Origin of the sequence: Micromonospora sp. NPDC050187, from assembly GCF_044459745.1 — a bacterium.
Classification (GTDB): domain Bacteria; phylum Actinomycetota; class Actinomycetes; order Mycobacteriales; family Micromonosporaceae; genus Micromonospora.
In genome coordinates this window covers 288358-396889 of record NZ_JBITJH010000006.1, presented here as the reverse complement: position 1 = coordinate 396889, position 108532 = coordinate 288358, and the positions used below count along the sequence as shown (strand labels likewise).

Here is a 108532-nt window from a genome sequence, read left to right as displayed (position 1 = left end):
GTCACCGTCCGACTCGCCGACGAGATCGACATCTCCCGTGGGGACATGATCTGCCGGCCGAACAACGCCCCCACCCCCACCCAGGACGTGGAAGCGATGGTGTGCTGGATGGACGAGACCCGACCGTTGCAGATCGGCGGCCGGTACACCATCAAACACACCACCCGCACCGCCCGCGCCATCGTCCGAGACCTGCACTACCGCCTCGACGTCAACACCCTCCACCGCGACGACACCGCCACCGAGCTGAAACTCAACGAGATCGGCCGCGTCCGACTCCGCACCACCGTGCCCCTGCTCGCCGACGAATACCGCCGCAACCGCACCACCGGCGGCTTCATCATCATCGACGAAGCCACCAACCGCACCGTCGCCGCCGCCATGGTGGTCGAGACCAGCTAGGACCTGCTCCGGGGCGGCCGGCGGTCACCGACCGGGACAGGAGGTGGAGGCGATGGGACGCGGCACCGGGCGGGCGACCCAGGCCGATGTGGCCCGGCTCGCCGGGGTGAGCCAGGCCACCGTGTCGCTGATCCTGAACGGGGGCGAGAACGGCCGCCGCCGGGTGGGCGAGCAGGCCCGACAGCGCGTGCTCGACGCCATCCGGATGACCGGCTACGTCGCCAACCCGGCCGCCCAGCGGCTGGCCGGCGGACGGACGCGGATCGTCGGCGTCTTCACCTACGAGCCGGTCTTTCCGCGCGACAGTCGGGACTTCTACCACCCGTTCCTGATCGGGGTCGAGGCGCAGGCCGAGGCCCTCGGGTGTGACCTGCTCTTCTTCACCAGCACCCCGTCGCCCCAGGGGGGACAGCGGCTGCTCGGTGACGGCTCCCGCCGGCTCGGCATCGCCGACGGCTGCGTGCTGCTCGGCCGCTACGACGACAAGCAGGACCTCGCCGACCTGCTCGACCGGGACTTCCCGTTCGCGTTCATTGGCCGCCGGGAATCGACCGCCGGTCCCGTCCCGTATGTCGGCGCGGACTACCTGACCGCGACCCGGGAGGTGGTCGAGAGGCTGTTCGCCCTCGGCCACGAGCGGGTCGGGTTTCTCGGCGACCTCCGCCGGGACGAGCCGTCGGTGGACCGCGCGCAGGGCTACCACCAGGCGGTACGGGCCGCCGGGCGTCGTCCGGTCGTCCTGGACGGCACCGGGCTGTCCGGAGGAGAGGCGCTCGACCTGCTCGGCGACAACGGTCTCACCGCGGCGGTGATCTGGCCGTCCGGGCTGGCACCGGCGATCCGGGCAGCGGCACTGGCCCGGGGGTTGTCCGTACCCGGTGACCTGTCGCTGGCCCAGCTCGGTGACGCCGAGAGCGAGACGCCCGACGACGTCGAGTGGACCGGTTTCCGGATCCCCCGCGAGGAGATGGGCGCTGCCGCCGTACGACTCCTGTACGAGCAGTTGGTCAGCGCCACCCCACTCACCGTCGACGCGCTCCAGCGGAGCCTGCCCTGCACGGTGCTGACCGGTGCCACCGCCGGTCCGCCGACGGCGTCCGCGCCGGGCTCCTCGCCTCGACCCCCGACCCACTCCGCCGGTTGACCCGGTCGGGTCGGCGGGTCGTCCACGGACCCGGCCCGACCCGTCCCGGGTCCGACGTCGTCAACCCTTCAGGCCGGTGTGCGCGAGGCCCTCGACGAACTGCTTCTGCGCGATCACGAACACCACCAGCACGGGCAGGGCGGTCATCGAGGCGGCGGCGAGCTGGACGTTCCACATCGGCCCGCCGTACACGTCGACGAACTGGGTGAGTGCCTGCGGCAGGGTGAACTTCTCCGGTGAGGAGAGGAAGACTATGGGTTCGAGGTACAGGTTCCAGCTGTGCAGGAAGGTGAAGATCGCCACCGCGCCGAGGGCGGGTCGGGACAGTGGTAGGGCGATCTTCCAGAAGGTGGCGAACCGGCCCAGTCCGTCGATTCGGGCCGCCTCCTCCAGCTCACCGGGAAGGGCGAGGAAGAACTGCCGCATGATGAACGTCGCCAGCACGCTGGGCGCCCCGAGGATCGGCACCAGGATGAGGGGCCAGTGGGTGTCGACCAGGCCCAGCTTGAAGAACATCTGGAACAGCGGCACGATGGTGACCTCGCTCGGGATGAGCAGGCCGGCGAGGACGACCAGGAACAGCAGGTTCTGACCGGGGAACCGGATCCGGGCGAAGGCGTACCCGGCCAGCGCCGACACGGCCAGGGTGCCGACGGTGACCACCAGCGCGATGTAGAGGCTGTTGAGGTACTGCTGCCCGAACGGTTGCAACTCGAACACCCGCTGGTAGGCGTCGAACTTCGGGTTGACCGGCAGCAGTTGCGGCGGGAAGGCGAAGATGTCCGCGACCGGCTTGAGCGATGAGGTGACCATCCACCAGGTCGGGAAGACGAACGGGATCGCCAGGACCATCAGTGCCGCGTAGAGCGCCAGTTTGGTGCGGCGGGACAGCTCACGATTCATGGTGGACCCACCTTTTGCGCATCTGCCACTGGAACACGGTGAGGGCGAGGACGATGCCGAACAGCACGATCGACAGGGTCGCGCCGTAGCCGAAGTGGTGGAACTGGAACGCCTGTTGGTAGAGGTAGTAGACGAGGACCGTGGTGGAGGTGCCCGGTCCGCCCTGGGTGAGCACCGCGATCTGCGCGAAGACCTGGAGCGAGCCGACCACCGTGATGATCGAGGTCAGCAGGATGGTCGGGCTGATCATCGGTACGGTGATCCGCCAGAACTGGCGTAGCCGGCTGGCGCCGTCGACCTCGGCGGCCTCGTACAGGTCGGTCGGTACGCCCTGGAGGGCGGCGAGGAAGAGCACCATGTTCAGGCCGACGTTCTTGAACACCTGGACCACGATGACGGAGATCATCGCGGTGGTCTCGCCGCGTAGCCAGTTCGGCCCGTCCACGCCCATCGTGTCGAGCAGACCGTTGATGCCGCCGTTGTCCTGGAGGAGGAAGCCCCAGACGATGGTCCAGGCGACCAGCGAGACGACCACGGGTGAGAAGAACAGGGTGCGGAACAGGACGGTGCCGCGGAACTTCTGGTTGAGCAGGATGGCGAGCAGCAGCGCCAGGCCGAGGTTGAACACCACCAGCCCGATGGAGAAGAGGCCGGTGGCACGGAGTACCGCACCGAGGTTGGTGTCGTCGGCGAGGGCCGCGTAGTTCTCGGTGCCGACGAAGTCGAACGTGCCGGCCAGCACGTTCCATTCGTGCAGGCTGTACCAGACCACGAGGATCAGCGGCAGGATCACGAAGACGGCGCTGCCGAACAGTTGCGGCGCGATGAACAGGTAACCGGTGAGCTGGTCGCGGCGGCGTCCGGTCCAGTACGGCCGCGCCTGGCCCGGGGCGGGCCGGGCGTCGGCCCGACCCACCCTGGTGTCCGTACGGGTCATGATTCGCCTTACTTCGCGAGCAGCGGCTGGATCTTGGTGCAGACGCCTTCCAGGACCGCCTTGACGTCCGCGTCGGGCTTCCACAGCGGGTCGAGTCCGGCGCGTACCTGCTGGCTCAGTTCGGCCTGGCCGGCGTGGCTGGGCTTGACCACCCCGGTGCTGATGCCGTCGATGACGACCTTCTGCAACTGCTCCGGCTTGAGCTGCGGGTTCGACTTGGCCAGCGTCTCGGCGTTGAGCAGGGACTGCCGCGGCGGCGGGAAGAACTGGGAGAGCTTCGCCGAGTTGGTGGCGTTGGTGAAGAAGGCGAGGAACTTCGCGGCCTGGTCGGCGTTCTTGCTCTGCTTCAGCACTCCGAGGCCGGCCTGGCCGACCACGGCGTAGTTGCCCTTCGGGCCGGCCGGCAGCGGGACCAGGTCCCAGCCGAAACCGTCCGCCTTGAGCAGCGACGCGCGGGAGATCTGGGTGACCGTCATGGCCGCGTCACCGGCGAAGAAGTCGGCGGTGGTGCCCGGGCCGGGCAGCGCCTTGGCGGTGAAGATCGCCTTGTGCAGCATGGTCATCGCGTCGACCATCTCCGGCGCGGCGAAGCCGCAGGACTTGCCGTCGGCGCTCCACGCCTGGGCGCCCCAACCGGTCCAGAAGGTGGAGAGGTTGTCCCAGCCCTTGTAGTCGAAGTCGCGGACCACCAGACCGGCCTTGCCGGTCGCGGTCGCGGTGGCCGCGGCGGACGCCAGAGCGGTGTCCCAGTTCCATTGCCCGGCGGCGATGAGCTCGGCGGGAGTCTTCTGACCGGCCTTCTTCAGCAGGTCGGTGTTGACGAAGACACCGAACGGAGAGGTGGAGAAGGGGTACGCGTACAGCTTCCCGTCGTTCTGCCAGAGCTTGAGGGTGGCCGGCGAGAGGTCGTCGAACTGGTAGCCGTCGGTCTTCTTGAGCGTGTCGTCGAGGGGCAGCAGCGCGCCGGAGGCGACGAAGTCGGGGGCCGAGTTCTCCAGCACCCAGGCCAGGTCGGGTGCGTTCCCGCCGGCGATTTGGGTGGTCAGGGTGGTGGTGTAGTTTTCGAACGGCAGCGGGTCGAAGGTGATGCCGGCGACGTCCGGGTTGGCCTTCTTGAATTCGTCGGCGATCTCGTTGAACATCTTCAGGTGCGCCTCGTTGGCGCTCCAGATCGTCATCCGCAGATTGGCCGGGCCGTTCTTCTCTGCCTGGTCACCGCCACCGCAGGCGGTCAGCGCGAGCACACCGGCCAGTGCCACGGCGGCACCGCGCAGGCCCTTTCCTGTTCTCACAATATTCTCCTCAACCGGGGGTGGTGTCAGTAGCCCGCGATCTGCGGCCAGCGCAGTTCCACGCCGGCCGCCGTGATGCGGTCCTGGAAGTCGGCCAGCAGACGGGGGGTGCTGCGGACCGCGCGCGGAGACTCGCCCCGCGCCAGACAGAAGTCGGCGAGCAGACCGGCGACCTCGCCGACGTTCCACTCGACCGGGTGCAGCCGGTAGCTGCCGTTGGTGATGTGGGTGGTGCCGATGTTCTTGCCGGCCGGCAGCAGGTTCTCCATCCGCTGCGGGATCAGCGCGCCGAGCGGGATCTCGAACGGGCAGGAGCCGACGTCGATGTAGTTGTCGCCACCGGTGGACGGGTGCAGGTCGATGCGGTACATCCCCAGGCCGACCGAGTCCGGGTAGTGCACCGCGCCGTGCTCGCCGCGTACCGCCAGCGACAGGTCCTGCTCGACCACCGTGTACTCGGCCCGGATCCGACGTGACTCCCGGATGTAGGGCGCCTGCGCCAGGCCGTCCCGGCTGCCGGTGATGTCGCCGCGCAGCCGCAGGCCGGGGAAGCCGGTGCCACCGTCCGGCCGGGGCGCCTCGGTCTGCATCCAGTAGAGGACCGAGTACGACAGCTCACGCGCCTTCGACAGGTGCCAGGACGCGTTCGGCACGTCGATGACCGGGCCCTCGAAGTAGTCGATCATCGGCCAGTTGACCAGGGTGATGTCGCTGGCGTACGTGCCCTCGGTGAAGTTGCGCCGGGCGGCGATCCGCCGGAACGTCCAGAGGTTGCCGTCCCCGGCGTTGAGCCGCTGGTCGGCGTTGACCAGCAGCGGGTCGTCGTCCGGGTTCGGGGTGAAGCTCCGTTCGAGGATCTCGAGCGTGCGCGGGTTCGGCGACCGCCAGGAGAGCAGCCGGTCGCCCCAGAAGTCCGGCTTGTAGTCCCGCCAGAAGTCGTACCCGGCCGGGCGGTCGATGGTGTGGTCGCCGTCGACGTGGTCGAGGGCGAAGCAGACCGAGACGGCCTGCATGTTCATCGGCTGCGCCTGTGCCGGTGCGCTCGGCTCACCGGTGTCGGCCCGCGACTCGAAGCCGGTGACGTACTCGGTGCCGGACAGCGGCAGCAGCTCACCGGTCTCCGTGGCGTCCAGGACGTACGGTGCGACGATGTCGATCCGCTCGTCCCGGTCGCGGTGCGCCACGGTCACCCCGACCACCCGGTCCCCGTCGGTCTCCGCCGCGACCGGCCGGTACGGCTGGAGGACGGTCAACCGGCCGGAGCCGCGGTAGGGCGCGAGCATCGCCTCGATGACCGCGACGGCGACCCGGGGCTCGTGGCAGAGCCGACTCACCCAACCGGCTCCGGGGTTCAGGTCCGACCAGGCACGGGACCGCTCGGTCAGCGGGTAGTGCCGACGGTAGTAGTCCCGGATGCCGGTACGCAGGGCCCGGTAGGTGGCCGTGGCGCCGAACTGTTCGATCCAGGAGTGCTCGTCCGGCGGAACGGCCTGGCTGGTGAGTTGCCCGCCGAGCCAGTCGAACTCCTCGGTCAGGATGACGGACCGGCCGGCCCGGGCTGCGGCCAGCGCCGCCGCCACCCCGCCCAACCCGCCACCGACGACGAGGACGTCCGCACGCATCTGTACCACTTGCTTCCTTCCAGTTTCACGGTCACCGCTCAGCCGCGGTCGACCGCCGGATTCGGGGGGCCGAGGGTCTCGCCCTCGACCGGTTCGCAGGGAAGAAGTCGTTGATGGACGCCGCTGGCGGTGCCGTCGACCAGGTCGGCCAGCACCTTCACGGCCTGGCGGCCCATCTCCTCCCGGGGGATGTGGAACCCGGTGAACGCGACGTCGCTGGGCACCGCGACGGTCGGATCGCCGAGGGTCACGATGGAGAGATCGCCGGGGACGGCCAGTCCGCGCCGGCGGGCGGCCAGTTCCAGCGCCACCGCGTAGGCGAAGTCCTCCACGAAGATGACGGTGGCCCGATCGGCGAGCAGGTCGTCGAGGAGCGCGTCGACGTCCTGGCCCGTGCCGGGGATGTGCCGGGCACTCTCCGCTTCGGCGGCGTGCTCCTGGAAGCCGCGGTACCGGTCAGCGGACGATTCGGGGCTCAGCTCCACGCTCAGGTAGGCGAGCCGTCGATGGCCTTGGGCCAGGGACCGCTTGACGAGCTGTCCCACCGCCTCGGCGTAGTCGGCTCCGACGTACGGCACCGGGCCACCGGCGTCGTCCCGACGGCCGACGGCGACGTACGGGAAGCCGTCCGCGTTCAGGCGACGCAGTTCCGTGCCGTCGATCTCCCGACCCAGCAGGATGCATCCGTCGGCCAGGCGGAGCCGGTTGTCCTGGTGGAAGACCCGACGCCGACCGTCGACGACCGGAGCGCTGGTGAAGAGCAGCAGGTCGCAGCCGACCCGTTCGGCGTACTCCTCGATGCCGAGCAGGAACGGGTGGTAGAAGTCGCGGGTACCGCTGGGAAAGGCCGGCTCGTAGGTGAAGACGCCGATGATCCGGTTGAACCGGGAGGCCAGCCGGCGGGCCACCGGGTCGGCGACGTAGCCGGTGTCGGCGATCGCCTGCAGCACCCGGTCCCGGGTCTCCGGAGCGATCCGGACGTCGGCGTCGGCCCGGTTGTTGAGCACCAGCGAGACGGTCGCCTGGCTGACACCAGCCAGGCGGGCAATGTCACGCTGGGTGACGCGTCTCGATGCAGAGGTCACGGGGGTTGGCCTTTCATGGGGGAGCTAATACGCATTAGCGTGGTGCTTGGAGGGAGCTTCACCCCTCGACTGAGTCGCTGTCAAGAGTCAGCCGTTAACTTGCCCGAAACCAAAGTCTCTAGCTAATACGGATTAGTTCGACCTGGGGGGCCGGCCGGCGCGGCCCCCGGCAGATGTCTCGGCGGATCGTGGCACCCGAGGTCACTCCCCGTGATCGGCTGCCCGTGCGGTCCCGGGGCGGGCGTCGGGTCGGCGACGTGCCCGTCCATCCGGTCGGCCCGATCCCGAGCCGCCATCTCGATCGGTCATGCGCATGACTGCGTGATCGCGTGGCGGCGCCCCGGGAGCGAACTTCCGGCATGTTGCGGGCTGCTTCCCCTGGAGTCAACGTCCTAACCAGACGGGCACTACTTGGCCCCGCCCTTGACACCTCCGGGCCGGAAAAGCAAGCTGGTAATGCGTATGACCGCATGGTCGCCGATCCAGCCCCGAGGGCAGGAAAGACTTGCTGATGACCGAACCTCCATCCCCCCGGACAGTCGGCCTCCTGAATGGCCGGACGGGTCTCCTGGTGGGTCTCCTCGTGACCGCGGTGGCCCTGGTTCCGGCGGCCGTCCCCGGCCCGACCGCCGCCGCGGTACCGACCGGCGCGACCTCCGCCGCCGCGCCGCCCGCCTCGGCATCGGCATCGGCCGGAGCCTCGGTCTACCGGACCATGCCGACCGATCCCACCGCGGTCGTCCTCGGCAGCGCGCAGTTTCCGGTGCACGGCGACGGTGTCGGCGACGACACCGCGTCGGTGCAGGCGGCCATCGACGAAGCCTCCCGCCGTGGCGGCGAGAACGGCCTGGGCAACATCGTCGGTGGGGCCCGTGGCGTCACCGTCGGCGACGGCGGCGGTGTGGTCTTCGTGCCCGAGGGCCGCTACCGGTTATCCCGTCGGGTCGACCTGCACGCCTCCGTGCGGCTGATCGGGTTCGGAGCGAAGCGTCCCGAGTTCCACCTCGGCGAGTCGACCCCCGGCTTCCAGGAGGGCAACCAGTCGTTCCTGTTCGTCGCCACCCGCCGGCCGTACCAGCCGGGGACCACGCCGACCTTCGGCAACAACGACACCTTCGGCACCGGACTGGTCAACCTGGACATCCGCATCGGCGCGGGCAACCCGGCCGCCGTCGCGGTGCGGTTCAGCGGCGCACAGATGTTCGTCCTCCAGGATCTCGACATCCACGTCGGCGACGGGTACGCCGGCATCGACCACAACGCCAACCTGATCCAGCGGGTCCGGGTCGACGGGGGCGCCGTGGGCCTGCTGGCGTACGCCGCCTCGCCCGGCTGGCAGACCACCCTGCTCGACACCACCTTCACCGGCCAGCGTGAAGCCGCGATCAGGCTGCACACCGACAGCAAGCTCAGCCTGATCCGCAACCGGTTCGCCGACGCGCCCGCCGGTATCGTCGCCAACCCCGGCCAGACCCAGCGTCTCTACGTCCAGGACTCGGTCTTCGAGAACATCGCCGGTCCGGCGATCACCCTCAACGACAACGAGGCGATCCCGGGCGGCACCGAGCCGGACCTGATCCGCGCCCAGAACCAGCTCAACGTGGTGAACACCGGCGTGACCAGGGCCGGCGCGCTGCTGACCACCGTGCCCAGCGGACGTACCTGGGCCGGGCCCGGCTCGTCCTACCTGGTCCGGGACGCGACGCTCGGCCTGCGCGTGCACGACGCGCTCGGTGCCGACGAGCGACGTCAGGCCGGGGTGGTGGTCTCGGCCGTGCCTGCCGCGCCACCGAGCTTCAAGCGGCTGCTCACCTCGGACATCCCGCTGCCGCCGGCCACCGACAGCTGGGTGAACCTGGCCGAGTACGCCGCCGCCCGTGGCGTCACCGTCGGCACCGGCACCCGCGACGACCACGCCATCTTCCAGCAGGCTGTCGACAGGTACGACACGGTGTACGTGCCGATGGGCCAGTACCTGATCGGGGACACGCTGCGGCTGCGTCCGAAGAGCAACCTGATCGGCCTGCACCCCCGGCAGACCTGGCTGAAGCTGCCCGACGGCTCGCCCGCGTTCAGCGACCCCGACCGGCCGAAGGCGATGATCGAGACCCCGCGCGGGGGGACGAACCACGTCACCGGCCTCGGCCTCGACTCCGCCCAGCAGACCCCGGGCGCGGTGCAGGTGCTCTGGCGGTCCGGCGCGCGCAGTCACCTCGCCGACACCCTGACCCAGTTCGTCAAGTGGCACCCCGAGCAGACCCAGCCCGGTGATCCGAGCGCCGGCGACCCGGGCTACCAGTACCGGGGCAGGCACAAGTACAACTTCTGGGTGCAGGGCGGTGGCGGCACCTTCGTCAACCTGTGGAGCGTCGCCGGCTGGGCCGACAACGGTTTCCTCGTCGAGGACACCTCGGTCCGGGGCCGGGTGTACGAGGTCTCCGTCGAGCACCACGAGCACCGTGAGGTGGTGCTGCGCCGGGTGCGCAACTGGGAGTTCCACGCCCTGCAGACCGAGGACCACATCTACGGCTGGCGGTCGCAGGCCGTCGAGTTGGACGACGTGCACGACGTGCTCTTCGGCAACACGGTCTTCTTCCGCGTCGCCACGGTGCTCGGGCCCTACCCGTACGCCGTCGGAATACGGAACAGCAGCGGCATCGTGATTCGTGGTACGCGCGGCTACCGCCCGGACAACACGGCCAACACCCGCTGGGGCGCCACCATCGCCGACGTGGTGACCGGACGCACCGTCGGCGAACTGGAGGTGGCCTACCTCGGGGTGGGCGTGCGGAACGAGGTGCCCGAGCCGGCCGGCGTGTACGCCGCGCCGGACGACGCGGGGATCAGTGTCGTACCCGGACACTCGGGCAGCACCACCGTGCGGCTGCGCAACGACGGTCCGGGGACGCTCACCCGCCTGGCGGTCGGTGTCCGGGCCCCGACCGGGTGGCAGGCGCAGGCGTCGCTCGACACGTCGACGCTGCGCGCCGGCCGTACCGCCACGGCCACGGTCGACGTACGGGTACCCGAGGACGCGGAGAGCGACGGCGTCGTGGCGCTGACCCTGACGTACACCCGGGGAGGGCAGCGGCAGGAGATCCCGCTGACCCTGCCGGTCCGGGCCGGAGGCGGGAACCTGGCCCAGGGTGCCACGGTGACGGCCAGCTCGACGCTGTCCACGAACGTCGCCGGCAACGCCGTCGACGGGAACCGGACCGGCGGCCGGTGGATCTCCGGCTCGGCCGACCCGTCCCCGACGCTCACCATCGACCTGGGGCAGCCGGCTGACCTGCACCGGCTCGTCCTCTACAGCGGTGTCGCCGGCTCGGACAGCCTCCGGGTACGGGCCTTCCGGGTCGACGCCCTGGTCGGCGGGGTCTGGACGCCGATCGGCGCCGTGGCGCAGAACTCCGCCAGCCCGGTCCGGCTCGATCTGGGTGACGCGCCGCGCGGCATCCAGCGGGTACGGGTGTCGTTCACCGAGCCCAGCCCGACCGACGGACTGGCCCGGGTGTTCGAGGTGGAGATCTACGGCACGCGGTGACCTACGGGCACTTTCCCGTTCCTGTGACTCAGAGGCGGGTGGCTCCCGGGGCGGGAAGTACCGTGACGTGACCCGGGGCGGCGAAGCCGCGCTCGGCGTACGCCTCCGTGACGGCGGCGGCGACCGCGTCGACCGAGGCGGCCTCCGCCAGCGCCAGGACACAGCCACCGAAGCCGCCGCCGGTCATCCGCGCGCCGAGCGCCCCGGCGGCCAGCGCCGTCTCGACCGCGAGGTCGATCTCCGGCACGGTGATCGCGAAGTCGTCCCGCATGGAGGCGTGCGAGGCGGTCAGCAGTGGCCCGATCTCGCGTACCCGGCCGGCGCGGAGCAGCGCGACGGTGTCGAGGACCCGCTGGTTCTCGGTCACCACGTGCCGCACCCGCCGCCGGGTCTCGTCATCACCGAGCCGCTCCAGCGCGGTCGCCAGCCCGTCGACGGGGACGTCCCGCAGGGCGGGCACCCCGAGCAACTCGGCCGCCAGCTCGCAGGACCTCCGACGGGCCGCGTACTCGCCGTCGGCGTGCCGGTGCGGGGCCCGGCTGTCGACGACCAGCATGGCCAGGCCGGCGGCGTCGAGGTCGAACGGGATGTGCTCGACCTCCTCGGTGCGGCAGTCGAGGAAGAGCGCGTGCCCGGCCCGGCAGCGGATCACGGCGGACTGGTCCATGATCCCGGTCGGCGCGCCGACGTAGGCGTTCTCGGCCCGCTGGGCGAGCCGGGGCCGCTGCTCGGCCGGAACGTCCAGCCCGCCGAGGTCGACCAGGGCGGCCAGCACCGCGGCCTCCAGCGCGGCCGAGGAGGAGAGGCCGGAGCCGAGCGGTACGTCACTGGCGACCGCGAGCCGTGCGCCCGGTACGGCGTGTCCGGCCTCGCGCAGCGCCCAGACCACCCCGGCGACGTACGCCCCCCAGCCGGTGACCCGGCCCGGGGTGAGATCGTCGACGGTGAACCGCACCGGTTCGTCGGTGAGTTCCGAGCAGACCGTCCAGACCTCGTCGGGCTCCGGGGCGGCGGCCACCACCGTCCGCAGGGACAGGGCGAAGGGGAGCACGAAACCGTCGTTGTAGTCGGTGTGTTCGCCGATCAGGTTGGCCCGGCCGGGAGCCGCCCAGCGGCCGGCCGGCTCGGCGGCGTACCGCTGCCGGAAGCCGGCGGTGGCGCGGTCGGCGACGTCACCGGGGGCGAGGTGGTCGGCGGTGCCACGGGTCGGGACCTCGCCGGGAGCGCGGTCGGTGACCCCACCGGCGGCGTGCCCGGTCACGACCGCTCCAGGACGTGCGCGCGGTAGAACGCCCAGGCGTCGCCGACCATGTCACGCAGGGTCGGCTTCTCCGGCACCCAGTCGAGTTCCGCGCGGGCCAGCCGGGACGAGGCGACCAGCTCGGCCGGGTCGCCCTCGCGGCGCGGGGCGATCTCGACCGGGACCCGGTGCCCGGTGACCTCGCGGACCACCTCGACGACCTGCCGGTTGGTGAAGCCGTTGCCGTTGCCGAGGTTGTAGATCCGGTGCTGGCCGGGGGTCGCCGCGTCCAGGGCGAGCAGGTGGGCGCGGGCGAGGTCCTCGACGTGGATGTAGTCGCGGACGCAGGTGCCGTCGACGGTGGGGTAGTCGTCTCCGAAGAGCTGGAGCTTCTCGCGGCGGCCGGCGGCGACCTCCAGCGCGATCGGGATCAGGTGGGTCTCCGGGTCGTGCCGCTCGCCGATGGCCAGGTCCCCCCGGAGGTACGCCCCGGCGACGTTGAAGTAGCGCAGCGAGACCGCCGCCAGGTCGTGTCCGATCGCCTCGGAGGTCAGCGCCATGTCGACGGCGAGCTTGGTCGCGCCGTACGTGTTGGTGGGGGCCTTGACCGCCGTCTCCGGGATGGGCAGCTCGACCGGGTTGCCGTAGACGGCGGCGGTGGAGGAGAAGACCAGGCGCGGCACCCCGGCGGCGCGGACGGCGTCGATCAGCGCCAGCGAGCCGACGGTGTTGGTGTGCCAGTACAGCTCCGGCCGCACCATGGACTCGCCGGCGGCGATCAACGCGGCGAAGTGCAGCACCCCGTCGAATCCGGCCTGAGGGGTGAGCACGCTGGCGGCCTCGTGCACCGGGACCTCGACGTGGGTCGCCTCGGGGGCGAGCGCCTCGCGGTGACCGGTGCGCAGGTCGTCGAGGACGACCACCTCGTGCCCGGCGTCCAGCAGCATCCGGGTCACCACGCTGCCGATGTAGCCGGCCCCACCGGTGACGAGCAGTTTCACGTCGGCCCCTTCCTGACCGGCCACCTGTGGCGGCCGTCCCGTAGCTCACCCTACGGCCGCCGGTCGCAGCCGACTCGAGTGCCGCCGGGGACATTCCACCATAACCTGTCAGGATCGAACAGAGCCGAACATGGAGGATTTGGCGAGGGCTCCGGTGTCTACCATCTCTGGTATGCGGGAGACGGGCGGTTCCCGGCCCCGGCGGCGACGGCCGGGGCAGCCAGGACGATCGGGGCGGCCACGAGCCGAACCCGGCCCGGTGGCACGGGCCGTGGCCGGGGTCGTGGTCCGTGCCGCCGACGGGGCGACCCGGCTGGTGACCCACCTGCTGGGCGCGGGTCCCGCCGCCGGCCGGGAGCGGATCAGCGAAGCGGACCTGCGCGACCTGGTCGCCGCGAACACCGTCCTCGACGCGGACGAGCGCCGGATCATCGACGAGGTGCTGGTGGCCGGGGCGAGCCTGGTCCGCGAGGTGATGATGCCCCGCACCGAGGTGGTCTTCCTCTCGGCGCGGCTCACCGTCGCCGAGGCCGCCGAGCTGGCCCGTACCGCGACGCACACCCGCTACCCGGTGGTCGACGGCACCCACGACGACGTGGTCGGTTTCGTGCACCTGCGCGACCTGCTGCTCCGGCCCGACCCGGACCCGGATCCCCGGGCCACCGTCGGCGAGCTGACCCGCGAGGTGAAGCGCCTTCCCGGCAGCAAGCGGGTGCTGGCGGCGCTGACCGAGATGCGCCGGGAGCGGCACCACCTCGCGGTGGTGGTCGACGAGTACGGCGGCACCGCCGGCATCGTCACCCTGGAGGACCTGATCGAGGAGCTGATCGGGGAGATCCACGACGAGTACGACAACGACCCCGACCCGGTGCACGCCGGCCTTCCCGCCGTGGTGGACGGTCGGCTGAACCTCGCCGACTTTGCCGAGCGCACCGGGGTGGTGCTGCCCACCGGTCCGTACGAGACGGTCGGCGGGCACGTGATGGCGGCCCTGGGCCGGCTGCCGGTCGTCGGTGACGAGGTGTCGGTGACCGCCGAGCCCCGCCAGCGCTCCGCCGGTGGCGCGACCCGCTCCCCGGCCGTCGCCACGGCCGGCCGGGTCGTCGCGGAACCGGCTTCGGCGGCCGGCTGGTCGCTGCGGGTGCTCGCGCTGGAAGGGCGCCGGGTGGCCCGGGTGGCGGTCGCGGTGGCCCGCCCCGCCGAACCACGTCGCCCGATGCCGGCCACCCCCGCCCGACCGGTCACCTCCGGCGGGCGACTCGCCTCCCCGGCTCCCGTGGGCCCGGACGCCCCGGCCGCCGACGGGAGGGTCGACGAGGCCGGACCGGCGGCGGTCGGGGGACGACCGCCGGCCGCCGTGGCGGGAAAGCCGAACACCGGCCCGTCATGACGTACGCCGGGTGGTGCTGACAGAATTGCCGGCATGTCCGACGTGCCTGCCCGCCCCCGCGTCCTCTCCGGCATCCAGCCGACGGCCGACTCGTTCCACCTCGGCAACTACCTGGGCGCGGTACGGCACTGGGTGGCCCTCCAGGACACCCACGACGCCTTCTACTGCGTCGTCGACCTGCACGCCATCACCGCCGGGCACGACGCGAAGACGCTGCGCCAGCGCAGCCGGACGGCCGCCGCGCAGCTGCTCGCCGTCGGGCTGGACCCGGAGCGCTGCGCGCTGTTCGTCCAGTCCCAGGTGCCCGAGCACGCCCAGCTGGCCTGGATCCTCTCCTGCGTCACCGGGTTCGGCGAGGCCAGCCGGATGACCCAGTTCAAGGACAAGTCGCAGAAGCAGGGCAGCGACCGGGCCAGCGTGGGCCTCTTCACGTACCCGATCCTCCAGGCCGCCGACATCCTGCTCTACCAGGCGGACGCGGTGCCGGTCGGCGAGGACCAGCGTCAGCACCTGGAACTCACCCGGGACCTGGCCCAGCGCTTCAACACCAGCTTCGGCCGGACGTTCACCGTGCCGGCGGCGCACATCGTCCGGGACACCGCGAAGATCACCGACCTCCAGGACCCGACCGCGAAGATGTCGAAGTCGTCGTCCTCGCCGGCCGGCATCATCAACCTCCTGGAGGAACCGGCCCGCTCGGCCAAGAAGATCCGCTCGGCGGTCACCGACACCGGCCGGGAGATCGTCTTCGACGCCGAGGCCAAGCCGGGCATCACCAACCTGCTGACCATCTACTCGGCGCTGACCGGCCGGAGCATCGACGACCTGGTCGCCGCGTACGCCGGCAAGGGTTACGGCGACCTCAAGAAGGACCTCGGCGAGGTGGTGGTGGAGTTCGTCCGGCCGGTGCAGGAGCGCACCCGCAGCTACCTGGACGACCCCGCCCAGCTCGACAAGCTGCTCGCGCGGGGGGCCGAGAAGGCCCGTGCGGTCGCGGCCCGGACACTGGCGGCGGCGTACGAACGGGTCGGGTTCTTCCCGCCGGTACGCGTCGGGTGACGTCGGTGCCATGACGTCGACGGTGGACGGGTCAGCGACCGGAGGGATGGCGCGGGGCGTGGATCGCAGGGGCGTAACGGCAGGCACGGCCGCGACCACCCAGATCGGCGTGGCGGTGGACATTCCGGAGCCGTGGGGTTCCCACCTCACCCGTCGGCGGGCGGAGGCGGGTGACCCGCTGGCGGCCCACATCCCCGCGCACGTGACACTGCTCGGGCCCACCGAGATCCCGGTCGACGCCATGCCGGTCGTGGAGGAGCACCTGGCCGCGGTGGCCGCCGCGCACCTGCCGTTCAGCCTGCACCTGCGGGGCACCGGCACCTTCCGTCCGGTGACCCAGGTGGTCTTCGTCGCGGTGGCCGCCGGGATCAGCGAGTGCGAGCTGCTCGCCGAGGCGATCAGCGCCGCCCCCGAACTGCACCGGGAGACCCGTTTCCCGTACCACCCGCACGTGACGGTCGCCCAGGACGTCGCGCCGGAGGCCTTGGACCGGGTCTACGAGGATCTGGCCGACTTTTCCGCCATCTTCGAGGTGGAGGCCTTCACCCTCTTCTCGCACTCCGGCCAGATCCGCTGGCAACCCCGCCGCGACTTCCGCCTGGGCCCCTGACCGGCGCGCTGCCGTGGGCGGTGTTGTGAATCTTGGACAGTTTCCGTCGTATGCCAGCGGAAACTGTCCAAGATTGCGGGCTCCGGGTCCCGTCAGCGCGGGGTGAGGCGGCGGGCGCAGGGTCCGTCGTGGTGGACGCGGAGCAGGCAGCGCCGGCCGTCGGGCATCCTCGCGTCACAGAAGACCCGATGCCGTACGCCCTGCTCGTCCTCGTGGGAAACGGTGGTCTCGCCCGGGTCGGTGTACGGCAGGACGCGCGCCCAGCGGGCGAGGACCCGGGCGAGGCGGACCGCGCCGGGCAGGTCGCTGGCGATCACCGGTAGGTGGATGACGAAACGGTCGGGCATCAGCAGTAACTCTGTTCGTCGACCCGGGGCGCGTACTGCGACTGCCACCGCCGTAGCGCCTCCTTGATCCGGCTGGTCTCCTGTTGACTACGGTCCAGCAGCTCGTAGGCGGTGGCCAGGTCGTCGGCGACCCGGTCGAGGAAGTCGTGAACCTCGTCCGGGTCAAGCCCGCGCCGCCACCGGCGGGCCAGCGAGAACCGCCGCCCCCGCACCTGCCACGGCCCCAGCGGCGCGCAGACCGCCGACCGGTACAGGCCGCCACCGGGCCTGGCCTCGCTCTCGGGCCGGTGGTGCCGACCACCGCACGACCGCCACCGCCGCTGCACCAACACTCGCATACCCCGCTGCCTCTCTTCCGACCGAACGACGTGGAAGGGGTGGCCCACCCGCCCGCCGCGCACGGGCGGACCACCCCGCCCTGCCGGCCGCAGCCATGATCGGCAGTACGACAGCAGAGCTGACTCTTGAGGGTGTCTACCCCACTAGACATCCGAGGCTGACTTGTGTTCAAGGACGTCTAGGGGGGTAGACGCAACGATACGAAGGGTATGGTGAGTCGTCAAGGGGGCTAGACGCTCTTACGTCGACCGCGAGAGGCGATATGCCAGGCGAAGTGGACAGGATCGCTGCGATAGGCGATCCATTCGAACTGCTACGGGAAGCCACGGTCCGCATGGCGGCAGCTCAGGAAGAGGTGACCGAGCTTGCCCGCCTGCGCCGGAAGGTCATCCAGGAGCTGCACGACTCGGGCGTGTCGTATGCCCAGATCGCGCAACGCGTGGGGCTCACCCGGGGTCGCATTCACCAGATCCGCCATGGTGGTCCCGCTCCCGAGGGCGCCTTCTTCGGATCGGGTCGCCTGGTCGTCGCTACGCCGCTGAAGGAAGAGGCGGTCAGAGGCCGGCCCGTCGTCGCCATCGAGGACGTTGCCGCAGCACAACGGCTCGGCGAGCTTGCGCGGAGTCTGGGACTGGAGTCCTCGTTCGAGCACATCCCGGCCGGTGGAGCGATCGACCTCAACCGGCCGAACCTGGTGGTGATCTGCGGGCCCCGCATCTCCGAGTCCGTCGCCCAGGTGCTTGCCCAGGACCCGGTCCTGCAGTTCGAGCGCGTCAAAGAGGGCCCGTGGACACTCGTCGACCGGGAGACCGGCGCTGTCTACCGCTCCGGGCAGGACCAAGATCCACCGGTTGCCTCGGACGTCGCTTACCTCGGTCGGCTACCACGGCCCGACGGACGTGGCTCACTGATCGTCCTGACGGGTATCCACCCGGCCGGCTCACTCGGCGTGATCCACCTGATCTGCATGCAACTCACCGAACTCTTTGCCCAGGTCGGCACGGCCAACTTCTCCGTACTGATCGGCACGGAGTACGAACCGGAAACGAACGAGCCCCGCGAGGTCACGATCCTCACACCGTTCTACCGGCTGCCGGAAGGCTGAGCATGCAGGTCACCATGGCGACCAGTCCTGCCCGGCACGACCAGCCCAACGAGGACTTCGTCGGCGCGGTCCCGAACGCCGTCGTGCTGCTCGACGGCGCAGGTGTGTCGGGCACGACATCGACCTGTTCGCACGGCGTCGCCTGGTACACCCGCCGTCTCGGTGGCGCGTTGCTCTCCCGGTTGGCCGCCGACGACCACGACCTCACCGCTCTCCTGGCCGATGCCATCACCCAGGTGGCCGACAGCCACCGGCACACCTGTGACGTCCACGATCCGAGCAGCCCGTCCGCAACCGTCGTCATCTTCCGGGTCGTCGGCGACCGTGCCGACCACCTGGTCCTCGCAGACTCCGTTCTCGTTGTCGAGCAGGACGAGGGCACGCCCCTCGTCATCACCGACGACCGTGAGGCGGAAGTCGGCCGTCACTACCGGGCCGCCATGGATGCGGCGGACAACGACACCCCAGAACACCACCAGGCCCGCCGGGAGTACATCGAGGCCATGCGCGGCCACCGGAACCAGCCCGGCGGATTCTGGGTCGCCGCCGACGATCCGCAAGCGGCTGCCCAGGCGCTGACCGGGAGCCTGCCCACCCACGGCGTTGCCTCCGTGACCCTGCTGAGTGACGGAGCCAGCCGACTCGTCGATCGGTTCCGGCTCGCGGACTGGCCCGGAGCCCTCGCGCTACTCGCCACAGCGGGTCCGACCGAGGTCATCCGGAGGGTTCGTGACGCGGAAACCAGCGACCCGCGCGGCGCGAAATGGCCACGTGGAAAAACCTTCGACGACGCCACTCTCGCGTACTGCGTCGGACTCGACCAAGGGGTGCGGTGACGAATCTCGGGATGGGGTGATTGACGCGGCTCGCCGTACCGGAGGGCGGCGGGGACATGGATCGGCGAGGATGACCGGGTGAACGTGTTCGGGCGGATCGAGGCCGGGGCCAACCGGCGGATCACGTTGGCGCGCCGACGGTCCCGGCTGTTCGACCACGTCTGGCGAGCCGGGGTGCGCTACAACGACGTGCTTGCCGGACGGCTCGCCGCGGCCATCGCCTACTACGGGTTCTTCGCGGCCTTCGCCCTCGCCCTGATCGGGTACGCGGTCTTCGGGGCGGTCGTCGAGGACAACCGCGAGGTCAGTGCGTCGGCGGCCGGCTTCCTCCGGGAGAACCTGCCCTTCCTCGACCCGGTGCAGATCGCCGACAGCAGCGGCCGGGTCGGCGTGATCGGTCTGGTCCTGCTGGCCCTCACCGGCATCGGCTGGGTCGAGGCGATCCGGTCCTCGCAGCGGCTGATCTACGGCCTCAACGAGCAGCCGGGCAACCTGGTGGTCCGCCGCCTGGTGGACCTCGGCATCCTGGTCGCGCTCTTCGTGCTGCTCGGGGTGTCGGTGGCCGCCGTCGATGCGCTGGAGTCCCTGCTGCGCTTCCTGCTGCGCAGCACCGGCTCGGTGGGGCTGACCACGGTGAGCGCGCTGCTCAGCGTCCTGGTCAACCTGGTGCTGGCGACCGCCTTCCTGGTGCTGGTTCCCCGGCTGCGGATGAGCCGGGGGCGGCTGCGGCCGGTGGTGCTGGTGGTCGCCGTGGGCATCACCCTGCTCAACACGGTCGGCCGGTACTACGTGGTCCGCACCGAGCGGAACCCCGCGTACACGGTGGTGGCCGGCGCGGTCGGGCTGCTGCTCTACCTCTACCTGCTCAACCAACTGGTGCTCTTCGGCGCGGCGCTCGCCGCGACCAGCCGGACCGGGCAGGTGCTCGACATGGCGGACGGCGGCCGGCCGGTCGCCCCGGTCGGCGGCCCGACACCGGAGCCCCCGGAGCGTCCCGCACCCGCGACCGGTTGACGTACGCGGCAATTAGCGTGAATCCGGCTCGCCAATCCGGCGCGGGGACCATGATGGGCGCGTGGGCGCACTCGTGACGTTGGACCTGCCGGACGACTCGCCGATGCTCGGCCTGCCGTGGATCATCACGTTCGGCCCGCTCGGCGACGCCGAGGAGTGGGAGCCGGTGGTCTGCGGGCCGTACGAGCGTCCGCACGCGTTGGCCCTGGCCGAGTCGGTGGTCGCCGACGAACAGTTGATGGCGGTGGTCGAACCGCTGCTGCCGGCGGTCTCCGCGGACGAGATCCGGGGCGAGATCACCTCGGCGCGGATCGCGGCCGAGGACGAGACCGCCCAGGTCGAGGAGGCCGACCTGTACGGCGACTTCGAGGACACCATCGACGAGGAGCTGGAGGAGGCGGCGGCCCGGGAGCCGTACGGCGAGCCGCGTACCCCGCCGACCGAGGAGCAGTTGCGGGCCGGGTTCCGACGGATCGCCGCCCGGCTGACCGGCCCGCCGGACTGAAGCCCGCCCCGGACGGACACCGGCGCCCCGGGGAACGTTCCCCGGGGCGCCGGTGCCCTCACCCCCCACCACAAGGGGTCGTCAGCCCCAGTCGCCCGCCGGCGCGAAGCTCGACGAACGACCAGGTGAGTTCAGGTCTACCCGACCAGGTGCCGCTCGAACCACACTGCGGCGTCGATCGGCAGGAGATGCCCGTCACCCTCCTCGGCGAGCGGCGCGCTGGCGACCATCGGGGTGCCGTACCCGGTGACCCGCGCCGGGGCACCGCTGAGGTTGACCACGCAGGTCAGCTCGACGTCGCCGGCCGAGCGGCTGAACGCCAGCACTCCGGGGTCGGTCTCCCGCCAGGTGATCCCGCCGTCGCCCAGGGCCAGCGCGGGGTGCTCGTGCCGGATCCGCAGCGCGGTGCGGTAGAGCTCCAGGGTCGAGTCGGGCACGCCGGTCTGGGCGGCGACCGAGAGGGCGGCCCAGGTGGCGGGGGCCGGCAGCCAGCTCAGTTCGCTGCCCTCCGGGCCGAAGCCGTACGGGGCGAGCTGGCCGCTCCACGGGATCGGCACCCGGCAGCCGTCCCGGCTCTCCCCGGTCCGCAGGAACGACGGGTCCTGCCGCAGCTCGTCCGGGAGGTCGAGCACCTCCGGCAGGCCCAGTTCCTCGCCCTGGTAGATGTACGCGCAGCCGGGCAGGGCGAGCATCAGCAGGGTGGCGGCGCGGGCCCGGCGCAGGCCGACCTCGCCGTCGCCGTAGCGGGTGACGTGCCGCTTCTTGTCGTGGTTGGAGAGCACCCAGGTGGTCGGCGCGCCGACGATGGTCGACTCGGCCAGGGCGGTGTCAATGACCTTGCGGAACGAGTCGGCCGACCAGGTCGCGTCCAGGAAGTCGAAGCTGAACGCCTGGTGCAGCTCGTCCGGGCCGATGTAGCGGGCGAGCCGCTGCGGGGTCTCCGCCCACGCCTCGGCCACCGCCATCCGGCCGCCCGGGTAGCTGTCCAGGATCGGCCGCCAGGACCGGTAGATGTCGTGCACCTCGTCCTGGTCGAAGTAGGGGAGCCGGCCCTTGCCGAGCAGCTCCACCTGCCGCTGGCCGGTGGTCATGGTGCTGAACCCGACGTCCGGCAGCCCCTCCTCCTTGATCATGCCGTGTGCCACGTCGATCCGGAATCCGTCCACGCCCCGGTCGAGCCAGAACCGCAGGACGTCCTCGAACTCGGCGCGGACCTCGGGGTGCCGCCAGTTCAGGTCGGGCTGGGCCGGGTCGAACAGGTGCAGGTACCACTGGCCGTCGGGGACCCGGGTCCAGGCCGGGCCGCCGAAGATGCTCTCCCAGTCGTTGGGGGGCTCCTCGCCGGTCGCCCCCCGGCCGTCGGCGAAGAGGTACCGCTCCCGCTCCGGGGAGCCGGGGCCGGCGGCGAGGGCGGCCTGGAACCAGGCGTGCGCGTCGGAGGTGTGGTTCGGCACCAGGTCCACGATGATCCGCAGGCCGAGGGCGTGCGCGTCGGTGATCATGTTGTCGAAGTCGGCCAGGTTGCCGAACATCGGGTCGACGTCGCGGTAGTCGGCCACGTCGTAGCCGCCGTCGACCATCGGTGAGGTGTAGAAGGGGGTCAGCCAGAGCGCGTCCACGCCCAGGTCCCGCAGGTAGGGCAGGCGTTCCCGGATGCCCTGGAGGTCGCCCACGCCGTCGGCGTTCGAGTCGGCGAAACTGCGGACGTAGACCTGGTAGACGACCGCGGAGCGCCACCAGTCGAGGTCGGTGGCAAACGGCGTCGGGTGGGTGGCGGTCACGGTGGCGTACCCCGTTCTGTGGCGCGGGACGGCGACGCACCCGCACGGAGTCGGTGCGGGCGCGGGTGTGGGTGCAGAATGCCGTCCCGGCGCTGCAAGAGTCAAGCAGGACTTGCGCAAGAAATGTCGTCAGTCACCGGCGCTCCGGAGCGCGCCGGTCCCCGGCCGGTGCCCCTCAGGCCGGCACGGCCAGCGCCGGCGGCACCGGGCGCTGCCGGGTCGGGGCCGGTCCGGGCCGGGTCGTGCCGGCCGGGGCGACCGCAGTGGAGCCCCGGACCACCAGCTCCGGGCGGAAGAGGTACTCCGAGTGCGGAGCCCCGTGTCCGTTGATCTCGTCGACCAGAGCCCGGACGGCGGCGACCGACATCGCCACCACCGGCTGCCGCATCGTGGTCAGCGGCGGGTCGGTGAAGGCCATCAGCGGGGAGTCGTCGTACCCGACCACGGAGAGGTCCTCCGGGACGGAGAGACCGCGTTGCCGGGCGGCCCGGATCGCGCCCAGCGCCATCAGGTCGGAGCCGCAGACGATGCCGGTCACGCCCCGGTCGAGCAGCCGGGTGGCGGCGGCCTCGCCGCCCTCCACGCCGAACAGGGAGAGCTCGGCCAGCGGCTCCAGCTCGGTCTCGTCCAGGTCGACCAGGCGCCGCATGGCGGCCTTGTAGCCGGCGACCCGGCGCTGCACGGGCACGAACCGGTCCGGGCCGGTGATCAGGCCGATCCGTCGGTGCCCGAGGGCGAACAGGTGGGCCACGGCCAGCTCGGTGGCCTCGCGGTCGTCGCAGGAGACGAAGGGCGCCGCGATGCCGGGCGCGAAACCGTTGATCATCACGATCGGCAGCGGCCGGCCGATCAGCGCGCGGTACCGGTCGTGGTTGGCGGCGGTGTCGGCGTGCAGGCCGGAGACGAAGACGATCCCGGAGACCTGGCGGTCCAGCAGCATCTCGACGTACTCGTCCTCGGTGACCCCGCCGGGGGTCTGGGTGCACAGCACCGGGGTGAAGCCGCTCTGCGCCAGGGTGGACTCGATGGTCTGGGCGAAGGCGGGGAAGATGGGGTTGTCCAGCTCGGGCACGACCAGCCCGACCAGCCCGGCGCTGCGTTTGCGCAGCCGGGCGGGGCGCTCGTAACCGAGCACGTCGAGGGCGGTGAGCACGGCCTGCCGGGTCTCGGGGGCCACGCCGGGGCGGTCGTTGAGCACCCGCGACACCGTGGCCTCGCTGACTTCGGCCTGTTGGGCGATGTCGGATAGTCGAGCGCGCATGGGCCGCACTTTAGCTCAACCGCAACTTCTTGCGAACACTCCTGCAAGCCCTTCCATTATCTGCAACCTCTTGCTAACGTCCCCGCAACATGCGAGAGCAGCGGCGCGGTACAGCGCCGGTTGGCACGAAATTCTACCGACGTTTCCCCTGGCGGGCCGCCCTTCCCCCGGCGGGCCTGCCATGACGACAGGAGTACCGATGCGCATCCGTACCGCGGGTGTGGTCGCCGCCGTCGCCCTGGCGCTCGCCGCGTCCGGCTGCGGCGGCAGCGACAACAACGACGAGCCGGCCGCGAAGGAGTCCGCCAAGGCCTCCGGCGGCGAACTGGTGATCTGGGCCGACGACAAGCGGGCCGCCGCCCTCCAGCCCTTCGCCGAGAAGTTCGGCACCGAGAACGGCGTGACCGTCAAGGTCGAGGCTGTCTCCAAGGACCTCCAGACCAACTTCGTGACCGCCTCCCAGCAGGGCAGCGGCCCGGACGTCGTGGTCGGCGCGCACGACTGGATCGGCAACATGGTGCAGAACGGCGCCATCGAGCCGGTGCAGCTCGCCGCCGAGCAGAAGAGCGCCTTCAACGAGACCGCCGTCAAGGCGGTCACCTTCAACGGCCAGGTCTACGGCGTCCCGTACGCCATGGAGAACCTGGCGCTGATCCGCAACACCGAGCTGGCCCCCGACGCGCCGAAGACCATCGAGGACCTCGTCGCCGCCGGCAAGAAGCTCAAGGCGGAGAAGAAGGCCACCGAGATCCTCTGCCTCCAGTCCGGTCAGAACGGCGACGCGTACCACATCTACCCGCTCTACACCTCGGGCGGCGGCTACCTCTTCGGCACCGCGGCCAACGGCGACTACGACCCCAAGGACCTGGGCGTCGGCAAGCCGGAGTCGATCGCGGCGTTCCAGAAGATCGCCAAGCTGGGTGAGAAGGGCGAGGGCGCGCTCAAGCGCTCGATCACCGGCGAGAACTCGATCGCCACCTTCACCGGCAAGAAGTGCGCCTTCCTGGTCTCCGGGCCGTGGGCCATCACCGACGCCAAGAAGGCCGGCATCAAGTACGACATCTCCCCGGTCCCCGGCTTCGCCGGTGGCAAGGAGGCCCAGCCGTTCGTGGGTGTCCAGGCGTTCTACGTCGCCGCCAAGGGCAAGAACAAGGCCCTGGCCCAGGAGTTCGTCGCGAACCACGTCACCACCGCCGACCTGGCCGTGGCGCTCTACAACGCCGAGCCGCGCCCGCCGGCGCTGACCGCCGCCCTCGACCAGGTCAAGGGGAGCGACCCGGACCTGGCCAAGTTCCAGGAGGCCGGCAAGAACGGCCAGCCGCTCCCGGCGATCCCGGCCATGGCCGCGATCTGGGACCCGTTCGGCAAGGCCGAGGCCGCCATCATCGGTGGGGCCGACCCGGCGAAGACCATCACCGCCGCCGGTAAGACGATCTCCGAGCAGATCAAGTAATGAGCACGTCGCTGTCCGGCTCGGGGTCTGGCACACAGACCCCGGGCCGGGAGCCCACCGGCTCCCGGCCCGCGCGCACGCGCCGCGCCGCGCGCAACGACACCCCGATCACCGCCACCGGCCTCGCGGTGAAGGTGATCCTGCTCGGGCTGACCGCCGGGATCGCGGTCTGGGCGGCCTTCCCGCTCGTCGAGGCCGAGAAGTGGGCCGGACTGGCCCTGCTGCTGGCGACCACCGCCGGCCTGTTCTACCTCTACCTCACCCGCCGGCACGTCCCGGCCAAGTACCTGGTCCCCGGCACGCTCTTCCTGATCGCGTTCCAGGTCTTCCCGGTGCTCTACACGGCGAGCACCGCGTTCACCAACTTCGGTGACGGTCACCGGGGCACCAAGGACGACGCGATCGTCGCCATCCAGACCGCCTCGGTCAAGCAGGTGCCCGGCTCCACCGAGTACGCCCTCTCCGTCGCCACCCAGGGCGACCCGGCCACCGGCCCGCTGGTCTTCCTGGTCGCCGACCCGCAGACCGGGAAGGTCTCCGCCGGTGACGCGAACGGACTGCGGGAACTGGACGCGGCGGACGTCACCGTCGCCACCGGCGGCAAGGTCACCGCGGCCGACGGCTACACGGTGCTCAACTTCGGACAGGCCAGCGCCCGCAGTGCGGAGATCACCGGACTGGTGGTGCCGACCGAGTCGGGCGCGTTGCGGTCGTCCGGCCTCTCCCGCGCCTACGAGGGCAAGGCGGTCCGCGCGTACGACGAGAGCTGCGACTGCATCCGGGACACCGAGAGCGGCAAGACCTGGACGGCCGACCCGGCAACCGGCGCGTTCGTCGCCGCCGACGGCGAGCGGCTCGCCCAGGGCTGGAAGGTCGGCGTCGGGCTGCGCAACTTCAGCCAGGTGCTCACCGACCCGAACATCTCCGGGCCGTTCTTCGGCACCCTGCTCTGGAACTTCGCCTTCGCGCTCGGCTCCACCGGGCTCACCTTCGCCCTCGGCATGGCCATCGCGCTGGCGCTGCACTCGCCCCGGATGCGCGGCACCAACATCTACCGGGTCCTGCTGATCCTGCCGTACGCCATGCCGTCGTTCGCGATGCTGCTGGTCTGGCGGGACATGTTCAACACCGACTTCGGTCTGATCAACAACCTGTTCGGCCTCGGCGTGGACTGGTTCGGGCAGGACTGGTCGGCCCGCGCGGCGGTGATCCTGGTGCAGCTCTGGCTCGGCTATCCGTACATGTTCCTGGTGGCCACCGGCGCGTTGCAGGCCATTCCCCGGGAACTGACCGAGGCGACCTCGGTCGACGGGGCCTCGCCCTGGCAGTCGTTCCGGGCGGTCACCCTGCCCCTGCTGCTGGTCGCGCTCTCCCCGCTGCTGATCTCGTCGTTCGCGTACAACTTCAACAACTTCAACGCGATCTACCTGACCACCGAGGGCGGGCCGTTCCCGGCGGACAACCCGACCAGCGGCGCCACGGACCTGCTGATCACCTACACCTACCGGTTGGCCTTCGGCGCGCAGGGCGCCGAGTACGGCCTGGCCGCCGCCGTGTCGATCTTCATCTTCACCATCGTCGCGGTGGTCTCGGCGGTCAGCTTCCGACGCACCCGACAGCAGGAGGAGGTGTACTCGTGACGGTCGCACAGGCACCGGTCGCCAACCGGAAGGCCGGCCGCCCCCGGGGCCGCTGGTTCGCCCAGGTCGGCTGGCGACACCTGGTCGGGGTGCTCGCGGTGGTGTTCAGCCTCTTCCCGATCCTGTTCGTGCTCTCCGCCGCGCTCAACCCGCTGGGCACGCTCAGCTCCACCGGCCTGGTGCCCACCGAGGGCGTGTCGTTCGAGAACTTCACCGGTCTGTTCGAGCGGACCGCCTTCGAGCGGTGGTTCCTCAACTCCCTGCTGGTGGCCGGGGTGGCCAGCTTCGTGTCGGTCTTCCTGTCCGCGCTGGCCGCGTACGCCTTCTCCCGGATGCGCTTCCGGGGCCGGCGGGTCGGGCTGCTCGCGCTGCTGCTGATCCAGATGTTCCCGCAGTTCCTGGCGATCGTGGCGATCTTCCTGATCTTCACCACGGTCACCGACCTCTGGCCGGCGATCGGCTTCAACACCCCGTGGGGCCTGCTCCTGCTCTACCTCGGTGGGGCGCTCGGGGTGAACACCTGGCTGATGAAGGGCTTCTTCGACACGCTCCCCCGGGAGCTGGACGAGTCGGCGACCATGGACGGCGCCTCGCACGCCCAGGTCTTCTTCCGGATCATGCTGCCGCTGGTGGCGCCGATCCTGGCGGTGACCGGCCTGCTCGCCTTCATCGGCACGATCAACGAGTTCCTGATGGCGAACGTGTTCCTCACCAACGCCGAGTCGAAGACCCTCGCGGTCGGCATGTTCGGCCTGGTGGCGGGGGAGCGCAACAACAACTTCGGCATCTTCGCGGCGGGCACCCTGCTCACCGCGATCCCGACGGTACTGGTCTTCCAGTTCGTCCAGCGTTACATCGTCTCCGGCCTCACCGCCGGAGCGGTCAAGGGCTGACCGCAGTCGGGGCCGGAACCGGGCGCGACGAGCGGTCGAGGGCGGCCCCCACAGCCCACCGGCAAGGGCGTCGGCGACGACGTACACCGGAGCAGTCGAGAGCTGCCCGTCGGGTCATCCGACCCGGCGGGCAGTTCGCCTCTTCCCCGTACCCGACCCGGAAAGGGCCGATCATGTCCATGTCCCATCCCGTCGCCCCGCACCACGACGGATCCGCCCGCTACGTGCCCGAGCAGGCGCCGGAGATCGGCGACACCGTTCCGGTCCTCGTCCGGGTGCCGGCCGACGCCGACGTCCGCCAGGTGCACGTGCGTACCACCCCGGACGGGGAGCCGCGCTTCGCCGAGGCCACCGTCGACCACACCGACGGCGACACCGTCTGGTGGCGGGCCCAGGTGGACGTGCGCAACCCGGTCACCAACTACCGCTTCATGCTGACCGGTCGGCGCGGCCACCGGTGGCTGAACGCCGCCGGGCCAATCGACCACGACGTGCCCGACAACGCCGACTTCAGGCTGGTCGCGTACGACCCGCCGCCGGCCTGGGTCCGGGACGCGGTGATCTACCAGATCTTCCCGGACCGGTTCGCCCGCTCGGCGGCGGCGGCGTCCCGGACGGCCCCGGACTGGGCGATCCCGTGCGACTGGGACACCCCGGTCGTCGGGCGCGGCCCGGAAACCCCGTACCAACTCTACGGCGGCGACCTGGACGGGATCACCGAGCACCTGGACCACCTGGACCGGCTCGGGGTCAACACCGTCTACCTCACCCCGGTCTTCCCGGCCCGCTCCAACCACCGGTACGACGCGGCCGGCTTCGACCGGGTCGACCCGCTCCTCGGCGGCGACGCCGCGCTGGCCCGACTCGCCGCCGCGGTGCATGCCCGGGGCTGGCGGCTGCTCGGCGACATCACCAGCAACCACACCGGCGACGGGCACGAGTGGTTCGTCCGGGCCCGCGCCGACGCGCACGCTGTCGAGCGGGAGCTGTACTACTTCGACGCGGACGGCGACTACGAGTCCTGGAACGGGGTCCGGTCGCTGCCGAAGCTGAACTGGGGCAGCGCCGAGCTGCGCCGCCGGTTCGCCACCGACCCCGACTCGCTGCTGCGCCGCTGGCTACGCCCGCCGTACGGGCTGGACGGCTGGCGGGTGGACGTGGCGAACATGACCGGCCGGCGGGGCACCGACGCGTACACCCACGAGGTGGCGGCGCTGCTGCGGGCGGTGGCCACCGACACCCGCCCGGACGCCCTGGTGATGGCCGAACACGGGCACGACCACACCGGCGACCTGGACCGGAACGGCTGGCACGGGACGATGAACTACGTCGGCTTCACCGACCCGGTGTGGAGCTGGCTGCGTGCCGGGGACGATCCGGTGCCGAACTTCCTCGGCACCCCGGGCGGGGTGGTGCGGCGGGACGCGGACGCGGTGCTCGCCACCATGAACACCTACCGGTCACTGGTGTCCTGGCGGTCGTACACCCACTCGTGGCAGCTGCTCGGCTCGCACGACTCGGCCCGGATCCGCACCGTGGTCGGGGACGCGGCCCGGCAGGAGGTCGCCGCCGGGCTGCTCGCCACCATGCCCGGCACTCCGATGATCTTCGCCGGGGACGAGCTGGGGCTGACCGGTACGAACGGGGAGGGGTCGCGCACCCCGATGCCCTGGCACCGGCCGGAGACCTGGGACAACCGGACGTTCGAGACGTACCGGTCGTTGATCGCGCTGCGCCGGGCCGAGCCCGCGCTGCGCCACGGCGGCCTGCGCTGGCTGTATGCCGACGCCGACACCCTGGTCTTCGCCCGGGAGGCGGTCGAGGGCACCGCCGTGGTGCTGGCCCGCCGGGCCCCCGGCCGTCCGGTCCGCCTCGCCGGCGTGCCGGCCGCCGACAACGTCCACGGCGGCGCGCCGTCCCTGCGTCCGGCCGCCGACGGCACCGTCACACTTCCCGGTGACGGCCCCACATTCCAGGTTTGGCGCCAGGGGTGAGGCGGACGCAGGGCTTCGGCTGTCAGGCGTCGGCGAGGAGGTTCCGGAGGCCGACGAGGTAGGTGTCCCGGTCCGGGCGACCGGTGAGATCCGCTGCAACAGATAGCCGAGCATCATGCTGAACAGCGCGGCGGCGACGCCCTCGACGTCGCTCTCGGCGGTCACCGCCGCTCCCGAGTTGCTGCCGCAGCCGTGGGGTGCGCTCGGGCAGTGGCTGCCGGTCGGTGCCGGGGGCACCCTGCTCCGCTCGGCCGCGTTCTTCGACGGTGCCGGTGCCGGTCAGGCGCTCGCCGTGCTGACCGGCTACGCGGTGATCGGAGTCGGTCTGACCCTGGTCGGCCGGCGCGCTCCGGCGGACGCCGTCCGGGCGCTGTCCGACCCGGCCGGTCCGGCTCCGGTGCCGGCGACGGTCACCGGCTGACACCCGCCCGGGTGGTTGCGGGGGACCCTTCCTACCGCTTTTTGCCGAGGAAGGGCCCCCTGCAACCAGAGGAATAGCCCGTGCAACCAGAGGAAGGGCCGCTGCAAGCACGATTCGCCCCCAGGGGCGGCTACTACGGTGTGTCGTTGATGGGGGAGGATGTACGTCGTGGAAGCTATCCGGCTCGTACTCCTCTATGCCCACCTGATCGGTTTCGCCCTGCTGCTCGGCGGTGGCGTCGCCCAACTCGTCTCCGGGCGGATCAGGATCAATCCCGCGATGCTCTGGGGGGCGATCATCCAACTGGTGACCGGGCTCGGTCTCTCCGCCCCGCTGCGGGACGGCGACGAACCGGCCCCGGCGAAGCTTGTTACCAAGTTGGTGCTCGCGCTGCTCATCTTCGTCATGGTTTTCTTCTCCCGGAAGCGGGAGGCGGTCAATCGGGGACACTTCCTGGCAATCGTCGGGTTGACCCTGGTCAACGCGGCGGTGGCGGTCTTCTGGCGGTGACACGGCCGGGTCGCCGGGCGCACATGGAAGCCGGCGTCCGGCGGTGGCCCGGCGGGTTACCGTGAACCCGGCGAGTGACCTGCCGCACGCGACGGTTACGTAGCGGTAACAGCCAACCAACAGTCGTGCACGATTGTCGGCCGGCGGGAGGGCGTGCGGCTACGCTTCGCGTCCGTAACGTGAGACGCCGGCGGCAAGGCGCAGGCCGGCTTGATGACTGTCACCGCCGTCAGTGGCGGTGGCGATGGGGAGGGAGTCGTCTTGCGCTCTGTGCGTGGGATGCGGGTCGTCTCGGCGCTCGCGGTCGGCGGGCTGGTGCTCGGCGCCGCGGCGTGCGGTGAGGCTCCGGAGGAGAACAACGGTGCCGGCGAGGGTGGCGAGAAGTACACCGCCTGCATGGTGACCGACGTCGGCGGCATCGACGACAAGTCGTTCAACACCTCGGCCTGGAAGGGCCTGGAGGCCGCCAAGGCCGAGAACAGCAACATCGAGACCAAGTACGTGGCGTCCAAGGCCGAGGCCGACTACGAGCCCAACCTGACCCAGTACGTCAACCAGAAGTGCGACTTCATCCTGGCCGTCGGCGGCCTCATGGAGAACGCGACCAAGAAGATCGCCGAGGCGAACCCGAACCAGCAGTTCGGCATCGTCGACTCCAAGCCGGGTGTGGCCAACGTCTACCCGATGCAGTTCGACACCGCGCAGGCCGGCTTCCTCGCCGGTTACCTGGCGGCCGGCATGAGCAAGAGCAAGAAGGTCGGCACCTACGGCGGCATGAAGATCCCGCCGGTGACCATCTTCATGGACGGCTTCGTCGACGGCGTGGCCCACTACAACAAGACCAAGAGCGCCACCGTCCAGGCGCTCGGCTGGGACAAGGCGACTCAGAACGGCTCGTTCACCAACGACTTCATCAAGCAGGACGAGGGCAAGAAGGTCGGTGACGCCCTGGTCGCCCAGGGTGCCGACATCGTCATGCCGGTCGCCGGTGGCGCCGGGCTCGGCACCACCGCCGCCGCCCAGGCCAGCGGGGGCAAGTACAACACCATCTGGGTGGACGTCGACGGCTGCGAGAGCACCCCGAACTGCCCGGCGATCATCACCACCGTGGTGAAGAACATCCCGGACGCCGTGAAGGAGGCCGTGGTCAAGGCGGCCAAGGGCGAGAAGCTGGAGGCCACCCCGGGCTACCTGGGCAACCTGGCCAACAACGGCGTCTCGCTCGCCCCGTTCCACGACTTCGACAGCAAGGTCCCGGCCGAGCTGAAGGCCGAGCTGGACAAGCTCAAGGCCGACATCTCCGCCGGCACCGTCCAGGTCACCTCGGCCGCCCAGCCGAAGTGACCCGCCGCCGGTCACCGCGTGAGTGGTGACCGGCGGTCGAGTACCACGACGGCCGCTCCGGCCGGCACGGATGCGAACCCCTGCCGCCGGAGCGGCCGATCTGCACCGACGTCCCCCACCACGCGGCCGACGGCCACCCCGCCCGACCAGGTCGCACCCACGTACGCACTCCAGGAGGTTGCGCTGAGACTCGAACTGCGCGGCATCACCAAGCGGTTCGGTGATCTGGTCGCCAACGACCACATCGACCTGACGGTGGAGCCTGGAGAGATTCACGCCCTGCTCGGCGAGAACGGCGCGGGCAAGTCGACCCTGATGAACGTCCTTTACGGGCTCTACCAGCCCGACGAGGGCGAGATCCTGGTCGACGGGAAGCCGCTCAAGCTGCGGGGGCCGTCGGACGCCATCGCGGCCGGCATCGGCATGGTGCACCAGCACTTCATGCTCGTGCCGGTCTTCACGGTGGCGGAGAACGTCATGCTCGGCGCGGAGAAGGTGCGCGGCGGGCTCGCCGGCTTCCTCGACCGCCGCCGGGCCAGCCGGGAGGTCGCCGAGGTCTCCGAGAGGTACAACCTGCGGGTCGACCCGCACGCGGTGGTCGAGGACCTGCCGGTCGGCATCCAGCAGCGGGTGGAGATCGTCAAGGCGCTCACCCGCGAGGTGGACCTGCTCATCCTCGACGAGCCGACCGCGGTGCTCACCCCGCAGGAAACCGAGGAACTGCTGACCGTGATGCGGTCGCTGAAGGCGGCCGGGAAGTCCATCGTCTTCATCACCCACAAGCTCGGCGAGGTCAAGGCGATCGCCGACCGGATCACCGTGATCCGGCGCGGGAAGACCGTCGGCACCGCCTCCCCGAGCGCCAGCCGGGACGAACTGGCCGCCCTGATGGTCGGCCGCAGCGTGCACCTGACCGTGCGGAAGGAGCCGGCGAAGCCGGGCGCCCCCGTACTGGAGGTCGCCGGCCTGGTCGTCGACGACGACCGGGACGTCCGCGCGGTCGACGGCGTCGACCTGACCGTCCACGCGGGCGAGGTGCTCGGCATCGCGGGCGTGCAGGGCAACGGGCAGACCGAGCTGGTCGAGGCGGTCATGGGCCTGCGGCCGGTGCTCGCCGGCGGTGTCTCGCTGAACGGGGAGCGGATCGACGGCTGGTCGCCGAAGAAGGTGCTCCGCGCCGGGGTCGGTTACGTCCCCGAGGACCGTAGCGTCGACGGCATCGTCAAGGAGTTCTCCGTCGCGGAGAACCTGGTCCTGGACCTCTACGACCAGCCTCCGTTCGCCTCCGGCCTGGCGCTGAAGCCGGACGCCATCGCGAAGTCGGCCCAGGAGCGGATCGCACAGTTCGACGTCCGGACCTCCTCGGCGGACGCGCCGGTCGGCACGCTCTCCGGCGGCAACCAGCAGAAGGTCATCGTGGCCCGGGAGTTCTCCCGGCCGCTGAAGCTCTTCATCGCCTCCCAGCCGACCCGGGGCGTGGACGTCGGCTCGATCGAGTTCATCCACAGCCAGATCATCCGGGAGCGGGACACCGGCACCGCCGTACTGGTGGTCTCCAGCGAACTGGACGAGGTGATCGGCCTGGCCGACCGGATCGCGGTGATGTACCGGGGCCGGATCATCGGCATCGTCCCCCCGGACACCCCGCGCGAGGAGATCGGCCTGCTGATGGCCGGCATCACCCCGGATCAGGCGGCCGGCACCGACGCCCGGTCCGGCGACGCCACGACCGACGGCGCGACGGCCACCCCGGCGTCCGACGGCCCAGTGAACGAGGACGAGGCATGACCAACCCCAACCCCGACGCCGGGTCCCCGGACAAGGAGCCGGCGAGCCCGGAGCAGGCCGCCCGCGACGCGGCCGGCGGCACCGGCCGGGCCGCCGACCCGACGGCCGCGACCACGCCGGCCGGGACGCAGCAGCCGGCCGCGACCACGCCGGTCGGGAAGAAACGGCCCGAGGACGACGCGCGACCCTCGCTCGGGCAGCTCTTCCTGGCCAACCTCTGGGCGGCCAACACGGTCACCGTGACGGTGCTCGCGCTGGTGCTGGCGATGCTGGTCGGCGCGGTCCTGATCATCATCTCCGACCCGGAGGTGCTGGCCACCTACAGCTACATCACCGCCCGCCCCTCGGACGCGATCAACGCGAGCTGGGCAGCGGTCAGCGAGGGCTACGCCAACCTCTTCAAGGGCTCGATCTTCGATCCGGAGGCGTTCTCCGGCTGGCTGAACGGCAGCAACGGCTGGGAGCCGGTCTTCGCGCCGATCTCCGAGACGCTCACCTACGCCGCGCCGCTGGTCTTCACCGGCCTGTCGGTCGCGCTCGCCTTCCGGGGCGGCCTGTTCAACATCGGTGCCCAGGGCCAGGCGACCATCGGCGTCATCCTCGCCGCGCTCGCCGGCTTCCTGCTGCCGCTGCCGCCGGTGCTGCACCTGCTCGTCGCGGTGATCGCCGGTGCGCTCGGCGGCGCGATCTGGGGCTTCATCCCGGGCATCCTGAAGGCCCGGGCCGGGGCGCACGAGGTGATCAACACGATCATGCTCAACTACGTCGGCGTCTACTTCCTCTCCTGGATCATCGTGCAGAACGGCGTCCAGGACCCGGAGCGCACCGACGCGATCAGCCGCTCGGTGGACGGCTCCGCCCAGCTGCCTCGACTGCTCGGGGCCGACCTGCGGGTGCACGCCGGCATCCTGCTCGCGGTGGCGGCCACCTGGTTCGTCGCCTGGCTGCTCAACCGCTCGACCTTCGGGTTCGAGCTGCGTGCGGTCGGGGCAAATCCGGACGCCGCCCGCACCGCCGGCATCGGCGTGGGGAAGACGTACACGCTGCTGATGGTGCTGGCGGGGGCGCTCGCCGGGCTCGGCGGCGCGCAGATGGTGCTCGGCACCACCGCCGCCGCGCTGACTCCGCTGGTGGTGGCGCAGATCGGCTTCGACGGCATCCTGGTGGCGCTGCTCGGCCGGGTGAAGCCGTGGGGTGTGCTGCTCGCCGCGCTGCTGTTCGGCGCGCTCCAGGCCGGCGGCAACCGGATGCAGTCCTACTCCGGGATCTCGCTGGAGCTGGTCACCGTGCTCCAGGCGCTGATCGTCATCTTCATCGCCGCTCCCGCGCTGGTGAAGGCGATCTTCCGGCTCCGGGCGGCCCGCGCCGCGCGGTTGCAGACGAGCCTCGCGAAGGGCTGGTGACCGGTGCACGCGATCAGTGAGCCGACGAGCCCCGCAGTCGTGAACGGAGACCCGAGCTGATGTCCACGATGGCTGTCGACGACGTCGCCGTCGCCCCCGTCCACGAGGGCTTCTGGACCCGCAACCGCAAGATCGGCGCGGTGCTGCTGGCGCTCGGCCTGCTCGCCGCGATCCTCTTCGGCGCGCTCGCCACCGGCCAGCAGGCACGCTTCACGCTCAGCGAGGACGCCGAGGGCGCCGCGCTGGCCGTCGACGGCACGGTCGGCGCGATCCTCTTCGGCGTGCTCGCCGTCGCCGCCGGGGCGGCCCTGCTGGCCGGCATCCCCAAGCGCTGGTTCACCACCGTGCTCGCGGTCGGCGTGGTGGGCTTCGTCGCGTCGTTCCTCTGCTGGCAGGTCTCGGCCGCGCCGGCCGGGCAGAACTTCATGCCGATGGTCAACATCGTCCGGGGCACGTTCATCCTGGCCCTGCCGCTGATCTTCGGCGCGCTGGCCGGGGTGCTCTGCGAGCGCTCCGGGGTGGTGAACGTGGCGATCGAGGGCCAGCTCCTGATGGGGGCCTTCGCCGGTGCCCTGTTCGGCACGATGACCGGCAACGTCTGGGTCGGCCTGGTGGCCGCCGCGCTCGGCGGCGCGTTCATCTCGCTGCTGCTGGCCGTCTTCGCCATCCGCTACCTGGTCGACCAGGTGGTCATCGGCATCGTCCTGAACCTGCTCGCGCTCGGCCTGACCGGCTTCCTCTACGAGCGGCTGATGCAGACCGACACCGAGAAGTACAACCAGCCGCCGCGCTTCGACACCTGGGCGATTCCGCTGCTGGAGGACATCCCGGTGATCGGGCCGGCGCTGTTCCGGGGCAACATCTTCCTCTACCTCGGGCTGATCCTGGTCCTGGTCATCCACATCGCGCTGTTCCGGACCCGGTGGGGGCTGCGGACCCGGGCGGTGGGCGAGCACCCGACCGCCGCCGACACCCTCGGCGTGAAGGTGCTGGCGGTGCGGTACCGGAACGTGATCCTGGCCGGGCTGGTCGCCGGCATCGGCGGCGCGTCGTACACCCTGGCGCTCTACACCTTCACCAAGAACATGATCGGCGGTAAGGGCTTCATCGCCCTGGCCGCGCTGATCTTCGGCCGGTGGAGCCCGACCGGGGCGCTGCTCGCCGCGCTCTTCTTCGGCTTCGCCGACCAGCTCGGCACCTACCTCGGCGCGATCAACAGCATCATCCCCAGCCAGTTCCTGGCGATGCTGCCGTACCTCGCGACCATGCTGGCGGTGGCCGGCCTGGTCGGCAAGGTCCGCGCGCCGGCCGCCGACGGCAAGCCGTACATCAAGGGCTGACCGCTCGCATCCGTGGGCCCGGTGGGATCCGTCCCACCGGGCCCACGTGTCTTTCGACCGCCGGTCCGACGGTACGGCCCGGGCATCGTCGACCGTCGCTACTGTGTCGAGGATGGACGAACGGGGGAGTGATGGTTGGTACCTGCTCGCCGGGGTGCTGGTCGCCGCCTTCGTGGCCGCGCTCGGCGGGGCGGCCCTGGCCGACGGGTGGCAGAACGAGGCGCGTGCCCTGGCGGCCTGCAAGCCGGCGTCCCTTTCCTGCCTGAGCCTGGGGTATCCGCTGCTCTTCGTCGGCGTGTTCGTGGCGGTCGCGGCGGTGTGGCTGGCGCAGCGCGTGATGGGGACCGCCGAACCGGAGTGGGGCACCCTGGCCGGCCTGGCCGCCACCACCGGTGCGCTGCTGCTCTGGGAGGCCGGGCAACCACGCTGGGTGCCACCCCCGACCGACCTGGCCGCCCTGCTGGCCGGGGCCGGCGTCGCCGTCGGTGTGGCGGTCGTCGCCGCTCCGCTGCCGCGCGTGCTCCGGGTGGTGTTCGTGGTGGCGCTGGCCGTGCCGTTCGCGGTGTACCCGACCCTGTCGCGGGAGACCCGTCGGGCGGACCTGGCGGACCGGCTCGACCGGGTCGGACTGCCCCTGCTGGTACCCCGGGCGGACGGCTTCGCGGTCGACTCGGCCCGGGCGGACCCGGGACGCCGGTTCGTGCACGTGACGGTGGACCGGAAGGCGGACCCGCGAACCGACCTGACGTCCGAGGACCGGGGCCGAACCGTCTCGATTCTGGTGACGCCCGTACCGGCGGACTTCGCCCCGCCCGCCCGGTGCGGCCCTGCGGCGGCCGACCTGCCGGTGCCCGACGGAGCCCCGGCACCGTCGACCGACCCCTGTCGACCGGTCGGGCCGGACCACTGGACCCGCACCGAGGCGGGCGACGAGGTCCACCTGCTCCGGCGGAATGACGCGTTGGTGCTGGTCCAGCCGGGCTGGAACGCGTCGGACAGGGACGCGGCGACGGTGGCGGACAGCCTGACCGAGGTGGCTCCGCGCCGACTGGCCGAACTCGCCCTCGGCTGACGGGTCCCGCCCCGACCACCCGACGGCACCGATCCGGTCGGACCGGACCCCGCCGCAGGTCGTCGCGGGGGTGGGGCAGAATCGCCGGCATGGACATCGACTGGGAGCGGCTGCGCGGCGCCGCCACCGAGGTCATGCGGCACGCCTACGTGCCCTACTCGCGGTTCCCGGTCGGGGCCGCCGCCCTGGTCGACGACGGTCGGGTGGTGGTCGGCTGCAACGTCGAGAACGCCGCGTACGGCGTGGTGCTCTGCGCCGAGTGCGGGGTGGTCTCCGCGCTGCACTCGTCCGGCGGCGGTCGGCTGGTCGCCCTCTCCTGCGTGGACGCGACCGGCGAACCGTTGATGCCGTGCGGCCGGTGCCGGCAGCTGCTCTGGGAGCACGGCGGCCCGGAGTGCCTCATCGAGGCGAAGGGCGGTCCGCTGCGGATGGCCGAACTGCTCCCGCACGCGTTCGACGTGACCGACCTGGAAGCGGTGGTCGGCGAGGCCCCGGTGCCGGTGGTGCCGGAGCGGCTGGCCGCCTGGCGGGGCCGGGGCACCGTCTTCGTGCACCCCGACCTCGACGCCGGCCGGCAGGTCTGGACGGCGTACTGGGAACGGTCGGCCGGCGACGACGTCGGCGCCGAGACCGGCGTGCTGGAGGAGGCCCCCACGTGGGGTGACCCGGCCGAGGCGATCACCTGGGGGCACGCCCGGACGCCCCGGGTCGTGGTGGTCGACGCCACCGGCACCATCTACTGGGCCGGCGAGGGCGAGCCACCGATGGAGATCCCGGTCCGGTGGCCCGGCCAGGTCGAGGGAGGAGAACGATGAGCGGGTTCGCGGCGGTCGACGTCATCCGCGCGAAGCGGGACGGCGGGGTGCTCTCCGACGCGCAGATCGACTGGGTGGTCGACGCGTACACCCGGGGGCAGGTCGCCGACGAGCAGATGTCCGCGCTGGCCATGGCGATCCTGCTGCGCGGCATGACCGCTGCGGAGATCGCCCGCTGGACGGCCGCGATGATCGCGAGCGGGGAGCGGCTGGACCTCTCCGCCGTCGACCGGCCCACCGCCGACAAGCACTCCACCGGCGGCGTCGGCGACAAGATCACTCTGCCGCTGACCCCGCTGGTCGCGGCCTGCGGCGCGGCGGTGCCGCAGCTCTCCGGGCGGGGCCTCGGCCACACCGGCGGCACCCTCGACAAGCTGGAGTCCATCCCGGGTTGGCGGGCCGCGCTGAGCAACGACGAGTTCATTGCCCAGCTCCGTGACGTGGGCGCGGTGATCTGCGCCGCCGGGGAGGGGCTCGCTCCGGCCGACCGTAAGCTCTACGCCCTGCGCGACGTCACCGGCACCGTCGAGGCGATCCCGCTGATCGCCAGCTCGATCATGAGCAAGAAGATCGCCGAGGGCACCGGCGCGCTGGTGCTCGACGTGAAGGTCGGCTCCGGCGCGTTCATGAAGTCCGTCGACCAGGCCCGGGAGCTGGCCCGCACCATGGTCGAACTGGGCGGCGCGCACGGCGTGCGGACGGTCGCCCTGCTCACCGACATGTCCACCCCGCTCGGCCTGGCCGTGGGCAACGCGGTCGAGGTGACCGAGTCGGTGGAGGTGCTCGCCGGGGGTGGCCCCGCCGACGTGGTCGAGCTGACCCTGGCCCTGGCCCGGGAGATGCTCGACGCCGCCGGGCTGCCGGACGCCGACCCGGCCGCCGCGCTCGCCGACGGGCGGGCGATGGACACCTGGCGGGCGATGGTCCGGGCGCAGGGCGGTGACCCGGACGCCCCGATGCCGAAGGCCGACGAGGTGGAGGTGGTCCGCGCCGGGGCCGACGGGTTCGTCGCCGCCGTGGACGCGTACGCGATCGGGGTGGCCGCGTGGCGGCTCGGGGCGGGCCGGGCCCGCAAGGAGGACCCGGTGAGCGTCCCGGCCGGGGTGGTGCTGCACAAGCGTCCCGGTGACCCGGTCCGGGCCGGCGAACCCCTCTACGAGCTGCGCGCCTCCGACGCCGCCCGGATCCCGGCGGCCCTGGCGGAGGCGGCGGGGGCGGTCCGGATCACCCCGACCGCGCCGTCGGTGGCCCCGCTGGTGATCGAGCGGATCGCCTGAGGCGGGCGGGCCGAGGTGAGCGCCGTACCCGCGCCCGACCCGGGAGACGTCCGTGAGGCGAGCCTCGACGAGCTGAGTCGGCTCGGGCTGCCGCTGCCGCCGGAGAACTTCCCGCTCGTCTGGGAGCCGGGGGACGAGATCGAGCTGCGGCCGACCATCGAGGTCGAGGCGCGGATCGCCGTACTGCACCTGATCCTGGCCCGCTGCTTCGGCATGCCGACAGAGGCGGCGATGGGTTGGCTGCTCAACTCGCGGCTCGTGGACTCGGTCACCCCGCCGGAGTGGGACTTCGTCACCGCCGGCACGGGTGACCACCGCTCGTTCGTGCTGCACCACGACGCCCTCTTCGCGCTGACCTGGGTGCTCGGCCTGACCCGGCAGCTCGACCCGTCCCTGCCGGTCGACGAGGACCTGGTCGCGAAGCTGCCGAACATCGTCGGCGGGGAGACGTTCGACGGGTGGCGGGCGCGGCTGCTCGTCGCCCCGCAGCATCCCGCCGACGCGGCGGCCCTGCTCGACCTGCACTACTGCCTGGACTGGGCGTACCTGGAGTCGGAGCGGGAGGGGCTGCCACTGCCGGGGGTGATCGACTCACACGCCATCGGTCAGCGCCGCTGGGCGTTGGAGTGGGCCGTGGTGCTGCGCGGCCCGTACCACGACCCGCCCCCGGGCTGGGAAGAGGTCGACCTCTCCACCTGAGACCGGTCGTCCCTTCACCTGGGACCAGTCGTCTCTCCACCCGGGCCGGCGGGTCCGGCTCGGAGTCCGGCCGCCGGCCGTCAGGCCGGGCGGTAGCGGGACAGCCGGACGGCGGCGGTCACCGTGACCGGCTCCGCCAGGTCGGCGATCCGGGCGGCGAGCCGGGCCGGGTCGGTGTGCCAGGCACTCGGCCCCATCCCCACCAGGGTCTCGACCTCCGACCGGGTCAGCATCAGCCGCGCCCGGTGTTCGGTGGTGCCGGTCGCGGTGAAGTGGCCGGCCAGGCTCCCGGCCACCCGCTCGGCCTTCGCCGGGTCCACCCGCAGCAGGTCGAGCGCGTCGACCAGCTCGGCCAGGTGTTCCGCGACCGGGGTGACCACCAGCAGCGTGCCGGCCGGGTCGAGGACCCGACGGAACTCCGCCCCGTTGCGGGGGGCGAAGACGTTCAGCAGCACGGCCACCGAGGCGTCGGCCAGGGGCAGCCGCTGCCAGGTGTCGGCGAGCGCCGCGCCGGCCCGGGGGTGGGCGCGGGCCGCGCGGCGCAGTGCCGGCTTCGAGACGTCCAGCGCCAGGCCGACGGCGTCGGGCCGTGCCGCCAGCACCGCCGCCAGGTGCCGGCCGGTGCCCGCCCCCGGCTCCACCACCAGCGGGTACGCCCCACCGGTCGGCACGTGGTCGACCGGAGCCGTGTCGGCCGGAACCGGGTCGGTCGACGTCGTCCGGGTCGGGGGCCGGGCGGCCGGTCGGTGGGCGGCCAGCGCCCGCACCGCGGCGTCGGCGAGGGCCGACGAGACCACGTCGTAGTGTCCGGCGGCGAGGAAGTCGGCCCGGGCGGCGACCATCGCGGCGTTGTCTCCGGCGTGCGGGGTACGCCCGGCCAGCAGGTTGACGTACCCCTGCCGGGCGACGTCGAAGCTGTGGCCGCGCGGGCACCGCAGAGCGTGCGCGGTGCCGACGGTGGCCGGGGCGAGCGTCCCGGCGCAGACCGGGCAGCGCAGCCGGTTGACGATCTCCGGGTCCACGGAGGCCATCGTACGGTCCGTGCGGAGGCTGACTAGTGTCTGAGCATGGTCGCGATCGGATACGAGGACATCGTCAAGGTCCCGAAGGCGTTGCTGCACGATCACCTCGACGGGGGCCTGCGGCCGGCGACAGTGGTCGAGCTGGCCGCCGAGGTGGGCCACGAACTGCCCAGCACCGACCCGGAGGCGCTCGGCCGGTGGTTCGTCGAGGCGGCGAACTCCGGTTCGCTGGAGCGCTACCTGGAGACCTTCGCCCACACGGTGGCGGTCATGCAGACCGTTTCGGCGCTGACCCGGGTGGCCCGTGAGTGCGCGCTGGACCTGGCCGCCGACGGGGTGGTCTACGCCGAGGTGCGCTTCGCCCCCGAGCAGCACCTGGAGCAGGACCTCACCCTGGACCAGGTGGTCGAGGCGGTGCTCGCCGGCTTCGCCGAGGGCAGCGAGCTGGCCGCCCAGGCCGGCAACCCGATCCGGGTCGGCACCCTGCTGACCGCGATGCGGCACGCCGCGCGGTCGCAGGAGATCGCCGAGTTGGCCGTCCGGCACCGGGACACCGGTGTGGTCGGCTTCGACATCGCCGGTGCCGAGGCCGGCTTCCCGCCCACCCGGCACCTGGACGCCTTCGAGTACCTCCAGCGGGAGAACTTCCACTTCACCATCCACGCCGGTGAGGCGTTCGGCCTGCCGTCGATCTGGCAGGCGATCCAGTGGTGCGGCGCGGACCGCCTCGGGCACGGGGTACGGATCGTCGACGACATCACCCAGGGCGACGACCGTCCGCAACTCGGCCGGCTGGCCGCGTACGTGCGGGACAAGCGGATCCCGTTGGAGTTGTGCCCGTCGTCCAACGTGCAGACCGGTGCGGCCCCGTCGATCGCCGAGCACCCGATCGGTCTTCTACGCGACCTGCGGTTCCGGGTGACGGTCAACACCGACAACCGACTGATGAGCGGCACCTCGATGTCGCGGGAGATGGCGCTGCTGGTCGACGCCTTCGGCTACGGCTGGAAGGAACTCCAGTGGTTCACCATCAACGCGATGAAGAGCGCCTTCATCCCGTTCGACGAGCGGCTGCGGATCATCGACGACGTGATCAAGCCAGCGTACGCGAAGCTGCTCTCCTGACCCCGGGCCGCCGTGGTCGGGTGGCGACCGGCCCGGACGGCGGTGCGGGGCGACCCGACCGGACGGCCGGTGGCGGCCGGGGCGGGGTCAGGACTGACGGGGGTGGCCGGCGAGCAGTGCGGCCACCCGCCGCAGCACCTCCCGGGCCCTCGCCGCCTCCGCGCCCAGTCCGGTCTGCCGGCGCAGCACCGCCGGCTCCTCGCGCAGCAGCGTCAGGCCGCGCCGGAGGAGCACCCGTGGTGCCTTGCGTTGTTCGGCCAGGTCCCGGGTCAGCCGGCGGAGGAACGTCGCGCCGCGCGGCCGGCGAAGGGCATATGCGCCGGCGAGAAGACCCAGCTCACGACATTCGGCGACGATCTCGGCGGCGAAAATCCCCTCGGCGACGAAGAATGGCGATCCGGCGAGATCGAACGTTCGGGTGGCAACTCGGCGGTCTTCGCCGATTGCATAAACCGGCACTTCGGCCTTGCCGTCACGAGCCAGTCGAGCAATGGTTTCCACGGCGAAACCGGCATCCCAGGCGTGCGGCGAATCCCAGTCGATTCGGTCCTGCCGGCGTGGCAACGTAGGGTCGTCGCCGTTCTTGTAGAAATCGTCGAGGCAGAGCACCGGAAGTCCGGTTCGTTGTGCGATGTAGGACTTTCCGGAGCCCGAAGGGCCGGCGAGCAGGACGACACGGTGCGGGGGTTTCATTACGGTAGGTGACTCCGGCCAGACGGGCTGCGATCAAACTGTCTCAACATCTCATCACACCCAGGGCGAGGGACAGCCTGGGCTTTCTCTTTGAGAGGCGGCGTGATGGAATCTCGGAGGTCCGACCCGCCGGGTCGGTCGCTGGGCGTTGCCCGGGGCAACGCGGCGGATGCTGAGATCGCGAGGGCGGTGACGTGAGCAAACGACCAAAGACGGCGGGCTCCTTCCTGTCGCGAATGCGCCGGCCAGCCGGTCGGCTCCGCGACATGCCGATCTGGTCGAAGCTCGGCCTCATCATGATCGTGCCGACCATCGCCACGGTGGTCGTCGGCACCAACGGTCTGATCGACCACCTGGACACGCTCAACAGCGCCAACCGCGCCGGCGACCTGGCGCACCTCACCGGCTACTCCGGTGAGCTGGTCGACACCCTCCAGGACGAGCGGGCCGCCGCGGTGCTGCTGCTCGGGGCGAACGCGCAGACCCGGGAGCAGTACAACAAGGCCTACACCGACGTGCACAAGCAGGTCGACCGGGCGCGGGCACCGTATTCCCGGCAGCGGGCCGAACTCGACGGGCTCCCCGTGAACTTCGAGAAGGTCCTCGACCGGATCGACCAGAGCCTGCAGGACCTGCCCGGCACCCGCAGTCAGGTCTTCAACAACCGGCTGCCGCTCACCGACGCCGCCCGGTCGTACGAGGGTCTGATCAACGACCTGCTGGACATCCGGGATTCGGCCAGCCAGCTCGCCGGGGACACCGACCTGAGCGAGCGGATGCGTGCCGTGGCCGCCAGCGCCCGGGCCAAGGAGTTCCTCTCGGTCCGCCGGGTCGTGGTGCACCGGGCGCTCATCCAGGGTTCGATGAGCCCGGTGCTGCGCACCGACTACATTGCCACCGGCACCGGCCAGCAGCAGGCCCTGCAGAGTTTCCAGGCGGTCGCCAACCAGGCCGAGTCCGAGCTGTACCAACAGACCGTCGCCGGCTCCGACCAGCGCCAGGTCGAGAACTACCTCGGCTGGATCAACGGCAACACCACCGACAGCATGGCCGGCGCGCCGTTCGGGGCGAACGAGTGGGACGCCGCGATGGTCGCCAACGCCGAGCTGATCCGTACCGTCGAGGCGGATCTCGACGGCGACGTGATCGGCCTGGCCGACCAGCTCCGCTCCGACGTGCAGCGCCGGGTCTTCCTGGAGACCGGCCTGCTGCTCAGCATGCTGCTGCTGGCGATCTTCTTCGCGTACCTGGTCGCCCGGTCGATGGCCCGCTCCCTGCGTGACCTGCGACAGGGTGCGCTCTCCATCGCCCAGTACGGCCTTCCCCAGGCGGTGGCCCGGCTGCGGGACCCGAAGGTCACCGGCCAGCTCACCCCGATGCAGCTCGCCAACCAGATCGCCGAGCCGCTCCCGGTGCGCAGCAAGGACGAGTTCGGCCAGGTGACCGAGGCGTTCAACGCCGTCCACCTGGAGGCGGTCCGCACGGCGGCCGAGCAGGCCGCGCTCCGCGCCTCCGTCGCGACCATGTTCGTCAACCTGGCCCGCCGGTCCCAGATCCTGGTCGACCGGCTGATCGGTCACCTCGACCGGCTGGAGCGCGGCGAGGAGGACCCGGACCGGCTGGCCGAGCTGTTCCAGCTCGACCACCTGGCCACCCGGATGCGCCGCAACGACGAGAACCTGCTGGTTCTCGCCGGTGCGGACTCCACCCGGGTGCAGCGGCAGCCGGCCGCCCTGATCGACGTGCTCCGGGCCGCCCAGTCCGAGGTCGAGCACTACACCCGGATCGAGTTCGGTGTCATCGACCGGGATCTCGAGGTCGCCGCGCACGCGGTCAACGACCTGGTCCACCTGGTCGCCGAGCTGTTCGACAACGCCACCGCGTTCTCGCCGCCGGACTCCCAGGTCATGGTCGAGGCCCGTCGGGTCGGTGACCGCGCGTCGCTGTACGTCGAGGACCGGGGCATCGGCATCAGTGCCGAGCAGATCGCCGACCTCAACGAGCGGCTCGCCACGCCGCCGCAGGTGGACGTGGCGGTCTCCCGGATGATGGGCCTGGTCGTGGTCGCCCGGCTGGCCGCCCGGCACGGGGTCCGGGTCGAGCTGCGGCCGGGCACCGAACGGGGCATAGTCGCCGAGGTCGACCTGCCCACCTCGGTCCTGGTGCCGCGTGCGCTCTCCGGGCGGGCGCAGCAGTCGGGGCTGCCCGCCCCCGATTCCGCCCCGGCCACCCCGTTGCCCACCGTCGGCACGCTGCCGGCGCTGGGCAACGCCCCGGCAGCGGCGCCCCGTCCGGCGGGCTCCGGCAACCAGGTCACCCTCGGTGGGCGGCCCTTCGAGCCGGAGCCGCGCAACGGCACTCCGGGCGCCGGTCGGCCGCTGCCGGCCTGGTCCGACCTGACCGGTGCGGACGTCCGGGCCAGTGGCGGCGACGCCTTCACGCCCCGCCCGGCCAACGGACAGCAGGTGGACTCGCTGCCGCAGCGGCGCGGGACCGGTGACGAGGAGCCGGCCGGGTTCGGCCAGCCGCCCGCCGTGCCGCAGCAGTTGCCGTCGACCCCGGAGGCGCGGACCGCCCACCCGCAGATGCCGCCGGTGTCGGCTCCGTCGGTTTCGGGTCGGCCGGTTTCAGGCCCGCCGGTTTCCGGCCCGCCCGTGTCGGCTCCGCCGATGTCCGCGCCGCCGGCCCGACCGGCCCCGGCCCCGGCCACGCCGGCTCCGCCGGTCTGGCCGCCGGTGGCCGGGACGGAGCGGGAAGTGCCCACCCCGCCCGTGCCCGAACGGCTCGCCGCAGCGCTCGACATGACCACCGAACTGCCCCGCGTGCCGCGCTCGGCGGCCGAGGCACCGGCTGCTGTTCCGGCCAACCACTCCGCCCCGACCGGCCAGCCCGCGCCGGCTCCGGCGGTCCGCGACCGGCAACGGTACGCGGACGAGACGATGGAACTGCCGATCTTCCGGGAGTTGGAATCCGCCTGGTTCCGCACCCGGCGACCGGTCAACGACGAGACGGCCGGCGCTCCCCGGGTCTCCCCCAGGAGCCTGGACGACGCCCAGACGCAGCAGCTCGCCGCAGTCGAGCGGGGCCGTCCGGCCGTCAAGGAACCAGCAGGGACGACAGGTAACGCACCGATGGCAACGAACACCGGAGGCACGCCGCACGACAACAGTGCGGCGACCAACGGGAGCGACCGTTCCGCGTACGCCGAGAGCCTCGCCGGCCGGCGCACCCCGCAGCCTCCCGGCGGTTGGCAGACCGCGGCGGACGACGGCTGGCGTGCCGCCAGTGCGGCCAACGAGGTGCCCGTGGTCGAGACCACCCAGACCGGCCTGCCCAAACGCAAGCCCATGGCGCAGCTCGTGCCGGGTGGCATCGAGAAGCCGGTGACGTCGGTGCAACGGCGTACGCCGGAGGCGGTACGCGGACTTCTCTCGGCATACCATCGTGGCGTGCAACGCGGCCGAAGCAACCACGCTGACAGCCACTCGTCCGGCCTGGGGGCGACTCCGGGCGGGCAGCAGTCCTCGCAGTCTGGCTCAGGCCCCCTGGCCGGGAGCAGGCAGAAGGAGCAAGAAGGATGACAACTACGCAGGATCTCGGTTGGCTGCTGGCCAACTTCGCCGACCGGGTGCCCGGTGTCGCGCATGCGGTCGCCGTCTCCGCGGACGGCCTGCTCCTCGCGTCGTCACGGGACCTGCCGCGTGACCGCGCCGACCAACTGGCTGCGATCGCGTCCGGCCTGGTCAGCCTCACCCAGGGAGCGGCTCGCTGCTTCGAGGGTGGTGCGGTGCTCCAGACAGTGGTCGAGATGGACAATGGCTTCCTGTTTCTCATGTCCATCTCGGACGGGTCGTCGTTCGCGGTGCTCGCCGCCCGCAGCTGCGACGTGGGGCAGGTCGGGTACGAAATGGCGCTGCTGGTCGACCGGGTCGGCGACGCGCTGACCCCGCAGCCGCGCGCCGCCGCAGGAATGCTGGGTTGATACGGGCGCTGACCGTACGGTCGGCGGAAACAACAACGGAAAAGTCGACGGGTTCCACCGGAGCGAGCCGGTGGCGGGTACGCGGAAGGAGGTGAGCGGCGACATGGCCGATCGTGACGAGCCCACCGGGGCACTGGTCCGTCCATACGCCGTCACCCGCGGTCGTACCCGTCCCCGCCTCGACATCGCCCTGGAGGCGCTCGTCGAGACGACGGTGCGCGGTCGGACCGCTACCAACGGCAACGGTGGTCAGGGCCGGGAGCACCAGTACATCGCCGCGCTGTGTGACGGACGGTTGCAGTCGCTCGCCGAGATCGCGGCGCGGATGCAGCTGCCACTCGGGGTGGCCCGGGTGCTCATTGCCGACATGGCTACGGACGGCCTGGTCGCGGTGCACGAGCCGACCATCCTGGACGACTCCGACGACGCGGTGGGCACTGAACTGCTGGAGAGGGTGCTGAGTGGACTTCGCAGGCTCTGACATGTCGCACCGGCCGCCGACTCCGTCGAGCGGGCGCGTGACATCGGCGAAGATCGTTATCGCCGGTGGCTTCGGCGTTGGCAAGACGACGCTGGTCGGCTCGGTTTCGGAGATCACGCCACTGACCACCGAGGCGATCATGACCTCGGCGGGGGTGGGCGTCGACGACACCCGGCAGGTGCCGGGCAAGACGACGACCACGGTGGCGATGGACTTCGGTCGTATCTCGATCGACCGTGACCTGATCCTGTACCTCTTCGGTACACCGGGTCAGACGCGGTTCTGGTTCATGTGGGACGAACTGGTCCGGGGCGCCATCGGCGCCGTGGTCCTGGTCGACACCCGCCGGTTGGCCGACTGCTTCGCGGCCATCGACTTCTTCGAGCACCGGCGGCTGCCGTACCTGATCGCCATCAACTGCTTCGACGGGATGCAGTACCACGACCCGCAGGACGTCCGGGACGCGCTGGCGATCTCCCCGGAGGTGCCGGTGGTGGCCTGTGACGCCCGGCAGCGGGAGTCGACCAAGCACGTGCTGATCTCGCTGGTCGAGTACGTGCTCACCATGCGCCGTTCGCGTGCGGTCGCGCCGGCCTGAGACGACCTGCGTACCGCCCGGTGCCGGCCCCGGCCGCGCCACCGGGCGGTACGTCGTCTCCGGTGGCGGTGCGGCGTCCCCGGCCGCGGTACGTCGTCCCCGATGGCGGGCGCAGCGTCCGCAGCGGTCAGGAGACGCGGACCCAGCTGCCCCGGTGGACCGTGTACTCGCCGAGCGAGTCGCGCTCCATGCCGCCGTGCCTGATCGGGGTGAACGCGTACGACCCGGCGATGCCCTCGGTCACCTGGTTCTGCAGGTGTGCGTTCAACCGGCCACGGTCGACGCTGCCGGCCACCCGGGCGGCGTCGCCGACCAGCCGCAGGGCGTCGGCGGCGTACGGCGCGAAACCGCTGAGTCCGCCGTGCCGCTGGATGTAGCGGAACACGAAGTCCCGGCGGGCCAGCGCCGCCGTGGTGGTGTTGGTGAGCGTGGAGTGGGTCAGGCTGATCGGGTGCACCGCGAAGGCCCCCTCGACCGCCTCCGCGTTCCGGCCGGACAGGGTGTCCTCCACCACCGCGCCCGCGTCGAAGAAGAACAGCCCGTCGTGGCCGGCCCGGCGTAACGCCCGTGCGGCCGTCCCCGAGTCGGGGGCGGTACCCCAGACGACCACCGCGTCGGGGGCGCCCGTCACCGCCTGCTCCGCCGCGCGGGTGAGACCCGCCGTGCCTTCGGGCAACCGGACCGTGCGGACCAGGTCCACCCCGGCCGCCCGCAGCGCCTCCGGAACGGCCCGTACGCCCGAGTCGCCGTGCAGCCCGGCCTCGGCCACCAACGTGACCCGCCGGGTGCCCTGCGAGCGGATCAGCCGGCCCAGCCGCCACGCCACGTCGGTGGCGTCCGGAGTGAGCTTGTAGACGAACGTGCGCTCGGTGGTCGGGGCCACGACCGTGTCGCCGGCCGCGAGCGAGACGAACGGGATCCGCTGTTTCTCGGCCACCGCCACGATCGCCATGGAGACCTCGGCGAGCACCCCGCCGACCAGGACGTGGACCTCCGGCGAGGCGGCCAGCTCGGCGGCCTGCCGGGCAGCCAGACGCGGGTCGCTGGCGTTGTCCCGGATGTCCAGGCGCACGGTCCGGCGTAGGTTCCCCACGGGGAGGCCGTCCGGGCTGATCGAGTCCTGCGCGATCCGTAGCGCCCGCTCCTGGAGCACACCCAGCGCCGCGCCCCGACCGCTCAGCTCCAGGCTCGCCCCGATGACGATCTCCGGCGGGCCGTCGACCGGGGTGGCCGAGCCGTCCGCCCGCCCGTCCCGACCACAGGCGGCCAGCAACAGGGAGGCCGCCGCCGTGGTGAGCACACCCCGGCGGGTCAGCGCGGACGGGTCGAACGTCGGTGTCGCCATGAGCCGCCTTCCCACCTCCAGCGACACCCGCCGCCGGCACTACCGGGGGAATGTTGCCGTCCGTGACCAGCGACCGTCAACTTCTGTGGCCGTGAACACGCAGGTGGGAGGCGGTATGGTCCGTTCAGGAGCGATAGCCGGCGGAACGATACTCGTACTCTCGGTCATCATCGCGGTCGCCGTGATCGCGGGTGAAGTCCCAGCCGCCAGCCGCCTCGCGACCGGGCCGCCCGCCCACCGCGAACCCGCCGATCTCCTGCCCGCGGCGCCAGCCCCGGAAGTAGCCGGTGGTGTTCTCGGCGATGCGCGCCGCGTCCCGGACGATCCGCAGCGGACGCTCCTCGCGCAGCGGCGAGCCGGGCACCAGATTGGCCTGCGGGACCCGGCGGGGGAGCCCGGCCGGCGTCTCGTCGCCCTTGACCGGCTTCGCGGCCTGCTCGGCGGCCTGCCAACCGGTGTCGGCCATGCTGGACCAGTCGAGGTCGGTCTCGTCGGAGTGCCCGACGAACCAGGCCGACTTCGCCTGGGCGAAGATGAGCAGGTCACCGTCGTTCTCGTCGGAGATCGGGGGCCGGCGGCGTTCGGCGACAGGCCGCTCGGGGAGACGAGGCGCGTCCTGGCGGTCCACCAGTCGCAGCGGCGGATTCTCCGGCCGGGAGCCGGAGGTGGGATGGAGGACGGTCCGGTCGTCGGCCGGGGCCTCGAAGCCGGGGCGGACGTTCCGCTCGGCGTCGGGGGCGACACGGTCACCGCCACGCTCCGGGCGGGGCGCGGTGCGGGGTCCACGGTCAGCCGGCGCGTCCGCGCGGTCGTGCGTGCGGGGTCCACGGTCAGCCGGCGCGTCCGCGCGGTCGTGCAGCGGCGGCTCCACCAGGCGCAGCATCGGCGGCTCCTGGGGCAGGTCGTCCGCCAGCCAGGGCGGCGTGATCCGGCCCTCGGCGCGGCCCGGGTCGGTGTGCGCGTCGATCTGCCGGTCGTCCCGCTCGTGCGCGGACTGTGCGACCGGGTTGCGTGGCGAGCTGTCGGCCGGGTCCTCCGGGTTGTTGACCAGCGGCCAGTTGGCCCTGGAGCCCGGTGCCGGAGCCTCCTGCTCCGGGTGCGGGGCCGGCACCGGCACGCTGAGGTCGGTGACCGCGAACCCGCCGGTCGGGGAGTCCCCGGTGGTCTTGGGGCGCGGCGGGATGATGGTCCGCTGCCGCTCGGCCCGGGCGTTGTTGATCGCGGCCGTGGTGAGGGTGGGGCGGAACGGCTCACCCGCGTCGGCCGGCGAGTTGCTCCGCTGGGCCGGGGCGATCGGGGTGATCCCGGGCGGGGGCGGTGGCGACGAGACCGGCCGGTTCGTCGGACCGTCCACCTGACGGGCCGCCGGGAGAACGGGGGTGTCGCCCCGACCCGGCACGCCGTTGACCGGCGGCTTGACCGAGGCGGCCGGGGTGATCGGAGCCGGTGCGGACGGCGGTGGCGCGACCGGGGCCGGGGCCACCGGGGGCGGGCCGAGCGGACGCGGTGAGGCGGGTGGGTTGCCACCGACCGGTTCCGGTCGGCTGCGTCGCCCGGTCGGCTGCGGCGGCACCGGATCGACCGCGCGGAGCCCGCCGCCGGTGCCGACCTCGGTGCGGTCGTCCGTCGGCGCGGCCCGCCGGCCGGGCACCGGGGAAGGAGCGCTGACCCGGGCGCGGAGCGCCCCGACCAGGGCGTCGCACCCGGCGTCGCAGGCGCGGACGGCGGCGACGGCCTGGCGTACCGTCTCCGCCACCGCCGAGGTGAGCGCCCGGCTGACCGCCGCCCGGCGCGGGGTCTCGGCGATGGCCACTCGCAGCGCGGTGACCGCGTCGTTGATCGAGTCGGCGTCGGCCACCCCGTCGGCGGCCAGGTGGGCGACGATGGCGTCGGCGGCGACCGAGACGTCCCGGCCCCGGGCGACGGTGCCGCCCAGCATCCCGGGCTCCGGGAGGGCGTCGAGCACGGCCAGCGAGACCGGCTCGGCCGGATCGGGGTAGGCCCGCAGGGCGGCCGGGTAGAGCTCGCGCAGCACCTCGCGCAGGGCCACGGCAGCGGTGTGCCGGCCGTTGGCGAGCGCGGCGTGCGCGGCGAGGACCTGCTTGTAGCCGGCGAGGTCGCGGGGCGCCGGCAGGGTGACCGCGGAGAGCGCGCCGGCCTGGAGGGCCCGGGCCAGCCCGACCGCTCGGCGCTCGGCCGGCGGCGACTGCATCTCCTCCAGCGAGTCGTCGTCGGCGAACCGCTCGGCGAAGTCGTCGACGGAGTCGTCGTCGGCTATCGCGAGCGGCCGACCGGCCGCGCTGAGCAGCGAGGTGACCGTGTGGTCGTCACTGTCGGCGGCGATCGCCGCACCGCTCGGGCCGCCTGACCGTTCCACGAGCAACGCCACGAGCCGGGCGTAGCCGGCCGGATCGTCGCTGACCTCGCAGACGTGGAGCAGCCGGCCTGCGTCGTCGACCACAGCGGACGTCAGCGTCGAACTGGCCGAAGCCGGTCGGTCTGCTGAGTCGGCCGAGGCAAGACCGCAGTACACGCGCACGAGCGCCACGGCGTCGTCCTCCTCCCGGGTTTCTGTGCCAGAGACTGATGCTCCCTGTTACAGCTCAGTCGCGCCAGTCCACGACCGCAGAGATCTTCCCGACAATGGTCCGCCACCCCAGGCTGGCGGTCTGGGCACCGATTTTCTTGAGCCGTCGCCGGCCCATGAAGCCGCCGATCCCGCCGCCGACCGTGGCCCGCAGGGCCTCGTCCAGGTCGTCCAGGCTGGACCCGGCGGAGAGCATGTCGAGCACGGCGGGGAGCCGCAGCGCGTACGCCAGGTCGCGGGCCGCCTCGCCGGCCTCGATGAGCAGGGTCGGGTCCCAGGTGTCGTGCCCGCCGCGCAGGTTCTCCACCACGAGGTCGAGCTCGTAGGTGTCCTCGTCGAGGGGGGCGATGTCCGCCGGCTCCACCCGTTCGGACAGTTCGTTCCAGCCGTCCAGTTGGGACATGTCGTGCGGAGCGCCGGAGCGGACGAAGCTGACCAGGGACTCGGGCGTCTTGAACAGCAGCAGCCGACCCCGGTGGCTGAGGAAGACGGGCACCTCCTCGTCGCCGGCGGTGTCCTCGTCCTCGCTCTCGTCCTCGGCGTCCGCCTCGGCCTTGCCGCCCTTGCGGGCCGCCTGCTTCTCCTCCTCGTCGGCCTCGGCGAACTCCTCCGCGAGCTCCTCGTCGAGGATCACCACGGTCTCGTCGTCCTCGGCCTCGTCCTCGACGACCTCCCGGCCGCGCGCCAGGAACGGGTCGTCGGCGTCCCGCTCGGCGACGTCGGTGGGGGTCAGCTCCCGCGCCGGGCGGTACGCCCGCAGCGTGAAGCCGGAACCGGCCGGCAGCGCGATCTCCACCGGATCGATCCGCAGCTCCTCCCAGAGCGACCGGTCCGCCTCGCCGGAGCTGGCGGCGGTGTCGCCGGCCTCCTCCGACTCGGTCGCTGCGGTCGCTTCGTCGAGCTGGGGCTCGTCGGCGTCGGGCCGTTGGGGCGACTGGCGGGCCACGCTGACCTCCGTGTGCTTCGGGCTGCCCACCCGGCGGTAGTCCGTGCCGCCGGGTGACTCTGCGCACATACCCTAGTGGGCGATCCGCCGGGACCGGTGCCCGCACCCCGTTGGCTACGTCCCGGACAGTCAGTAGCGTGGTGCGGTGTGAAGGGCCAGACGCTGCACGGACACCTCGACGCCCTGCTCCTGGCGGTGCTCGAGGACGGTGCGCTGCACGGATACGCGATCATCGAGGCACTGCGGGTACGCAGCGGCGGCAGCCTGGACCTGCCCACCGGCACGACCTACCCGGCGCTGCGCCGGCTGGAACGCGCCGGCTACGTGGCCAGCTCCTGGCACACCGTCAACGGGCGGGAACGGCGCACCTACCAGCTCACCGACGCGGGCCGGCGGGCGCTGGCCGGCGAGCGGGCCGGCTGGCGTGAGTTCAGCTCCACCGTCGGGCGGTTCCTCAACCCGGACGTGCCGCCACCGGCGACCGCCTGACCCCTCCGGTACGGGTCCGACCGGTTCCTGGCGGCCGGCCCACCACCGGGCAGGCCGGGTCAGGGAGCCAGGGCCAGATAGCCCTGCTCGGCCGCCACCTGGATCAGCCACTGGTCGCGATACCAGCCGGGCGTCGCCACCAGCTCGTCGTGACGGCCCTGCTGGGTCACCCGGCCGGCGTCCAGCACCACGATCTCGTCGAAACCGGCGAGGCCGCTGAGCCGGTGGCTGATCAGCAGCACCGAGTGGTCGGCGGGCACCGCGGCCAGGGTCGAGGCGAGCACCGCGTCGGCGGCGGCCGGGTCGAGTCCCTCGGTCGGCTCGTCCAGCACCAGCAGACCCGGCGCGGCCAGCAGCGCCCGGGCCAGCGCCAGCCGCTGCCGCTGGCCGCCGGAGAGCTGCCCGCCGTCCTCGCCGACCACCGTGTCCCACTGCTCCGGTTGGTCGTGCACCCAGTCGAGCAGCCCGGCCGCCCCGGCGGCCGAGTCGAGCGCGGCGTCGTCGGCCCCGCTCCGGCCGAGCAGGAGGTTCTCCCGGACGGTGGCGTGGAAGACGTGCGCCTCGGCCAGCAGGCCCCCGATCGCCCGGGGCAGCTCCTCCGCCCGGTACGCCGACAGGTCGGCCCCGTCCAGGGTCACCCGGCCCCGGTCCGGTGTCACCGCCCCGGTGAGGACGGCCGCCAGGGTGCTCTTGCCCGCTCCGCTCGGCCCGACGACGGCGATCCGCCGGCCGGCCGGGAGGTCGAGGTCCACCCCATCCAGGGCGGGCGGGGCGCCCTCCCGGTAACGGACGCGCACCCCGTCGAGGCGTACGTGGTGGCCGCCGGCGGTCGGCACCGGCCGGTCCCCGGTCGACGGGGCATCCGTCGGGGCGGTCAGCAACGCGGCGACCCGGGTCAGCCCGGCCCGCAGCCCGCTCCACTGCCGGGCGGCCCCGACCAGCGCCGACGCCACCTCCACGGCGGCGAGCGTGCCGACCGCGAGGACGCCGACCAGCACCCCGGACACGTCGGCCCGGAGTGCGGCGACCACCACCGCCGCGCTGGTCGCTCCGGCGACCAGCACCCCGAGGGCGTCCACCGCGAAACCGGTCGCGGCGAGGCGACGCTCCAACCGGGCGAGCCGGTCGGCCCGTCCGGTCGCCGCGCGCAGCGCCGCGCCGGTCGCCCCGAAGGCGGCCAGGTCGGCGGCACCGTGGGTCAGGTCCACCGCGTCCGAGGCGAGCGCGCCGCGCAGCGGCGCCACCTCGGCGGCACCGCGCCGGGTCAGCACCGTGGCCAGCACCGGTAGCGCGACACCGGCCAGCAGCAGCCCCACCGCGAGCACACCGGCCGCCGCCGGGGACACCACCGCCGCCCCGCCGACCGCGAGCACGCTCACCAGGGCCGCCGCCGCTCCCGGCACGAGCACCCGCAGCATCAGGTCCTGAACCGTGTCCACGTCGGAGACCAGCCGGCTCAGGGTGTCCCCGGAGCGCTGGTCGGCGGTGGCCCGGCGGGCCGCGAGGGTGGCGAAGACCCGGGTGCGTACGTCGGTGACGATGCGCAGCACCGCGTCGTGCCCGGCGAGCCGTTCGGTGTAGCGCAGCACGCCCCGGCCGATCGCGAGCGCCCGGACCGCGACGATCGCCACGGTCAGCCGGTCCAGGGGCGGCCGACCGGCGGCGCTCATCAGCAGCCAGGTGGCGGTGGACATCAGCGCCAGGGCGGCCAGTTCGGTGGCGGTGGCGAGCAGTCCCGCGCCGAGCAGCCGGCGCAGGTACGGCCGGGCCAGCCGCAGCACGGCCCGCTCGGCCCTCAGTCGCCCCGTCGCCCCCACGGGCGCGGCGGGCCCGGACGACGGCCCGGTGTTCCGGCTCATCCGACCACCTCCCCGGTCCGGGTCAGCTCGGTGACCCGCCCGTCGACCACCCGCAGGATCCGGTCGGCGTCGGCGAGCAACGCCGGGCGGTGGGCCACCAGCAGAGCGGTCCGTCCCGCGACGAGCCGACGGGTCGCGTCCAGCACCACGGCCTCCGAGGCGGTGTCGAGCCGGGCGGTGGGCTCGTCGAGGAGCACGACCGGGGCGTCCCGCAGGAACGCCCGAGCCAGCGCCACCCGCTGCCGCTGGCCGCTGGAGAGGCCGTGGCCGCGTTCGCCGAGCCGGGTCTCCAGCCCCTCGGGCAGGGCGGCGACCACCTCGTCCAGCGCGGCGGCCCGGACCGCTGCGGTGAGCGTCTCCGGGCGGGTCTCCGGTGCGCCGAGGCGGATGTTGTCGGCCAGGGTGGTGGCGAACAGGTGGGCCCGCTGGGGCACCCAGGCCAGGCGGCGACGCCAGTCGTCCAGGTCGACGGTGGCCAGGTCGACGCCGTCCACGGTGACCCGGCCACTGGTCGGGGTGACGAAGCCCAGGAGGAGACCGAGCAGGGTGCTCTTGCCCGCCCCACTCGGCCCGACGACGGCGATCCGCTCGCCGGGGTGGATGCTCAGCGTGACGTCCCGCAGCGCGGTGGTCCGCTCGTACGCCACGGTGACCGCCTCGAACCGGATCTCACCCGGCCGAGGTGGTAGCAGGGGTCCCCTGCTACCGCTTTTTGCCGAACAGGGGTCCCCTGCAGGCACCCCGGCCGCAGGCACCTCCGCCGCCGCGCGCACCTCCGCCGTCGCACTTGCCGCCGTCGCACTTGCCTCCGCCGCGCGGACCTCAGGGGCGTCCGTGCCCTCCAGCACGGCGAAGGCGTCGTTGAGGGCGCTCAGCCCCTCCATGCTGGCGTGGAACCGGGCACCGGCCGCCCGCAGGGGGAGGTAGGCCTCCGGGGTGAGCAGGATCACCAGCAGCGCGGTGGTGAGGGTGAGCCCACCGCCGAGCAACCGTATGCCCACCGGGACGGCGACCAGCGCCACCGACAGGGTGGCGACCAGTTCCAGCACCAGCCCGGAGAGGAAGGCGATGCGCAGGGTCCGCATGGTGGCGACCCGGTGCCCGTCGGCCATCCGCCGTACCACGTCCACCTGGGCCCGGGAGCGCCCGAAAGCGCGCAGGGTGGCCAGCCCGGCCACCATGTCGAGGAAGTGCCCGCCGAGGCGGGAGAGGCGACGCCACTGCCGCTCCGTGGCGGCCTGCGCCTGCCAACCGAGCAGCGCGCCGAAGATCGGGATCAGCGGCAGCGTCACCAGGATGATCAGCGCCGAACTCCAGTCGGCGAGGAGCAACCGGGCCAGCACCGCGACCGGCACGGTGACGCTCAGCACGAGCTGGGGGAGGTAGCCGGTGAAGTAGGCGTCCAGGGCGTCCAGCCCTCGCCCGGCCAGGGTGGCGAGCTGCCCGGCCCGCTGCCCGGCGACCCAGCCCGGTCCGTGCCGCCCCACCGCGCCGAGCAGGTCGGCGCGGAGGGTGGCCTTGACCGTCGCGGCGGCCCGCGCCGCCACCGTCCCCTGGGCCCAGACCACCGCCGCGCGGGCGGCGACCGCCGCGACGAGACCGGCGAGCGCCGCCCGGTGCAGCCGTCCGTCGAAGGCGGTGGCGAGGAGGACGGCCAGCGCGGTGGCCTGGGCGATGACCAGGAGGGCGGTCAGTACGCCGAGCCCGACGAGCACGGCGAGATGGCGCCGGACCGCGGGGACCCGGCGCAGCAGACGCGGGTCGAAGGGACGACGGTTCACCGATGTATCACCAGTACACCGGTGCCCTGCCGTCGGTCCGTCCCCGGAACACCCACCACAACATCACCTGAAAGCCTAGTAGGGCCGGCAGGAGGGGCACCGTCAGCCAGGTCAGCAGACGCAGGGTCGGCCCGCTGGCCGCCGCGTCGGCGACGGTCAGGCTGGCCGCCGGGTCGATGGTGGAGTACAGCGCGTTGGGCCAGAGGGTCGCCCCGACCAGCAGCACCGGCAGCGCCAGGGCCGCGCTGGTGGCGGTGAAGGCCAGGCCGGGGTTGCGGCGGCCGAAGCCGACCAACGCCACCAGCAGGGCCACCACCAGCAGTACGGGTATGGCGATCGCGGCGAGCGGCTGCTGCGCCGCGTCGCGTACCCGGTCGGAGAGTAGCGCCACGACGGTGGTCACGACGCTCGCGGCGAGGGCGACCGGCACCAGCCGGCGACCCAGCGCGGCGACCGGTCCGGCCTCGTCGGCGGGGAGCCGCAGGGCCAGGAAGGCCGCGCCGTGCACGGCCACCAGCGCCACCATGGTCACCGCCGCGACCAGCGCGAACGGGGTGAAGAGATGACCGATGCCCTCCACCCACCCCTCGTCGTTGAGCGGTACGCCCTGGAGCATCCCGGCGAGCACCGCGCCCCAGCCCAGCGCGGCGAGCGCGGAGCCGACGACGATCACGCGGTCCCAGGCGGTACGCGCCCGTTGGCTCGCCGGACGGCTGCGCAGCTGCACGGCGGCGGTGACCAGGATCACACCGGTGAGCGCCCCGGCGAAGGCCGGGTAGAGCCCGGAGAGGAGCTCCCCCTCCAGGATCGGGAAGGCCCCGAAGAGGATGCCGACGGCGGCGATCAGCCAGACCTCGTTGCCGAGGAAGAACGGGCCGACCGCGTTGAGCAGACCACGCCGGCTGGCCGGGTCACCGTTCCGGGCGAGCATCAGGCCGGTCCCGTAGTCGTAGCCGCCGAGCACCAGGTAGGCGGCGAAGAAGAGGCCCAGGAGGGCGTACCAGGCAAGTTCCACGGTCGGCTCCTCAGACGAAGGCGGGGTCGGGGCGGTCGTCGGCGGGCTGCTGCTCGGGCGCCAGGCCGAGGGCGAGGTCGTCGTGCGCGCCCCGCGCGGCGTGCTTGGCGATCAGCACCCAGTTGGTGATCGCGAGGGTGCCGAGCAGCAGGGTGAAGCCGAGGAACGAGGTGAACATCACACCGCCACTGACCGGTGAGACCGCGTCCTCCACCCGGAGCAGCCCGTAGACGGCCCAGGGCTGGCGACCCACCTCGCGGGAGATCCAGCCGAGGATGGCCGCGACGAAGGGCAGCGGCAGGGCGAACAGCAGGATCCAGAGCGGGAAGCGGAGCCGGATCAGCAGGTCCTTGGGGAGCAGTACGAACTGGAGGCAGATCAGCACCAGCAGGAAGCCGATCATGAACATGAAGCCGAGGCTGCCCAGGGAGAGCGCCGGCGGTTCGTAGTCGCCGGGACCGAAGGCGGCGGTCATCTCGGCGATCCTGGCCTCCTTCTCCTCCGGGGTGCCGTACTTGGTCGGCTGGAGCCGGGCCATGTCGGCGAACTGGATGAAGCCGAAGTGCAGCAGCGGGCCGACGGTGACTGCGGCGGTGACCAGGCCGATCCGCAGCGACTTGCGGAACAGCTCGAAGTCGGCGGTGCGCCGGATCAGGTGCCAGGAGCTGATCGAGGCCATCAGGATGCCGCCGGTGACCAGGGCGGCGAGCATCGTGTGCACGAACGCCATCCGGAAGGCGGGGTTGGTCACCAGGGCGGAGAAATCGGTGAGGTGGGCGATGCCGTCGCGCATCTCGTACCCGACCGGGTTCTGCATCCAGGCGTTGCTGGCCATGATCCAGAAGGCCGAGACGTACGCGGTCAGCGCGACGCCCCACAGCAGCGCCAGGTGGACGCCCCGGCGCAGCCGGTGCCACCCGAAGATCCACATGCCGAGGAAGGTGGACTCCAGGAAGAACGCGGTCAGCGTCTCGATCGCCAGCGGCGCGCCGAAGACGTTGCCGACGTACTTCGACAGGCCGCTCCAGTTGAGCCCGAACTGGAACTCCATGACCACGCCGGCGGCGATGCCGAGCACGTAGTTGATCACGTAGAGCGTGCCCCAGAAGCGGGTGAGTCTCTCGTACACCGGTTTCTTGGTGATCATCCACGCCGTCTGGAGATAGACGAGCAACGTGATCAGGCCGAGTGTCACGAGGACGAAAAGAAAGTGGATCGAGGTCGTGGTGGCGAACTGCAGGCGGGCTAACAGGAGCGGATCCATGGCCGGCTCTCCAATGGGGGGAGTCGCATCTTGCCGGCAGCCTACAGGTAGCTAGCCTACTCATCCACATCTTTACTACTTGTTGTAGTAATTTGGCGTGTCGCGGGGGACGGGTTCGACCTGCGTCCATGGGGGCACCCGGTCGACCCGCCGCCTCCCGACGGGTCGGGCGGGTCAGCTCAGGAAGAGGGTGATCGGTAGCGCGGCCAGCGTGGTGGTGAGGGCGAGCACGGTGGCCCCGAGGGCCCGGGGCGGCCGTTCGGCGACCAGGAGCCGGCGTACCCGCAGGTCGAGGTCGCGGTCACCGAGCCCGAGCGCGCCGACCGGGGTGACCCGGTTGCCGGCGGCGGCGAACCGGCGGAGCGCGCCGGCCAGCGGGGCCTCGGCGTGCGCCTGGCGGGCCTTGTCGTCGGCGCGCATCTCGACCAGCAGCGCCACCCGCTCGTGCGCCGCGCGGACCCAGCCGAACCAGGGCAGCGCCCGGCACAGCGCGGTGAACGGCAGCAGCACCAGGTCGTGCCGCTCCTGGGCGTGCGCCCGCTCGTGGGCGAGCACGGCGGCCAGTTCGGCGCGGTCCAGCAGATCGAGGGTGCCGGCGCTGACCACCACCCGGGGTCGCATCCCGGGCAGGCAGTACGCCGCCGCGCACGGGTGGTCGAGCACCAGCGCGCCGGGGGCCGCCGGATCGTCCCGGGCGACCAGGGTGAGCAGCTCCCGGTGCCGGCGCTGGGCGCGTACCGTGCCGAGGATGCTGCGGGCGGTGGTGGCCAGCAGCATCGTGCCGATGCCGAACCCGATGCCGACCCCCGCCAGGTGGAGCACCCCCAGACCGGGCGGCAGGGTGTCGTGGACCAGGTCGTCGGCGAGGGCGAGCAGCGCGCTGCCGGTCGGCAGGTCGTACGGCGTCAGCCCGAGGGAGATCGGCACGCCCATCGCGGAGAGGCCGAGCGCCAGCCCGACCCCCTGCCAGCACAGGATCGCCACCCGGGGGCTGCGTCCCGGCCAGGTGGCGGCGGCGAGCACCTGGGCGGTCAGCCAGCAGGCCAGCACCGTCACGGCGAAGTGCAGGGCGTACGCCATGGCCCGTGCCCTACCGGTCCGGACCCTCGTCGACCGGGACCGCCGCCCGTGTCGCCTGCGCGTTCAGGGCGGCCCGGAGCACGTCGGCCTCGGTGCCGGTGACCGACCGGGCGAACCGCACCAGGGCCGCGTCCCGGCTGCCGCCGAGGTCGAGCGCGTCGAGCATGAGCTGCGCGATGTGCGCCTCGCGGGTGGCGGCCGCCCGGTAACGCCAGGCCCGCCCCTCCCGCTCGCGCTCCACCATGCCCTTGCCCGCGAGCCGGTCCAGCACGGTCATGACCGTGGTGTACGCCAGCTCGCGCCCGGCCAGCGCGTCGGCCACCTCGCGGACGGTCACCCCGCCCCCGGTGTCGCCGGACGCGCCGTCCCACAGCACGTCCATCACCGCCCGCTCAAGGTCCCCCAGCCGTGTCACGAGGCCAATCCTACCCCCCGTAGTAGAGCACCCCTCCTGCGGCGGCACCCCTGAGCAGACGCCACCACGCGGACCCGACCCACTCACCCCCAGGCGGACCCCGACCCGAACAGGTTTCCGGGGGAGCCCGCCCGCGCAGGGACCAAGCCTGACCGCCCGGAGTGGGCGGTCTCCCCCGGAAACCCGAACCCGGTGCCCCGGGAAACCCCCGAGGGCGGGCCTGCGAATCACACCCCCTTGGGGTGCCAGACGGTCTTCGTCTCCAACAGCGCGGTCATCCGGGTCAGGCCGGGGTCGACGGACCAGTCGTGGTCGGGCGACGCCGGCCGGAGGACGCGCTTGAGGTTCTGCGCGGCGGCGACCTCCAGGTCGGCGGCCAGCTCCGCATCGGTGACACCGGTCAGGTCGAGGGCGTTGACGTCCATGTGACCGGCGAGCGTCGGAGCCGTCTCGCTGATCCGGCCGGTGAGCAGGTTGACCACGCCACCGGGCAGGTCCGAGGTGGCGAGCACCTCGGCCAGGGTGATCGCGGCCAGCGGCTCGGTCGGCGAGGCGAGCACCACCACGGTGTTTCCGGTGACGATCGCCGGGGCGATCACGCTGACCAGGCCGAGCAGCGCCGGACGCTCCGGGGCCACCACACCCACCACCCCGGTCGGCTCCGGCGCGGAGAGGTTGAAGTACGGTCCGGCGACCGGGTTCGCGCCGCCGTACACCTGGGCGAGCTTGTCGGACCAGCCGGCGTACCAGACCCAGCGGTCGGTGGCCGCGTCCACCTCGTCGCCCGGCACCCCGAGCGCGACGAACTGCTCGCGCCGCCCCTCCAGCATCTCGGCGACGCGGTAGAGGATCTGCCCCCGGTTGTACGCGGTCGCGCCGGACCAGCCCTTCACGGCGGCGCGGGCGGCGACCACCGCGTCCCGGACGTCCTTGCGGGAGGAGAGGGCGACATTGGCGTTCTGCACCGGATACGACCGTCCCGACTCGCTGCGGGGGAACTTCCCGCCGATGAAGAGCTTGTACGTCTTGCGTACCGCGACCCGCTCAGACATTGAGGTACGCCTCCAGCCCGTGCCGGCCACCCTCGCGGCCGTAGCCCGACTCCTTGTAGCCGCCGAACGGCGAGGTCGGGTCGAACTTGTTGAACGTGTTGGCCCAGACCACCCCGGCGCGCAGCCGGTCGGCCATCCACAGGATCCGGGAGCCCTTCTCGGTCCAGATCCCGGCCGACAGCCCGTACGGCGTGTTGTTGGCCTTCTCGACGGCCTCGGCCGGGGTGCGGAAGGTCAGCACGGACAGCACCGGGCCGAAGATCTCCTCCCGGGCGATCCGGTGCGCCTGGGTGACCCCGGTGAAGATCGTGGGGGCGAACCAGAAACCCCGCTCGGGCAGCTCACACGCGGGCGACCACCGCTCGGCGCCCTCGGCCGCGCCAGCCTCGGACAGCTCGGTGATCCGGGCGAGCTGGGCGGCCGAGTTGATCGCGCCGATGTCGGTGTTCTTGTCCAGTGGGTCACCGACGCGCAGCTGCGCCATCCGCCGCTTCAGCGACTCCAGCACCGGCTCGGCGACCGACTCCTGGAGCAGCAACCGCGAACCTGCGCAGCAGACGTGCCCCTGGTTGAAGAAGATGCCGTTGACGATCCCCTCGACCGCCTGGTCGACCGGGGCGTCGTCGAAGACGATGTTCGCCGCCTTGCCGCCCAGCTCCAGGGTCAGCTTCTTGCGGGTGCCGGCCACCGTGCGGGCGATGGCCCGACCGACCTCGGTGGAGCCGGTGAAGGCCACCTTGTCGGTGCCCGGGTGCTCGACCAGCGCGCGGCCGGTCTCGCCGGCCCCGGTGACGATGTTGACCACACCCGGCGGCAGGTCGGCCTGCTGGCAGATCTCGGCGAAGACCAGCGCGGTCAGCGGGGTGGTCTCGGCCGGCTTCAGCACCACCGTGTTGCCGGCGGCCAGCGCCGGGGCGATCTTCCAGGCCAGCATGAGCAGCGGGAAGTTCCACGGGATGACCTGCGCGGCCACCCCGAGCGGCTTCGGGTCGGAGCCGAAGCCGGCATGGCCGAGCTTGTCCGCCCAGCCGGCGTAGTAGAAGAAGTGCGCGGCGACCAGCGGCAGGTCGACGTCCCGCGACTCCTTGATCGGCTTGCCGTTGTCCAGCGACTCCAGCACCGCCAGCTCGCGGGAACGCTCCTGGATGATCCGGGCGATCCGGAAGAGGTACTTGGCCCGGTCCCGGCCCGACATCGGACCCCAGACCTTCTCGTACGCCTTCCGCGCGGCGCGGACCGCGCGGTCCACGTCCGCCGCGCCGCCCTCGGCGACCTCGGCCAGCACCTCCTCGGAGGCGGGGTTGATCGACTTGAGGCTGCCGCCGTCGGCCGGGTCGACGAACTTGCCGTCGACGAAGAGCCCGTACGAGGCCTTGATGTCCACCACCGAGCGGGACTCGGGGGCGGGTGCGTATTCGAACATCGCTCCTAGTCCAGGGTGAAGTAGTCGGGACCGGAGTAGACGCCGGTCGTCAGCTTGGTGCGCTGCATGAGCAGGTCGTTGAGGAGGCTGGACGCGCCGAAGCGGAACCAGTCCGGGTCGAGCCAGTCCGGGCCGACCGTCTCGTTCACCATCACCAGGTACTTGACCGCGTCCTTGGTGGTCTTGATGCCACCGGCCGGCTTCACGCCGACCTGCCGTCCGGTCGCGGCCCGGAAGTCGCGGACCGCCTCCAGCATCACCAGCGTCACCGGCAGGGTGGCCGCCGACGGCACCTTGCCGGTCGAGGTCTTGATGAAGTCGGCTCCGGCCAGCATCGCCAGCCAGGACGCCCGCCGCACGTTGTCGTAGGTGACCAGCTCGCCGGTCTCCAGGATGACCTTGAGGTGGGCCTCCCCGCAGGCCTCCTTGACCGCCACGATCTCGTCGTGGACGGCCCGGTACCGGCCGGTCAGGAAGTCGCCCCGGCTGATCACCATGTCGATCTCGTCCGCGCCGGCCGCGACGGCGGCCCGGGTGTCGGCGAGCTTGACCTCCAGTGGGGCCTGCCCGGACGGGAACGCCGTCGCCACGCTCGCCAGGTGCACGTCGCTGCCGCGCAGCACCTCGGCCACGTACGGGACCATCGCCGGATAGACGCAGACCGCGCCGACGTGCGGGCAGGACGGGTCCGCCGGGTCGGGACGCAGCGCCTTCGCGGCCAGCGCGCGTACCTTGCCGGGGGTGTCCGCCCCCTCCAGGGTGGTCAGGTCGACCATCCGGATGGCCAGGTCGATCGCCTGGGCCTTGGCCGTGGTCTTGATGGAGCGGGTGCCGAGCTGGGCCGCCCGCTGCTCCGCGCCGACCTGGTCCACGCCCGGCAGGCCGTGCAGGAAGGTCCGCAGAGCGGTCTCGGATCGTCCCAGCTCGGAGAGGTCCGACCGGGCCGACGTCGCTGTCGCCGTCATGCCGGGAAGTCTACGCATCCCGAGGCATCGGTGATCCTCATCACGTGCCCCGGCGGTCCGGCCCGGGGGAGCAGGCCGGTTACGGCGGCGAAAGCGCTGGTCGGCTCTGCCGGGTCGGTGCCCGCTCGGAGGGGCGTTGGGTAGGTTGGACGACCGTGGACGTACACGTGATCGACCATCCGCTCGCCCAGTCGCGGCTCACCGCGATGCGCGACGCCCGCACCGACTCCTCCATGTTCCGGGCCGCGCTGCACGAACTCACCACCATGCTGGTGTACGAGGCCGCACGCTCCTTCCCGGTGGAGAAGTACCCGGTGAGCACGCCGGTCACCGACACCGAGGGCACCCGGCTGGCCAACCCGCCGCTGCTGGTGCCGGTGCTCCGGGCCGGCCTGGGGATGGCCGACGCCGCGCTCGGCCTGCTGCCGGAGTCCTCGATGGGCTTCGTCGGACTGGCCCGCGACGAGGAGACGTACGAGCCCCGCGCGTACATGGAGTCCCTTCCCCGCGACCTGGCCGGCCTGCCGGTGCTGGTGCTCGATCCGATGCTCGCCACCGGCGGTTCGCTGGAGCACTGCTGCCGGCTGCTCGCCGACCGGGGCTGCACCGACATCACCGTGCTCTGCGTGCTGGCCGCGCCGGCCGGAATCGAGCGACTGGGGCGGTCCGGCCTGCCGCTGCGCCTGGTCACCGCCTCGATCGACGAGGGGCTGAACGACCAGATGTTCATCGTGCCCGGCCTCGGGGACGCCGGTGACCGGCAGTTCGGCGGCATGCCCCGCTTCTGACCAGCGGCCCGTCGATCACCGATTCTGTCGATCAGCGGTCCTGTCGATCAGCGGTTCCGTCGCCCGGTGCGGGCATCCGGGCGACGGCTCGCGGGAGACGGGTGCGGGAGGCGGCGTGCACCCGCTACCGTCTCCGGCCATGACTGGTGTTGCGCTTGCCGAAGAGCTGCTGCTCCTCGCGTACGACGACGAAACCGGCAAGGCGACGATGCCGCGGATCAGCCTGGACCTCGGCATGGCCGCCGCGGTCCTGGTGGAACTCGCCCTCGCCGGCCGGATCGCCTACTCCGACGGCTCTCTGGTGGTAACCGACCCGTCCCCGACCGGTGAGCCGATCATCGACGACGTGCTCGCCCGGATCGCCGCCGACGAGAGCCCCCGCAGCCCCTCCTCCTGGGTGCAGCGGCTCCGCCACGGACTGCGCGACCGGATCCTCGGGGATCTCTGCGGGCGCGGCGTCGTGCGGGACGTCGACGAGACCGAGCTGGGTTTCATCCACGTCCACCGCTACCCGATGGTCGACCCGTCGGTGGAGCAGGACACCCGCCGCCGCCTCGCCGAGGCGCTCACCGGCGGCCCGGTGCCGGACGAGCGGACCGCCGCCCTGGCCACCCTCGTCTGCGCGGTGCGGATGGAGTCCGCCCTCGGGCTGACCGGGGACGCCGCCGCCGACGCCCACCGGCGGCTGGAGGAGATCGCCGGTGGGGCCGGCTTCTCCGGCACCGTCGGCATGGACGACTCCGTCGTCCGTCCCTCGGTGGCGCTGGTCATCGCCGCCCTGGGTCAGGCCGTCGACCAGGCGCTCGGCAAGCGCGTCTGATCGGGTCGGGACCGGCCGACCGGATCCGTCGGCCGGTCCCGGCGTACCTACAGGCCGAGCACGGCGGCGATCTCGGTGCGCAGGGCGGCGACGGCGGTGCCGGCCCGCTCCCGGCCTGCGGCGACGTCGCCGTCCGCGACCGGCTCCACGACCTCCAGGTACGCCTTCAGCTTCGGCTCGGTGCCGGAGGGGCGGATCACCACGCGGGCGGTGTCGGTCCGCAGGATCACCACGTCGGCCTCGGGGAGCAGGTCCCGGGTCTCGGTGACCGGCCGGCCGAGCAGCGTCGTCGGGGTGGCGGCCCGGACCCGGGCCATCGCGTCGGCGATCAGCCGCAGGTCGGTCACCCGGACGGAGTACTGGTCGGTGTGGTGCACGCCGAACTCGGCGGCCAGTTCGTCCAGCCGGTCGCTGAGGGTCCGGCCCCGGGACTTCAGGTCGGCGGCCAGTTCGGCGACGGTCAGCGCGGCGGTGATGCCGTCCTTGTCCCGCACGTGCTCCGGTGCGACGCAGTAGCCGAGCGCCTCCTCGTACCCGAAGGCCAGCGGCGCGCTGCCGTCACCGGCCCGGACGATCCACTTGAACCCGGTCAGCGTCTCGTCGTACGGCAGGTCGCGCGCGGCGCACATGGCCCGCAGCAGCGCGGAGGACACGATCGTGGTGGCGTACAGGCCACGGACGCCCCGCCGCATGAGGTGGTCGGCGAGGAGCACGCCGACCTCGTCGCCGCGCAGCATCCGCCACCCGCCGGCAGTGGGGTCCGGGACGACCACGGCACACCGGTCGGCGTCCGGGTCGTTGGCGACGGCGAGGTCCGCCCGGGTCGACTCGGCGAGCGCGACCAGCCGGTCCACCGCGCCCGGCTCCTCCGGGTTGGGGAAGGAGACGGTCGGGAACGAACCGTCCGGCTCAGCCTGCTCGGGCACCACCCCGGGCACCCCGAAACCGGCCCGGCTGAAGACGGCGGTGAGCACCGCGGCGCCCACCCCGTGCAGGGGCGTGTACGCGACCTTCAGGCCCCGGGGACCGTCCGGGTCGATTACCTCCACCGCCCGCTTGACGTACGCGACGGCCAGGTCGTCGCCGAGCACCTCGCCGGGCGGACCCAGCGGCACCTCGGCGAGCGGACCGACCGCGCGGATCGCCGCCTCGATGTCCCGGTCGGCGGGGGGCACGATCTGCGCGCCCGCGCCGGTCTCCCCGCCGAGTCGTGCGCCGAGGTAGACCTTGTAGCCGTTGTCCTCGGGCGGGTTGTGGCTGGCGGTCACCATCACCCCGGCCGCCGCGTCGAGGTGGCGCACCGCGTACGCGAGCACGGGGGTGGGCAGCGGTCGGGGCAGGAGCATCGCGGCGCGGCCCGCCCCGGTGGCGACCTCGGCGGTGCGCTCGGCGAACTCCTTCGAGCCGCTCCGGGCGTCGTACCCGATCACCAGGGGGCCGGTGGCGCCCTCGGCGGCGAGCCAGGCGACCAGCCCGGCCGCGGCCTGGGTGACCACCGCGAGGTTCATTCCGTTCGGCCCGGCGCGCAGCGGACCGCGCAGCCCGGCGGTGCCGAAGGTCAGCGGCCCGGCGAACCGGTCGGCCAGCTCCGGGGCGCTCTCCGGGAGCCGGTCGAGCACGCCCTGGAGTTCCTCCCGGCTGGCCGGGTCGGGGTCGTCGTCGAGCCAGCGTCGGGCGCGCTCGCGAAGGTCGTCGATGGTGTCAGTGAGATCCGCCGCCATGCCCTTTGATAGCACGGCGGCGGATCACCGCGTCCCGTCGGCTCGACTCAGCCAGCGTCGCTCAGTTGGAAGGACTTGACCATCTCGTCGAAGATCGGCTTGCTCTCGGCGAAGCGGGCATCGTTGGCGGTCAGGTAGAAGGAGTACGCCTTGCCGTCGTGCACGACACCGCGCCACACCCCGTGCCGCATGCCGTCGCCCTCGCCGCAGGTGTACTCGAGCTGGGCGGCCGGCTTGCCGGCCAGCTCCTGCTCGTCCAGGGCGAGCTGGTTGTAGGGCTTGGCGCAGGAGTCCCGGGTGCGCAGGCCGTCCGCGGCGACCTCCGCCCACCGCATCGAGGTGGTGCGGAACGGCTCGGTGATGATGCGGACCCGTCGGCCGCTGTCCTCCGGGTCGGTGTAGTCGGTGTAGCTGCCGCCACTGGCCCGCTTCCAGCCCTTGGGCACCATCATCGTGATGCCGCGCCCCGAGTGTTCCTGCAACTCCAGGGTGGGCGCGACCGGCTCGGAGGCGCTCGGCTGGGCCTGCGGGCCGGTCGGCGACTCCGGGCCGCCGCCGCTGAACATGGCGACCAGGCTGATCAGCAGCACCACGGCCAGCCCACCGGCGGCGGCGAGCTGCACCTTGCGCGGCCAGCGACGGACCTGCTCCAGCACCCGGCCGACGCCGCCACCCCGGCCGCCGTCACCGGCGGGGACGGAGTTCGGCCCGGCAGGGGGCGCCACGGCCCACGGCTGACCGGTGCCCGGCACCGACCACTGGTTGCCGGCCGGTGCGCCGTAGGTGGATCCGTACGGGGAGCCCAGTCGTGCGGTGGCCTCCGGCGCACGGCCCGTCGGCACCTGCTGGGTGGCGTCGGCCGACCGGCCGTAGGTCACCGGGCGGGGCGTCTCCGTCTGCCGGCCGAGGGCGATGGTCGGGTCGGCTCCGAAGCCGCCCTTGGCCCCGGGCGCACGCCCGAGGTTGACCGTGGGCGCAGTGTCCTCCCGGACGGCCGGCGGGGAGGCGTCGGTGGTCGCCGGACCGGCGTCGGCGCGGGTGCCGTACGTGGTGCCCGGACGCTCGGCGCGGGCGCTGGGCGGGGGCATCGCGCCGGTCGGGGTGTGCAGCGGACCGGCGAGCGCGTCCGCGCTGGTGTCGTCCAGCGCGGCGGCCGGTCTCGGGGTGACCGTCTTCGGCTCCTCGCCCCGCCGCAGCGCGGCGAGCCGGTCGGTCAGCGACTCACCGGGCGCGAGCATCGCCCGGCCGCCGATCTGGCCGGTCGGCTTCGGCTCCTCGGCCTCGACCGGGACCGGGGGCGGCGTGGCGGGCCGCTGCACCGGCACCACCGCGTACGGGTCGGTGACCGAGTTGACCGCCGCCGCGTTGCTCGCCAGCGGGCCGGCGAGCAGCTCCCGCAGCATGGCCCGGGAGGTGTGCACGTCGAAGCGGCGGGCCGGGTCCTTCTCCAGGAGCCCCATGAGCACCCGGGTCAGCGGCCCGCTGCGGGTCGGGGTGGCCGGCTCGTCCTCGACCACCGAGTGCATCGTCTCGATCGGGTCGCCCTTGTCGAAGGGAGGCCGTCCCTCGACCGCGGTGTAGAGGGTCACGCCCAGCGAGAACAGGTCGCTGGGCGGGCCGAAATCCTGCCCCATGGCCCGCTCGGGGGAGATGAAGTGCGGCGAGCCGAGCACCATCCCCGGGGTGGTGAGCTGGACGTCGGTGGGCATCCGGGCGACGCCGAAGTCGGTGAGCACGCAGCGACCGTCGGTGCAGATCAGCACGTTGGCCGGCTTCACGTCCCGGTGCAGCACGCTCATCGCGTGCGCCACCTCCAGCGCGCCGAGCAGCGCGATGCCGATCTTGGCGACCGCGCGCGGGGCGACCGGGCCGTCCTCGATGACCATGTCGGCCAGGCTGCGGGCGTCGAGCAGTTCCATCACGATCCACGGCCGGCCGCCCTCGGTGACCACGTCGTAGACCTGCACCACCGCCGGGTGCTGGATGGCCGCTGCGGCGCGTGCCTCCCGGAGGGTGCGTTCGTACATCGCGTCGCGGTCGCTGGGCGCCAGGCCCGGCGGGAGGACGACCTCCTTGACCGCCACGTCACGTCGGAGAAGGGTATCTGTGGCCCGCCAGACCGTGCCCATGCCACCGTTGCCCACCGGGGAGCGCAGCTCGTAGCGACCACCTATGGTGGTGCCGGGGGCTGCACGTCCGCTGGGAGGACTGGCCGGTCCGCCGCTCCACGTCGGGATCTGAGTCACAGAAAAGCCACCGGAGTAAATCGAGGGGGCTGGGACACAACCCCTCTATCTTGCGGGTTCCGACACCCGATGCGAAAGCCGACGCGGCGGGCGTTCTTTCACCGATGACCATACGTGCTGGTCCCGGAGCCGCCCGTTCGGGCTCGTCCATCGGGGTGTGCGCAATCCCTCATCCCCGCGTCGAGGTGCGCGTCCTACCATCCGGGGATGAGCGAACGGCGGTCAAGCGAGTCCGGCTTCCCGATCAAGGACGTCTACACGGCGGCCGACACTCCCGGGGACCTGGACGCCCGCCTCGGCGGACCGGGCGAGTTCCCGTACACCCGTGGGGTCTACCCGACGATGTACACCTCGCGTCCGTGGACCATGCGGCAGTACGCCGGCTTCGGCACGGCCGCCGAGTCCAACGCCCGCTACCACCAGCTCCTGCGTGCCGGCACGATGGGCCTGTCGGTCGCCTTCGACCTGCCCACCCAGATGGGGTACGACTCCGACGAGCCGATCGCGCACGGCGAGGTCGGCAAGGTCGGGGTGGCGATCGACTCGATCGAGGACATGCGGACCCTCTTCGACGGCATCCCGCTGGACAAGGTCTCGACGTCGATGACGATCAACGCGCCGGGCTCGGTACTGCTCCTGCTCTACCAGCTCGTCGCCGAGGAGACCGGCGTCGCCGGTGGGGCGCTCAACGGCACCATCCAGAACGACATCCTCAAGGAGTACATCGCCCGGGGGACGTACATCTTCCCGCCGAAGCCCTCGCTGCGGCTGGTGGCCGACACCTTCGCGTACTGCCGGGCGGAGGTGCCGAAGTGGAACACCATCTCGATCTCCGGCTACCACATGGCCGAGGCCGGCGCGACGCCCGTGCAGGAAATCGCGTTCACGCTGGCCAACGGGGTGGAGTACGTGCGCGCCGCGCTCGCCGCCGGGCTGGCCGTGGACGACTTCGCCCCCCGGCTGTCGTTCTTCTTCGTGGCCCGGACGACCCTGCTGGAGGAGGTCGCCAAGTTCCGGGCCGCCCGGCGGATCTGGGCCCGGCTGATGCGCGACGAGTTCGGGGCGAAGAACCCGAAGTCGATGATGCTGCGCTTCCACACCCAGACCGCCGGCGTGCAGCTCACCGCCCAGCAGCCCGAGGTGAACCTGGTCCGGGTGGCGATCCAGGGGCTCGGCGCGGTGCTCGGCGGCACCCAGTCGCTGCACACCAACAGCTTCGACGAGGCGATCGCGCTGCCCACCGAGAAAGCCGCCCGGCTCGCCCTGCGCACCCAGCAGGTGCTGGCCTACGAGTCCGACCTGACCGCGACCGTCGACCCGTTCGCCGGGTCGTACGTGGTGGAGGCGATGACCGCCGAGATCGAGGCGGCGGTCGACGAGCTGATGACCCGGGTCGCCGACCACGGCTCGGTGGTGGACGCGATCGAGGCCGGGTTCCAGAAGCGGGAGATCGAGCAGTCCGCGTACCGGATGGCGCAGGAGATCGACTCCGGCGAGCGGGTGGTGGTGGGCCTCAACCGGTTCCGGATCGACGAGGAGGAGCCGTACGAGCCGCTGCGGGTGGACCCGGCGATCGAGGCGGCCCAGGCCGAGCGGCTGGCGACGCTGCGGCGTTCGCGGGACACGTCCGCCGTCGAACGGGCCCTCGCCGAGCTGCGCGCCGCCGCCCAGGGCACGCAGAACGTGCTCTACCCGATGCGCGAGGCGTTGCGGGCCCGGGCCACGGTCGGCGAGGTCTGCGGAACGCTGCGCGAGGTCTGGGGGACGTACCGGCCCAGCGACCGCTTCTGAGCCCCGACCGCCGCGACCTTCCTGATCCGCCGCCCGGCCCCGGGGCGGCGGAGTGCCGCCGCGCGTCGAACCGGGCGTGCCGGGTGGTTGTTACGGACTGGACGGGTAATCCCGTCCGGTGACGGGAACGGACAGGATGTGCGGTGGACCGCCGTCCGGTCGTGGGAGGGTCGGGATCTGCCTCGCGTCCGGAGCTTCCCGGGTGCCGGGAAGTCCCGGTGTCGGGTCGTTGTCGGAGGCGTCGTCCCCGGAACCGACCAATGTGACAATTCGGGAGCAATGGTTTGTCGATCGACGCTCTCGTCGTCGGTCGGCAGGCGGTTACGGGGTGTAGGAGGTGTGGGGCAGATGGAGGCTCCCGACGGCGATCTACCTGCTGTCCCGCAGGTCTGCGAGCGCTCCAACCAGGGCTTTCGTGACGCTGCGCGCACCGACGATCACCGTAACGAAGTTGCGCAGCGTCACCGCCGAAGGTCTAGGCTGTCCGAGTCCCATCCCATCCACAGTGATCGAGAAATCGACGTGACGAGTGCGTTGACGCTGCCCAACGGCAGCCATCTGGCGTCGTCCTGGCACGAGGCGCCGCCGGGATCCCAACCCCTGCCGTTCGAGCTCGACCATCTGCTCGCGCTCCGGACACCCGGCCTCATCGCCACCCGTCGGCACCTCCACTCGCACCCGGAACTCTCCGGCGAGGAGTTCGAGACGGCCGCGCTGATCGCCCGGGAACTCTCCCTGGCCGGACTGCAACCCCGCATGCTGCCCAAGGGCAACGGGGTGATCTGCGACATCGACGGACGCCCGGACGGCCCGGTGGTCGCGCTGCGCGCCGACATCGACGCGCTGCCGCTGACCGACGTGAAGGACGTGCCGTACCGCTCCACGGTCGACGGGGTCTGCCACGCCTGCGGACACGACGTGCACACCACCGTGCTGCTCGGGGTCGGCATGCTCCTCGCCCAGCTCGCCGACCTCGGCGAACTGCCCGGCCGGGTCCGGCTGATCTTCCAGCCGGCCGAGGAGATCCTGCCCTGCGGTTCGCTGGAGGTCATCGAGGCCGGCGGGCTGGAGGACGTGACCCGGATCTTCGCCCTGCACTGCGACCCCAACCTGCCGGTCGGCAGGATCGGCCTGCGGGTCGGTCCGATCACCGCCGCCGCCGACAACGTCACCGTCCGGCTGAGCGGGCCGGGCGGTCACACCGCCCGGCCCCACCTCACCGTCGACATGGTCGACGCCCTCGGTCGGCTGGTCACCGAGGTACCGGCGCTGGTCAGCCGCCGGGTGCCGGCCAACAGCGGCCTGCTGCTGGTGTTCGGGCAGGCCTCGGCCGGCACCCGCTACAACGTCATCCCCTCCGAGGCGGTCGCCGCCGGCACCCTCCGCGCCATGACCCGGGAGGCATGGGAGGAGGCGCCGAAGATCGTGGGCCAGGTGGTCCGGGACGTCCTCGCCCCCACCGGCGCCACCGTCGACCTGGAGTACCTGCGGGGTCGCCCGCCGGTCAGCAACGACGCGCGGGCGATCCAGGTGCTCACCGCTGCCACGGTCGCCGCGCTCGGTCCCGACGGGGTCGCCGAGACCCCGCAGAGCATGGGCGGCGAGGACTTCTCCTGGTACCTGGAGTACGTCCCCGGCGCGCTGGCCCGGCTCGGGGTCGGCCGGTCCGGGCCCAGCCTCGACCTGCACCGTCCCTCGTTCGACGTGGACGAGCGCGCCATCGCGGTCGGCGTCCGGCTCATGGTGCAGACCGCGCTCAGGGCGCTGGCGGAGAGTCGCTGACCCCACCCGGCGACGGCGGCGTACCGCTCCCGGCCGACGGCGGGGCGGGCGTCGCCGGCCGTGGTGAGACACCACTCCCGGCCGTCCGCTGGGCGGGCGTCGCCGGCCGCGACCCGACACCGACCCCGGCGGGCACGGGGGCGGGCACCATCGGGTACCCCGGAGCGCCGGGGACGACCTGCGCGGCACGCCGCCGACGCCGTCGCCGCACCAGCCGCCAGACCAGCACCACCGGTACGGCGAGCACGACCAGCCACGGCAGCAGCGCACCGAGCACGGTGACCAGGACGGTCACCGAATCCAGGAAGGTCCGCCAGCCGTCGGCGAGCCCGGCCAGGAAACCGGTCTCGTCCGTGTCAATGGTCCGGGCCTTCTCCGTCACCAGCGAGACGTTGATCGTGGAGAGCGCGGTGAGGTCGGCCAGCCGGCGCTTCTTCGCCTCCAGCGAGGCGAGGTCGGCCTCCCGCCGGCCCAGTTCGTTCTCCAGCGAGATGAGATCGCTGATCGAGGAAGCCCGGGCCAGCAGCCGGCGGGCACTCTCCACGCGGGCCCGCTGGGTGATGATCCGCGCGTCCAGGTCGACCGTCTGCTCGGTCACGTCCTCGGTCCGGATCTCCCGCCACTGCTGCTCGCCCAGCTTGGCGATCCCGTCGACCACCCCGGTGAACCGCGCCGCCGGCACCCGCAACTCCAACTGGGCGCGGGCGTTCTCGTCGACCCCACGCCGCTCGTCCCCGCCAACGAAGCCGCCGGCCGCGGTGACCAGCGCGACGGTGTCCTGGGCGGCCCGGTCCACGTCGTCGACCTGCACCCGCAACGATCCGGTGTAGACGATGGCGCGCTGGTCCACCCGCAGGTCCACGCCTCCGGCCCCGCCCGGCGCGGCGTCCGACCCCGCGCCGTCCCGGGCCGCCTCCGGCGCGGCCGGTGCCGCCGCGCCGCCGGCCGCGCTGTCCGAGGCGGTCCGCTCGCTGTCGTTGCCCCTGTCGGCGGAGCACCCGCCGACCGCGACCAGCGCTGCCAGGCCGAGGGCGACCAGCGGTGCACCCCACCGTCGCCGTCTGATATCCACCATTTTTGTCTCCGATCTCCTGACCCCGGTCGTCGGGTCCGCTGACCCAGGCCGCCGGGGCGATCGATCAGACGAGGCGCGGTGCCGCCTCCGTTCCGGCAAACTGCGGTCAAGAGATCACGATTTGGTTGTCGAGGAGTCACGAATGCGACTGACCAAGTACGGCCACTCATGCGTCCGCGTCGAGCACGACGGGGGAGTGCTCGTCATCGACCCGGGAACGTTCAGCGAGACCGCCGAGGCGCTCGACGGGGTGGACGCGGTGCTGATCACCCACCAGCACCCGGACCACGTGGACGTGACGGCGCTGACCCGCCAGCTCGACCGCCGTCCTTTCACCCTGTACGGGCCGGCGTCGCTGGCCACCACCGTGGACGGCCTGCCGGACGTGCTGACCCCGGTCGGGCCGGGGCAGTCCTTCACCGCCGCCGGTGTCCCGGTCCGTGCATACGGCGGACGGCACGCGGTGATCCACCCGGACATCCCGGTGGTCGACAACCTCGGGTACCTGGTCGACGAGGTGGTCTACCACCCCGGTGACGCCCTGGTGGCCCCGGACGACGTGTCGGTCGACACTCTCTTCCTGCCGATCCACGCGCCGTGGGCGAAGTTCTCCGAGTCCCTGGACTTCCTCCGGGCGGTCGCCCCGCGCCGGGCGTACGCCCTGCACGACGGGCTGCTGAACGCCAACGGGCTCGCCGTGCTGGACGGCAACTTCCGGCGGCTCTCGACCGTCGACTACCAGCGGCTGACGCCGGGCACCCGGATCGACGTCTGAGCCGATGCCCGGCCCCTCCCGTGACCTGGTCGAGCGGCTCTACGGCACGCCGCCGGACCGGTTCGTGGCCGCCCGGGACGCCGCCGTGGCCGAGGCCCGCCGGGCCGGCGACCCGGCGACCGCCCGGGAGATCGCGAAGCTTCGCCGGCCCACCGTGGCGGCCTGGCTGGTCAACCTGCTCGCCGTCCGGCGTCCCGAGCTGGTGGCCGGCCTGGTGGAGCTGGCCGAGGCGCTCCGGTCGGCCCAGCGTGACCTGCGCGGGCCGAAACTGCGGGAACTCTCCGCCCAGCGGCGTGCGGTGGTCGCCGCCCTGGTGGCCGAGGCCCGGACGCTGGCCGCCGGCACCGAGGGCGCGCCCCCGGCCGGCCGCCTGCCGCTGGCCGAGGTCGAGGCGACCCTCAACGCCGCGCTCGCCGACACGCAGGTGGCCGCCCAGGTCCGCGCCGGACGGCTGCTCCGGGCCGCCAGCTACGCCGGGTTCGGCGAGGTGCCCCGGCCGCAGCTCCGGCTGGTCACCGGCGGTGCCGGGGAGCCGTCGGGTGGCGGGGAGCCCGCCGGGCGTCCGGCCCGGGGCGGGCCGGCGGAGCGGGGCGGCCGGACCCGGGAGACCGGCCGGACCGCGCGAGCCGGGGAGACCGCCCGGGCCGCAGGGGCCGGGGAGGCCGCCCGGGCCGCAAAGGACAGGGCGGCCGACCAGGCGGCTCGGGGCAGGGCGGCCGAGCGAGCGGAACGGGCCAGGGCGGCCGAGCGAGCGGAACGGGCCAGGGCGGCCGAGCGAGCGGAACGGGCCGAACGGGCGAAGCAGCGGCGGGCGCTGGAACGGGAGCTGGCCAGGGCGCGCACCGACCAGGAGCGGGCCGAGGCGGAGCTGGGCGGCGCGACGGCGGCCGAACGCGACGCCGCCGACGCGCTGGCCGCGACCGAGGCCGAGCTGGCCGAGGTGGAACGCCGACGGGCCGCCGCCGAGCAGGAGGTGAGCCGGCGCAAGCTGGCCCGCCGGGCCGCCGAGCGGGCGGTCACGACGGCCCGCCGGCACACCGGCGAGGTCGAGGGGGCGTGGGAGACGCTTCTCGCCGAAGAGGGGACTGCCGGGACGGGCGACGACACGGCACACTAAACCGGATGGACGTACGGTTGGAGACCCGTCGTGGACGGGCCGGATGACACCGGAACAGGCCGCTGCGGCGAGCCGGGCGATCGTGGTGGAGCTGGGGGAGGCGTACACCCATTGCCCCACCACCCGCCGCCGGGCGCGGCTGCTCGGCATCTCCGGCTGGGCCTTCTACGTCACCGCCCGGGGCGGCGCGCTCGGTGCCGTCGGGTCGGAGACCGCCGCCGCCTGCCTGGGCTTCATCGCCCCGGACGCGGTCGCCGAGGGCTGGGACGCGGCGGCCCGCGTGGTCGCCCCGCGTGAGGTGGCCGCGGCCGGCCTCGCCGAGTGCTGCCGCTGGGGCCGCCAGCACCTGGCCGACGCCCCCGGTGTGGCCCGCCTCGCCGACCTGCTGCACCGGGCGGTGGCCGCCGCCGAGGCGCACGGCCTGCCCCTCTTCGCGGCCTGGCGGGCGATGCCGGTCCCGGACGACGCGCCGGGGGCGCGCGCCGCGGTGGGGCTGCACCTGCTGCGGGAGTTGTACCTCGACGCGTACCTGCTCGCCGTCCGGGTCAGCGGGATGACCCCGTTGGAGGCGGTGCTCGCCGGGACGGAGGGGCAGGCCGGGGCGATGGCCGGCGGCTGGCCCCGGCCGTACCCGCCGGTAGGTCCGCTGGTGCGGCGACGGCTCTGGGCGGAGGCGGCGACCGACCGGCTGGTCTCCTCCGCCTTCCGGACGCTGGGGCCGGCGGAGCGGGTCGAACTGGTCGACCTGCTGACCGCCATCCACCGGCGCGTGCGCGCCGAGGGGCACATTCCGACCGACCACTGACGTCCTGCCTGGTCAGCGCAGCGTGACGACTTCTTCGCCCTCCGGGTGGATTCCGTGTGCGCCAGTCGACCCGAGGTGGGGTCGGTCGGTCGGGTCGGCGACGACCAGCGCAGACTGAGGGGGTGTCAGACGTGCTACGCGGACGCGGTGCCGGTGGGACGGGACCGCAGTTCCTTGACGTAGTCGTCGGGCGCACCCGCCTTCTCGGCGGCGTTGGCGATCTCGGAGAGGTACCACGCGGTGGGGAGCCCGCCCTCGTAACCGGCGAAGAGGTAGACCCAGGCGGTCACGTCGCCGTCCAGGGTCGAGACCCGGACGTGCAGCTTCCGGTACGTGCCGGCGGTCACCCCCTCGATCTCGTCGAGTTGGGCGGCGTCGTACGGGTGGATGTCGTAGAGCGCCACGAACACCCGGTCGCCGGGGGACTCGACGACGGTGCTGACCGCGCCCTCCCAGCCGATGACGTCCTCACCCGCGAAGGTCAGTCGCCAGCCTTCCAGCCAGCCGACGCCGACCATCGGCGAGTGCGGGCAGTAGGCGCGCATCCGGGCGGGGTCCAGGTTTGAGCCGTAGGCGGCGTAATGACGCACAGCGATGACGATAGCCCGGCGGACGGGCGGGGGAGAATACGAACGGTGCGTGTCGGGCAGTCTGGGGTAAAGAAAACCATCATGGGAAGCAACGGAGGGCGAGCACTGTGAGCCGGATCGTGATCATCGGCGGTGGACCGGCCGGGTACGAGGCGGCGCTGGTCGCCGCCCAGCTCGACGCCGATGTCACCGTGGTGGAGGCCGAGGGGGCCGGCGGTGCCTGCGTGCTCTGGGACTGCGTCCCCTCGAAGACCTTCATCGCCAGCTCGGAGGTGGTCACCGGCTATCGGGACACCGAGGAGTTCGGGGTCGACTCCGACGGCATGGAGGCGGTGACCGTCGACGCGCGGGCCGTCCACGAGCGGGTCAAGCGGCTGGCCCTGGCCCAGTCCGCCGACATCCACGCCAAGCTGGTCAAGGCGGGCGTGAACGTCGTCACCGGCCGGGCCCGGCTCGGCGAGGACACCCTCGGGCACACCCACCGGGTCGTGGTCGCCCCGTCCGACGGCGAGCCGGAGTACTCGATCGCCGCGTCGACCGTGCTGATCGCCACCGGGGCCACCCCGCGCCAGCTCCCCACCGCCCTGCCCGACGGCGAGCGCATCCTCACCTGGCGGCAGGTCTACGACCTCCCCGACCTGCCCGAACACCTGATCGTGGTCGGTTCCGGCGTGACCGGTGCCGAATTCGCCAGCGCGTACCTGGCGATGGGGGTCGAGGTCACCCTGGTCTCCAGCCGGGACCGGGTCATGCCGCACGAGGACGCCGACGCGGCCATGGCCATCGAGCGGGTGTTCCGCTCCCGGGGCATGAGCATCCTCAACAACTCCCGGGCCGAGGCGGTCCGCCGGACCGACGGTGGCGTCGAGGTCCAGCTCTCCGACGGACGCCTCGTGGAGGGCTCGCACGCGCTGATCGCGGTCGGCTCGGTGCCGAACACCGCCGGCCTCGGGCTGGCCGAGTACGGCGTCCAGCTCGCCCAGGGCGGGTACGTCACCGTCGACCGGGTCTCCCGTACCACCGTGCCCGGCATCTACGCCGCCGGTGACTGCACCGGGTTGCTCCCGCTGGCCAGTGTCGCCGCCATGCAGGGGCGGATCGCGATGTGGCACGCGCTCGGCGAGGCGGTCCGGCCGCTGCGGCTGCGGACCGTCTCGGCGAACGTCTTCACCGACCCGGAGCTGGCCACCGTCGGGGTGTCGCAGGACGAGGTGGACGCCGGAAAGGTGCCGGCCCGGCAGGTCATGCTGCCGCTGTCCGGCAACCCACGGGCCAAGATGGCCGGCCTGAACGACGGGTTCGTCAAGCTGTTCTGCCGACCCGCCAGCGGCCAGGTGGTCGGCGGGGTGGTCGTCGCACCGAAGGCCAGTGAGCTGATCCTGCCGATCACCATGGCGGTGGAGAACAACCTCACCGTCAACGAACTGGCGCAGACCTTCACCATCTACCCGTCGCTGTCCGGCTCGATCGCCGAGGCGGCGCGGCAGCTGATGCTGCACGAGTTGGAGTGACCCCGCCCGCTCCCGCTCGGCGGTGATCAAGAAGTTTGCGTCAACGTCGATCACCGAGCTCGACGCAAACTTCTTGATCACGGGCGCGTCGGCCCTCGGCCGGGCGCGCCTGGCGGGCGGCGACCTGGTTCAACGCCCAGCCGACCGCCGCGAACCCGACCGCCGCCCCGGCCGCGATCAGCACCAGCAGCCAGGCCGACCGGGTCAGCGCCGCGCCGCCCAGATGACCGACGAGTCCGCCGTACGCCGCCCAGCCCAGCGCGGCGACTGCCTCGTAACAGAGGAAGAGCCGGTACGGGTAGCGGCTGCGGCCGGCGGAGAAGCACGCCGCCATCCGGCCGCCCGGCACGAACCGGCAGAGCAGGATCACGAGGGGACCGGGGCGGCGCAGCCCCTGGGTGAACCGGTCGGCGGCACGGCGGGCCCGACCGGGTCGCCGCTGGCGGGGCACCACCCGCTTCGGGGTCCGTCGGCCCAGCAGGTAGCAGGCCAGGTCGCCGACGAACACCCCGGCCGCGCCGATCCCGATGGTCAACGGCAGGTTCAGCTCGCCGTACACGGTCAACGCGCCACCGGTGATCATGATGGCCTGCGTCGGGATCACGGGGACGAAGGCGTCGACCGCCAGGAGGCCGAGCAGGATCAGGTAGGCCCACGCGGGTGACGCCACGTCGGTGAGTAGGTCGGGCGCCACTGCCACCTCGCGGTTCGGCCGATCGGGGTGTACCGAGCCTGACGGCGTGTGCCGCGTCACCACGGACAGCCCCGGCCGGTGGTGACCCCCACCACGGGTGGAGCCACCTGGGTACAACGACGAGCTACCGCAGAGGTTACGGAAATCGGCGCCGCCGCGGGGGGCCGGCGGCGGTCGGCGGATCGGTCGCCGCGCGCGTACCGTTGACAGTGCGGCCCGATCGCGTCGGGTCCCCCGTTCCCGACGAGCGGGTCGCTCGCGGACCGCCGGCAGGTCCCGTGCCGGCGGTCCGCCCGCCCAGCCCAACGCCTCCCGGAGCTCCGTCCCGCCCAACGCCTCCCGGAGCTCCGTCCCGCCCCGGCGATCATGGAGTTCGGGCACCGGTCAAACCTCACAATGATCGCCAATCGCACACCACAACTCCATGATCGACGGGGTGTTGGTGGGGCAATGAAAATCGGGTGCGGCCCGCTTGGTGGCGGGCGTACCGTCGCCGCATGCGCAGTGCGGTGGTGACGACGACGCCGGGAGACCCCGGCACGCCGCGCTGACCTGATGCGTCGACGAGGCCCCGGGCGATCCGCCCGGGGCCTTCGTCGTGCTCCGACCGGTCGCCTCCGGGGTCGTACCCGAACCAGGAGACCCTGATGAACGACCACCGCAGGCTCGGCCGCGACCTGGACCTTTTCGCCTCCGATCCGCTCAGCGGCGCCGGACTGCCGCTCTGGCTGCCGGCCGGAGCCGCCGCCCGGCACGCGGTCGAGGAGTACCTCCGGGAGCTGGAGCGCCGGGCCGGCTACCAGCATGTCCACACTCCGCCGCTGGCCCGGCGGGACCTGTTCGACCTCTCCGGGCACCTCGGCTACTTCTCCGGCGACATGTTCCCGCCGATGCCACTGGGCGCGGACGACGAGGTCGTCCTCCGGCCGGCGCTCTGCCCGCACCACGCGCTGGTCTACCGGGCCCGGGGTCGCTCCTACCGCGAGTTGCCGCTGCGCGTCGCCGAACTGGGCGGCATGTACCGGGCGGAACGGTCGGGGGTGCTCGGCGGGCTGTCCCGGGTGCGCGCCATCTCGCTCAACGACGCGCACAACTTCTGCGCCCCGGAGCAGGTCGGCGCGGAGGTCGCGGAGATCCTCGGACTGATCCGGGCGGCGCACGCCGCGCTCGGCGTCCGGGTCGCCGGTTTCCGGCTGTCGCTGCGCGGGCCGGGGGAGAAGTACGTCGGCGACGAGGAGCAGTGGCGTCGGGCCGAGGAACTGCTGCGGGCCGCCCTGGCCGGGATCGACCACACCGAGGCCGCCGGGGAGGCCGCCTTCTACGGACCGAAGATCGACATCCAGGTCCGGGACGCGGCGGGGCGGGAGTTCACCCTCTCCACCGTCCAGCTCGACTTCGACAAACCGGAGCGGTTCGACCTGTCGTACGTCGACGCGGGCGGGAAGCGACGTCGACCGGTGATGGTGCACCGGAGCCTGGTCGGCAGCATGGAACGCCTCTTCGCGTACCTGATCGAGGAGCACGCCGGCGCGTTCCCGTCCTGGTACGCCCCGGTGCAGGTGGTGGTGCTCCCGCTGGACGACCGGCAGGCCGGGCCGGCGGCGGGGTTCGCCCGGGACTGCGTCCACGCCGGGTTGCGGGCCGAGGTGGACGCCACCGGCTCCCTCGGCGCGCGGATCCGGGACGCCTCCCGCCGTCGGATCCCGTACGTGGCCGTGGTCGGCCCTCGGGAGGCCGCCGAGGGCCGGGTCAGCCTGCGCCAGCGCGACGGCCGACTCCTCGATCCGCTGCCCGCCTCCGCCGCCGTCGACCTGGTCACCGCTGCCGCGCGCCCACCGCTGGGGTGACCGTCGGTGCCGCCGGCCGTCGACCGGCGGCACCGACGGTGGGCGTCACGGCACCGGGGACGGGTCGTCCTGGACCGGGGCGGAGAACTGGGCGTGGTGCAGGCGGTGGTAGGCGCCCCGGGCGGCGAGCAGATCTTCGTGGGTGCCCTGCTCGACGATCCGGCCCTGTTCCATCATGAGGATCAGGTCGGCGTCCCTGATGGTGGAGAGCCGGTGGGCGATGACGAAGCTGGTCCGGTCCGACCGGAGCGCCGCCATCGCGTGCTGCACCAGCACCTCGGTACGGGTGTCCACCGAGCTGGTCGCCTCGTCCAGGATGAGCAGCGACGGCTCGGCGAGGAAGGCCCGCGCGATGGTGATCAGCTGCTTCTCGCCGGCGCTGACGTTGCCGCCCTCGGAGTCGATGACCGTGTCGTACCCGTCGGGCAGGCTCCGGACGAACCGGTCCACGAAGGTCGCCCGGGCCGCCGCCAGGATCTCCTCCTCGCTTGCGTCCGGCCGGCCGTAGGCGATGTTCTCCCGGATGGTCCCGCCGAAGAGCCAGGTGTCCTGGAGCACCATGCCGATCCGGCCGCGCAGCTCGTCCCGGCGCATCGTGGTGACGTCCACCCCGTCCAGGGTGATCCGCCCGGAGTCCAGCTCGTAGAAGCGCAGGATCAGGTTGACCAGGGTGGTCTTGCCCGCGCCGGTCGGCCCGACGATCGCCACCGTGTGCCCGGGTTCGGCGACCAGCGACAGGTCCTCGATCAGCGGCCGGTCCGGGTCGTACCGGAAGGAGACCTTCTCGAACTCGACCCGGCCGGTGGCGACGCGCCCGACCGCCCGGCCGGTCCGCTGGGTCACCACCGGACCGACCCGTGCGCCGGCGGCCGGCAGCTCCGGGGTCCGGGCCACCGGGTCCGGGGTCTGCTCGGACGCGTCGAGGACGGCGAAGACCCGTTCGGCCGAGGCCACCCCGGACTGGAGCAGATTGATCATCGAGGCGAACTGGGTCAGCGGCTGGGTGAACTGCCGCGAGTACTGGATGAACGCCTGCACCTCACCCAGGCTCATCGCCCCCGCCGCCACCCGCAGGCCGCCGACCACCGCGACCAGCACGTAACCGAGGTTCCCGATGAACATCAGCGACGGCATGATGATCCCGGAGACGAAGTGGGCGCCGAACCCGGCCCGGTACAACTCCTCGTTCTTCGCGGCGAAGGCCGCCTCGACCTCCCGCTGCCGACCGAAGACCCGGACCAGCTCGTGCCCGCTGTACGCCTCCTCGACCAGGGCGTTGAGCTGCCCGGTGTGCGTCCACTGGGCGACGAACTGCCGCTGCGAGCGCTTCGCCACCTGCCGGGTGACCAGCACCGACGCCGGTATCGCCAGCAGGGTGAGCGCGGTCAGCAGCGGCGAGACCACGACCATCATCACCACCACCCCGAGCACGGTCAGCACCGAGGTGAGCAGTTGGCTCAGCGTCTGTTGCAGGCTCTGCGCGACGTTGTCGATGTCGTTGGTGACCCGGCTGAGCAGTTCGCCCCGGGGCTGCCGGTCGAAGTAGGGCAGCGGCAGCCGGTGCAGCTTCGCCGCCACGTCGGCGCGCAACTGCTGCACCGTCCGCTGCACCACGCCGGTGAGCATGTGCCCCTGCACCCAGGTCAGCAGGCTGGCCAGCAGGAACAGGCCGAGGGCCAGCAGCAGCACCTGCCCGAGGCGGCCGGTGTCGATGCCCGCGCCGGGCACGACGTCCATCCGGGCGAGCATGCCGGCGAGGGTGTCGTCACCGGCCGCCCGGGCCCGTGCCACGGCCTCCTCGGTGGTCAGCCCGGCCGGGAACTGCCGGCCGAGCACCCCACCGAAGATCAGGTCGGTGGCGTACCCGAGGATCAGCGGCCCGACCACGGTGAGCCCCACGCCGGCCACGGCGAGGGCGACCACCGCGACGAGCCGGCCCCGGTGCGGCCGGAGCAGGCCGAGCAACCGGCGGGCCGACGGCCCGAAATCCAGCGGCTTCTCCGCCGGCACGCCCACCCCGGTCGCCGGCCCGCCGCGCCGGGCGCCCGGCGGCAACCGCCGGGGCGTCCGTTCGTTCCCGCCCATCTGTCCCTTCCGCTTCCCATCGGGTACGGCCCGCGCGCTCACGCCGTCGCTCCCGTGGTCTGCTGGGAGGAGACGATCTCCGCGTACGTCGGGCAGGTGTCGAGGAGGTCGGCGTGCCGGCCGATCCCGACCACGGCCCCGTCCTCCAGCACCACGATCTGGTCGGCGTCGACGACCGTGGAGACCCGCTGCGCCACGACCAGCACGGCGGCGTCCCGGGTCACCGGGCGCAGCGCGGCGCGCAGCCGCGCGTCGGTGCCCAGGTCGAGGGCGGAGAACGAGTCGTCGAAGAGGTAGATCCCGGGCCGGCGGACCAGCGCGCGGGCGATGGCGAGCCGCTGCCGCTGGCCGCCGGAGACGTTCGTCCCGCCCTGCGCGATCTCGGCGTCCAGCCCGCCCGGCATCGCCGCGACGAACTCCCGGGCCTGGGCGATCTCCAGCGCGGCCCACAGGTCCTCGTCGCCGGCGTCCGGGTTGCCGTACCGCAGGTTGCTCGCCACCGTGCCGGTGAACAGGTACGGCCGCTGCGGCACCAGCCCGATCCGTCCCCACAGGGTCTCCGGGTCGAGGTCGCGGACGTCGACCCCGTCGACCAGCACCGTGCCGGCGGTCACGTCGACCAGCCGGGGAATCAGCGACAGCAGGGTGGTCTTGCCGGCGCCGGTGCTGCCGACGATCGCCGTGGTGGTGCCGGCGGTGACCCGGAAGGAGACGTCGCGCAGCACCGGGGCCGCCGCGCCCGGGTACTGGAACCGCACGGCACGCAGTTCCACCCCGGCCGGCCCGGTGGGATGGACCACTTCCCGGGGCGGGACCACCGACGGCTCGGTGTCGAGGACCTCGGTGATCCGCTCCGCGCAGGCCGCCGCGCGGGGCACCATCATCAGGATGAGCGTGGCCATCATGACCGCCATCAGCATCTGGGTGAGGTAGGCGACGAACGCGGTGAGCGCGCCGACCTGGATCTGGCCGGCCTCGACCCGCAGCGCCCCGAACCAGAGCACCGCGACGCTGGAGACGTTGAGCACCAGCAGGATCACCGGGTAGATCGTCGCGAGCAGCCGGCCGGCGCGCAGCGCGGTGTCGGTCAGGTCGGCGTTCGCGGCGGCGAAACGCTCCGTCTCGTACGGCTCGCGGACGAAGGCGCGGACCACCCGGATGCCGCTGATCTGCTCACGCAGCACCCGGTTGACCACGTCGATCCGGATCTGCTGTCGCCGGAAGAGCGGGACCAGTCGCCGGGTGATCAGGCTGATCGCCACGGCCACCGCCGGAATGCTGACCACCACCAGCCAGGAGAGACCGACGTCCTCGCGCAGCGCCATCACCAGCCCGCCGACGCTCATGATCGGCGCGGTCACCAGCATCGAGCCGGCCACCAGCACGAGCATCTGCACCTGCTGCACGTCGTTGGTGTTCCGGGTGATCAGGGACGGCGCCCCGAACCGGGCCACCTCGCGGGCGGAGAAGCGGTTGACGTGCCGGAAGACGGCGGCCCGCACGTCCCGGCCGAAGCCCATCGCGGCGAGCGCGCTGTACCGGACGGCCACGATCGCGCAGCCGACCTGGATCGCGCTGACCAGGAGCATCCACCCGCCGAGCCGGACGATGAGGTCGGTGTCGCCCCGGGCGATGCCCCGGTCGATGATGTCGGCGTTGAGGCGCGGCAGGTAGAGCGAGGCCATCGTGCCGACGAACTGGAGCACGACCACCGCCAGCAGCGGTCGGGCGTACGGGTGCAGGTGCCGCCGCAGGAGCCGGATCAGCACGAGCCGCCCCCCGGCCGCAGGTCGGCCGTCGGCCCGGTGCCATCCCCCGGCCGCAGGTCGGCCGTCGGCCCGGTGTCACCGGGTGCTTCCGGCCCGTCTCCGGACCGGTCGCTCCCGCAGGGCCGTGGCTCGCCGCTGCCGATCATTTCGAGCAGGAACTCCCGGATCACGGCGGCCCGGGCCGGGTCGGCGTCGACCGAGGTCAGCGGCGGATTGGTGGCGACCAGGGCGGCGGGCGCCGCGATCTTCTCCCGGCCGGCGGGGGTGATGGCGAGGCGTACCGCCCGACGGTCGGTCTCGTCCCGCTGCCGGACGACCAGTCCGTCCCGTTCCAGGGTGTCGACGATGCCGGTCAGGGTGGCCGGACGGACGAAGCATCGTTCCGCGACCGCGCGGTGGGTCATCGCGCCGTGCTGGTCGAGGGTCATCAGGGTGGCCAGGCCGGCCTGGGTGAGGCCGTACTCCTCGGTGAGCCTGCGGTTCCACCGCTGGGCCACCAGATGCCCGGCCACCACGAGCAGGCGGCCGAGGGGCGCGTCCCGCAGATCGTGGAGGTCCATGGGGTCATGTTAGCCCCCTGATAGTAAGGAGCCGAACGGATTGGCTGCCGGCCACGCCGCGCACGCGGACGACCAGGTCGCGGCGGGTGCGAACGTCGCGCAGCCGGGGCACTCGGCCCCCGGGTGGCCGCCCGCGCGGTGGTCCGCCGCGTTCACGAGTGGGCCTCGGCGCGGGTGGTGCACCCACGTTCACCAACTGGTCGGCAGCGGCATCCCCTCGGTGTAGCCGGCCGTGCTCTGCACCCCGACCACCGCCCGCTCGTGGAACTCCGTCAGGTTGCGCGCCCCCGCGTACGTGAACGCGCTGCGCACCCCGGCGATGATCTCGTCGATGAGGTCCTCCACGCCGGGGCGGTTCGGGTCCAGGTACATCCGGGCCGAGGAGATCCCCTCCTCGAAGACCGCCTTGCGGGCCCGGTCGAACGGGCTGTCGTCGGCTGTCCGCGCGCTGACCGCCCGCGCCGAGGCCATTCCGAAGCTCTCCTTGTACCGCCGGCCGTCGGCGTCGGTGTAGAGGTCACCGGGGGACTCGTAGGTGCCGGCGAACCAGGAGCCCACCATCACGTTGGACGCCCCGGCGGCCAGCGCCAGCGCCACGTCCCGGGGGTGCCGCACCCCGCCGTCGGCCCACACGTGCCGCCCCAGGCTCCGGGCGGCCGCCGCGCAGTCCAGCACGGCGGAGAACTGTGGGCGCCCGACCCCGGTCATCATCCGGGTGGTGCACATCGCGCCCGGACCGACCCCGACCTTGACGATGTCCGCGCCGGCCTCGACCAGGTCGCGTACCCCCTCGGCGGTGACCACGTTGCCGGCCGCCACCGGCACCGCCGGATCCAGCCCGCGTACCGCCCGCAGCGCGCTGATCATCCGTTCCTGGTGTCCGTGGGCGGTGTCCACCACCAGCGTGTCCACCCCCGCCGCCAACAGCGCGGCGGCTTTGCCCCGGACGTCGCCGTTGATGCCGATCGCGGCGGCGATCCGCAGCCGTCCCCGGTCGTCCACCGCCGGGCGGTAGAGGGTGGCGCGCAGGGCCCCCTGCCGGGTCAGCACCCCGACCAGGCGGCCCTCGGCGTCCACCACCGGGGCCAGCCGGCGGCGGCCCGCCGACAGCCGGTCGAACCCGGTACGCGGGTCCGCGTCCGCCGGCACGGTGTGCAACTCGGTCGACATGACGTGCCGGAGCTGCGCGAACCGGTCCACGCTCACGGTGTCCGCCTCGGTCACCACCCCGACCGGCCGGCCGTCGGCGGCCACCACGACCACCGCCCCGTGCGCCCGTTTCGGCAGCAGGTGGATCGCATCGCCGACGGTGTCGGTGGGGCCGAGTGTGATCGCCGTGTCGTGCACCAGGTGGCGTTGCTTCACCCAGGCGACGACGTTCGCCACCACCTCGATCGGGATGTCCTGCGGGATCACCGCGATGGCGCCCCGCCGAGCCACCGTCTCGGCCATCCGCCGGCCCGCCACCGCCGTCATGTTCGACACCACCAGCGGGATGGTGGTGCCGGTGCCGTCGGCGGTGGACAGGTCGACGTCGAGCCGGGAGCCCAGGTCGGAACGGACCGGCGCCATGAAGACGTCGTTGTAGGTCAGGTCGTGCGCGGGAGCCGCGCCATGAAGGAACCGCACCCGGACATCATTCCTGCTCGCGGCCCGTCCCGCCGGGTCGGCGCGGTGGGCGACCCGGGCGGCGGCGACTCAGCCCAGCAGCAGCGCCACCGCCACCGCCACCATCACCACCGCGACCACGCCGTCCAGCACCCGCCAGGCGGCGGGGCGGGCGAGCAGCGGCGCGAGCCGGTGCGCCCCCGCGCCGAGCGCGGTGAACCAGACCACGCTGGCGGACGCCGCCCCGACCCCGAACAGCCACCGGTGCTCATGCTGCTGGGCGATCCCACCCACCAGCAGCACGGTGTCCAGGTAGACGTGCGGGTTCAGCCAGGTGAAGGCCAGGCAGGCCAGCACCGTCGCCCGGAGGGTGGCGGGTGGGCGCGCGGTGGGGACGAGACGGCCCGGACGCAGCGCCCGGCGGGCGGCCAGGGCGGCGTAGCAGAGCAGGAACGCCGCCCCGCCCCAGCGGATCGCGGTGAGCAGCACCGGCCGACCGGACACCGCCGTGCCCAGCCCGGCGATCCCGGCGAGGATCAGCAACGCGTCGGACGCGGCGCAGGTGACCACCACCGGTACGACGTGCTCCCGGCGCAACCCCTGGCGGAGGACGAACGCGTTCTGCGCGCCGATGGCGACGATCAGCGCGATGGCGACCGAGAACCCGGCGACGGTCGAGGTGAGTACGGCGGACACGTAGCGAGGCTAGGAGCCGAGCCGCTCTTAAGTCCAATTAATGTTTCTGTAGGGCGTTAAGATTTCGTGATGAGTGGTCTGGACTCGGCACAACTCCGCACCTTCGCCGCCGTGATCGGAGAGGGCAGCTTCGAGGCTGCCGCCGCACTGCTGCACGTCACCCCCTCGGCGGTGAGCCAGCGGATCAAGGCCCTGGAGGAGGCGGTCGGGCAGGTGCTGGTCCGGCGGGCCAAACCGTGCCGGGCCACCACGGCCGGGCAGCCCCTGCTGCGCCTCGCCGGGCAGGTCGCGTTGCTCGAACAGGAGGCGCTGGCCGAGGCGTGCGCACCGCTGGCCGGCGGCGGCGACCGGGTGCGGGTCGCCGTGGTGGTCAACGCCGACTCGCTCGCCACCTGGTTCCCGGCCGTCCTGGCTCGACTGCCCTCGGACCTGGCCTGTTCGTTCGACCTGCGCCAGGACGACCAGGAACACACCGCGCGGCTGCTCCGCGACGGCACGGTGACGGCAGCGGTGACCGCCGAGCGTGAACCGGTGCAGGGCTGCCGGTCCCAACCGCTCGGCGCGATGCGCTACCTCGCCCTGGCCGCCCCCGGACTCGCCGCCCGGTACCTCCCCGACGGACTGACCCCGCCGGCCCTGGCGGAGGCACCGGTGGTCGTCTTCGACCGCAAGGACCGGATCCAGCACCGCTTCATCGAGACCGTCACCGGGCAGCGGCTCGATCCGCCGGTGCACTACGTCCCGTCGGTGCCGGCCTTCGGGGCGGCGATCCGCCTCGGGCTCGGCTGGGGCCTGGTGCCCGAGCAGTTGGCCCGGGACGACCTGGCGGCCGGCCGCTGTGTCGACCTCGCCCCCGGCCGGCACCTGGACGTGCCGCTGTACTGGCAGCACTGGCGGCTGGAGGCGACCGTGCTGGGCGCACTCACCACCGCCGTGCACGCCGTGGCCGCCGAATCCCTCCACTGACCGCCACCACCACCAGCACCCCCGCCGCCCGCCGCTCGCCGCCGGGGTTCGGTGGTAGCAGGGGTCCCCTGTTCACGTTTTTTGATGAGGAGGGAACCCCTGCTACCACTTCACACGGGCGGGCGGCGGCGTGACAGGGCTGCGGCTGGTCAGGCGATCGTGCAGATGGCCGCGCCGGCCGTGATCACCGCGCCGACGTCGGCGGAGAGCCCGCTGACCGTACCGGCCTTGTGGGCGTGGATCGGCTGTTCCATCTTCATCGCCTCGAGCACGACCACCAGGTCGCCCTCGGCGACGGTGTCCCCCTCGGCGACAGCGATCTTGACGATGGTGCCCTGCATGGGAGAGGCGAGCGTGTCACCGCTGACCGCCGCGCCGGACTTCGTCCCGGCGCCCCGACGGGCGGGCTTGCGCGCGGCCGGTGACGCGGTGGTCGTACCCGCGCCGAGGCCGGCGGGAAGGGTGACCTCCAGCCGCTTGCCGCCCACCTCGACCACGACGGTCTCGCGTTCGGCCGGACCCTCGGCGGGACCGGCGGCGGCGAACGGCGGCACGGTGTTGTCGAACTCGGTCTCGATCCACCGGGTGTGCACGGTGAACGGCTCGGCGGTGAACGCCGGGTCCCGGACGACGAGGCGGTGGAACGGCAGCGCGGTGGCCATCCCCTCGACGACCATCTCGTCCAGCGCCCGCCGGGCCCGCTCCAGCGCCTCGGTGCGGGTCTCGCCGGTGATGATCACCTTGGCCAGCAGTGAGTCGAAGTTGCCGCCGATCACGTCGCCGGCCGAGATGCCGGTGTCCACCCGTACACCGGGGCCACTCGGCAGCCGCAGCGCGGTCACCGTGCCCGGGGCGGGCAGGAAGTTGCGACCCGGGTCCTCGCCGTTGATCCGGAACTCGATCGAGTGCCCGCGCGGCGTCGGGTCGCCGGTGAACCGCAGCTTCTCGCCGTCGGCGATCCGGAACTGCTCGCGGACCAGGTCGATGCCGGCGGTCTCCTCGGTCACCGGATGCTCCACCTGGAGCCGGGTGTTGACCTCCAGGAAGGAGATGGTGCCGTCCGCGCCGACCAGGTACTCCACCGTGCCCGCGCCGTGGTAACCGGCCTCCCGGCAGATCGCCTTGGCCGAGTCGTGGATCTGGGCGCGCTGCGCGTCGGTGAGGAACGGCGCGGGCGCCTCCTCGACCAGCTTCTGGTGCCGGCGCTGGAGGGAGCAGTCCCGGGTGCCCACCACGATCACGTTGCCGTGCTGGTCGGCGAGGACCTGCGCCTCGACGTGGCGCGGCTTGTCCAGGTACCGCTCGACGAAGCACTCGCCCCGGCCGAACGCGGCGACCGCCTCCCGGGTGGCCGACTCGAAGAGCTGCGGGATCTCCTCCATCGTGCGGGCCACCTTCAGGCCCCGCCCGCCGCCACCGAAGGCGGCCTTGATCGCCACCGGCAGGCCGTGGTCGACCGCGAAGGCCATCACCTCGTCCGGGCTGCCCACCGGGTCCGGGGTGCCCGGCACGAGGGGAGCGCCGGCCCGCTGGGCGATGTGCCGGGCGGTCACCTTGTCGCCGAGGTCCCGGATCGCCTGCGGAGTCGGGCCGATCCAGGTCAGCCCCGCGTCGATCACCGCTTGGGCGAAGTCGGCGTTCTCCGAGAGGAAGCCGTACCCGGGGTGGACCGCGTCCGCCCCGGCCCGCGCGGCGATGTCGATCAACTTGTCGGTGCGCAGGTACGTCTCGGTGGCGGTGTCGCCGCCCAGGGCGTACGCCTCGTCGGCGAGCGTGGTGTGCAGGCCGTCCCGGTCGGAGTCGGCGTAGACGGCGACGCTGCCCAGGCCGGCGTCGCGGCAGGCACGGATGACGCGGACGGCGATCTCGCCTCGGTTGGCGATGAGTACCTTGCGCATCTTCGGTGACTCCTCCCGGGCGGCTACTGCCGGGGAGTGTATCGGTCACCGCAGAGACCCTAACGATCGCTCAGTGTGGCATCCCGCACTGTTCCGGTGCCTCGCCACGCCCCGAATCCCGGTCACCCCGTCGGAGGCGGTCTGCTGAACTGGACCGAACCGGTTTCGGAACCACCAAACCGACGAACGGGTGGGAGCAGGCATGATCAGGACCAGAGGACTGCGCAAGTCGTACCGATCCCGGGCCGGGCGCAAGGCCGGGACGGTCGACGCGGTCCGAGGGGTGGACCTCGACGTCGCCGAAGGGGAGATCTTCGGGTTCCTCGGCCCGAACGGGGCCGGCAAGACCACCACGCTGCGGATGCTCGCCACCCTCATCGAACCGGACGGTGGCGAGGCCACCATCGCCGGTGCCGACCTGCGCTCCGACCCCGCCGGGGTGCGTCGCCGGATCGGGTACGTCCCGCAGGGCGGCAGCAGCTGGGACGAGTCGACGGCCCGGGAGGAACTCGTCCTCCAGGCCCGGATGTACGGCATCGGCAAGGCCGAGGCGCAGCGCCGCACCGACCGCGCCCTGGCCGCGTTCCAGCTCTCCGAGTACGCCGACCGTAAGTGCAAGACCTACTCCGGCGGCCAGCGGCGGCGCGTCGAGATCGCCCTCGGCATCATCCACGAACCGAAGATCGTCTTCCTCGACGAGCCCACCACCGGCCTCGACCCGCAGAGCCGCGCCCACATGTGGGACGAGATCCGGCGACTGCGCGGCGACGGCATGACCGTCTTCATCACCACCCACTACCTCGACGAGGCCGACGCCCTCTGCGACCGGATCGCGATCATGGACCACGGTGAGATCGTCGCCGAGGGCACCCCGGGCGAACTGAAGCGGGAGATCTCCGGGGACGTGGTGGTCGTCGGCCTCGACGCGAACAGCACGCCGACCGCGTACCGCCTCTTCGACGGCGAGGTCTACGTCAACCGGCTGGAGCGCCTCGACGAGGGCGGCCTGCGGCTCTGGGTCGGCGAGGGCGCGACCACCATCCCGCAGATCCTCCGCCGGATCGACGGTGCCGGGCTCGACCTGCGCTCCATCGAGCTGCACCGCCCCAGCCTCGACGACGTCTTCCTCACCAAGACCGGCCGCTCGCTGCGCGAGTCCTGATCAGTACGGAGACCGCACATGAAACTCGCCCGCGACACCTGGCTGATCTTCCAACGTCAGATCCAACTGCTGCTCCGCAACCCGGTCTGGGTCTTCGTCGGCGTCTTCCAGCCGGTGATGTACCTGCTGCTCTTCGCCCCGCTGCTCAAGCCGGCCCTGAACGCGCCCACCCAGGCCGAGGCGTACAAGATCTTCGTACCCGGCCTGCTCGTGCTGCTCGCCATCTTCGGTGGCCTGTTCCAGGGCTTCGGCCTCCTCGCCGAACTGCGTGCCGGAGTCATCGAACGCTCCCGGGTCACCCCGGTCAGCCGATTCGCCCTGCTGCTCGGCCGTTCCCTACGGGACGTGGTCTCACTGCTCGTGCAGGCCGTCATCATCACCCTGCTGGCCCTGTTCTTCGGGCTCAGCGTGATCATCGGTGACCTGCTGCTGGCGTACCTGCTGCTGGCCCTGATCGCGCTGATGACCTCGGCCGTCTCCTACGGCGTCGCGCTGAAGGTCCGCAGCGAGGAGGCACTCGCCCCGCTGATGAACACGGTCGCCCAGCCGGTGCTGCTGCTCTCCGGCATCCTGCTGCCGCTCACCTTCGCCCCCGGCTGGTTGCAGGGCATCGCCAAGTGGAACCCGTTCTCCTGGGCGGTCGAGGGCACCCGCGCGCTCTTCGCCGGTGACCTCGGCAACGACCGGGTCTGGCAGGGCCTCGGCATCATCACCGTGCTGAGCCTGCTCGCCGTCGCCTGGGCGGCCCGCGCCTTCGCCCGCAGCGTCCGCTGACGGCGGGGTTTGGTGGTAGCAGGGGTCCCCCGCAGTCGTTTTCTGCCGAGCAGGGGCCCCTGCAAACACCTACGGAAGGCGGTGCCCAGCCGGAGTTTCAGCGCACCCGGGCGAGGGTGAGGCCGTCGGCGACCGGCAGCATCACCAGGTCCACCCGGACGTCCGCCAGCACCTCGTCGTTGAACGCGGCGATCGCCCGGTCCGACTCGTCCTGCGGGGCGAGCACCCGGCCGCCCCGCAGCACGTTGTCCACCGCGATCAACCCGCCGGGACGCATCCGAGGCACCAACTCCGACCAGTACACCGGGTAGCCGACCTTGTCCGCGTCGATGAACGCGAAGTCCAGGTAGCGCTCGTGCGGCAGGTCGTGCAGCCCGTCGGCGGCCGGGCCGATACGCAGCTCGATCCGGTCGCCCACCCCGGCCCGCGCCCAGTACCGCCGGGCCACCGACGTGTACTCGGCCGAGATGTCGAAGCAGGTCAACCGCCCGCCATCGGCCAGCCCCCGGGCGATGGCCAGCGAGGAGAGACCGGTGAAGGTGCCCACCTCCACCGCCTGACGCGCGCCCACCAGGCGGGTCAGGAACGTCAACAGGGCCGCCTGCTCCGGGGCGACCTGCATCTGCGCCTCGGCGGGCAACGCGGCCCGGGTCTCCTCGACCAGCTCGCGGACGATCTCGTCCGGCGGGGCACCATGCGCGACCAGGTACTCGTGCAACTCGTCGGTCAGTGGCAGCGACTTCACACTCATGACCGGACGCTAGCCGAACTGCGTACCCCGTTCTGCCCCGACCCGCTGCTGGTCAGGGCAGCGGCTCCACCGTCTGGCCGCCCGGTGCCGGCTGCGTCCACAGGTCGGTGACACTCAGTTCCAGCTCGATCAGCAGGCTGCGCAGCAGTGGCATGGAGAGCCCCACCACCGTCCCCGGGTCGCCCTCGATCCGCTCGACGAACGCCCCACCCAGACCGTCGATGGTGAACGACCCGGCCACGGCCAGCGGCTCACCCGTCGCCACGTACGCGGCGATCTCCTCGTCGCTGATCTCGGCGAAGTGCACGGTCGTCGCGGCGACCGCCTCCACCCGGCTCTCCATCGTGAGGTCCACCAGGCAGTGTCCGGTGTACAGCACACCGCTGTTACCGCGCATCCGCTCCAGCCGGCGGGTGGCGTCCGCCGCGTCGTCCGGCTTGCCGAGGATCTCACCGTCGAAGGCGAGCACCGAGTCGCATCCCAGCACCAACGGCCGGTCGCCGACGGCCGGACGTAGCCGCTCGGCCACCGCCACGGCCTTGAGCCGGGCCAACGTCAGGCACAGCTCGTCCGGTTGGTCGGTCTTGATCTGGGACTCGTCGACCCCACTGACCAGGACCTCCGGTTCGATACCGGCGGCCTGGAGGAGCTTGCGACGGGCGGGGCTCGCCGAGGCGAGCACGAGGCGGACTGTCTGGTTCGGCACGCCCGGGAGGGTACCCACCGACAGCGAACGGCAGACCGCCGGCACGCCGATAGTCACGCGGGCGTCCGTTGCCCGCCGCTCGCGCAATGGGTCGCCGGCTCGCCCCGTCGTATCGTCGGTCCGTTGGGGTGTGCGATCCCGCCACGGGTGCCTGGTCAGCCGCCGGCCGGTGGGGCCGCCGCGCTGGTCCGTCGACGCCGTCGAGCGGCCAGCGCCCACGCCGCGCCACCGCCGAGCGCCGCCAGGCCGCCCGCCGCGAGCAGCCAGCCGACCGTGCCCTCGCCACCTGCCCCAGGCCCGGCCGCCGTCGTGGTCGGCGTGGCGCCGGCCGGAGCAATCGCCGTCGGCGATTGCTCCGCCAGCGGTGGTACATCTGCCGTCAGTGCCGCCACCAGGTCGATGACGCCGTGCCCGTACTGGTCGTCCCGGCCAGGCGCACCCTTGTCGACGGCGGTGGCGGTGAGCCGGTGTACGACCTCCGTCGCCGGCAGATCCGGGTACCGGGCCCGAATCAAAGCCACCGCCCCGGCCACGATCGCGGTGGCGTTGGAGGTGCCGGTGCCCTTGCGGTACTTGCCGTCCATGCTGGTGCTGTAGATGTCGGTGGCTGGCGCGGCCACGTCGACCTCGCGCCCGGTGACCGAGACCGCGGCGTGGTTCCCCTGCCGGTCGACCCCGCCCACCGCGATCACCCCCGGATGCCGCGCCGGGTAACCCACCGCAAAGTCACGAGGATGGTTGCCGACACCAGCAACCACAACGATGTCCGCCGCGAGCGCAGCATCGATGGCTTCTTGCAGGCGGGCGTTCGACCCACCGCCGGCAGAAATGCTGATGACGTCGGCGTTGTGTCGGGCGGCGTACTCGACACTCGTGGCTAGTGCTTCTGCTTCCCCTTGTTCGTCGGGCGACGAGTAGTAGATAGGCATGATCTTCGCTTTTGGGGCGATCCCGTAGGCGCCGTTATCGCCGCTTTTGCCATGCGCGGCAATTAAGCCGGCCATGCCGGTGCCATGGCCATCCCGATCCTCTCGGCCATCGCCGGAGCCGCCCGCAATGATGTCCGTGCCGGGTAGCAGATTGATGCGCAAATCTGGGTGCGGGTCGATGCCGGTGTCCGGCACGGCGACCACCACGCCCTCGCCTTGGGTGATGCGGTGTGCCTCGGCCACATTGAGAAACCGCAAGTGCCACTGGTCATCTCGGATCCGATCAGCGTGCGCCGGGGTGGCTGGCAGGGCGATGGTTGCTGCCGCAGCCAGCACCGCTAAAACGGCGTGCGATCTCACTGGTTGAGGCCGATTGCCGGACCCGGATCGATCGGACCGTCCTCGTCCGGCGGTCGGACGACTGGGTCTACACCCCGAGCGGTCTCCCAGGGATTGTTGGGATCCCAGCGGCGCGAGTCGACCTCATCCTGCTCGCGTCGGCCGGGGCGGCCCAATTGACCAGCGACGCCAGGCGATCCGCCGAAGGGACCCATGCCATGCATGCCGCTGATGGAGGGTCCACGCCCAGCGCCGGGCCGTGATCCTGCGCCGCCTGTCGGAGCAGTCCCCGCGCCACCGCCCCCGATTACGCCACCGATCGGGTTCACCCTGCGTGGTGTGGGTGCTCCCGGAGCAGGCTGACCCAGTCCCATTCCCGGTGGCCCACCGATCAGGCCACCAGGTGGCATCGGCCTAGGAGAAGTCGGAGTGCCGCCGCCATGGGGCTTGCCAACCGGGCCGGCTGTACCGCTCCTGCCTGGTGCGTTTAACGAATGCCCTGGTGGACCGGACACCGACGGAAGGGGCGGTACAACACCCGGATTGATGCCCGGATGGGATGGTGGTGTTAGCGGCGTGACCGGGGGCACCGTTGGGTTTCCCTGAGGTGGCATCACGCCAGGGCCGGCACCACCGAGGACTGGGCCCACACCAGGAGCGATTGGCGTCGCCACCGGCCGTGCCGCCGTTGCCGGTCTGGTTGTCGAGCCGGCCGAACTAGGCGTCACCAGGGGCATTGGCACGATGGGTGGGAGAGTGGGTGGAGAAGTGCCTCCATAAACGTCAGGGTTCGCTGGGTCGAATCGGATGACCTTTGGTGCTGGAGGGGGTGGTTTGAGCATGGCTTGGGCTTGTTGGAGTTCGCCGCTCAGGCCGTACATCAGGGAGCGGGCCTGGCCGTTCAACCGCTCCAGTTCGGCGTCGGTGACCGGTGGTCGGGCGGGGGTGGACCGTCCGACCCGGTGCAGCGGGCGCTGGTCGAGCGTCGCCTCGTACGCCTGCTTGAGCCGCACCTTCTCGGCGTACCGGTCGTGGAGTTTCTTCAGCTCGGCGCGCGTGCTGCCGATGGCGCTGGTGGCGGCGGAGAGGGCGGTGTAGTTGGCGACCGCGGCGTCGTATGTCTGCTGCACGGTGTCGATGAGCTGGTCCAGTTCGGCGAGATACGTCCGCGAAGCGGCGCTCTTCTCCGGCGGCCACGCCTGGGCGAGCCCCCGCCGGTACTCCCGGAGCCGGCTCAGGTGGGTCAGCGCCAGTTCGCTGGTCTTGCGCCAGCCGGCGACCTGCCGCCAGTGGTTGTCCGTCTGGTGGTCCTGGATGGTGGCCCACATTGTTGCCACGTCCATGTTGTGCCAGTTGGTCAGGCTGGCCGTCGGGCCGCCGCCGGGGTCGATCACGGGCGCACCTCCGGCGTGGCGGGCGCACCGGCCGGATCTGGCACGGTGCGTGGGGGCGCAGGCTGGTCATCGTGTGCCGGCATCTGCGCCCCGCGCAGCGCCCGCTCGACGTCCTGGACCTGCGCCTTGGCGAACGCGTCGCTGCCTTCGTACCGCTGGCTGATCGTGCCGGCGGCGTTGGCGAGGCCACCGGTGTAGTTGGCGAGGTCGTAGACCCGATTCGTCGATTCCTGTTGAACCTGTTGGTGTGTGGTGAGAAAGTGAACAAGCTCGATGAAGGCGTCACACGGGTCGGGTAGCTTCACCGACATGTCGTCCGCGATGTACGCAAGGTGGGGCGCGTAGTTGCGGCGTACCTCGGCTTCCAGTCGGGTGGCGAACTCCCGCATCTGGCGGATGTCGGCCTCGATGTCGCCGTAGTCGCGCAGCCAATTCGGTCCGAGGTCTTCCTCAGGGATCATCGGCCCTCCCGCCCGTCACAGCCCGGTGCCCCTGAGTGAGGCTAATCGTTCGGTGCGACGGCGGGCAGCCCTACGCGCGGTGGATCTGGTCACTCTATGTCAATGCATCGATACGCTTCGTCAGCGCGGCAGGCCGGAGGTGCGCCATGCTCCGGGGCCGGCGACGGGGGTCGCGGTGGCCGGTCGGCTGCTGCGTGCCCAGGTGGACGGGGCAGTGGGGGTGGGTGCGGGGGCCGGGCGGGACCGGACGAGAAACGCGCCCACCAGGGCGGCCAACTCCTCGGCGGTGGGGACTCCCCGGACCACCCGGAACTGAGGCTCGTCGGCAGACATGTTGTCAAGGGTACGCGTTGTCGAGTTGACCTATCCCGCATAGTGGCGTGCCGGCGGTGTAAGGGTCCACCGCTCCGGGTACCGTCTCGGCAATGTCGAACGCGCTTCCCCAACTCGTCGCCAACCGATACCGGCTCATCTCGCCGCTCGGTCAGGGCGGCATGGGTCGGGTCTGGAAGGCGCGCGACGAGGTGCTGCACCGCGACGTGGCGATCAAGGAACTGGTCCCGCCGCCCAGCCTCACCGACGAGGAACGTCGGGAGATGCGCGAACGTTCGCTGCGGGAGGCGCGGGCCATCGCCCGGCTGAACCACATCAACGTCGTCCGCATCTTCGACGTGCTGCGTACCGACGGCGACCCGTGGATCGTCATGGAGTACGTCCCGTCGAAGTCGCTTCAGGACACCCTCGCTGAGGACGGTCCGGTGTCGGTGGCCCGCACCGTCGAGATCGGTCTCGGGGTGCTCGGTGCGCTCAAGGCGGCACACAAGGCCGGCGTGATGCACCGGGACGTGAAACCGGGCAACGTGCTGCTCGGCGACGACGGCCGGGTGGTGCTGACGGACTTCGGGTTGGCCACCATTCCCGGTGACCCGAACGTGACCCGGACGGGCATGGTGCTCGGCTCGCCCGCGTACATCGCGCCAGAGCGCGCCCGGGACGGCACGGCCGGCCCGGAGGCCGACCTGTGGTCGCTGGGCGCGACGCTCTACGCGGCCGTGGAGGGCAAGTCCCCGTACGCCCGGCCGTCGGCGATCGCCACCCTGGCGGCGCTGGCCACCGAGCCGATGCCGCCGCCGAAGAACGCCGGTCCACTGAAGCCGGTCCTCAACGGACTGCTCCGCAAGGACCCGGCCGAACGGATCGACGCCGAGGTGGCCGAGCGCATGCTGCGCCGCACGGGCGGCAAGCGCAGCCGGGGGATCTCGCTGCTCGACGGGGTACGCCGGCCCGGACCGAACGGTCCCCGTGAGCCACGTCCCCCGGTGGTGCCCGGCCCACGGTCCGCCGAGCAGAGCGGCGACCGCTCGGCTTCCTCCGCCGTCGCAGGTGTGGCCGGCGTCGGTGCCTCCGACAGCGATGCCACGGTGAAGGCCACCACGTCCGACGTCACCGGCTCCGGTGACGACGCGACGGCGAAGGTCGCCGCTCCGGAGAACGCCGCGTCCGCGTCGGACGTCGCGCCCACCGCCGTGGTGCCGGCCGACCAGGGTACGCGCGCAGAGCCGCCGACCCGGGTGACGCCACCCGTACAGAACCCGACCGCGGTGATGCCGGCCCCGGTGAGTCCACCGGCGTCGACGTCCGGACGGGCCGCCGTCCCGCCGCCGTCCACGACAAAGCCCGACAACCGCCGCCGCAACCTGCTGATCGGCGCGCTGGTGGCGGTGCTGCTGCTCGCGGTGGTGCTTGTCGTGCCGCTACTCAACGACGACTCCGACGACCCCGGACCGGGCCCGCAGACGGGCGGTACGACTGGTGCCACCGGTCAGCCGTCCACCGCGCCGACGAGCGCGTCGGCCCCGGCGTCGCCGACCACGCCGCCGCCCAGCCCGACGCCCAGTCCGAGCGCCTCCGGGGGCATCACGCTGCCGGCCGGCTGGAAGATGCACGAGGACCCGACCGGCTTCGCCATGCCCCTGCCGAACGGCTGGACCAGGAGCCAGGGTTCCACCTACGTGACGTTCCAGGAGCCGAACGGCGTCCGCGAGGTGGTCATCGACCGGACCGACCGGCCGGGCTCGGACGCGGCGAAGGCCTGGCGGGACATCGAGCCGGCCCGGGCGGGACGGGTGAACAACTACCAGTTTCTCAGCATTAAGAACTGCCCGGGGTTCTGGAAGACCTGCGCGGACTGGGAGTGGCTGGAGACCCGGGACGGCACCAGGATCCACGTTCGCAACCGGGGCTTCGTGACGGCCAGCAACCGGGGGTACGCCATCCGCTGGGAGGTCGCCGCCAGCGAGTGGGAGCAGAACCTCGACGAGTTCGACCTGATCGCGAAGGGTTTCAAGCCCGACCGGCAGGACTGATCAGGCTGCCCAGCCCTGGGAATCGTGCCGGTGCGACATTCGTTCGCATGACCTTCCGTCGATCGGGGTACCTCATCCGTGACGACGGAAGGAGGTAGACCGATGGGTTACCGACGGAAGGCCACCAAGTCCTCGGTGGCGCTGTGGATGCTCGTCGCCCTCGGCGACGCCGTCCTGCTCCTCGCGAGTGTCGGCATCTCGGCGCTGGTCGCCCTGGTCAGCGTCGTGGCCATCGCCGCCGCCGTGGTGGGCGGCCGGATGGTGCTGCGGCGTGGCGCGTCCGTACCGGACAGCGTGTCCGCCGCCGAGGGTGTCTCGGTCCCGGTCACCCGGCGCCGGGAGGCCTGACGCGGGGAGCTCTACGAGCCGGAAACACCATGCTGGCGGCAGCCGGACCAGTTGTCGACCCTCTCGGGTGGCAATCGATCCCGCTGCCGCCGCCTGTGTTCAGAGCGTCCGACGAATCCCCCACGCTGCTCCGGGTCACGACGGCCAGCGGCTGTTGCGGCGGATCAGGGCGGCGACGTCGATCCGGTCGTTGCCGAGCAGGACCGCGCGGGCGTCGAGGTAGCGGGGGCAGGGCCAGCGGCAGTGGCAGGTGGGGCAGCGCCGGATGCGTAGCAGCCGCCAGAGCGGTGGAGGTTGATGTCGGTCGGCGATCAGCATCGCGCGGTCCCGTTCCACGGTGACCCTCCGAATGGACGAGCGGGGGCGCGCGGCGGCTCGCCGACAACGGGGGAGACGCGAGCCGCCGCGCCTGGGGAAGCCAACTCCACCGGTTGCGGACCAGGGGGATCGGCTATGTGCAACCTTATGCATACAGATGCTTGCAGGCAAGCATGGCGCACCCTGATGCATCGTGATGCTTGTGGCTGTCCCTGGCCGCGTGATCAAATGGCCGCGCGGACCAGGGAGTTGGCGATGCCTACCTCAAAAACACAGAAGATCATCGATGATCTGACGGAAAAGATCCAGTCCGGCGAGCTGGGGCCGGGCGCCCGGCTGCCGAGCACGGCCGAACTCCGTGCCCAGTACGGAGTTTCGATCACGGTCGTCCGGGGGGCCGTCAACTGGCTGAAGGCCAAGGGCATGGTCGAGGGCATGTCCGGCGTGGGTGTGTTCGTGGCGGAGAAGCCGCAGGGTTGAGCCGCTGCCGGCGTACCGCCTAGGGACGTGGTGCGGCCGGGCGGGCCGCGAGGTGCGGCGCCACCCGGCCGGGCGCGGTACGGATCAGCGGGTGTTGTTCGCCAGCGCGATCAGGCGGTCGCGGGTGCCGTTCCAGTGGTTACGGTCGACGCCGCCGCTGATGCCGGAGACGCTGCCCGAGTCGGTGTACTGCCAGAAGCTCCAGACCGAGGCCCCGGCCGGCAGCGCGCCCGGGGTGCTCGACCAGCGGGCGAGCCACAGCGGGTGGTTGGCCCACGGGCCGGTCCAGCTGCCGGTGCACTGGTTCCACCAGCTCGTGGTGGTGTAGATGACCGCGTAGCGGCCGGTGCGCGAGCGGTAGGTGTTCAGGAAGTCCTGGATCCAGTTGCGCATGCCGGTGGTGCTCAGGCCGTAGCAGTAGCCACCGGCGTACGGGTTGGCCTCGATGTCCAGGGCGGCCGGCAGGGTGCGGCTGTCCGCCGACCACGCGCCGCCGTTGCTGGCGAGGTAGTTGGCCTGGACCGCGCCGGAGGAGATGTTCGGCCGGGCGAAGTGGTACGCCCCGCGGATCACCCCCGCGTAGTAGGAGTTGGTGTAGTTGGCGTTGAACTGCGGGTCCTTGTAGCTCGTACCCTCGGTGGCCTTGATGTAGGCGAACTCGATGCCGGAGTTGCGGACGCTGGTCCAGTTGATCGAGCCCTGCCAGTGCGAGACGTCGACGCCCGCGACGGTGGCGGCGGAGGCCGGGGCTGCGGTCGCGACCAGGCCGAAGGCGGCTGTGGCGAGTGCGGCCAGGCCGGTGGCGAGCAGCCGGCGCAGGGTGAGGCGGGTACGCGACATGAGGCTTCCCTCCTGAGGTGTCCTTTATTGACAGACATCATTGAAGGAATTCATCCGAGATCGCAATGCCTGTTAAAAGAATTGCCATAGGATGCTCGGTCTCCCGTAGCCGGCGGGGTGGCGGGGGTGCGCGGGGGCGGTAGGCTGCCGGCCCATGACGCCGATCGACGGCCTGGGCAGCCTGTGGGACCGGCTCCTCGGCGCACAACCCGACCCGCCACCGTTGCTCGTCCTCGCCACCGCCGCCGTCGCGCTGGTCGTGGTGTCGACCCGGCTGCCCTGGCGGGTCGCCCGCAACGTGATCACCATCGCCCACGAGGGCGGCCACGCGCTGGCCGCGCTGCTGACCGGCCGCCGGCTGCACGGCATCCGCCTGCACTCGGACACCTCCGGGCTGACTCTCTCGGCCGGACGGCCCACCGGCCCGGGCATGATCCTCACCCTGCTCGCCGGGTACGTCGCCCCGCCGCTGATCGGGCTCGCCGGGGCGTGGCTGCTCGGCGGCAACCGGATCACCCTGCTGCTCTGGGTGGCGGTGGCGCTGCTGCTGGCCATGCTGGTGATGGTGCGCAACGCGTTCGGCGTGGTGTCGCTGGTGGTCACCGGTGGGCTGGTGCTCGCCGTCTCCTGGTACGCGTCGCCGCAGGTGCAGGCGGCGTTCGCGTACACCGGGGTCTGGTTCCTGCTGCTCGGCGGGGTGCGCCCGGTGGTGGAGCTGCAACGGGTGCGCGGCCGGGGCCGGATGCCCGCGTCCGACGCCGACCAGCTCGCCGGGCTGACCGGGTTCCCGGCGTTCTTCTGGGTGACGTTCTTCGCCCTGGTCAACCTGGTCACCCTGGTGGCCGGAGCGGCGCTGCTCGCCGCCCCGGCCCTCACCGAAGCCGGTCTACGCCCCTGAGACCAGCAGCCACCGTCCCCACTCGCCGACGACCGCCCGGTTGATCAAGAGGTTCGGGTCAGGAAGCGTCGGTCCCGGTGACGCCAACTTCTTGATCACCCACGCTGGCCGGGCGCGGCGAGACCGGTTGGATCCGGTGGCAACCGGGCGGGTGCTCCGGTGCGTGTCACCTGGGAGTGGCCACGGGAGGTAGCAGGTGCCCGATGTCGACGGGTTCGACGAGTTCTACCGGGGCAGCCGACAACGGCTGCTCGGGTTCGTCTACGCGCTCACCGGCGACCTCGCCGAGGCCCAGGACGCGGTCCAGGAGGCGTACGTGCGCGCGTGGCAGCGCTGGTCGACCGTCGGCGGGTACGACGATCCGGAGGCCTGGGTACGGGTGGTCGCCAGCCGGATCGCGGTGAGCCGCTGGCGCAGCCTGCGCAGCCGAGCCCGGGCGTACCTGCGGCACGGGGCCACCGAGACCGTTCCCGCCCCGAGCACCGACACCGTCGAGGTGGTGGCCGCGCTGCGCCGGCTCCCCGAGGAGCAGCGCACCGCACTCGCCCTGTACTACCTGCTCGGCATGCCGGTCGCCGACGTCGCCCGGGAGACCAACGCCCCGGTCGGCACGGTCAAGGCCCGACTCTCCCGGGGGCGTACCGCGCTCGCCGGACTGCTCGCCGTCACGGAGTTGGAGGAGGCCGCCGATGCGTGAGCACGAGCCCACCCTGGCCGGCCGGCTCGCGGTCGACCTGGCCACCGTACGCTGGCCGGAGCCGGCGGAGATCCGGGCCCGGGCCCGTCGGCGGGCCCGGCGGCAGATGGCCGGGGTGGCGGCTGCCCTGGTGCTGGTGGCGGGAGGCGTCGCCGTTGTGCTCCGTCCGACGGACGGGGCCGCACCACCTCCGGTTGCCGTACCGGTGGTGGATCCGGGGCCGAGCGGCGAGATCCCGCCGGAGGCGCTGCTGCAACCGGCCGACCTACGGGAACGGTCCGAGCCACCGCTGACCGCGTCGGATCTCGGCGAGTCGATTCGCCTCGACGACCACCTCGGAGCCTGTCGGACGGACCAGGGCCAGTCGACCCGGTGGGAGACCTCGCTCTGGTCCCGCTCGCAGGCGATCCTTCGGGACCGCCCGGACGGTTACGACCATCCTCCCAGCGACCTGTTGGTCGGCCAGGACATCTACCGGGTCACGCCCGAGGTGGCCGGACGCTTCTTCCGGGGTCTGGAACAGCTCGTCGCCCCGTGCGCCGCGTGGCGCTCGGTCGGCCCGATCGAATGGCAGGGCCGGATAATCACTGCGGAGGCGGTGCACAACTGGGCGCTGGTGGACCGCGACTTCGTCGGCGACGAGGCGGCCCTGCTGCGCCACTCGGTGTCCCAACCCCGTGACCGGGCCACCGGGGAGCTGCTCAGCGAGGTGTCCCGGTCGACGACCAGCCTGGCCATCGTCCGGGTAGGGGATCTGGTGACCGTGATCGTGCCGGGACGCTCCACGCCGGACGACGAGTTGCGGCGGCTCGCCCGGGTCGCCGCCACCCGGATGTGCCCGGCCGCGAACCCGTCCTGCTGACCGTCGGGTCGGGTGGCTGAGGTGGTTGCAGGGGACCCCTGCTCCTCGAAAAGCGGTGACAAGGGACCCCTGCAACCACCCCACCCCCGGCGAGCGAAGCCGCCGCTACAGCGGGATGTTGCCGTGCTTCTTCGGCGGGAGCGTCTCCCGCTTGGTGCGCAGCATCCGCAGGCCACGGACGATCTGGGTGCGCGTCTCGCGCGGCGGGATCACCGCGTCGACGTAGCCCCGCTCGGCGGCGATGTACGGGTTGGCCAGGGTCTCCTCGTACTCGGCGATCTTCTCGGCCCGAAGGGCGGCCGGGTCCTCGGCGGCGGCCAGCTCGGAGCGGTAGAGGATGTTCACCGCGCCCTGCGCCCCCATCACCGCGATCTGCGCGGTCGGCCAGGCGAAGTTCAGGTCCGCGCCGAGGTGCTTGGAGCCCATCACGTCGTACGCCCCGCCGTACGCCTTGCGGGTGATCACGGTGAGCTTCGGGACGGTGGCCTCGGCGTACGCGTAGAGCAGCTTCGCGCCCCGGCGGATGATGCCGTCCCACTCCTGACCGGTGCCGGGCAGGAAGCCGGGTACGTCCACGAAGGTCAGCACCGGGATGTTGAACGCGTCGCAGGTGCGCACGAACCGGGCCGCCTTCTCGGAGGCGGCGATGTCCAGGCAGCCGGCGAAGTGCATCGGCTGGTTGGCGACCACGCCGACCGGACGCCCCTCGACCCGGCCGAAGCCGACCACGATGTTCTGCGCGTAGAGGGACTGGACCTCCAGGAACTCCCCGTCGTCGAGGACGTGCTCGACCACCCGGCGGATGTCGTACGGCTGGTTCGCCGAGTCGGGGATCAGCGTGTCGAGTTCCCGGTCGGCGTCGGTGACGGTCAGGTCGGCGTCGACGGGGAAGGTCGGCGGCTCGTCCAGGTTGTTCGCCGGAAGGTACGACAGCAGCGCCTTGACGTAGTCGAGCGCGTCGTCCTCGTTGGTGGCCAGGTAGTGGGCGTTGCCGCTGCGGGTGTTGTGGGTGCGTGCCCCGCCCAGCTCCTCCATCGCCACGTCCTCGCCGGTCACCGTCTTGATCACGTCGGGGCCGGTGATGAACATGTGCGAGGTCTGGTCGACCATCACGATGAAGTCGGTGAGCGCCGGCGAGTAGACCGCACCGCCCGCGCACGGCCCCATCACCAGCGAGATCTGCGGGATCACCCCGGAGGCGCGGGCGTTGCGGAAGAAGATGTCGGCGTACAGGCCGAGGCTGACCACGCCCTCCTGGATCCGCGCGCCGCCGGAGTCGTTGATGCCGATGATCGGGCAGCCGATCTTCATGGCCAGCTCCATCACCTTGACGATCTTCTGACCGAAGACCTCGCCGAGGGAGCCGCCGAAGACCGTGAAGTCCTGCGCGAAGACGCAGACCTGCCGGCCGTCGACGGTGCCGTACCCGGTGATCACCCCGTCCCCGTACGGACGGGTGCGGTCGAGGCCGAAGTTGGTCGAGCGGTGCCGGGCCAACTCGTCCAGCTCGACGAAGGAACCCTCGTCGAGCAGCAGCTCGATCCGCTCCCGGGCGGTCTTCTTGCCCCGCGCGTGCTGCTTCTCCACGGCGCGCGCCGAGCCCGCGTGCACCGCCTCGTCGACCCGTCGCTCCAGGTCCGCCAGCTTGCCGGCGGTGGTGTGGATGTTGGTCCCGGTCTCGGTAGTCACCCACGGAATATAACGATGGTTCAGGTGCCGCGTCGGTGTGCACTTCGCCTCATGCACGGTCGTCCGTGTCCGCTCACCGGCACTTCGAGGCCGGGGCCGTAGGCTGGCGGGATGCCGGGCTCCCCGTACACCGACCTGGACCGACCGCCGCTGAGCGCGGCCCGGCTGCGGCGTGCGCTGGTCGCGCCGTACGGGCCCTGGCGGCGGTTGGAGCTGCGCGCGGAGACCGGTTCCACCAACGCCGACGTCGCCGAGGCCGCGCGGGCCGGCGAGCCGGAGGGCCTGGTCGTGGTCGCCGAGCGGCAGACCACGGGACGCGGCCGGCGTGGCCGGGTCTGGCAGTCGCCACCCCGGGCGGGCATCGCGACCAGCGTCCTGCTCCGGCCCGGCGAGGCCGTCCCGGAGCGTGGCTGGTCATCCGTCTCCGCCACCGGGTACGGCTGGCTGCCCCTGCTCGCCGGGGTCGCCCTGGTCGAGGCGGTGTCCCAACTGGCCGAGCTGGACGCCCGGCTGAAGTGGCCCAACGACCTGCTGCTCGACGACGCCAAGTGCGCGGGGGTGCTGGCCGAGGCGGTGCCCGGTGGCACGCTCGCCCAGCCGTCCGCGGTCGTGCTCGGCGTCGGTCTCAACGTGACGCTCCGCGCCGACGAGCTGCCGGAGAACCCGACCGGCCTGCCTGCCACCTCGCTGCAACTCGCCGGGGCCGCCGCCACCGACCGGGACCCGCTGCTGCGTGCGCTGCTCCGGGCCATCGCCGACTGGTACGACCGCTGGCGGTCCGCCGGGGGCGACGCGGTCGCCAGTGGACTGCGCGACGCGTACCTGGCCGCCTGCGGCACGGTCGGTCGTCCGGTCCGGGTGCTCCTGCCCGGCGGCGAGGAGCTGACCGGTACGGCCACCGGTGTCGACGCCGACGGGCAGCTCCTGGTCGACACCGTGCGGGGCGAGCGGAGCCTCGCCGCCGGGGACGTCCTGCACCTGCGCTGAACCGCCCCGCCGGGATGTTTCCCGCCGGACGGCACGGACATCCGGCTCGTGCCGTCCGTAAGGTTGCGGCGCGTACGGGCGGCGGCAGGCTACCGTCAGCGCGTCGGTGTACCTGCGAGGAGGTTCGTGTGGCGTTCCCCGATGACGTCCTCACCGAGGACGAGGAGATCGTGCTCCACCTGCATCCGCACGGGAAGGCCCTGGTCCGGCCCGTACTGGTGCTGGTGCTGAGCGTGGCGGCGGTGGTGGCCGCCTGGATCCTCCTGCCGGACGGTGAGGCCGGCCGGATCGGTCTGTACCTGGTCGCGGGGCTCGCCCTGGTGCTGGCCGTGGTGTTCGCGCTCGTGCCGTACCTGACCTGGCGCAGCACGCACTACCTCTTCACCACCGAACGGGTGCTGCTCCAGCAGGGCATCCTCTCCCGGGACCGGCGGGACATCCCGCTGGGCCGGATCAACGACCACTCGATGAACCAGCGGTTCGTCGAGCGGTTCTTCGGCTGCGGCACGCTGACCATCGAGTCGGTCGGGGAACGCGGTCAGTCGGTGCTGGTCGACGTGCCCCGCGTCGAGCAGGTGCAGACCCGGCTGTACGAACTGGCCGAGGCGCACCACGACCGGCACTCGTTGGGCGACGGCGAGATGCGCGACATTCTGGCCGACATGCGGGACGGCCGGCCGCTGCGCGATCCCACCGCCTGACCGCGAACCGGTGGCCGGCTGTCGTGCCCGGCTCGCGCTAGCGTTCGACGCCGGTCACGGCGGTCGGCTCCGCCGTCTCGGCGTCCTCCGGCCGCATCGTGGTGCCCAGCGCGGTGAGGAGGAGGAACATACCCGCCCCGACGACGATCGCGATGTCGGCCACGTTCCCGATGAACCAGTCGAAGTACGCGATGAAGTCGACCACGTGGCCCTGCCCGAACGACGGCTCGCGCAGGAGCCGGTCGCCGAGGTGGGTCGTCGCCCCGCCGAGGATCAGCCCGAGGGCCAGGGCCCAGGGGCGGGACCGCACCCGCCACGAGTACCAGAGGCCCGCGACCACGCCGATGGTCGTGGCGATCGTGAAGATCCACGTCGAGCCCGCGCCGATCGACAGGGCCGCGCCGGGGTTGTAGATGAGCTGGATGCCCAGCGCGTCACCGAGCACCGGGATCCGCTCGCCCCGGGTGAGGCTGCTTTCGGCCCACAACTTCGTGAGCT

General features: G+C 72.2%; 94 protein-coding genes and 2 pseudogenes (1 of these 96 cut by a window edge). 51 read left to right on the top strand and 45 right to left on the bottom strand.

Going from position 1 to position 108532, the window contains the following annotated elements; all coding sequences use genetic code 11:
* A pseudogene (locus ACIBJE_RS13355) lies at positions 1-402 on the top strand (sulfate adenylyltransferase); the annotation flags it as partial.
* A gap of 52 nt (positions 403-454) precedes the next feature.
* Entirely contained in the window at positions 455-1546 is a 1092-nt protein-coding gene (locus ACIBJE_RS13350) for a LacI family DNA-binding transcriptional regulator (protein WP_396747618.1), read from the top strand.
* A gap of 60 nt (positions 1547-1606) precedes the next feature.
* On the opposite strand, the gene ACIBJE_RS13345 is transcribed toward ACIBJE_RS13350, so the two are convergent.
* The 5 genes from ACIBJE_RS13345 to ACIBJE_RS13325 are packed head-to-tail and all read right to left on the bottom strand — an operon-like array spanning position 1607 to position 7385.
* Positions 1607-2449 (bottom strand): carbohydrate ABC transporter permease, encoded by an 843-nt coding sequence (locus tag ACIBJE_RS13345; protein ID WP_396747615.1) that lies wholly within the window; start codon positions 2447-2449, stop codon positions 1607-1609.
* Positions 2439-3386: a carbohydrate ABC transporter permease gene (locus ACIBJE_RS13340; RefSeq protein WP_396747612.1), complete on the bottom strand. Its 948-nt coding sequence runs from the start codon at positions 3384-3386 to the stop codon at positions 2439-2441. Before ACIBJE_RS13340 ends, ACIBJE_RS13345 begins: the two co-directional genes overlap by 11 nt.
* 8 nt (positions 3387-3394) lie before the next feature.
* A complete protein-coding gene (locus ACIBJE_RS13335) occupies positions 3395-4678 on the bottom strand; it encodes an ABC transporter substrate-binding protein (protein ID WP_396747609.1) in 1284 nt (427 codons plus the stop codon).
* Between the two features lie 26 nt (positions 4679-4704).
* The gene (locus ACIBJE_RS13330) at positions 4705-6300 is read right to left on the bottom strand and encodes an FAD-dependent oxidoreductase (RefSeq protein ID WP_396747607.1); all 1596 of its coding nucleotides are present in this window, start codon (positions 6298-6300) and stop codon (positions 4705-4707) included.
* A 38-nt stretch (positions 6301-6338) separates the two neighbouring features.
* Entirely contained in the window at positions 6339-7385 is a 1047-nt protein-coding gene (locus ACIBJE_RS13325; RefSeq protein WP_396747604.1) for a LacI family DNA-binding transcriptional regulator, read from the bottom strand.
* A 571-nt stretch (positions 7386-7956) separates the two neighbouring features.
* Here ACIBJE_RS13325 and ACIBJE_RS13320 point away from each other — a divergent pair.
* Positions 7957-10929, top strand: a complete 2973-nt coding sequence (locus tag ACIBJE_RS13320) for a glycosyl hydrolase family 28-related protein (protein ID WP_396747601.1) — start codon at positions 7957-7959, stop codon at positions 10927-10929.
* Positions 10930-10957: 28 nt separating this feature from the next.
* Here the strand turns inward: ACIBJE_RS13320 and galK are convergent, their stop codons facing one another.
* Positions 10958-12190, bottom strand: a complete 1233-nt coding sequence (gene galK / locus ACIBJE_RS13315) for a galactokinase (protein ID WP_396747597.1) — start codon at positions 12188-12190, stop codon at positions 10958-10960.
* Entirely contained in the window at positions 12187-13170 is a 984-nt protein-coding gene (galE, locus tag ACIBJE_RS13310) for a UDP-glucose 4-epimerase GalE (protein ID WP_396747594.1), read from the bottom strand. The genes galK and galE overlap by 4 nt, the downstream gene beginning before the upstream one ends.
* Positions 13171-13342: 172 nt before the next feature.
* On the opposite strand from galE, the pseudogene ACIBJE_RS13305 reads away from it, so the two are divergent.
* From ACIBJE_RS13305 to ACIBJE_RS13295, 3 genes and pseudogenes are all read left to right on the top strand, one after another.
* A pseudogene (locus tag ACIBJE_RS13305) lies at positions 13343-14443 on the top strand (hemolysin family protein); the annotation flags it as partial.
* A 150-nt stretch (positions 14444-14593) separates the two neighbouring features.
* On the top strand, positions 14594-15619 hold the full coding sequence (trpS, locus tag ACIBJE_RS13300; protein WP_396747587.1) for a tryptophan--tRNA ligase: 1026 nt from the start codon (positions 14594-14596) through the stop codon (positions 15617-15619).
* 10 nt (positions 15620-15629) lie between these two features.
* Positions 15630-16229: a 2'-5' RNA ligase family protein gene (locus ACIBJE_RS13295; protein WP_396747584.1), complete on the top strand. Its 600-nt coding sequence runs from the start codon at positions 15630-15632 to the stop codon at positions 16227-16229.
* A 92-nt stretch (positions 16230-16321) separates the two neighbouring features.
* Here the strand turns inward: ACIBJE_RS13295 and ACIBJE_RS13290 are convergent, their stop codons facing one another.
* Positions 16322-16576 carry a hypothetical protein gene (locus ACIBJE_RS13290; RefSeq protein ID WP_396747581.1) on the bottom strand — a complete coding sequence of 85 codons (255 nt, stop codon included), beginning with the start codon at positions 16574-16576 and terminating at the stop codon, positions 16322-16324.
* The gene (locus ACIBJE_RS13285) at positions 16576-16914 is read right to left on the bottom strand and encodes a DivIVA domain-containing protein (RefSeq protein ID WP_396747578.1); all 339 of its coding nucleotides are present in this window, start codon (positions 16912-16914) and stop codon (positions 16576-16578) included. The genes ACIBJE_RS13290 and ACIBJE_RS13285 overlap by 1 nt, the downstream gene beginning before the upstream one ends.
* Positions 16915-17189: 275 nt before the next feature.
* On the opposite strand from ACIBJE_RS13285, the gene ACIBJE_RS13280 reads away from it, so the two are divergent.
* The 4 genes from ACIBJE_RS13280 (at position 17190) to ACIBJE_RS13265 (ending at position 20375) form a co-directional block, all read left to right on the top strand.
* The gene (locus ACIBJE_RS13280) at positions 17190-18020 is read left to right on the top strand and encodes a sigma-70 family RNA polymerase sigma factor (protein ID WP_396747575.1); all 831 of its coding nucleotides are present in this window, start codon (positions 17190-17192) and stop codon (positions 18018-18020) included.
* Positions 18021-18022: 2 nt separating this feature from the next.
* Positions 18023-18856 (top strand): protein phosphatase 2C domain-containing protein, encoded by an 834-nt coding sequence (locus tag ACIBJE_RS13275; protein ID WP_396747572.1) that lies wholly within the window; start codon positions 18023-18025, stop codon positions 18854-18856.
* A 78-nt stretch (positions 18857-18934) separates the two neighbouring features.
* The gene (locus tag ACIBJE_RS13270) at positions 18935-19870 is read left to right on the top strand and encodes a YihY/virulence factor BrkB family protein (RefSeq protein ID WP_396747569.1); all 936 of its coding nucleotides are present in this window, start codon (positions 18935-18937) and stop codon (positions 19868-19870) included.
* A 61-nt stretch (positions 19871-19931) separates the two neighbouring features.
* Positions 19932-20375, top strand: a complete 444-nt coding sequence (locus ACIBJE_RS13265) for a hypothetical protein (protein ID WP_396747566.1) — start codon at positions 19932-19934, stop codon at positions 20373-20375.
* Positions 20376-20512: 137 nt separating this feature from the next.
* On the opposite strand, the gene ACIBJE_RS13260 is transcribed toward ACIBJE_RS13265, so the two are convergent.
* A complete protein-coding gene (locus ACIBJE_RS13260; RefSeq protein WP_396747564.1) occupies positions 20513-22156 on the bottom strand; it encodes a glycoside hydrolase family 13 protein in 1644 nt (547 codons plus the stop codon).
* Between the two features lie 175 nt (positions 22157-22331).
* Positions 22332-23417 (bottom strand): LacI family DNA-binding transcriptional regulator, encoded by a 1086-nt coding sequence (locus tag ACIBJE_RS13255; protein ID WP_396747561.1) that lies wholly within the window; start codon positions 23415-23417, stop codon positions 22332-22334.
* A 199-nt stretch (positions 23418-23616) separates the two neighbouring features.
* Between ACIBJE_RS13255 and ACIBJE_RS13250 the strand changes: the two genes are divergently transcribed.
* From ACIBJE_RS13250 to ACIBJE_RS13185, 14 genes are all read left to right on the top strand, one after another.
* Positions 23617-24870, top strand: coding sequence for an extracellular solute-binding protein (locus ACIBJE_RS13250; protein ID WP_396747558.1), 1254 nt, complete (start codon positions 23617-23619; stop codon positions 24868-24870).
* Positions 24870-26510 carry an ABC transporter permease subunit gene (locus tag ACIBJE_RS13245; RefSeq protein WP_396747555.1) on the top strand — a complete coding sequence of 547 codons (1641 nt, stop codon included), beginning with the start codon at positions 24870-24872 and terminating at the stop codon, positions 26508-26510. The genes ACIBJE_RS13250 and ACIBJE_RS13245 overlap by 1 nt, the downstream gene beginning before the upstream one ends.
* Positions 26507-27403 carry a sugar ABC transporter permease gene (locus ACIBJE_RS13240; protein WP_396747552.1) on the top strand — a complete coding sequence of 299 codons (897 nt, stop codon included), beginning with the start codon at positions 26507-26509 and terminating at the stop codon, positions 27401-27403. The genes ACIBJE_RS13245 and ACIBJE_RS13240 overlap by 4 nt, the downstream gene beginning before the upstream one ends.
* Positions 27404-27582: 179 nt before the next feature.
* Positions 27583-29397 carry a glycoside hydrolase family 13 protein gene (locus tag ACIBJE_RS13235; protein ID WP_396747549.1) on the top strand — a complete coding sequence of 605 codons (1815 nt, stop codon included), beginning with the start codon at positions 27583-27585 and terminating at the stop codon, positions 29395-29397.
* 115 nt (positions 29398-29512) lie between these two features.
* Entirely contained in the window at positions 29513-29818 is a 306-nt protein-coding gene (locus tag ACIBJE_RS13230; protein ID WP_396747547.1) for a hypothetical protein, read from the top strand.
* A 168-nt stretch (positions 29819-29986) separates the two neighbouring features.
* Positions 29987-30328 carry a hypothetical protein gene (locus ACIBJE_RS13225; RefSeq protein ID WP_396747544.1) on the top strand — a complete coding sequence of 114 codons (342 nt, stop codon included), beginning with the start codon at positions 29987-29989 and terminating at the stop codon, positions 30326-30328.
* Positions 30329-30607: 279 nt separating this feature from the next.
* On the top strand, positions 30608-31672 hold the full coding sequence (locus ACIBJE_RS13220; protein WP_396747660.1) for a BMP family protein: 1065 nt from the start codon (positions 30608-30610) through the stop codon (positions 31670-31672).
* Positions 31673-31690: 18 nt separating this feature from the next.
* A complete protein-coding gene (locus ACIBJE_RS13215) occupies positions 31691-33460 on the top strand; it encodes an ABC transporter ATP-binding protein (protein ID WP_396747541.1) in 1770 nt (589 codons plus the stop codon).
* Positions 33457-34863, top strand: a complete 1407-nt coding sequence (locus ACIBJE_RS13210; RefSeq protein ID WP_396747538.1) for an ABC transporter permease — start codon at positions 33457-33459, stop codon at positions 34861-34863. The genes ACIBJE_RS13215 and ACIBJE_RS13210 overlap by 4 nt, the downstream gene beginning before the upstream one ends.
* 59 nt (positions 34864-34922) lie before the next feature.
* Positions 34923-36203 carry an ABC transporter permease gene (locus ACIBJE_RS13205; RefSeq protein ID WP_396747535.1) on the top strand — a complete coding sequence of 427 codons (1281 nt, stop codon included), beginning with the start codon at positions 34923-34925 and terminating at the stop codon, positions 36201-36203.
* 112 nt (positions 36204-36315) lie between these two features.
* Positions 36316-37275, top strand: a complete 960-nt coding sequence (locus tag ACIBJE_RS13200; RefSeq protein ID WP_396747532.1) for a hypothetical protein — start codon at positions 36316-36318, stop codon at positions 37273-37275.
* A gap of 89 nt (positions 37276-37364) precedes the next feature.
* Positions 37365-38090 (top strand): cytidine deaminase, encoded by a 726-nt coding sequence (locus ACIBJE_RS13195; protein WP_396747529.1) that lies wholly within the window; start codon positions 37365-37367, stop codon positions 38088-38090.
* The gene (locus ACIBJE_RS13190; protein WP_396747526.1) at positions 38087-39367 is read left to right on the top strand and encodes a thymidine phosphorylase; all 1281 of its coding nucleotides are present in this window, start codon (positions 38087-38089) and stop codon (positions 39365-39367) included. The genes ACIBJE_RS13195 and ACIBJE_RS13190 overlap by 4 nt, the downstream gene beginning before the upstream one ends.
* Before the next feature lie 15 nt (positions 39368-39382).
* A complete protein-coding gene (locus ACIBJE_RS13185) occupies positions 39383-40066 on the top strand; it encodes a DUF4272 domain-containing protein (protein WP_396747523.1) in 684 nt (227 codons plus the stop codon).
* Between the two features lie 80 nt (positions 40067-40146).
* Here the strand turns inward: ACIBJE_RS13185 and ACIBJE_RS13180 are convergent, their stop codons facing one another.
* Positions 40147-41097 (bottom strand): putative RNA methyltransferase, encoded by a 951-nt coding sequence (locus ACIBJE_RS13180; RefSeq protein WP_396747520.1) that lies wholly within the window; start codon positions 41095-41097, stop codon positions 40147-40149.
* A 36-nt stretch (positions 41098-41133) separates the two neighbouring features.
* On the opposite strand from ACIBJE_RS13180, the gene ACIBJE_RS13175 reads away from it, so the two are divergent.
* Entirely contained in the window at positions 41134-42213 is a 1080-nt protein-coding gene (locus ACIBJE_RS13175; protein WP_396747517.1) for an adenosine deaminase, read from the top strand.
* Positions 42214-42300: 87 nt separating this feature from the next.
* Here ACIBJE_RS13175 and ACIBJE_RS13170 read toward each other — a convergent pair whose 3' ends face one another.
* Positions 42301-42906 (bottom strand): uridine kinase, encoded by a 606-nt coding sequence (locus ACIBJE_RS13170; protein WP_396747514.1) that lies wholly within the window; start codon positions 42904-42906, stop codon positions 42301-42303.
* A 194-nt stretch (positions 42907-43100) separates the two neighbouring features.
* Here ACIBJE_RS13170 and ACIBJE_RS13165 point away from each other — a divergent pair, with 194 nt between their 5' ends.
* The 4 genes from ACIBJE_RS13165 to ACIBJE_RS13150 all read left to right on the top strand — a co-directional run bounded on the left by ACIBJE_RS13165 (position 43101) and on the right by ACIBJE_RS13150 (position 47967).
* The gene (locus ACIBJE_RS13165) at positions 43101-46487 is read left to right on the top strand and encodes a nitrate- and nitrite sensing domain-containing protein (RefSeq protein ID WP_396747511.1); all 3387 of its coding nucleotides are present in this window, start codon (positions 43101-43103) and stop codon (positions 46485-46487) included.
* Positions 46484-46888, top strand: coding sequence for a roadblock/LC7 domain-containing protein (locus ACIBJE_RS13160; RefSeq protein WP_067370442.1), 405 nt, complete (start codon positions 46484-46486; stop codon positions 46886-46888). Before ACIBJE_RS13165 ends, ACIBJE_RS13160 begins: the two co-directional genes overlap by 4 nt.
* A 103-nt stretch (positions 46889-46991) precedes the next feature.
* Complete coding sequence (locus ACIBJE_RS13155) at positions 46992-47369, top strand: DUF742 domain-containing protein (protein WP_396747507.1); 378 nt, start codon at positions 46992-46994, stop codon at positions 47367-47369.
* A gap of 1 nt (position 47370) precedes the next feature.
* Positions 47371-47967 carry an ATP/GTP-binding protein gene (locus ACIBJE_RS13150; RefSeq protein ID WP_088980735.1) on the top strand — a complete coding sequence of 199 codons (597 nt, stop codon included), beginning with the start codon at positions 47371-47373 and terminating at the stop codon, positions 47965-47967.
* A gap of 127 nt (positions 47968-48094) precedes the next feature.
* Here the strand turns inward: ACIBJE_RS13150 and ACIBJE_RS13145 are convergent, their stop codons facing one another.
* The 3 genes from ACIBJE_RS13145 to ACIBJE_RS13135 form a co-directional block, all read right to left on the bottom strand.
* Entirely contained in the window at positions 48095-49312 is a 1218-nt protein-coding gene (locus tag ACIBJE_RS13145; protein WP_396747504.1) for an ABC transporter substrate-binding protein, read from the bottom strand.
* A gap of 124 nt (positions 49313-49436) precedes the next feature.
* The gene (locus ACIBJE_RS13140; RefSeq protein WP_396747501.1) at positions 49437-51860 is read right to left on the bottom strand and encodes a transposase; all 2424 of its coding nucleotides are present in this window, start codon (positions 51858-51860) and stop codon (positions 49437-49439) included.
* Between the two features lie 55 nt (positions 51861-51915).
* The gene (locus ACIBJE_RS13135) at positions 51916-52875 is read right to left on the bottom strand and encodes a DNA primase (RefSeq protein WP_396747498.1); all 960 of its coding nucleotides are present in this window, start codon (positions 52873-52875) and stop codon (positions 51916-51918) included.
* 117 nt (positions 52876-52992) lie between these two features.
* Between ACIBJE_RS13135 and ACIBJE_RS13130 the strand changes: the two genes are divergently transcribed.
* Entirely contained in the window at positions 52993-53334 is a 342-nt protein-coding gene (locus ACIBJE_RS13130; RefSeq protein WP_396747495.1) for a PadR family transcriptional regulator, read from the top strand.
* A gap of 59 nt (positions 53335-53393) precedes the next feature.
* Here the strand turns inward: ACIBJE_RS13130 and cydC are convergent, their stop codons facing one another.
* The 9 genes from cydC to deoC form a co-directional block, all read right to left on the bottom strand.
* Positions 53394-55193 (bottom strand): thiol reductant ABC exporter subunit CydC, encoded by a 1800-nt coding sequence (gene cydC, locus ACIBJE_RS13125; RefSeq protein WP_396747492.1) that lies wholly within the window; start codon positions 55191-55193, stop codon positions 53394-53396.
* Positions 55190-56974 (bottom strand): thiol reductant ABC exporter subunit CydD, encoded by a 1785-nt coding sequence (gene cydD / locus ACIBJE_RS13120; protein WP_396747489.1) that lies wholly within the window; start codon positions 56972-56974, stop codon positions 55190-55192. The genes cydC and cydD overlap by 4 nt, the downstream gene beginning before the upstream one ends.
* 7 nt (positions 56975-56981) lie before the next feature.
* Entirely contained in the window at positions 56982-57989 is a 1008-nt protein-coding gene (locus ACIBJE_RS13115; RefSeq protein ID WP_396747486.1) for a cytochrome d ubiquinol oxidase subunit II, read from the bottom strand.
* Positions 57990-57999: 10 nt separating this feature from the next.
* Positions 58000-59253, bottom strand: a complete 1254-nt coding sequence (locus tag ACIBJE_RS13110) for a cytochrome ubiquinol oxidase subunit I (RefSeq protein ID WP_396747483.1) — start codon at positions 59251-59253, stop codon at positions 58000-58002.
* Positions 59254-59427: 174 nt separating this feature from the next.
* The gene (locus tag ACIBJE_RS13105) at positions 59428-60333 is read right to left on the bottom strand and encodes a M56 family metallopeptidase (RefSeq protein ID WP_396747480.1); all 906 of its coding nucleotides are present in this window, start codon (positions 60331-60333) and stop codon (positions 59428-59430) included.
* Positions 60334-60343: 10 nt separating this feature from the next.
* Positions 60344-60748, bottom strand: a complete 405-nt coding sequence (locus ACIBJE_RS13100) for a BlaI/MecI/CopY family transcriptional regulator (protein WP_088980725.1) — start codon at positions 60746-60748, stop codon at positions 60344-60346.
* Between the two features lie 227 nt (positions 60749-60975).
* A complete protein-coding gene (locus ACIBJE_RS13095; protein ID WP_396747476.1) occupies positions 60976-61800 on the bottom strand; it encodes an aldehyde dehydrogenase family protein in 825 nt (274 codons plus the stop codon).
* Positions 61793-63223, bottom strand: coding sequence for an aldehyde dehydrogenase family protein (locus ACIBJE_RS13090; RefSeq protein WP_396747473.1), 1431 nt, complete (start codon positions 63221-63223; stop codon positions 61793-61795). The genes ACIBJE_RS13095 and ACIBJE_RS13090 overlap by 8 nt, the downstream gene beginning before the upstream one ends.
* Before the next feature lie 5 nt (positions 63224-63228).
* The gene (gene deoC, locus ACIBJE_RS13085; RefSeq protein WP_396747470.1) at positions 63229-64188 is read right to left on the bottom strand and encodes a deoxyribose-phosphate aldolase; all 960 of its coding nucleotides are present in this window, start codon (positions 64186-64188) and stop codon (positions 63229-63231) included.
* 155 nt (positions 64189-64343) lie between these two features.
* On the opposite strand from deoC, the gene upp reads away from it, so the two are divergent.
* Together upp and ACIBJE_RS13075 are read left to right on the top strand one after the other, a co-directional pair.
* Positions 64344-64976, top strand: coding sequence for a uracil phosphoribosyltransferase (gene upp / locus ACIBJE_RS13080; RefSeq protein WP_396747467.1), 633 nt, complete (start codon positions 64344-64346; stop codon positions 64974-64976).
* A gap of 139 nt (positions 64977-65115) precedes the next feature.
* Positions 65116-65796: a GPP34 family phosphoprotein gene (locus ACIBJE_RS13075; protein WP_396747464.1), complete on the top strand. Its 681-nt coding sequence runs from the start codon at positions 65116-65118 to the stop codon at positions 65794-65796.
* Positions 65797-65843: 47 nt separating this feature from the next.
* On the opposite strand, the gene ACIBJE_RS13070 is transcribed toward ACIBJE_RS13075, so the two are convergent.
* Both ACIBJE_RS13070 and ACIBJE_RS13065 read right to left on the bottom strand, forming a co-directional pair.
* Complete coding sequence (locus ACIBJE_RS13070) at positions 65844-67517, bottom strand: phospho-sugar mutase (protein WP_396747461.1); 1674 nt, start codon at positions 67515-67517, stop codon at positions 65844-65846.
* 47 nt (positions 67518-67564) lie between these two features.
* Entirely contained in the window at positions 67565-69763 is a 2199-nt protein-coding gene (locus tag ACIBJE_RS13065) for a protein kinase (RefSeq protein ID WP_396747458.1), read from the bottom strand.
* A 207-nt stretch (positions 69764-69970) separates the two neighbouring features.
* Between ACIBJE_RS13065 and ACIBJE_RS13060 the strand changes: the two genes are divergently transcribed.
* Positions 69971-71554: a methylmalonyl-CoA mutase gene (locus ACIBJE_RS13060; RefSeq protein WP_396747455.1), complete on the top strand. Its 1584-nt coding sequence runs from the start codon at positions 69971-69973 to the stop codon at positions 71552-71554.
* 522 nt (positions 71555-72076) lie between these two features.
* On the top strand, positions 72077-73336 hold the full coding sequence (locus tag ACIBJE_RS13055; protein ID WP_396747452.1) for an amidohydrolase: 1260 nt from the start codon (positions 72077-72079) through the stop codon (positions 73334-73336).
* Here ACIBJE_RS13055 and ACIBJE_RS13050 read toward each other — a convergent pair.
* Positions 73311-74411, bottom strand: coding sequence for a DUF4349 domain-containing protein (locus tag ACIBJE_RS13050; protein ID WP_396747449.1), 1101 nt, complete (start codon positions 74409-74411; stop codon positions 73311-73313). The genes ACIBJE_RS13055 and ACIBJE_RS13050 overlap by 26 nt on opposite strands.
* Before the next feature lie 142 nt (positions 74412-74553).
* Here ACIBJE_RS13050 and ACIBJE_RS13045 point away from each other — a divergent pair, with 142 nt between their 5' ends.
* The 3 genes from ACIBJE_RS13045 to ACIBJE_RS13035 are packed head-to-tail and all read left to right on the top strand — an operon-like array spanning position 74554 to position 77108.
* Entirely contained in the window at positions 74554-75186 is a 633-nt protein-coding gene (locus tag ACIBJE_RS13045; protein WP_396747446.1) for an MBL fold metallo-hydrolase, read from the top strand.
* A gap of 4 nt (positions 75187-75190) precedes the next feature.
* Positions 75191-76303 (top strand): hypothetical protein, encoded by a 1113-nt coding sequence (locus ACIBJE_RS13040; protein WP_396747443.1) that lies wholly within the window; start codon positions 75191-75193, stop codon positions 76301-76303.
* 43 nt (positions 76304-76346) lie between these two features.
* Positions 76347-77108 (top strand): hypothetical protein, encoded by a 762-nt coding sequence (locus ACIBJE_RS13035; RefSeq protein WP_396747440.1) that lies wholly within the window; start codon positions 76347-76349, stop codon positions 77106-77108.
* Between the two features lie 134 nt (positions 77109-77242).
* Here the strand turns inward: ACIBJE_RS13035 and ACIBJE_RS13030 are convergent, their stop codons facing one another.
* Positions 77243-77698 carry a gamma-glutamylcyclotransferase gene (locus ACIBJE_RS13030; protein WP_396747437.1) on the bottom strand — a complete coding sequence of 152 codons (456 nt, stop codon included), beginning with the start codon at positions 77696-77698 and terminating at the stop codon, positions 77243-77245.
* A gap of 107 nt (positions 77699-77805) precedes the next feature.
* On the opposite strand from ACIBJE_RS13030, the gene ACIBJE_RS13025 reads away from it, so the two are divergent.
* On the top strand, positions 77806-79209 hold the full coding sequence (locus ACIBJE_RS13025; protein WP_396747434.1) for an NAD(P)H-quinone dehydrogenase: 1404 nt from the start codon (positions 77806-77808) through the stop codon (positions 79207-79209).
* Positions 79210-79249: 40 nt separating this feature from the next.
* Here ACIBJE_RS13025 and ACIBJE_RS13020 read toward each other — a convergent pair whose 3' ends face one another.
* Positions 79250-79879 carry a DedA family protein gene (locus ACIBJE_RS13020; protein ID WP_396747431.1) on the bottom strand — a complete coding sequence of 210 codons (630 nt, stop codon included), beginning with the start codon at positions 79877-79879 and terminating at the stop codon, positions 79250-79252.
* A gap of 668 nt (positions 79880-80547) precedes the next feature.
* On the opposite strand from ACIBJE_RS13020, the gene thrS reads away from it, so the two are divergent.
* Positions 80548-81750, top strand: coding sequence for a threonine--tRNA ligase (thrS, locus tag ACIBJE_RS13015; RefSeq protein ID WP_396747657.1), 1203 nt, complete (start codon positions 80548-80550; stop codon positions 81748-81750).
* A gap of 45 nt (positions 81751-81795) precedes the next feature.
* Here thrS and ACIBJE_RS13010 read toward each other — a convergent pair whose 3' ends face one another.
* From ACIBJE_RS13010 to ACIBJE_RS12990, 5 genes are all read right to left on the bottom strand, one after another.
* Positions 81796-83877, bottom strand: coding sequence for an ABC transporter ATP-binding protein (locus ACIBJE_RS13010; RefSeq protein WP_396747428.1), 2082 nt, complete (start codon positions 83875-83877; stop codon positions 81796-81798).
* The gene (locus ACIBJE_RS13005) at positions 83874-85604 is read right to left on the bottom strand and encodes an ABC transporter ATP-binding protein (protein ID WP_396747424.1); all 1731 of its coding nucleotides are present in this window, start codon (positions 85602-85604) and stop codon (positions 83874-83876) included. The genes ACIBJE_RS13010 and ACIBJE_RS13005 overlap by 4 nt, the downstream gene beginning before the upstream one ends.
* On the bottom strand, positions 85598-86164 hold the full coding sequence (locus ACIBJE_RS13000; protein ID WP_396747421.1) for a MarR family winged helix-turn-helix transcriptional regulator: 567 nt from the start codon (positions 86162-86164) through the stop codon (positions 85598-85600). The genes ACIBJE_RS13005 and ACIBJE_RS13000 overlap by 7 nt, the downstream gene beginning before the upstream one ends.
* Positions 86165-86353: 189 nt before the next feature.
* Positions 86354-87793: a GuaB1 family IMP dehydrogenase-related protein gene (locus tag ACIBJE_RS12995; RefSeq protein ID WP_396747418.1), complete on the bottom strand. Its 1440-nt coding sequence runs from the start codon at positions 87791-87793 to the stop codon at positions 86354-86356.
* A gap of 69 nt (positions 87794-87862) precedes the next feature.
* Positions 87863-88468, bottom strand: coding sequence for a LysE/ArgO family amino acid transporter (locus tag ACIBJE_RS12990; protein WP_396747415.1), 606 nt, complete (start codon positions 88466-88468; stop codon positions 87863-87865).
* 69 nt (positions 88469-88537) lie between these two features.
* Between ACIBJE_RS12990 and ACIBJE_RS12985 the strand changes: the two genes are divergently transcribed.
* Complete coding sequence (locus tag ACIBJE_RS12985) at positions 88538-89434, top strand: LysR family transcriptional regulator ArgP (RefSeq protein ID WP_396747412.1); 897 nt, start codon at positions 88538-88540, stop codon at positions 89432-89434.
* A 149-nt stretch (positions 89435-89583) separates the two neighbouring features.
* On the opposite strand, the gene ACIBJE_RS12980 is transcribed toward ACIBJE_RS12985, so the two are convergent.
* Entirely contained in the window at positions 89584-91332 is a 1749-nt protein-coding gene (locus ACIBJE_RS12980; RefSeq protein ID WP_396747410.1) for an acetyl/propionyl/methylcrotonyl-CoA carboxylase subunit alpha, read from the bottom strand.
* Positions 91333-91534: 202 nt separating this feature from the next.
* Here ACIBJE_RS12980 and ACIBJE_RS12975 point away from each other — a divergent pair, with 202 nt between their 5' ends.
* Complete coding sequence (locus tag ACIBJE_RS12975) at positions 91535-92494, top strand: ATP-binding cassette domain-containing protein (protein ID WP_396747407.1); 960 nt, start codon at positions 91535-91537, stop codon at positions 92492-92494.
* A gap of 18 nt (positions 92495-92512) precedes the next feature.
* The gene (locus tag ACIBJE_RS12970) at positions 92513-93268 is read left to right on the top strand and encodes an ABC transporter permease (RefSeq protein ID WP_396747404.1); all 756 of its coding nucleotides are present in this window, start codon (positions 92513-92515) and stop codon (positions 93266-93268) included.
* Positions 93269-93365: 97 nt separating this feature from the next.
* On the opposite strand, the gene ACIBJE_RS12965 is transcribed toward ACIBJE_RS12970, so the two are convergent.
* From ACIBJE_RS12965 to mycP, 3 genes are all read right to left on the bottom strand, one after another.
* On the bottom strand, positions 93366-94019 hold the full coding sequence (locus tag ACIBJE_RS12965; RefSeq protein ID WP_396747401.1) for an O-methyltransferase: 654 nt from the start codon (positions 94017-94019) through the stop codon (positions 93366-93368).
* A gap of 52 nt (positions 94020-94071) precedes the next feature.
* Entirely contained in the window at positions 94072-94725 is a 654-nt protein-coding gene (locus ACIBJE_RS12960; RefSeq protein WP_396747398.1) for a Maf family protein, read from the bottom strand.
* A 155-nt stretch (positions 94726-94880) separates the two neighbouring features.
* Entirely contained in the window at positions 94881-95990 is a 1110-nt protein-coding gene (mycP, locus tag ACIBJE_RS12955; protein WP_396747395.1) for a type VII secretion-associated serine protease mycosin, read from the bottom strand.
* A gap of 843 nt (positions 95991-96833) precedes the next feature.
* Here mycP and ACIBJE_RS12950 point away from each other — a divergent pair.
* Positions 96834-97091 (top strand): hypothetical protein, encoded by a 258-nt coding sequence (locus ACIBJE_RS12950; RefSeq protein ID WP_396747392.1) that lies wholly within the window; start codon positions 96834-96836, stop codon positions 97089-97091.
* Between the two features lie 292 nt (positions 97092-97383).
* Here the strand turns inward: ACIBJE_RS12950 and ACIBJE_RS12945 are convergent, their stop codons facing one another.
* Together ACIBJE_RS12945 and ACIBJE_RS12940 are read right to left on the bottom strand one after the other, a co-directional pair.
* Positions 97384-97848 carry a hypothetical protein gene (locus tag ACIBJE_RS12945; RefSeq protein ID WP_396747390.1) on the bottom strand — a complete coding sequence of 155 codons (465 nt, stop codon included), beginning with the start codon at positions 97846-97848 and terminating at the stop codon, positions 97384-97386.
* A gap of 120 nt (positions 97849-97968) precedes the next feature.
* Positions 97969-98181, bottom strand: a complete 213-nt coding sequence (locus tag ACIBJE_RS12940) for an acyl-CoA carboxylase subunit epsilon (protein ID WP_396747387.1) — start codon at positions 98179-98181, stop codon at positions 97969-97971.
* Between the two features lie 92 nt (positions 98182-98273).
* On the opposite strand from ACIBJE_RS12940, the gene ACIBJE_RS12935 reads away from it, so the two are divergent.
* Both ACIBJE_RS12935 and ACIBJE_RS12930 read left to right on the top strand, forming a co-directional pair.
* Positions 98274-100214: a protein kinase gene (locus ACIBJE_RS12935; RefSeq protein WP_396747384.1), complete on the top strand. Its 1941-nt coding sequence runs from the start codon at positions 98274-98276 to the stop codon at positions 100212-100214.
* 102 nt (positions 100215-100316) lie between these two features.
* Entirely contained in the window at positions 100317-100562 is a 246-nt protein-coding gene (locus ACIBJE_RS12930; protein WP_396747381.1) for a hypothetical protein, read from the top strand.
* A 135-nt stretch (positions 100563-100697) separates the two neighbouring features.
* On the opposite strand, the gene ACIBJE_RS12925 is transcribed toward ACIBJE_RS12930, so the two are convergent.
* On the bottom strand, positions 100698-100898 hold the full coding sequence (locus ACIBJE_RS12925; RefSeq protein WP_396747379.1) for a hypothetical protein: 201 nt from the start codon (positions 100896-100898) through the stop codon (positions 100698-100700).
* Between the two features lie 210 nt (positions 100899-101108).
* On the opposite strand from ACIBJE_RS12925, the gene ACIBJE_RS12920 reads away from it, so the two are divergent.
* Positions 101109-101360, top strand: coding sequence for a winged helix-turn-helix domain-containing protein (locus ACIBJE_RS12920; protein ID WP_396747376.1), 252 nt, complete (start codon positions 101109-101111; stop codon positions 101358-101360).
* Between the two features lie 84 nt (positions 101361-101444).
* Here the strand turns inward: ACIBJE_RS12920 and ACIBJE_RS12915 are convergent, their stop codons facing one another.
* Positions 101445-102200 carry a GH25 family lysozyme gene (locus tag ACIBJE_RS12915; protein ID WP_396747373.1) on the bottom strand — a complete coding sequence of 252 codons (756 nt, stop codon included), beginning with the start codon at positions 102198-102200 and terminating at the stop codon, positions 101445-101447.
* A 154-nt stretch (positions 102201-102354) separates the two neighbouring features.
* On the opposite strand from ACIBJE_RS12915, the gene ACIBJE_RS12910 reads away from it, so the two are divergent.
* The 3 genes from ACIBJE_RS12910 (at position 102355) to ACIBJE_RS12900 (ending at position 104657) form a co-directional block, all read left to right on the top strand.
* Positions 102355-103098, top strand: coding sequence for a M50 family metallopeptidase (locus ACIBJE_RS12910; RefSeq protein ID WP_396747370.1), 744 nt, complete (start codon positions 102355-102357; stop codon positions 103096-103098).
* Positions 103099-103294: 196 nt separating this feature from the next.
* A complete protein-coding gene (locus ACIBJE_RS12905; RefSeq protein ID WP_396747367.1) occupies positions 103295-103795 on the top strand; it encodes an RNA polymerase sigma factor in 501 nt (166 codons plus the stop codon).
* Positions 103788-104657: a hypothetical protein gene (locus tag ACIBJE_RS12900; protein ID WP_396747364.1), complete on the top strand. Its 870-nt coding sequence runs from the start codon at positions 103788-103790 to the stop codon at positions 104655-104657. The genes ACIBJE_RS12905 and ACIBJE_RS12900 overlap by 8 nt, the downstream gene beginning before the upstream one ends.
* 105 nt (positions 104658-104762) lie before the next feature.
* Here ACIBJE_RS12900 and ACIBJE_RS12895 read toward each other — a convergent pair whose 3' ends face one another.
* A complete protein-coding gene (locus ACIBJE_RS12895; RefSeq protein ID WP_396747361.1) occupies positions 104763-106346 on the bottom strand; it encodes an acyl-CoA carboxylase subunit beta in 1584 nt (527 codons plus the stop codon).
* A 111-nt stretch (positions 106347-106457) separates the two neighbouring features.
* Between ACIBJE_RS12895 and ACIBJE_RS12890 the strand changes: the two genes are divergently transcribed.
* Positions 106458-107333 carry a biotin--[acetyl-CoA-carboxylase] ligase gene (locus ACIBJE_RS12890; RefSeq protein WP_396747358.1) on the top strand — a complete coding sequence of 292 codons (876 nt, stop codon included), beginning with the start codon at positions 106458-106460 and terminating at the stop codon, positions 107331-107333.
* A 128-nt stretch (positions 107334-107461) separates the two neighbouring features.
* Positions 107462-108034 (top strand): PH domain-containing protein, encoded by a 573-nt coding sequence (locus tag ACIBJE_RS12885; RefSeq protein ID WP_396747356.1) that lies wholly within the window; start codon positions 107462-107464, stop codon positions 108032-108034.
* Positions 108035-108071: 37 nt separating this feature from the next.
* Here the strand turns inward: ACIBJE_RS12885 and ACIBJE_RS12880 are convergent, their stop codons facing one another.
* Positions 108072-108532, bottom strand: partial view of a signal peptidase II gene (locus ACIBJE_RS12880; protein ID WP_396747353.1) — the 3' portion only. It continues 139 nt past the right edge of the window; 461 of the gene's 600 nt are visible here — the last part of the coding sequence; its start codon lies off the right edge, out of view; the stop codon is at positions 108072-108074.

Bases quoted from the DNA above. Each gene is read 5' to 3' on its own strand.
- ACIBJE_RS13350 (WP_396747618.1), top strand. From the start codon at position 455: ATGGGACGCGGCACCGGGCGGGCGACCCAGGCCGATGTGGCCCGGCTC.
- ACIBJE_RS13345 (WP_396747615.1), bottom strand. From the start codon at position 2,449: ATGAATCGTGAGCTGTCCCGCCGCACCAAACTGGCGCTCTACGCGGCA.
- ACIBJE_RS13340 (WP_396747612.1), bottom strand. From the start codon at position 3,386: ATGACCCGTACGGACACCAGGGTGGGTCGGGCCGACGCCCGGCCCGCC.
- ACIBJE_RS13330 (WP_396747607.1), bottom strand. From the start codon at position 6,300: ATGCGTGCGGACGTCCTCGTCGTCGGTGGCGGGTTGGGCGGGGTGGCG.
- trpS (WP_396747587.1), top strand. From the start codon at position 14,594: ATGTCCGACGTGCCTGCCCGCCCCCGCGTCCTCTCCGGCATCCAGCCG.
- ACIBJE_RS13295 (WP_396747584.1), top strand. From the start codon at position 15,630: ATGACGTCGACGGTGGACGGGTCAGCGACCGGAGGGATGGCGCGGGGC.
- ACIBJE_RS13290 (WP_396747581.1), bottom strand. From the start codon at position 16,576: ATGCCCGACCGTTTCGTCATCCACCTACCGGTGATCGCCAGCGACCTG.
- ACIBJE_RS13285 (WP_396747578.1), bottom strand. From the start codon at position 16,914: ATGCGAGTGTTGGTGCAGCGGCGGTGGCGGTCGTGCGGTGGTCGGCAC.
- ACIBJE_RS13275 (WP_396747572.1), top strand. From the start codon at position 18,023: ATGCAGGTCACCATGGCGACCAGTCCTGCCCGGCACGACCAGCCCAAC.
- ACIBJE_RS13255 (WP_396747561.1), bottom strand. From the start codon at position 23,417: ATGCGCGCTCGACTATCCGACATCGCCCAACAGGCCGAAGTCAGCGAG.
- ACIBJE_RS13250 (WP_396747558.1), top strand. From the start codon at position 23,617: ATGCGCATCCGTACCGCGGGTGTGGTCGCCGCCGTCGCCCTGGCGCTC.
- ACIBJE_RS13245 (WP_396747555.1), top strand. From the start codon at position 24,870: ATGAGCACGTCGCTGTCCGGCTCGGGGTCTGGCACACAGACCCCGGGC.
- ACIBJE_RS13235 (WP_396747549.1), top strand. From the start codon at position 27,583: ATGTCCCATCCCGTCGCCCCGCACCACGACGGATCCGCCCGCTACGTG.
- ACIBJE_RS13230 (WP_396747547.1), top strand. From the start codon at position 29,513: ATGCTGAACAGCGCGGCGGCGACGCCCTCGACGTCGCTCTCGGCGGTC.
- ACIBJE_RS13220 (WP_396747660.1), top strand. From the start codon at position 30,608: ATGCGGGTCGTCTCGGCGCTCGCGGTCGGCGGGCTGGTGCTCGGCGCC.
- ACIBJE_RS13210 (WP_396747538.1), top strand. From the start codon at position 33,457: ATGACCAACCCCAACCCCGACGCCGGGTCCCCGGACAAGGAGCCGGCG.
- ACIBJE_RS13205 (WP_396747535.1), top strand. From the start codon at position 34,923: ATGTCCACGATGGCTGTCGACGACGTCGCCGTCGCCCCCGTCCACGAG.
- ACIBJE_RS13200 (WP_396747532.1), top strand. From the start codon at position 36,316: ATGGACGAACGGGGGAGTGATGGTTGGTACCTGCTCGCCGGGGTGCTG.
- ACIBJE_RS13195 (WP_396747529.1), top strand. From the start codon at position 37,365: ATGGACATCGACTGGGAGCGGCTGCGCGGCGCCGCCACCGAGGTCATG.
- ACIBJE_RS13190 (WP_396747526.1), top strand. From the start codon at position 38,087: ATGAGCGGGTTCGCGGCGGTCGACGTCATCCGCGCGAAGCGGGACGGC.
- ACIBJE_RS13180 (WP_396747520.1), bottom strand. From the start codon at position 41,097: ATGGCCTCCGTGGACCCGGAGATCGTCAACCGGCTGCGCTGCCCGGTC.
- ACIBJE_RS13175 (WP_396747517.1), top strand. From the start codon at position 41,134: ATGGTCGCGATCGGATACGAGGACATCGTCAAGGTCCCGAAGGCGTTG.
- ACIBJE_RS13170 (WP_396747514.1), bottom strand. From the start codon at position 42,906: ATGAAACCCCCGCACCGTGTCGTCCTGCTCGCCGGCCCTTCGGGCTCC.
- ACIBJE_RS13160 (WP_067370442.1), top strand. From the start codon at position 46,484: ATGACAACTACGCAGGATCTCGGTTGGCTGCTGGCCAACTTCGCCGAC.
- ACIBJE_RS13155 (WP_396747507.1), top strand. From the start codon at position 46,992: ATGGCCGATCGTGACGAGCCCACCGGGGCACTGGTCCGTCCATACGCC.
- ACIBJE_RS13150 (WP_088980735.1), top strand. From the start codon at position 47,371: ATGTCGCACCGGCCGCCGACTCCGTCGAGCGGGCGCGTGACATCGGCG.
- ACIBJE_RS13145 (WP_396747504.1), bottom strand. From the start codon at position 49,312: ATGGCGACACCGACGTTCGACCCGTCCGCGCTGACCCGCCGGGGTGTG.
- cydC (WP_396747492.1), bottom strand. From the start codon at position 55,193: ATGAGCCGGAACACCGGGCCGTCGTCCGGGCCCGCCGCGCCCGTGGGG.
- ACIBJE_RS13110 (WP_396747483.1), bottom strand. From the start codon at position 59,253: ATGGATCCGCTCCTGTTAGCCCGCCTGCAGTTCGCCACCACGACCTCG.
- ACIBJE_RS13105 (WP_396747480.1), bottom strand. From the start codon at position 60,333: ATGGCGTACGCCCTGCACTTCGCCGTGACGGTGCTGGCCTGCTGGCTG.
- ACIBJE_RS13095 (WP_396747476.1), bottom strand. From the start codon at position 61,800: ATGTCTGAGCGGGTCGCGGTACGCAAGACGTACAAGCTCTTCATCGGC.
- ACIBJE_RS13090 (WP_396747473.1), bottom strand. From the start codon at position 63,223: ATGTTCGAATACGCACCCGCCCCCGAGTCCCGCTCGGTGGTGGACATC.
- deoC (WP_396747470.1), bottom strand. From the start codon at position 64,188: ATGACGGCGACAGCGACGTCGGCCCGGTCGGACCTCTCCGAGCTGGGA.
- ACIBJE_RS13075 (WP_396747464.1), top strand. From the start codon at position 65,116: ATGACTGGTGTTGCGCTTGCCGAAGAGCTGCTGCTCCTCGCGTACGAC.
- ACIBJE_RS13070 (WP_396747461.1), bottom strand. From the start codon at position 67,517: ATGGCGGCGGATCTCACTGACACCATCGACGACCTTCGCGAGCGCGCC.
- ACIBJE_RS13060 (WP_396747455.1), top strand. From the start codon at position 69,971: ATGAGCGAACGGCGGTCAAGCGAGTCCGGCTTCCCGATCAAGGACGTC.
- ACIBJE_RS13050 (WP_396747449.1), bottom strand. From the start codon at position 74,411: ATGGTGGATATCAGACGGCGACGGTGGGGTGCACCGCTGGTCGCCCTC.
- ACIBJE_RS13045 (WP_396747446.1), top strand. From the start codon at position 74,554: ATGCGACTGACCAAGTACGGCCACTCATGCGTCCGCGTCGAGCACGAC.
- ACIBJE_RS13040 (WP_396747443.1), top strand. From the start codon at position 75,191: ATGCCCGGCCCCTCCCGTGACCTGGTCGAGCGGCTCTACGGCACGCCG.
- ACIBJE_RS13035 (WP_396747440.1), top strand. From the start codon at position 76,347: ATGACACCGGAACAGGCCGCTGCGGCGAGCCGGGCGATCGTGGTGGAG.
- ACIBJE_RS13000 (WP_396747421.1), bottom strand. From the start codon at position 86,164: ATGGACCTCCACGATCTGCGGGACGCGCCCCTCGGCCGCCTGCTCGTG.
- ACIBJE_RS12985 (WP_396747412.1), top strand. From the start codon at position 88,538: ATGAGTGGTCTGGACTCGGCACAACTCCGCACCTTCGCCGCCGTGATC.
- ACIBJE_RS12980 (WP_396747410.1), bottom strand. From the start codon at position 91,332: ATGCGCAAGGTACTCATCGCCAACCGAGGCGAGATCGCCGTCCGCGTC.
- ACIBJE_RS12975 (WP_396747407.1), top strand. From the start codon at position 91,535: ATGATCAGGACCAGAGGACTGCGCAAGTCGTACCGATCCCGGGCCGGG.
- ACIBJE_RS12970 (WP_396747404.1), top strand. From the start codon at position 92,513: ATGAAACTCGCCCGCGACACCTGGCTGATCTTCCAACGTCAGATCCAA.
- ACIBJE_RS12965 (WP_396747401.1), bottom strand. From the start codon at position 94,019: ATGAGTGTGAAGTCGCTGCCACTGACCGACGAGTTGCACGAGTACCTG.
- ACIBJE_RS12950 (WP_396747392.1), top strand. From the start codon at position 96,834: ATGGCTTGGGCTTGTTGGAGTTCGCCGCTCAGGCCGTACATCAGGGAG.
- ACIBJE_RS12945 (WP_396747390.1), bottom strand. From the start codon at position 97,848: ATGATCCCTGAGGAAGACCTCGGACCGAATTGGCTGCGCGACTACGGC.
- ACIBJE_RS12940 (WP_396747387.1), bottom strand. From the start codon at position 98,181: ATGTCTGCCGACGAGCCTCAGTTCCGGGTGGTCCGGGGAGTCCCCACC.
- ACIBJE_RS12935 (WP_396747384.1), top strand. From the start codon at position 98,274: ATGTCGAACGCGCTTCCCCAACTCGTCGCCAACCGATACCGGCTCATC.
- ACIBJE_RS12930 (WP_396747381.1), top strand. From the start codon at position 100,317: ATGGGTTACCGACGGAAGGCCACCAAGTCCTCGGTGGCGCTGTGGATG.
- ACIBJE_RS12920 (WP_396747376.1), top strand. From the start codon at position 101,109: ATGGCCGCGCGGACCAGGGAGTTGGCGATGCCTACCTCAAAAACACAG.
- ACIBJE_RS12915 (WP_396747373.1), bottom strand. From the start codon at position 102,200: ATGTCGCGTACCCGCCTCACCCTGCGCCGGCTGCTCGCCACCGGCCTG.
- ACIBJE_RS12910 (WP_396747370.1), top strand. From the start codon at position 102,355: ATGACGCCGATCGACGGCCTGGGCAGCCTGTGGGACCGGCTCCTCGGC.
- ACIBJE_RS12900 (WP_396747364.1), top strand. From the start codon at position 103,788: ATGCGTGAGCACGAGCCCACCCTGGCCGGCCGGCTCGCGGTCGACCTG.
- ACIBJE_RS12890 (WP_396747358.1), top strand. From the start codon at position 106,458: ATGCCGGGCTCCCCGTACACCGACCTGGACCGACCGCCGCTGAGCGCG.